The sequence below is a fragment of the Sinomonas albida genome (genome assembly GCF_004919045.1).
GTDB lineage: Bacteria > Actinomycetota > Actinomycetes > Actinomycetales > Micrococcaceae > Sinomonas > Sinomonas albida.
On sequence record NZ_SWDW01000005.1, the window covers coordinates 1 to 112988 of the forward strand.

A 112988-nucleotide genomic window follows, 5' to 3' on the forward strand; every position below is an offset into this window, starting at 1 on the left:
CAGGGCACGCTGGGCGATCAGGTGGAAGCCAGCCCTCAACGCGTTCGCGATCACCTTCGCGGACCGGTTCGAGAGAACCACTCACTGAAACCGCCAAGGCCCCGCACACCGTTTAACTGACAGTCCCACCCGAAATGGCTGTGGGCGGAGGTAGCTGTACCCGAGATGGCTGTGGGCGGAGGTAGCTGTACCCGAGATGGCTGTGGGCGGAGGTATCTGTACCCGAGATGGCTGTGGGCGAGGGTATCTGTACCCGAGATGGCTGTGGGCGAGGGTATCTGTACCCGAGACGAATGGGGTGGCGGGGAGAATGGGCGCATGTGGATCGCGTGGATCGAGTTCGACATCCTCCTCGGGGACGTGCACACGCTCAAGGAGAAGCGCGCGATCGTGCGTCCGCTCGTGGGCGAGCTGCGGCGGCGATTCGACGTCTCGGCCGCAGAGGTTGGCGCGCAGGAGCTCTATCGCCGGGCCGAACTCGGCGCGGTGCTCGTCACGGCGGACCGGACCCACGCGGTCGAGGTGCTCGACGCCGTCGAACGTTTTGTCGCCGGCCGCCCGGAGCTGGACCTTCTGAGCGCCCGCCGCCGGGAGCTCCGCAGCGACGACTGACCAGGCAGGTCTGGACCCTGGCGCGCCGGTCAGGGCGCGAGCGACGACTGACCAGGCAGGTCTGGACCCTGGCGCGCCGGTCAGGGCGCGAGCGACGACTGACTGAGCGGGTCTGGGCCCGCCCGCACGGGCCACGGCGCACGGATCCCAGCGCGCCGGGCGACCGCGCACGGATCCCAGCGCACGGGTCAGAACGGAAACGCCCCGCCCTTCGGACTTCGCTCCCCGCTGGCGCAGGGGGCAGGATCCGAAGGGCGGGGCGATCCCGCTACGCCGAGAGAGCTCAGCCGAAGTGCTTCGGCAGCGTCCCCTCGTGCGCCTCGCGCAGCTCGGCGATCGGCAGGTCGAAGAGGCCCTGGACCTCGAGCGCGGTGGCCAGGACATCGACGACGCCGAGGCGCACCACCGGGAACTGGCGGGCGGTGGCCATGTCGTTGAAGCGCACCTCCTCGGAGCGCGGGACGGCGACGACGGCGCGTGCCTGCGACTCCGAGAACAGCGCCGTGAACGCATCCACGCCGTCGCGCGCGCACAGGTCGTCGAGCGCAATGCGCGCCCCGACGCCGAAGCGGAGGACCATCTCGGACAGGGCCGCGGCGAGGCCGCCCTCGGAAAGGTCGTGGGCCGAGTCGATCATGCCGTCGCGCGAGGCGTTGATGAGGATCGCGCCGAGCGTCTTCTCCGCCTCGAGGTCGAGCTTCGGCGGCAGGCCCCCGAGGTGCCCGCGCAGGTTCGCGAACTCTGAGCCGTCCAGCTCGTCGCGCGTGGTGCCGAGGAGGTAGATCGCTTGGCCGTCCGCGTTCTGTTGCCAGCCCGAGGGCGTGCGGCGATCGACGTCGTCGAACTTGCCCAGGACGCCGACCACCGGGGTGGGGTGGATCGCCGTGGTGCCTGTCTGGTTGTAGAGCGAGACGTTGCCGCCCGTCACCGGGATGCCCAGCGTCTGGCACGCGTCGGCGAGGCCGCGCACGGCCTCCGCGAACTGCCACATGACCTCGGGGTCCTCGGGGGAGCCGAAGTTGAGGCAGTCGGTCACGGCCATCGGCACGGCGCCGGACGTCGCGACGTTCCGGTACGACTCCGCGAGCGCGAGCTGCGCGCCGGTGTAGGGGTCGAGGTACGCGTAGCGGCCGTTCGCGTCCGTCGAGATCGCGACGCCGAGCCCGGTCTCCTCGTCGACGCGAATCACGCCGGCGTCGTCGGGGGACGCGAGGGCCGTGTTGCCGCCCACGTAGTGGTCGTACTGCTTCGTGACCCACGACTTGTCGCACATGTTCGGCGACGCCATGAGCTCAAGCACGGCGGCCCTGAGCTGGTCGCCGGCCGCGGGCAGGTCCGCGCCGGCGTGCGACGCGCGGAAGCCGTCCGCCTGGACCTGATCGAGCCACTCGGGCCGGTTGAACGGGCGGTTGTAGACCGGGCCCTCGTGCGCGACGGTCCGGGGGTCGACGTCGACGATCGTCGCGCCTTCCCACGTGATGACGAGCCGGCCCGAATCCGTGACCTCGCCGAGCCACGAGAACTCGACGTTCCACTTCTCCATGACCTTCTCGAACTCGGCCACGTTCTCCGGCGTCACGACCGCCATCATGCGTTCCTGCGACTCGGACATGAGGATCTCGCCCGGCGTCAGGGTCGGGTCGCGGAGCAGGACGTTCGTGAGCTCGACGCGCATGCCGCCCTCGCCGTTCGAGGCGAGCTCCGACGTCGCGCACGAAATGCCGGCGGCGCCGAGGTCCTGGATGCCCTCGACGAGCGAGTGCTTGAAGAGCTCGAGGCAGCACTCGATGAGCACCTTCTCCGCGAACGGGTCGCCGACCTGGACGGCGGGGCGCTTCGAGGGCTTCGAGTCGTCGAAGGACTCGGAAGCCAGAACAGAGGCCCCGCCGATCCCGTCGCCGCCCGTGCGCGCGCCGAACAGCACCACGCGGTTCCCCACGCCGGACGCGTTCGCGAGGCGCAGGTCCTCGTGGCGGAGGACGCCGACGGCGAGTGCGTTCACGAGGGGGTTGGCCTGGTACACGGAGTCGAATACGACCTCGCCGCCGATGTTCGGCAGGCCGAGCGAGTTGCCGTAGCCGCCGATGCCCGAGACGATGCCGTGCACGAGGCGGGCCGTGTCCGGGTGGTCGATCGCGCCGAAGCGCAGCGGGTCCATGACGGCCACGGGGCGCGCACCCATCGAGATGATGTCGCGCACGATGCCACCGATGCCGGTCGCGGCGCCCTGGTACGGCTCGACGAACGAGGGGTGGTTGTGGGACTCGACCTTGAACGTGACGGCCCAGCCGTCGCCGAGGTCGGTCACACCGGCGTTCTCGCCGATGCCCACCATCATGTCCTTCTTCATCTCGTCCGTGAGCTTCTCGCCGAACTGGCGGAGGTGCACCTTCGAGGACTTGTAGGAGCAGTGCTCGCTCCACATGACCGAGTACATCGCGAGCTCGGCGGCGGTGGGCCGGCGGTCGAGGAGCTTGACGATCTCCTCGAACTCGTTCTGCTTGAGGCCCAGCTCGGCCCAGGGCAGTTCGACGTCCGGGGTCCCCGCGGCGTGCTCGACGGTGTCGATGTTGAACTTCTGCACAGTTGTCTCGCTCACTTTGCCTCTCCCACGAGCTGGCTGAGGACGGACGCGAAGAAGCCGAGGCCGTCGGTGCTGTAGTGTCCGTCGGCGCCGAGGGGGCCGAAACCAGGCTCGACGGCGTGCTCGGGGTGCGGCATGAGGCCCACGACGTTGCCCGCCGAGTTGGTGATGCCGGCGATCCCGCGGCGCGAGCCGTTCGGGTTCCAGCCGACATAGCGGAACGCGACGCGGCCCTCGGCCTCGAGCTCGTCGAGCGTCTTCTCGTCCGCGACGTACTGGCCGTCCTGGTTCTTGAGGACGATCGTGATCTCCTGGCCGTCCGCGTACTGGTTGGTCCACGCGGTGCGGTTGTTCTCGACCCGGAGCGTCTGGTCGCGGCAGATGAACTTGAGGTGGTCGTTCTTGACCATCGACCCCGGCAGGAGGTGAGCCTCGGTGAGGATCTGGAATCCATTGCAGATGCCGAGCACGGGCAGCTTGTCGATCGAGTTCGCGGCGTCGACGATCTTCGCCATGAGCGGCGCGAACCGCGCGATCGCGCCCGCGCGCAGGTAGTCGCCGTAGGAGAAGCCGCCGGGGATGACGACGGCGTCGACGCCACGGAGCGCAGCGGGATCCGTGTCCGCGTGCCACAGCGGGACGGGGGTCGCGCCCGCAAGCCGCACGGCCCGCGCGGCGTCGCGGTCGTCGAGCGTGCCGGGGAACGTGACGACGCCGATCTTGGCATCCGTCAGCGGCGCGGTCTCGGATCCGCCGAGGTCCGCAATGAGAGGGGTTTCGCTCATGCTCAGACCGCCTCGGGGGCGCCCGCGACGTCCTCCGACGCCGTCTCGTCGAGGACCTCGACGTTGACCACATCTTCGATCACGGGGTTGGAGAGCATCGTCGCGGCGGCGTTGCGGGCCTGCTCGAGGATCTCCTCGGTCACCTCGCCGTCCACGGTCAGCTCGAAGCGCTTGCCCTGGCGAACACCGCTGAAGGCCGTGAAGCCGAGCCGCGGAAGGGCACCCACGATCGCCTTCCCCTGGGGGTCGAGAATCTCGGGTTTCGGCATGACATCGACAACGATCCGGGGCATCGAGGAGGCTCCTGTGCTTGAGGGTGAGTGGGCAAGCCACTGGGAGTGCCCCGTCACGCCGAGCGCGGGACAGTGAACTCCGCGAGCTTGCAGCCCCGATTCTACCGGAGGGGCCCCAGACCGCCGGAATCCCGGAGCTAATCTTGGGTCCGTGACGTTCGATCCCGATTCCCGCTGCCCCTGCGGCACCGGCGAGACCTATGGTTCGTGCTGCGGCCGCTTCCATGCCGGCGGGGCCGCACCGACCGCGGAGGCCCTCATGCGCTCGCGGTTCAGCGCGTTCGCGCTCGCCCCCGAACCCGGCATGGCGGACTACCTTCTCGCCACGTGGCATCCGTCGACCCGGCCGGCCACGCTGGAACTCGACGACGGCACGCGGTGGCGACGCCTCGCCGTCGTCCGCGTCGAGGCGGGCGGTCCGTTCGACGGCGCAGGGATTGTCGAGTTCGCCGCCCATTACACGGACGACGGCGGGCGGGGAGTCATGCGGGAGACCTCGCGTTTTGTGCGCGAGGACGGGCGTTGGCTCTACGTCGAGGCCGTCTAGCCGGATAGCCGGGTCCAGCGACCCCGTCAGGGGAGGAGCGACGCCAAGGGGGCGATCGCCGTCGTCAGTCGTTCGCGCAGCACCGCAGCCTCGGACGCGAAGCCGCGCTGGAGCTCGACGTACTCTGCCTTCCCGGCGGGCGTCTCGATGCGGATGGGGGAGTAGCCCCAGTCGCTGAGGTCGTAGGGCGAGGCCTGCATGTCCATCTCGCGGATGCGCTGGGCGAGCTCGAAGCAGTCCATGAGCAGCTCGCCGGGCACCGCAGCCCCGAGCTTGTACGCCCACTTGTAGAGGTCCATGTTCGCGTGCAGGCAGCCGGGCTGTTCGAGGTGTCGCTGCGTCTCGCGCGTGGGCTGGAGCTCGTTGCGGGGCGCGGCGTCCGGCGTGTAGAAGCGGAACGCGTCGAAGTGCGTGCACCGGATCCGGCTCTCCTCGACCACGCGGTCGGTCCCCTCAGCGCCGAGCCGAAGCGGGAGGTACTCGTGCCGGATCCCGAACTTCTCCGAGTGGTACGCCATGGCCCATTCGTGCAGTCCGAAGCAGCCGAACTGCGCGGGCCGCTGAGCCGTTCCGCTCAGGATGACGCGGCTGAAGCGCACGGTCTCCTCGCGCTCGGCGACGTACCCCTCCGCATCGAGGACGACGGCGGGCGTCCTCTCCCGCACGCCCGCGGCCTCGCGCTCGGCGTCCGTGAGCGCGCGGTAGTGCTTCCAGCCGAGCCGCTCCGCAGCGCCGTCGCCCGCGAGCGCGACGCCCGCGCCTGGGTGCCAGCGCCCAAGCTGCCCCGGCTTGTGGGTGTAGTACGTGAACAGGAAGTCCTCGACCGGGTGCTTCTTCCGCGCGTTCCGCCGCGCGACGAACGGCTCGGCGAATCGCGCGGCCCGTTCGGCGTGGGCCTGGGCGCGCGGCAGCCACTCGTCCTCGTGGAGGACGACGGCGGGGGCGACCGGAGCGGGCAAAGGCACCACTCCATTATCCTCGCCCGCCGAGTTCCCCAACTTTTGCGCCTTGTTCACCAGCTTTAAGCTTCAATCCGCGGCGGGTTGCTGGAATTCACCGGCAGGTCGCGCCGTCGTCGTCTCTAAAGCTGGGGAAGTTGGGAACGTCGCTGGGGAAGTCGGCCGCGGGACCGTGCCGTCGAGGCCCCGGCTCGCCTGCGCCGCGCCGATGAGTTTCATCATGGACTGGTGCAGCTCCTCGGCGTCCTCGCGCGAGATGTTGAGCCGGGACATCATCGTCACGGGCACAGCGAGCGCCCGGTTGCGCAGCTCGCGCCCCGCCGGAGTGAGTGCGACGTCGAGGGCACGCTCGTCCCCGGCCTTCCGCGCGCGCGTCACGAGCCCGGACTCCTCGAGCCGCTTGAGGAGCGGCGTCACGGTCGCGGGCTCGAGCAGCAGCGCTTCGCTGATGTCGCGCACGGTGCGCGGGCTCCGCTCCCAGAGCGCGAGCATCACGAGGTACTGCGGATGCGTGAGTCCCATGGGCTCCAGCACGGGGCGGTAGGCCGCCACGACGCTCCGGCTCGCGACGCTCAGGGCGAAGCACAGCTGGCGTTCGAGGAGGAGATCGTCCGTGGGCGTATCGGTCTCGGGGGGCAGCATGCGTCTCCATTAATTAGTGCACTAACAATCAGGGTACTATGTGATGAGTACCCATTCCGAACGGACCCAAGCACCCGAAGGACAGGACATGGCTCAGGAGAACTTCGTCCAACGGTTCATGCGCGCCACCGGTCGCCTCCGCGCCGTCTTCGGCCCCGCCCATCGCGGCACCACCGTCGGCGAGATGACGGAGCAGAGCAAGGCCGTCCTCGCCCAGCGCGAAGCCGAGGCCCAGCAGTGGGAGACGATCACGCGCGCCGACGGCAGCACGTACGTGGTCCCGAAGGATCCCACGGACCGCTCCCTGCGCTGAGCGAGCCGAAAACGCCTCCGTCCGGCCTGAGCCCTGCGTCACACCGGGCGTAAAATGGCGCAAAGCGGGAGGGGGTGATGACATGCCCGATTCGCGGAAGCATCCCGAGGCTCCGGTGCAGAAGACCGGCGAGCACGAGCACAGTGTCCTGGGCAAGTTCATGGACGCGACGGAGCGCGCGGCGAAGATTCTCGTCTTCCCGCATCGCGGAGACATCAGCGCCCCCGTGGTCCACAAGCACGACGAATACGAAGAGGCATCCGAGGAAGAGCTGCGGACCTTCGAGGTCGAGACGGATTCCGAAGGCCACCACTATGCCGTCCGGAAGTCCGACGAGGAGCGCTGAGCAAGAGGCTCAGACGTGAACGGACGACGGCGGGTGCGCGCCCGCCGTCGTCCGTTCAGCGATTCAAGGGGAACCCGGGCACTCGCGGCGCCCGGGGTCGAGCCTCGGGGTCAGCGGCCGGTGCCGCCGTACACGGTGGCCTCGATCTCGGCGTCGAGGTTGAACGCCGTGTGGATCGCGCGGACCGCGGCGTCGAGCAGGTCGGCGCGGGTCACCACGGAGATGCGGATCTCCGAGGTCGAGATCATGTCGATGTTGATGCCCGCGTCGGAGAGCGCCTTGAAGAACGTGGCGGAGACGCCGGGGTGGGAGCGCATGCCCGCGCCGATGAGCGAGAGTTTGCCGATCTCGGCGTTGTACTCGATGTCCTCGAAGCCGATCTCCGGCTGGGCCGCCCGGAGGGCGTTCAGCGCGCTCGCGCCCTCGATGATCGGGAGCGTGAAGGAGATGTCCGTCTTGCCGCGCCCGAATGTCGAGACGTTCTGGACGATCATGTCGATGTTCGAGTTCGCCTTCGCGATGACCTGGAAGATCGCGGCCGCCTTGCCCGGGATGTCGGGGACGCCGACCACGGTGACCTTGGCCTCTGATCGGTCGTGCGCGACGCCGGAGATGATGGGCTGTTCCAAGGCGACTCCCTCGTTGATCGTGATCTTGTCTTCCGGGGCGGGCAGGACCCACGTCCCCTCGCGGTGGCTGAACGAGGACCGCACGTGGAGCGGAACCCCGAAGCGGCGCGCGTACTCGACGCAGCGCAGGTGGAGGATTTTCGCGCCGGACGCGGCGAGCTCGAGCATCTCCTCGCTCGAGATCGTCTCGATCTTGCGCGCGGACGGCACCACGCGCGGATCGGCGGTGTAGACGCCGTCCACGTCGGTGTAGATCTCGCAGACGTCGGCCTCGAGGGCCGCAGCGAGCGCGACCGCGGTCGTGTCCGAGCCACCGCGCCCCAGCGTCGTGATGTCGTGGCTCTCGTGGCTCACGCCCTGGAAGCCCGCGACGATCGCGATGTTGCCCTTGTCGAGCGAGGTCCTGATGCGGTGCGGGTCGACCTCGATGATGCGTGCCTTGCCGTGCGTGCCGTCCGTGATCATGCCGGCCTGCGAGCCCGTGAACGACTGCGCCCTGTGCCCCAGCTCGTCGATGGCCATCGCGAGGAGCGCCATGGACATGCGCTCGCCGGCCGAGAGGAGCATGTCCATCTCGCGGGCAGGGGCGCTGTCGGTGATCTGCGCGGCGAGGTCCAGGAGCTCGTCAGTGGTGTCACCCATCGCGGAGACCACGACGACGACCTCGTGGCCAGCCTCGTGGTAGTCCACGACGCGCTGCGCGACCCGCTTGACGCCCGCCGCGTCGGCGACCGAGGACCCGCCGAACTTCTGGACGACGAGTTGCTTGGCGGGCAGCACAGGAGGAAGCGACATACGGGCACACTCACTGGGACGTAGGGGAGCGGAGATTCGCTGCAATTCTATCGGCAGGCCTCTTCGAGCTTCACAGTGTGACGGTTAGGCTGGCGCGCGCCCTGCCGCTGCCGTCGGTCAGCGGGCGAGCTGCGGATAGTGCCGCCGAGCCGTCTCCGGGTGGGCGCGGAGCCAGCCCTTGAGGACGTTCGCGCCGTAGGAGGCGAGCATCGGGTTCGTGGGGTCGTCGGAGACGCCGCGGGCCTCCGCGGCAAGGTCCGCCGGGAGCTCGACCTTGTCGATCACCGCGTCGAGGCGCGGCGACCAGAAGAACGGCACCGAGTAGCGGTCCACGCCCGCGGGCGGCGCCGTGACTCGGTGGATGGTGGCCATGAGGTAACCGTCGGTCGCGACCTCGAGCATCTCGCCGAGGTTCACCACGAGCGCGCCGGGCGTCGGCGGGACGTCGATCCACTCGGACTGCCCGTACGGCTTGACCTCGAGGCCGCCCACGGAGTCCTGGAGGAGCAGTGTCACGAAGCCGTAGTCAGCGTGGGCGCCCACGCCCTGGTCGCCGGCCTCGGGCACCAAGCCGCCGCCCACATAGTGCACGAGCTTGCCCATCCACGCGGGCGTACCGGAGAACGCGCGGTCGAAGTGGTCCTCGGGGAGCCCGATCGCTACCGAGATGGCGGAGAGCAGCTCGGCCCCGACGGTGGACATGAGCTCTGCCCAGCCCATCGCGGCCTTTTCGAGCTCGGGGAAGCGCGCTGGCCACTGGTTGTGGCCTTGAAGCCCGAGGTAGGGCTGGTCTGCGGGAACGTCGTCGAGCGGTTCGCGGTCGGGCCCGTAGTCGATCTGCTCGCGCGAGTCCGCGCGCCCCTGCGTGACCTCCGTGCCGAGCCGGGTGTAGCCGCGGAACTGGGCTGAGGTCCGATTGTCGAGGGCCAGGCGGTCCTCGAGCGGGAGGCGGAAGAACTCGGCGACGGTGTCGAGGAGTTCTTGGTCCTGTCCGGGCCGGCCGCCGTAGCCGACCACCTGAAAGAAGCCGACGTTGTGCGCGGCATCGCGGAGGGCGTCGAGGAACTGGGGGGTGAACTTGCCGTCGCGGCCCCTCGCGGTGGCGAGGTCGAGAACGGGGACCGATGTGCGTGGTGTGCTCATAGGTCCAGCATGCTCCGGCCGCCGGTGGGAGCGTAATGTTTTGTCACAACGTCAGCCGATCGCGCTGCGCCGTCCCTCGAACGCGCGGCCCAACGTGATCTCGTCGGCATATTCGAGGTCGCCGCCCACGGGCAGCCCCGAGGCGAGCCGCGTGACCTTGATGCCGATGCTCTGCAGCATCCGCGCGAGATAGGTGGACGTGGCCTCGCCCTCGAGGTTCGGGTTGGTGGCGATGATGACCTCGGTCACGGCGTCGTCGTTGAGGCGGCCGAGGAGCTCGCGGATGCGCAGCTGGTCCGGCCCGATTCCCGCGATGGGGTTGATGGCACCGCCGAGCACGTGGTAGCGGCCGCGGTAGGCGCGCGTGCGCTCGACCGCGACCACGTCCTTGGATTCTTCGACAACGCAGATGACGCTCGGGTCGCGGCGCGAGTCCCGGCAGATCGAGCACGTCTCCTGCTCGGAGACGTTGCCGCAGATCTGGCAGAACTTCACGCGCTCCTTGACGACGGTGATTGCGGCCACGAGCCGCTTCATATCGTCGGCGTCCGCTTCGAGGATGTGGAAGGCGAGGCGCTGGGCCGACTTGGGCCCGATGCCGGGGAGTCTCCCGAGCTCGTCGATTAGGTCTTGGACTGCGCCTTCATACACCCCACTACGCTACCGCCTGCGCCGGCTTCAACTGCGTCAGCCAACGTCAGCGAGGCGGGATCACCGTGCCGTCGTGGGCGCGCTCCTCGACGAGCTTGCCGCCGAGGATCCGTTCGACGGCGGCGCGGCCGAAGAGCCCCGAATCCTCGACCGTCTCGTCGTCCGCGCTCGGGATGTCCTCCACCACGGGGCGCGCCTGGGCCGGGGCGGGTGCACTCACCGGTTGGCCTACGCCGCGTTCTTGGGCAGCGCGCTGCGAGAGCCGCTGGTACATGCTGAGCGGCTTCCCGCCGGTGGGGGCTGGGCCCGGCTCGCCGTGGGCCGATGCGGGTGGCTGGCTCGGCGCTGCCGTCTGCCGGTCTTGCGAAGCGGGACGCGCGGGCGGCTGGGCCGCGGCGGGCGCGTACGACGGCGACGACGGCTCGGGCGCGGACGTTGCCTCAGGGAGCGCAGCGTCTTGCGATTCGGTCGGCATGTTCGGCTCTGAGCCCACGGTCCAGACGCCGGGCGCGGACTCCCGGGCGTAGGCCCATGGATCGTTGGTCGTCTTGCCGGAACCGGACTCGCCGGCGTCCGGTCCGCCGGAATCCGGCCTGCGTGCCCCCGGACGGCCCGTCGGTTCGCTCGAGGTGCTGCCGGCTGCGTCCGGCGACGCCGGGCCTCGCGAAGGCGCGGGCGACGGGATGGACTGCGGCTGCCCGCCGCGGCTCGGCGACGGGCTCCGCCAGCCCTCGTCCTCGGGGAGCGGCTCGTCCCAGTCGGCGGGCGGCTCATCGTCGCCGTAGGGGATGTCGGCATACGGGTCCGACGGCCCAGTGCTCGCGGGGACCGCCGGCGTTCGTTCCGGGGCTGCCGCAGGCCGGGTCGCGGTGCGTCGTTCCGTCGCTGGCGGTGGCGCGGATGGTCCAGCCGCAGGGCCCTGGCCGGCGGTGCCGTCAGGGGAGGCAGGCCGTGCTCCGAGTCGATCCTGCTCGGGGCGAGGCTGTGCTGTGCCCGTCCGGTCGGCGTTCGCCTCGCCGGCGCTCGCCTCGTCTCCAGAGTTCAGCCCAGTGGTGCTCTGCCCTGTGTTGCCCTGCCCAGCGGACCGCTGCCCAGCGGTCCGCTGCTCAGTGGTGTTCTGGCCAGCGGTGTCCGGCCCAGGGGTGCCCTGTTCGGCCTTGCTCTGTCCGACCGATGCGGGCGGGGCGGAAGCCAGCCCCCAGGCGATGTCCGCTGCGGACGGCGCGGCGGGCTCGCGGGGAGCCGCCTGTGCGGGGTTGGCTGCCAGTGCGGGGCGGCCAGGGTCGGATGGAGCGCTGAACTCTGCGGGCTGCGGCGCCGCAGACTGTGGTGCGGCGGGCTGTCGTGCGGCGCTTTCGGGCGCGGCGGGCTGTCGTGCGGCGTTTTCGGGCGCGGCAGAGCGCGGGGTCGGTTCAGCCGGCGCTTTTGGGCCGGACTCAGCCCCTCTCGCGGCGGCGGGAGACGGGCCGTTGCCGCCGGTCGTCGCGTCGATCTGGACGTCGGCGCCCAGCACCTTCTGGACGGCGCGGCGGACGTTGTCCGAGTGGTCGCCCCGCGAGAACGAGCCGGCGGAGCCCGAATTCGCGAATGCCAGCGTGAGCGTCCGCCCGTCGAAGCCAGCGACGTTGGCGTTCTGGCTGACGAGAATCCACGTGAGGCGCTTGATGCTCGCGAGGGCCTCGAGAACCTCGGGCCACGCGCGGCGGAACATCTCGACGCTCCCCGACCCGCCTGAGTTCGCGCCACTCGGAGCGGACGGGGACCGAGTGGCGGGCCCGGTGGCAGTGGGCGCGGCGGCTGAAGGAGGAGCCGCGGCGGCAGACCGGGCGGCCGGGGCAGCCGGCTGGGGAGCCGAAGGCGAAGCCTCAGACGCCTCCGGGGCGGCGGCCGACACCGGCGGTGCGGACCTCACGTTCGCGCCGGCAGAAGCGCTTCCCGGACGGGTGTCCTCGGGGCCTGCCTCGCGAGGGGCGGGCTCAGGCCGTGCTGTCGCTTCTTGACGGGTCGTCTCGGCCTCACCCGACGGCGCGGAGGAGGCCACGGACGGCTCGATGGGCTTGGCCGACACCCCGGATTCAGTGCTCTGGGCAGCGCGCTCCGGTGCGGGCTCCGCCGCGGGCTTCTCTGACCCGGGGCTCGCCACGACGCCCGAAGGCGTGGCCCGAACCGTCCCCGCGGTTGCCTCGACAGGCTCGCCGAAGGCCATCCGCCGCTCGAGCCGGTCGAGGCGCGCGGCGAGGCCCTGGTCGCCGTCGGCCGCGGGGAGCATGAGACGCGCGCAGAGCAGTTCAAGGTGGAGCCGCGGTGACGTAGCGCCCGTCATCTCGTTGAAAGCCGCGTTAGTGACGTCCGCAGCGCGCGAGAGCTCGGACGCCCCGATCGCCTGGGCCTGGGTGCGCATCCGGCCAAGCTGGTCAGCCGGAACCCCGCGCAGGATCGACTCCGCCGCGTCCGGTAGGGCGCGCACGATGATGAGGTCGCGGAACCGTTCGAGCAGGTCCTCGACGAAGCGGCGCGGATCGTGGCCGGTCTGGATCACGCGGTCCACGGCGCGGAAGACGGTGGCGGAATCGCCTGCAGCCACGGCGTCCACCACGTCGTCGAGCAGCGCGGCGTGCGTGTAGCCCAGGAGGGCGACCGCGAGCTCGTAGTCGATCCCCTGAGTCCCTGCGCCCGCCATGAGCTGGTCCAGCACGGAGAGCGAGTCGCGTACCGAACCTCCGCCGGCGCGCACCACGAGGGAGAGCACGCCGGGCTCTACTGGCACCTGCTCGGCCGCGCACAGCTGTTCGAGGTACGCCATGAGCGGCTCGGGCGGCACGAGGCGGAACGGATAGTGATGGGTGCGCGAGCGGATGGTGCCGATGACCTTGTCCGGCTCCGTCGTCGCGAAGATGAACTTGATGTGCTCCGGGGGCTCCTCGACGATCTTGAGGAGCGCGTTGAACCCGGCCGACGTGACCATGTGGGCCTCGTCGATGATGAAGATCTTGTAGCGGTCGCGCACGGGGGCGAACGTCGCCCGCTCGCGGAGGTCCCGCGCGTCATCCACGCCGCCGTGGCTCGCCGCGTCGATCTCGATGACGTCGAGCGAGCCGACGCCGCCCCGCGCGAGCTCGACGCAACTTGGGCACACGCCGCAGGGTTCGGGCGTGGGGCCCTTCTCGCAGTTGAGGCAGCGCGCCAGGATGCGGGCCGACGTCGTCTTGCCGCAGCCCCGGGGCCCGGAGAAGAGGTAGGCATGGTTGACGCGATCCTTGCGGAGCGCGGTCATGAGTGGTTCGGTGACATGCTCCTGCCCGATCACGTCCTGGAACGTGTCCGGTCGATACCGGCGATAGAGGGCAGTCGGAGAACTCACAGAGGAAACCCTACCAATCTGGACCGACACCCTGAGCGGGTTATCCACAGGTATGAAAAGGCCCCTCATGCACCCGCCAGAGCCCACTTACCCTTGCTACCTTCCGGTCCTGGGGGAGTTCAGCAGGATGACGCCACATGAGGGGCTGGGTTCCATCTTAGCGGAGTTCAACCCATGGCTCGAACCGGCGCTGCGCCCGGGGGGGTCAGCTCCCCGATGTCGGGCTCGGGCTCGGTGTGGTGCTCGGGCTCGGCGCGGTGCTAGGAGCCGGGGTCGCGGACTTGGGCTTCGCAGGTGCCTTCTGGATGGCCTCGGCCAGCTTCTGGACGGCCGCACCATACGTGCCGTTGAGGGCGTTGTTCTTGATCGTCTGCGCGTCGGTCACCTCTTGGGAGCCGGACGCGCCGGCGAGCGTCCAGAGGTCCTGGCGCAGCTTCTCGGGGAGCCTGCGGAACGCGCCCGGGTAGCGGTTGACGAGCGCGCGGGCCGCGTTCTGCGCATGCTGGCCGTACGTGCTCTGCCCGTCCTGGCGAATGATGACGGCGAGGGCCCGCCGCAAGGCTGTCCGCGCCGGGTGCGCCTTGGCCGAAGACGCCGACGGCGCCGGCGACGCAGACGACGCCGCAGCGGGTGCCACGAGCGCTGCCGGCTGGGCGACGTCGGCCTGCGCCGGTCCGCTGTCTGCCGCGGTGACGTCCGAGCTGAGCTCGTCGAGGGAGGTCAGGCTCGCGAGAGACTCGTCGCTTCCAGCCGTGTCCGCGGCCGCGCTCGCAGGACCCTGCGCGTTCTGGGCCTGGAGGGCGACGGCGATGCCTCCGCCCGCGAGCAGCGCCGCGGCGAGTGCCGAGGCAGCCCCGGCAGCAACGCGGCGTCCCATGCGCTTCCGCCGGGGAGTGGCCCACGGAGTCTCGGTCGTGTTCTGGTCCATGGTCGGTCCTTTCACTCTGTTGCCAACGGGAACCTGTTCCACAAGGGGAACTTGTCCCAGTCGGAATGTGCCTTGTCGAGAATGTGCCCTGACGGGAATGTGCTCTGGTTCGGCCGGCCCGCCGCCGGCCCATGACTTGATGCTCCCAACGCACCGCAAGGACTGTGTTCGGCCCATGTTCGAGGAATGTAAAGTCCCTCGGCGGGGGGCCAGCACACGGGGTGAGGGCCGCCGTCGTGCGCTTGAATGGTGACGTGGAGAACTCGGGCGAGGGGCGCGGACTGGTGCTCGTGGTCGAGGACGAGCACGCCATCGCGGACCTCGAGCGGCTCTACCTCGCGCGGGCAGGCTTCGGCGTGCACGTGGAGCGCGACGGCACGATGGCCCTTGCTCGGATTCGGCAGCTCCGGCCGGTTGCGGTCGTTCTCGATGTGGGTCTCCCGGGCCTCGACGGGGTCGAGATCTGCCGCCGCCTCCGCGAGGAGGACGACTGGACGCCTGTCCTCTTCGTCACAGCCCGCGACGACGAGGTGGACCGCGTCCTGGGCCTCGAGCTCGGAGCCGACGACTACCTCACCAAGCCGTTCTCCCCGCGTGAGCTCGTGGCGCGAGTGCGCAGCGTGCTCCGCCGCGCCGCCGGGCCGCAGGCGCCGCGGGTCCTGAGCGTTGGGCGGGTGCGGCTGGACCTCGGCCGCCGCTCGGCAGAGGCAGACGGCGAGCCCGTGCAACTGACCGCGATGGAGTTCGACCTCCTTGCCCACCTCATGTCCCAGCCCGGTCGCGTGTTCAGCCGCGAGCAGCTCCTCTCCGCGGTGTGGGGGCAGGCCGACTACGCGGGCGGGCGCACGGTCGACGTCCACGTCGCGCAGCTCCGCGCCAAGCTGGGTGACGCGAGCCCCCTGCGCACCTCGCGCGGCGTCGGCTACAGTGCGACCGCAGACGGGCCGGCAAGCACATGATGCGCTGGATGCGTTCGCTCTATGCTCGGGTCACGCTCGTGACGGCAGCCGTCGCTGCCGTCGCGACACTCGTCGCGGGCCTCGTGGGGGCCCAGCTCATCCGGGCCGCCGCCGTCGACCAGGCGCGCGTGAGCCTCGCGCGGCAGGCCCAGGCGCTCAGTGCGTCCGGCTCTGTGACGGACCTCGCGTCGCTCCGGGAGCTCGCCGTGGGCGAATCGGGCCGAATCGCGCTCGTTCAGACGGACGGGAGCGTGACGGGCGCGGGCCGGCGCTTCGTGAGCCAGACAGCCGTCAACAAGGTCCTTGCGAAGCAGTCCTTCTCGCAGACCGAGACCGTGAGCGGGACGCTGGTCGTGGTCGAGGCGCGGCCGCTGGCCTCCGGAGGGGGGCTTGTGCTCGTCGAGCCCGTGTCCGCTGTCAATCAGGCCGCGGGACCGCTCGTCACGCGGCTTCTCTGGGCCCTCGCGCTCGGCTTCGCGTGTGCCGTGATCGGGGGCGCGCTCGTGGCGCGGTGGGTCGCGAAGCCGCTCGAGCGGGTCGCGGCGGCGGCGCGGCGGCTCGCGGGTGGCGAGCGCGGCGTGGCGGTCGACGGCGGTGGCCCTACCGAGGTCATGCAGGTCTCCGGTGCGCTTGAGGCGCTCGACGCCTCGCTCGCGGCGAGCGAGGGGCGGCAGCGCGAGTTCCTGCTTTCCGTCTCGCACGAGATGCGTACGCCGCTCACGGCGCTGCGCGGCTATGCGGAGGCGTTGGCCGACGGCGTGGTCCCCGCCGAGGAGGTGGCCCGTGTCGGTCGGACCTTGGGCGCCGAGACCGAGCGGCTCGACCACTTCGTGCGCGACTTGCTCGAGCTCGCGCGGCTCGAGGCGGACGATTTCCGCGTCGACTTCCAGAGCGTCGACGTCTCCGAGATCCTGCCAGCGGTCGTGGCGGCGTGGCGGGGTGTCTGGGAGCCCGCGGGCGTCGCCGCGAGGGCCGACGTCGGGGGGCCGCTTCTCGTGGTGACCGACGCACGGCGCCTGCGCCAGCTCCTCGACGGGCTCGTCGAGAACGCGCTCCGGGTCGCGCCCGCGGGGGCGCCCGTGGTGCTGTCCGGACGTCAGGACGGCCCCGCCGTCGTCCTCGAAGTTCGCGACGGCGGCCCCGGGCTCAGCGACGACGATCTGGCCCACGCGTTCGAACGTGGGGCGCTGCACGCCCGCTATGCGGGGGAGCGGCCTGTGGGGACTGGGCTCGGGCTCTCGATCGCGCACCGCCTCGCGGGCCGGCTCGGCGCCGTGCTGACCGCGGGGCGGGCGCCCGAGGGCGGCGCGTGCTTCTCGCTTCGGCTTCCCGCGCAGGCAGAGGTGGCTCCGGCTCCCGTCGGCCCGGGTCCGCAAGGAGCCCAGCCGGGGACCCGGTGAACGCGGACGGCTCCGGGCGCCGGCTTGCGCGCGGCCGCCCACGATTCGGAGCATGCGCGAACCTCGGGTATTCTAGAGTCTGCTCTGCACGAGCCCGGCCCTTCTGGGCCGGCGTGAAGCGGGCAATGGAGGATTCGCCTAGCGGCCTATGGCGCACGCCTGGAACGCGTGTTGGGTTCACGCCCTCGGGGGTTCAAATCCCCCATCCTCCGCGTTGCGAACGCCCCCGGTCTGAGGACCGGGGGCGTTCTGTTTATGCACTCTTCACGGCGAGGAAGCGACTCCGGTTGGCGGGAAGCGACTTCGGTCCCTCTTAAGCCCGTGTTCGCCCGAGGGTCACTTCCCGGTGGAAGCGTAGATCGGGTTGACGAGCACAGGCCCGGGAAGAGACTTCGGGCCCCCGGCTGCGGTGACCACCTGTGAGGTTCCTGCGAACCTGCGATACGCGGGACGTTCGGCCTAGCGGCGCGGATCCGTGGCGACGAACAATAGTAGCCTCCGGGCGAAAACCCGCACATGCAATTGATTGGGGGATCGGACGTGGAGCGTTCGACGAATTCCGAAGATTGGCTTGACCGGCGCCGGCTCATTGTGGGTCTGGCTGCGGGATTCGGCACGGCCGTGTTCGCCGTTGCCGCGGCCCCGGCCTACGCAGACCCCCTCGCGACCGACACGGTGCATGCGGACCCCAACGCGGTGCTCTCCTTCGAACGCTCCGACGTCAGCTCGATTCCCGCTGGCAATCATTCGGGACCTGTCGTTGTCGCGTCCGCGGACCTCCCCCGGCCCACCGAGGGCAAGCTGTACGCCCCGCTCGAGACGCTCGTCCCGACGTCGCCGTTCGGCTACAGGATCAACCCCATGACCGGCCTGCCGGGCGAGTTCCACTGGGGACAGGACTTCGCAGGCGCGGCCGGCACGCGGGTCTACTCGGCCGACGCCGGCGTGGTGCGGGCCGCGGGCTGGCATCCCTGGGGTGGCGGGAACCGGGTCGAGATCGACCATGGAAACGGCCTCGTGACGACGTACAACCACATGCAGGCCATCGCTGTGAAGGCGGGCGACTCCGTTTCGGTCAGCCAAGTGGTGGGCCTGATCGGCCAGACGGGCTCGGCGACCGGGCCGCACCTGCATTTCGAGACGCATCTGAACAAGGTCTACAAGGACCCCACGCTGTGGGAGTACATCCCGATCAAGCAGACGTCCCCGGTCGGGAAGCTCACGCTCACGGACTACTCGCCCGCGAACGGCCAGACCCCGGCCACCGAGAATTGGGACGTTCCCGGCCAGGCAGACGCTCCGGCTCCCGGCGAGACGGTCACGCCAGCCCCGGCTCCGGCACCGACGCCGGCCCCGCCGGGCCCGGCGGCACCCACCACGTCGAGCTCGAGCCCGAGCTCGACGGCGAGCAAACCGTCGAGCACACCGTCGCCGAGTTCGACGCCGTCGCCCTCGCCGACCCCGTCGAGCAAGCCGTCCCCGACGCCGACCCCGACCCCGACCCCGACGTCAACCCCGACCCCGTCTCCCGCTGCAACGGCATCGCCGTCGCCCACGCCGTCCTCCACGGCCACGGCGTCCCCCTCGGCATCGCCCACCGTGAAGCCCGCGTCCTCGCCGAGCGCGTCGCCTAGCCCCACCCCTAGCCCCACGAGCACGGCCGCTAACCACTAAGGCTGCCGGCGACGGCGGGGTGAGCCGCCGCTACGCCGCCCAGGCGCGGGCGACGGCGCCGATCGCCTCCGCGTAGACCTCGGCCCAGTCGGCGCCCGGGTCCAGACATGCGAGCTCGAGGCTCACGAGTCCGTGCACCTGGCCCCAGATGACGAACACGGCCGTGTTCAGCGATGCCTCGCGCAGTTCGCCCGAGTGCTGCCCGGCCGCGATGGCCTCGCGCAGCGGTGCCATCGACGCGTCCGCGATCTCGGGCGTCGGGGCGACCGCGCTCCGTTCTCCCGGCCGCCCCGCGGAACCGAACATCAAGCGGTACAGCGCCGGGTGGGCGAGCGCCCACTCACGATAGGCGAATCCGAGAGCCCGCAGGCCGCCGTCGGCCGCTGCCCGCTGGGACCGTGCGAATGACGTGAAGCCGCTGTCCACCACCGCAGTGAGGAGCTCGGCCTTGCCGCCGAAGAGCGAGTAGACGGCAGTCGTAGACGTGCCCGCCCCGGCGGCGACCTCGCGGAGCGTCACGCGGGCCGGACCCTCGCGGTCCACGAGCTCGGCGGCAACGTCGAGGAGGCGGATTCGGACAGCATCGTCGTGCACAACAGGTCTTGCCATGCCTGTCAGCTTATCGTAACGTCGTTACGTAACACCGTTTCAAAACTCGGAAAAGGACATGCCATGAACCAGGAAGTCTTCCCGGGACGGTTCACCGCCGGGCTCGATCGCGACGTGACGGTGTTTCTCATCGGCATGCGGGCCAACCGCTGGTGGAAGATTGGGACGGTCATGCGCGTGGCCGCCGCGATGCCGCGCATGCTCCGGTATCTCGCGACCACGCCAGACGCGGGGATGCTCGGCTACCACCAGTGGCTGGGACGGACCACGGTCCTCGTGAGCTACTGGCGCAGCCCCGAGCACCTCATGCGCTTCGCTGCGAACCGCGACGCGCCCCACCTCGGTCCGTGGCGCGACTTCATGAAGACGGTCGCGGGGACGGGCAGCGTCGGTGTGTGGCATGAGACCTACGTGATCCCAGCCTCGGGCGTGGAGGCCGTCTACAACGGCATGCCGGTCTTCGGCCTCGCGAAGGCGACGGCCCATGTGCCGGTCGAGCACGGACTCAACACCGCCCGCCAGCGCTGGGCCCACGCGGGAGGCGCCGCACGCGGCGCCCGGGCCGCGAACTAGCGCGCGCCGAGCAGCGCGTTCCGCCACTCGCGCAGGAAGGCCAGCCCGGCGTCGTCGTGAATCACCTCGGCGCCGAGCTCCAGATAGCCGGCCGTGAGGATCTCGTACGGCTTCTCCGGCACGCCGTCCTCGGGGCGCACGTCCACGTGCTTGACCGGGTGATCGTTGTGGTGGAGCCAATCGGCCATGGCGTAGTCGGTGCGGGAATCGCCCATCGTGAACCAGGCCTGCGGCACTATGCCATCCCGACGCAGGAGCTCGCAGGCCCGGCTCGCGCCGAGGTCCTTGCCCAGTCGGACCGACTCGATGTCGGTCGAAATGATCGTGGGGTCGATGCGGAAGTCGACCGAGTCGTCGTTCCCGGGCACATGGTGATCGAGGCGCACGGCACCGAGGCCCCGCCGCGACATCGCGGCCATCGCGTCCGCGTCGAAGTGCTCCTGGACCTCGCGGTACGCCACGTTGGCCACCTCGACGTGCTGTTCAACGGAGACCATGGCCCGTTTCGTCTCGTCGAAGAACATGTACTCGGAGTAGTCCGCGGCCACGAGCTCGCGGATGTCGTTCGCGAAGTCGCCCGGGACGGCGAGGTCGTGGTCCACGTGCACTGGCCCCGCCCCGGCGGCCGTGAACGAGAACCACGTGGCGCCCTTCTCACAGATCGCGTGGAGCTGGAGGCCGTCCGGCATGCCCGCGGCCATCATCGGGGCCATGACCTGCCGGGCGATGAATGTGTCGGACCGACCGGTATTGAACACGACCGGGATCCCGGCAGCGCCGAGCTCGAGCAGGAGGCTGATGATCTCCGGCTGAACCGTGCGGCTCACGGGGCTCGCGATCGGGCCGTCGACGTCGAGGAGCAGGGCGTACGGGGGTCGGGTCTCCATGCGGCCCATTCTGTCAGCCACGCAGGCTGGCGGTGCCTTGCATGACGCGCACGTGCCGGAAAAGCCGGCCACCACCCGGGCGTCGATGATGCCGCCCGCGTAACCGTTCGGCCACAATCCGCGCGCCGCCGCCAGTCGGCATGACGGCCGGCGCGCCCTTGTTTACGCTAGTCGCGTGATCTTCAAAGCAGTGGGGGACGGGCGCCCCTACCCGGACCATGGGTACACCACGCCCAAGGATTGGGCCGCGCTCCCGCCCCGCGCGGTTCGGCTCGACGAGCTCGTCACCACGAAGCGCACCCTCGATCTCGAGGCGCTCCTCGCGGAGGATTCGACGTTCTTCGGCGATCTGTTCCCCCACGTCGTGCAGTACAAGGGTGTGCTGTATCTCGAGGACGGCCTCCACAGGGCCCTCCGGACGGCGCTTCACCAGCGCACAGCCATCCACGCCCGCGTCCTGGACCTCGACGACTGACTCGAGGCCGCGGATGAGCCACAAGCCCCGGGACCCATTGGTCTATCACGGGCACCGAGTCGTCGACGGGGACCAGCTGCGCTCGCAGTTCGAGCCCGATCCCGACGAGTTCAGGACTCCCGGTCGCCTGCGGCGTCGGATCGTCCACGGCATCATGCTTGTGCTCCTTGTCGGCATCGTCGTGGCCGGTGCGGGCGGGGCATGGGCCGTCCTCACCGGGCGCCTAGTGATCCCCCAGCCCGGGGCCTCGTCCGTGCCGACGCTCGGCTGCCCGGCCGCCACCTTCGACTATTCGCCGCCCGACACCGTGCACGTGAACGTGTTCAATGCGACGGGCAAGGAGGGTCTGGCCAAGACGGTTGCCGACCAGCTCGCGCAGCGGAAGTTCGTGACGGGCACGGTCGACAACTCGCGGGCGAGCGGCTCGCCCACAGCGATCATCGTCGCGGGTCCCGCGGGGGAGAGCGCGGCCTTCACTGTCCAGCGCCAGCTCGCGGGGAGCATCTTCCGGCCCGACGCGCGGGGCGACGCAACTGTGGATCTGATCCTCCTGCCCTCGTTCAAGGAGCTGAAGGACCCCGGGATCGTGGACCAGACGCCCGGCACGCTCCTGTGCGAGGGCTCGACTCCCAGCCCGCTCGTGCCGGTGACGCCGGCGCAATAGGCCGGGGGCGCCGTCGTCCGTCAGCCGCGGACCGGGCGCCCGGACTCGTCGAAGCGGGCGCCGACGCCGCGCTGGATGAAGCGGACGGTCGCCTCGGTGTGTTCCTGCGACGCGGCCGGGTCGGGTTCCTTGCGCCCGCGGTCGGCGCTCGCGGCGAGGGAGCCGAGCACGAGTTGGGCGAGCTCCTCCAGATCGGCGCGCGGGATGTAGCCCTGGTCCATGCAGGCGCGGAGGATGCCGCGCAGCACGGCGTTGAGCTCGCCGACATGGTCGCCCAGCTTCGCGAACGACGACGGCGACAGCACCGCGCGCATCGCTGGTCCCGGCGGGAGGTGGCGGCGCGACAGGTCTTCGACCTGGGCTCGCACATACACCGCCAGGCGGTCGACGGGATTGTCGAGGGCGGCGAGACCATCCTTGAGTTCGGTCAGGAAGCGGCCCGTCTCGTCGAGGGCGTAGCCGATGAGGAGTTCCTCGAGGTCCGCGTAGTAGTTGTAGACCGCTGTCCGGCCGATCCCGGCCTGCCGTGCGACGTCGGTCATGGTGAGCCCGGGCAGGCCGCGGGTGAACAGGAGTTCGCCGAACGCGTCGAGGATGCGGCGCTGTGTGAGGGCACGCTGTGCGGCGTTCGACTCGGCCTGAATGCGGGGCATACCCACATTTTAGGTCAAAGTGTCACCAAAGGTCCTCCGGCCGCCACGCGTGTGCGCGAGACGGAGATGAGGGAGTCTGTGGCTAGGCCGTTCTGCGGGCCTTGAGCACGGCGTCCCTCAGGATGGCCTTCTGTCCGTCGGGGCCGGTGGCTTCACGGCCCTCCGACGTGCCGGCCTCGACCGCCCAGGCGTCGGACGTAAGGCCCAGCGCGAAGGCGAGCTCTTCGGCAGTGGGGAGCTCGGTGTGCTCGTGCCCGTGCCGGTGCTGCGCCCAGGGCGGGAACTCCGCGTGTCCCACCACGAGCAGCAGGCCACCGGGCGCCACGACGCGCGCGGCCGCCGCAAGGACCCGCTCGCGCGGCAATTCGAGGGGCGAGTGCAGGAACTGCGCGGACACGAGGTCGTACTCGCCGTCGGGCTCCCAATCCGCGAGGTCGCGGTGCAGCCAGATGATCCGCTCCGAGAGGCCCGCCTCACGTGCGTGCCGCGCGGCGCGGTCGAGGGCGACGGCGGATATGTCCACCCCGGTCACGGTCCAGCCCCGCTCGGCGAGCCAGAGGGCATCGGCGCCTTCGCCGCACCCGAGGTCGAGCGCGCGCCCCGGCGCGACCGTCTCGATCTCGCGCACGAGGACCGCGTTCGGCTTGCCGCTCCAGACCTGGTCGCGCTCGCTGTACAGCCCGTCCCAGAACTCCGAGGCCGGCCCCGTCTCATCGCTGTGCATGCTCCACACCTAGCGGCGCGGGCCAGCGCGCGCAAGCCCCGGAGTGCGCAAACCCTTGGGCGCGCAAGCCCCGGGGCGCGCGAACCTTCGCGGGCTCCGGCAACTTGCAAGCGCCGGTCTACCGCGGGATCTCGACGTACAGGGGGCGTCCGTGCAGGCGCCGCGCGAGCGGGCCGCGGCGCACCGTGTGCGGGCGGTACCGGTGTCCGAAGGGGTCGACGGCGACCGTCGGCCCGGTCGCGTCGGCGACCCTCCGGTCCACGGCGCCGAGACCGAACGCCCGCTGCGTCTGGTTCTCGGTGATGACGAGCCACGGCTGCTCATCGTCCGGCTCTTCGAGGACGAGCTCCTCGAACAGGGACTCGAGGAACGCCGCCATCGTGCTCGGGTAGACGCGCAGGAGGCGGTGCAGCTCGGGGTGATGGTGCTGGTCGCGGGTGAACTGCTGGCGCAGCGAATGGAACTCGACGGACCCGAGGGCGCGCCCCAGCGTGACCTTCCCGTCCCCGTCGGACTCGAGGTGGAAGTACTGCCCCTCGCGGTTCAGGACGCACCGCGTCGACTCGGGCTGCTGGCCGGACGCGATGAGCGACGCGAGGTCGCCGTAGCGGCGGAACACCCCCGCGTCGTCGAGGACGACCACAGGTGCCGTGCTCGCAATCGTGCTCATGTCTGTCCTCCTGAAACCGGGCTGCCTTGACGAGCCCCCCGCCAAGTGACGAGGGACCGCAGAACCATGACAGCACCGGCGCGGCGCCGCGGGCTGGCCCTTGACGGAAACCCAACGCCCCGCCGTCGTTCTTTGATGAGTCCTTTGCGCGGCACCCGCGCCGCCGCGGCATCGCTTCTCGGCCCCTTCCCCGCCGGGGCGCCGCTACGTACGCTCGGGGACACAAGGAGGTGATCCGCCATGAACGCAGTGCAGGGCGATCGGATCGTCATCCGAGGCCGCACCGTGGAGTCCCACGATCGGCACGGTGAGATCGTCGAGGTTCGCGGGGACAACGGCGAGCCGCCCTATCTGGTCCGGTTCGACGACGGCCACGAGTCCGTGGTGTTCCCGGGAGGCGATTTCGTCGTGGAGAAGGCGAGCACCTGACGGTGCGCGCGCTCGCCGACCTCATGGAGGTCCTCCGCCGGCCCGGCCCGTGGTGCACCGTCCACGCTGAGGTGAGCACAGGGTCCGTCACGACGCTCGGCCGGGCCGACAAGCTCGGCCAGGTGATAGCGCGCGCGCTCGCCCGCGCTGGGGCCTCCGAGCCGGACGCTCGGGCGGCGGAGTCCGTCGATTGGACAGCCGAAGGCGCGGCGAGCCCTGCGTCGCGCTTCGTGCTCATCCACGGCGGCGAGGTGGCCGTCAACGAGGTCCTTCCGGGGGCACCGACTCAGCCGTTCGTGGAGGTGGGTCCCATTCCCGATCTGCTGCCCTTGGCGGCGGTGCGCGGTTCGGATGTGGACTACCTCGTGGTCGAGGCGGAGCGCGCCGACGCGTCGATCAGCCGGCACCGCGCCTCCGCTGCGCGTTCGGCTGTGCGGCACGAAGTCCACGGGATCACGGAGAACATCACGAAGGTGCCGCTCGGCGGCTATTCACAGGGGAAGTACCAGCACCGCACCGAGGAGATCTGGCGCCGGAACGGTGCCGACGTCGCGGCTGAGGTCAATCGCCTCGTGGACGAGGGCGGCGTCCAGCTCGTGGTGCTCGCGGGCGACGAACGTGCCCGCTCCAAGGTGCGGGGAGCACTGAGCGAGCGCGCGCTGAGGCTCGCGCAGGTCATCGACATGAATTCGCTTGCGCCGGGCGGGGGGCGGGCGCGCTTCGAGGAAGAGGTGAGCGCCGTCGTCGCCGGTGTCGCGGCGCGCCGCCAGCGCGAGACCCTCGAGCGGCTTGTCGCGGGGCTCGGCAGCCAGGCGGCGCGCGACTGGGCTGAGACTTTGCGCGCGCTGCGAGAGGGGCGCGTCGACACGTTGCTCCTGTGCCCAGCCGCGGCGGAGGGGCGTCGGCTCGTGGCCCTCGGGAGCGAGCCATGGGCCGCCGAGACGGAGGACGGCGCTCTCGGCGCGCCCGTTCTCGGACTCGCGAGTAGCGCCGCGACCCTCCTGCGGGCCGCAGTGCTCACGCGGGCGGAGACCGTGCTGTACCCGGCGGGGATGCTCGACGGCGGCGACGTCGCCGCCGCTCTTCTGCGCTGGTAGTTCGCGGGCTCGCTGCTGCCGCGCGTGGCGGCGCATGGCCGCTCGCGCTTGGCGTGGCGCTCGTGCGGGTAGTTTGGCGGAAAGGGCAACGATCGAAGGGGAGAACTGTGCAGTACACACGCCTTGGAAACACCGGTCTCGAGGTCTCGCGCCTCGCCGTCGGCTGCATGAGCTTCGGCGACCCGCAGCGCGGCAACCACCCCTGGAGCCTCCCGGAGGAGGAGAGCCGCCCGCTCATCAAGCAGGCCGTCGAAGCCGGTATCAACTTCTTCGACACCGCGAATGTCTATTCGGACGGCAGCAGTGAGGAGATTGTGGGCCGAGCGCTCAAGGACTTCGCGGACCGCGACTGGACGGTGCTTGCGACGAAGGTCCACGGCCGCATGCACGAGGGGCCGAACGGCGGGGGCCTCTCGCGCAAGGCGATCATGAGCGAGATCGACGCGAGCCTCCGCCGCCTGGGAACGGACTACGTGGACCTCTACCAGATCCACCGCTGGGACCCGCACACGCCGATCGAGGAGACGCTCGAGGCGCTGCACGACGTCGTCAAGGCGGGCAAGGCGCGCTACCTCGGCGCCTCCTCGATGTGGGCGTGGCAGTTCTCGAAGGCGCAGCACCTCGCGCGCGCCAACGGCTGGACGCCGTTCGTGTCGATGCAGGACCACTACAACCTCTTGAATCGCGAAGAAGAGCGCGAGATGTATCCCCTCTGCGCGGATGAGGGCGTGGGCGTCATCCCGTGGAGCCCGCTTGCCCGCGGTCGCCTCACGCGGGAGTGGGGGACGACGACGGCGCGCACCGAGTCCGACGAGTTCGGCCGGCGGCTCTACCACGAGAGCGACGAGGCGATTGTGGACGCCGTGGGTCGGGTTGCCGAGCGCCGCGGGGTCCCGCGCGCCCAGGTCGCGCTCGCGTGGGTCCTGAGCAATCCCGTGGTGACGGCGCCGATCGTGGGGGCCACGAAGGCCGCTCACCTCGAGGACGCCGTGGCTGCTCTCGAGGTCACGCTCGACGACGCCGAGCTCGCCGAGCTTGCGGAGCCCTACACCCCGCGGGAGCCGGCCGGGTTCTGAGGTCCGCGGTGGCTCGCGAATGGTTTGAGATGACTAATTTGTAAACATCGTGACACATCTGAATTTTCCCCTTTCAAAGGCTGGTTAAGTCCGGATAGGTTGAGCCTGCCTCACCTGTCCGCCGCTGCTGTGCGGCGGACTTTAGCCATCGCTTGAAGAATGGGGACCAAGCTATGTTGAAGAAGGCATTCGCCATCCTGACCGTGGTCGTAGTGGGCCTATTGGCGGTCCAGCCCGCCTCCGCGAGCGCCGCGGGACCTCTGCCAGCTGCCGGATCCGCGCCAGCCGCGCGCCACGGGCAGGGCGACGACCACGGGCAGGGCGACGACCACGGGCAGGGCGACGACCAGGGCCAGAACGGGAACGATCAGGGCCAAGACGAGGGCAACGGGCACGGCTACGTGCCCAGCGGAAGCATCACGATCACGGGGCTGCCGATTCCCGGCGGCACCATCACCATCATTTTCGCGCCGGGTTCGTTCCGGCCGGGCGAGCACGTGACCGTCGTTGTCGGCGGTCGCGTCGTGGGGTTCAGCGGCCACCGGGTGACCCTCGGCGCCGTGAAGGCTGACGTGCCCGCCACCGCTGGCCTCGACAAGCCGGCGGCAGCGGACGGCTCCCTCAAGGTCACCATGACGCTTCCGGAAGGAGCCGCAGGCACCCAGACCGTCACCGCAACCGGGGCCGCGTCGGGCACTGTGGGCACGGCCGCGACCACCGTGGTGCCTCAGGATGCCGCCCAGAACCTCGCACCGCTGAGTCCCGCGTCCACGGTCACTACCGTGCCGTTGTACTTGCTCTGGGCAGGGGTTGGCGCACTCGTCCTCGGACTCGCCGCGGTGGCCGTTCTGGGCACGGCGCGGAGGCGGAAGCCGACGCTCTGAGGCGGCCGTCTAGCTGAACTGTTCTGACCCGCGGATTCCGACCGGGAATGACGGGCCTTAGGCCGTGTCGCGCCACGACGCGCCGAATCTTGGCGCGGCGCCGCGGCCGTTCCCGGTCGGAATCCTGAGCATCCGAGCCACTTCGGACACGAAGGCCTCGGGCCGGTGCACGACGTCGGCATAGCCGTAGCGAAAGACCGGATATCCGCGCAGCTGAGCTGCCCTGTCCCGGCGCCGGTCCTTGTCGCGCTGCACACGCTCCTCGTGGCTCTTCCCGTCGAGTTCGAGGATGAGCCATCCTTCGACCAGCTGATCGACCCACCCGACTCCCTCGATCTCCACCTGAGTCTCGACGTGAAAGCCAGCCCGCCGGAGGTGCGTCCTCGCGAGGGTCTCGACGGGAGAATCTGAACCGCTCTCCACGAGATCCAGGACGGCTCGAGCGGGCCCGTTGCGATTTCCGGGCAGGCGCTCGCGGATGAAGTCGGTGGAGAGGCCCCGCTGCAGGGCGGACTCGGCAATGAGGAGTGCCTCCAGCTCCGGGAGGCATCGGAGCGCGTGCAGCACGACGTCCGCCAGACCGACGACCGGCGCGTAGGGATCCGGCGGCACCCAGGTGTCGCGGTGGACGATCGCGTCCGGCGCTGTTGCTCCGGTTCGCCGCATGAGGTGGAATCGACCCGGGATTTCGCCCGGCTGCGCGAGCGTCCACAGTCCGTAGAAGCTTGCCGCGGATGCGCAAGTCAGGAGGGAGCGCGTGCGACGGGCCGCGACGAACACGGGGTCGGCCTCCGGGAGCGCGTAGAGCCCCTTGCGCACTCGGAGCAGCTCCCCGCGGACGACGGCGCCCAGCACCTCACGCTCGGAGACGCCCCTTTGGAGGAGGTCCCGCAGGCGGCAGACTCCGTGGAACAACTTCATGACGTGGCCAAGCCGGCTTGGATCCCCCATGGGGCCATCCTCCGGCCCAGCTCCTCGGCTGGGCAGCCAGCGGCACCCGTATGTGGACGAACGCGGTGCGGCGTTTCGTCTTGGGGCCTAGAGATTCCGACCGGGATTGGGGCCTGGCTCGGGCTGCTGTGGTCAGATTCCGACCGGGATTGGGGCCTGGCTCGGGCTGCCGTGGTCAGATTCCGACCGGGATTGTCGTGGCTCAAGCCGCGTCCAGCTGCGACACGCCGTGTTCTGGCGTCGGGTCTCGGGCAATCTCGGTCGGAATCTCGAGGGGCTTCGCGGGCACGGCTGGGTTGGCCGGGTGAAGCTGGTCGGAATCTCGGGCGTCACGACCACCTGCCGAGGGTTGGCCGGGTGAAGCTGGCCGGAATCTCGGGGTGGCCGGGTGAAGCTGGTCGGAATCTCGGGGTGGCCGGGCAATACTGGTCGGAATCTCGAGGGGGTTAGCAGCCCTCGGGGCCGCAGACCTCGCCGTTGAGCCCCTCGTCCGCCGCGAGCGCGCCGCCACTGCCTGCGCCGCCATTGGCCGCCGCGCCGCCGGTCACAACGCCATCGGCCGGGGCACCGACCATCACCAACGGGTTCGACTCCCGCCATGCCGTGTCGAGAGCCTCGGCGAACAGCTCCGAGGGCTGGGCGCCGGAGACGCCGTACTTGTTGTCGAACACGAAGAACGGCACGCCCTGGATGCCGAGCATCTGGGCGTGGCGGATGTCGGAGTGGACGGCGTCCCGGTAGGTCCCGGCGTCGAGCGCTTCGTTGATCCGCGCCTCGGGGAGCCCGGCCGCGACGCCCACCTCGACCAGCACGTCCCGGCTGCCGATGTCGAGCCCGCGCTCGAAGTGCGCCGAGAGCAGCGCCTCCTTGACGGCGTCGGCCGTGCTGGGGGTGACCGCGGTGGCCGCATCGGCGGCGTCCGGCATACTGCCCGCGACGCTGTCGTGGCCGGCGCCGGCGCCTGCGCCTGCGCGCTCCGCGTCCACGGCCTTCGCGAGGTGAAGCAGCTCGTGGCCGGCGAAGGAATTGGCGACGACGACCTTGGCGAAGTCGTAGTCGAGTCCTTCGGCGGCGGCCACCTGGGCGACGTGGCCGAACATCTGCTCGACGCGCTCGTGCAGCATGCCCTTGCGTTGGCTCAGATACTCGAGCTCGGTCCCGTCGTAGTGCTCGGGGAGGCTCGGATCGAGCTGGAAGCTGTGCCACGTGACCGTGATCTGGTCCTTGTGCGGGAACGCCGCGAGGGCTTTTTCGAAGCGGCGCTTTCCGATAAAGCACCAAGGGCAGGCGATGTCGGACCAGATGTCAACGTTCAAGGAATGAGGCACAGAACGTTCAAGGCCGCACCGCTGGGGGATATTCCCAGAGCATGAGTCTGTTGCTCCGGCCGTCTGGGGGACAGACTGACACCGTGACTTTCGAACTCACGGAGGACCAGCGGGCCCTCGTCGACACCGTCCACGATTTCGCCGTCGAGAAGCTCGCGCCGCACGCGCTCGAGTGGGACGCCCAGAAGCACTTCCCGGTCGATGTCCTGCGGGAGGCCGGCGAGTTGGGGCTCGGCGGCATCTACGTGGGGGAGGAGCATGGGGGCGCGGGGCTCCTGCGGGCGGATGCGGTCCTCATCTTCGAGGAGCTCGCGCGGGCCGATCCGACGATTGCCGCCTACATCTCGATCCACAACATGATCGTGTGGATGGTCGACCAGTTCGGCACCGACGCCCAGCGGGCCGAGTGGATCCCGCAGCTCGTGTCGATGGAGTCCTTGGGCAGCTACTGCCTCACGGAGCCGGGGGCGGGGTCAGACGCGGCTGCACTCACGTCGAAGGCCATCCGAGATGGCGACGAGTACGTGCTCAACGGCGTCAAGCAGTTCATCTCGGGGGCCGGGACGTCGGCCCTCTACATCGTCATGGCGCGCACGGGGGACACCGGCCACCGCGGCATCACGGCGTTCCTCGTGCCTGCGGGCACCCCCGGCCTCTCCTTCGGGCTCAACGAGAAGAAGATGGGCTGGAACGCACAGCCCACGAGCCAAGTCGTCTTCAAGAACGTCCGGGTCCCCGCGGCAAACCGCCTGGGCGACGAGGGGGCCGGGTTCGGCATCGCGATGAAGGGACTCAACGGCGGTCGCGTCAACATGGGCGCGTGCTCGCTCGGCGGCGGCCAGGCCGCGCTCGAGAAGACCGTCGAGTACCTCAAGTCGCGCACGGCGTTCGGCGGACGCCTCGCAGACAAGGAGGCGCTCATGTTCGAGCTCGCCGACATGGAGATGAAGCTCGAGGCCGCGCGGAGCCTCCTCATGCGCGCCGCCGACGCCCTGGACCGCAACGACCGCGACGCCGTCCGGCTCTGCGCGATGGCCAAGCGCGTGGCCACGGACGCGGGGTTCGAGGTGGCGAACCAGGCGATCCAGCTTCACGGCGGCTACGGCTATCTGCACGAGTATGGGGTCGAGAAGATCGCGCGCGATCTCCGCGTCCACCAGATCCTCGAGGGCACGAATGAGATCATGCGGCTCATCGTGGGACGCATGCTCGTCGATGGTTAGGACGGAGCAACGGGCGACGGCGGGGTGGCCCGCCGAGCGCGGCAGCCGCACCGGCCGCCGGAGGAGGCGCCCGTCCGGAGACGCACCCGTCCAGAGACGCCCCGTCCGGAGACGAACGCTGAGGGGCCGGACCGCGCAGCACCACTACGCGGTCCGACCCCTCAACTCTGTTCCCGATCGCCGGCCCCCGGATTTCGGGGTGCGTGTTGCGATTCCGCTGCCGGCGTCGGGAAGCCTTGTGGTTCCGCCGGTTCCGGCGGTTCCGCCGGTTGGGCGAGCGTGGCGGAGCCAGCGTTCAGGCCGCCGACATCGCCCGCTCGGCCTCGGGCAGCCCGGCCTCGTACTCGTCCTCCTTGCCGGCGGTCTCGCACAGGTAGCGTGCGTAGGCCGGGAGCGTCAGGAACGTCGGGAACTCGGGGGCGAGCGCGACCTCCTCGAAGATCTCGTGAGCGTCCCGGAAGCGGTCGCCGTCGAAGCGCTCGAGCTTGGCGAACTCCTCCTCGAACAGCTCCTTGACCCATTCGCGCGTGACGATCTCGCCCTCATCCGTGATCGCGTGCGAGTAGATCCACTGCCAGATCTGGGAGCGCGAGATCTCCGCGGTGGCGGCGTCCTCCATGAGGTTGTGGATCGCGACGGCGCCGGAGCCCCGGAGCCAGGCCTCGATGTACCGGACGCCCACCTCGATGTTGTTGCGGATGCCGGCCTCGGTGATCGTCCCAGAGCACGAGGCCACGTCGATGAGAGCGCGGTCGTCCGGGATCACGTCGTCGCGGAGGCGGTCGAGCTGGTTCGGCCGGTCCCCGAGGACCGAGTCGAACACCTCACGCGCCACCGGAACGAGGTCGGGGTGGGCCACCCATGAGCCGTCGAAGCCGTCGTTGGCCTCGCGCGCCTTGTCCGCCCTGACCTTCTCGAACGCGATCGCATTGGCCTCCGGGTCCTTCCGGTTCGGCACGAACGCGGCCATGCCGCCGATCGCCATGGCGCCGCGGCGATGGCACGCCCGCACGAGCTGCTCGGTGTAGGCACGCATGAACGGCTGCGTCATGGTGACCTGGGCGCGATCCGGGAGCACGAAGCGCGGACCGCGGGTCCGGAAGTTCTTGATCACCGAGAAGATGTAGTCCCACCGGCCCGCGTTGAGCCCGGCCGCATGCTCGCGGAGCTCGTACAGGATCTCCTCCATCTCGAACGCCGCCGTGATCGTCTCGATGAGCACGGTCGCCCGGATGGTGCCCTGCGGGATGCCCAACAGGTCCTGCGCGAGCACGAAGACGTCGTTCCACAGGCGCGCCTCGAGCCGGTTCTCGATCTTCGGCAGGTAGAAATACGGCCCCTTGCCCTGCGCGATGAGGCGCTGGGCGTTGTGGTAGAAGAACAGGCCGAAGTCCACGATCCCGCCCGCGACCGGCTTGCCGTCGACGAGCATGTTCTTCTCAGGCAGGTGCCACGCGCGCGGCCGCACCACGATCGTGGGCCGTTCCTCGGCCGGGCGGAGCCGGTACTCCTTTCCTTCGGGGGAGACGAAGTCGATGCGGTCTGTGAGCGCGTCGATGAGGTTGATCTGCCCCTGGACCACGTTGCGCCACGATGGCGTGAGCGAGTCCTCGAGGTCCGCGAGCCAGACCTTCGCGCCCGAGTTGAGCGCGTTGATGGTCATCTTGCGCTCCGCCGGGCCCGTGATCTCGACGCGACGATCCTCGAGCCCGGGGGCGGGAGGGGCGACGCGCCACGTCGGGTCGTCGCGGATCTCCGCCGTCTCGGGCAGGAAGTGCGGGTCCTGGCCCTTGCGGATCGCCGCGCGGCGCTCATGCCGTGCCTCGAGCAGTTCCTGACGCCGCTCGGCGGTGGCGCGGTGGAGCTTGGCCACGAACTCGAGCGCGCCCGAGGTCATGACCTCGTGCTGGCGGGCGAGCGGCTGCGCGGTCAGGGTGATGCCGTTGAGGGTGATGCTGTCGGTGAAGCTGTTCATCGCAGGTCTCCTGGAATGCGTGAAGTACGACGGCGGGTGCGCGCGTCGGCGTCAGCCGCGCCTCCCGCCGTGCTCGCCCGAGGCGAGCGCGGCGGTGGCGAGGCGGGCAGCGGACTGCGGGCCGCCGTCGTCCGTTCGATCAGTGCTGTCGAACTGCTAGTGGAATTGGCCCTCTTCGGTGGATCCCACCAGGGCAAGGGTGCTGGCGTTCGGGTTCAGCGCCGTGGAGACCAGGTCGAAGTAGCCGGTGCCCACTTCGCGCTGGTGCTTGGTCGCGGTGTAGCCGCGGTCCTCGGAGGCGAATTCGCGCTCCTGGAGTTCGACGTAGGCGCTCATGCCGTTGCGGGCGTAGCCGTGGGCGAGGTCGAACATCGAGTAGTTGAGGGCGTGGAAGCCCGCGAGGGTGATGAACTGGAACTTGAAGCCCATCGCGCCGAGTTCGCGCTGGAACTTGGCGATCGTGGCGTCGTCGAGGTGCTTCCTCCAGTTGAACGAGGGCGAGCAGTTGTAGGCCAGCATCTGGTCCGGGAAATCCGCCCGGACCGCCTCGGCGAACTTCCGCGCCAGCGCGAGGTCCGGGGTGCCGGTCTCCATCCAGATCAGGTCGGAGTACGGCGCGTAGGCCTTGGCGCGGGCGATGCACGGCTCGACACCGTTGCGCACCTTGTAGAAGCCCTCCGGCGTGCGCACGGGCTTGCCGTCCTCACGAAGGATGAATTCCTGGTCGCGCTCGTCCACGTCCGAGGTGATGAGCGTGGCCGCCTCGGCGTCCGTGCGGGCAATGATGACGCTCGGCACGCCGGCGACGTCGGCGGCGAGCCGGGCGGCGTTGAGCGTTCGGATGTGCTGCTGCGTCGGGATGAGCACCTTGCCGCCGAGGTGGCCGCACTTCTTCTCGCTCGCGAGCTGGTCCTCCCAGTGCACGCCCGCGGCGCCCGACTGGATCATGGACTTCATGAGCTCGTACGCGTTCAGCGGGCCGCCGAAGCCGGCCTCCGCGTCCGCGACGATCGGCACGAGCCAGTCCTCGACGGTCTGCTTGCCCTCGGAGAACTCGATCTGGTCCGCGCGGAGCAGCGCGTTGTTGATGCGGCGCACGACGGCGGGCACCGAGTTCGCGGGGTACAGGGACTGGTCGGGGTAGGTGTGGCCCGAGAGGTTCGCGTCCGCGGCGACCTGCCAGCCCGAGAGGTAGATCGCCTTGAGCCCGGCCTTGACCTGCTGCACGGCCTGGTTGCCAGTGAGGGCACCGAGGGCATTGATGTAGCCTGTGCCGTCGGCGCGGCCCTCGGTCACGGCCTTCCACAGCTTCTCCGCGCCGCGGCGGGCCAGCGTGTGCTCCTCGGAGACGCGGCCCCGGAGCCTGACGACGTCGCTCGCGGTGTAGTCGCGTGTGACGCCGTCCCATCGCGGGTTCGCGGCCCACTCAAGCGTGAGGGCCTCTGCCTGCTGCTGGGGGGTCTGGGGCTGCTCGGGCTGCGCGGTCATCGTTGTCTCCTTCGACGGTCCGCCGGCAGCTACGCCGGCTGGAATTCTTCGTGACAACAACTTTTCCGGGGTCTGCAACCGCTCGAATAGAGAAAAGTGCTGGAAAGAAATGCAGATCTTCACGTATTCTCAAGAAATGTCGCCCACGACCCCCGACTCAGCCGCTCAGGCCTCCTGGAGCCGCCCGACGCCGTCGTCCGCATCCCAGTCAGCCGCCACCCAGTGGAAGGATGTCGACGTCATCAGCCTCGGCCGCCGCGTGCGCCACCTGCGCAAGTCGGCGGGCCTCACGCTCGATGAGCTCGGAGCCGCCGTCGGCGCGGCGGCGAGCCAGTTGAGCCTCATCGAGAACGGGAAGCGTGAGCCCAAGCTCGGGCTCCTCCAACAGCTTGCGGGCGCTCTCGGCGTCGGCGTCGACGCGCTGCTCGGCGCGGAGCCGCCGAGCAGGCGCGCTGCCCTCGAGATCGAGCTCGAGCGGTATCAGCGCAGCCCGCTCTACGAATCCCTCAATCTGCCGAAGATCCGCATCAGCTCGAGGACCCCGCTCGACGTTCTGGAGGCGCAGCTCGGGCTGCTGCGCGAGCTCGAACGAAAGCTCAACGAGCAGGTCGCGACGCCGGAGGAGGCCCGCCGCGCGAACGGCGAGCTGCGACGCATGATGCGCGAGCGCGGCAACTACTTCCCGGAATACGAGGCCGAGGCGCAGAAGGTGCTCACGGCCGTCGGCTACGCGGGCGGACCGCTCAGCCAGCACCTCATCTCCGACATCGCCCGGCACCTCGGCTTCACCCTCCAGCACGTGGGCGACCTTCCGCACTCGACGCGCTCCGTGACCGATCTGAAGAACCGCCGGATTTATCTCACGCACAACCAGCGCTCCGACCACGACCCCCGCTCCGTTCTGCTCCAGGCGCTCGGCCACTACGTCCTCGGGCACGAGACGCCCAGCAGCTACGGCGACTTCCTCGCGCAGCGTGTCGCAACGAACTACTTCGCCGCCGCGCTGCTCCTTCCTGAGCACACGACCGTCGAGTTCCTGCAGCAGGCCAAGGCACGCAAGGAGATCTCCGTCGAGGATCTGCGTGATGCGTTTGCCGTGAGCTATGAGACCGCCGCGCACCGCTTCACGAACCTCGCGACGCGTCATCTCGGCATCACGACCCACTTCCAGAAGACCCACCAGAGCGGCATCATCTACAAGGCCTACGAGAACGACGGCGTCAACTTCCCCATGGACCACACCGGCGCCATCGAGGGACAGCCCGCGTGCAAGGCGTGGACGAGTCGCGCGGTCTTCGACGTCCCGGACAAGTTCAGCTCGTACAGCCAGTACACCGACACGGTCAACGGCACGTTCTGGTGCACAGCGCGGACCGAGCGCAGCTCGGGCGGCGAGTTCTCTCTGAGCGTGGGCGTTCCGTACCAGCACGTGAAATGGTTCCGCGGGCGGGAGACGACGGCGCGGGCGACCTCTCGCTGCCCTGACCCCGCGTGCTGCCGCCGCCCGCCGGCCGAGCTGAGCGACCACTGGGCAGGCAGCGCGTGGCCCTCCGCCCGCGCGCATTCCCACCTGCTCGCAGCCATGCCCCCGGGCGCCTTCCCCGGCGTCGACGAGACCGAGGTCTATGCCTTCCTCGAGGCCCACTCGGGCGCCTGATAGAAGCGTCGCCGCGCCCCGCGCCCCGCCCCCCCGCCCCCCGCCCTGCCCCGTCCTGTTTCCGTTGTGGGGTCTCTGGCGGCCGGTTGCGGGGTCTCTGGCGGCCGGTTGCGGGGTCTCTGGCAGCCGGTTGCGGGGTCTCTGGCGGGGCGTTGTGGGGTCTTCGTCCGAACATTGACCCCGCAACGCGAGGGACGGGACCCCGCAACGGTTGGGACGGGACCCCACAACTATTGGGACGGGACCCCGCAACGGGTGGGACGGGACCCCGCAACGGGTGGGACAGGACCCCGCAACGGTTGGGGCGTGACCAATATGACCGAAACCTCGCCTGAGGCTGTCGCACGAACTATCGTGGCCCGCGGCCGGGGCGCAGTGGGGCGCCCGGGCGGAAAGGTCTCGAACGCATCATGACCACTGCACTCAGCAGCACGCCGGCCTCGGCAACCCGGCGCGCCATCGCGAACACGCTCAAGGGCTCGGCCGGGAACCTTATCGAGTGGTACGACCTCTACGTCTACTCGGCGTTCTCCTCATACTTTGCGACGTACTTCTTCAATGGCAAGGACCCCGTTCAGGCGCAGATCGACGCCTACCTGACCTTCGCGCTCACGTTCCTTATGCGCCCCGTAGGCAGCTGGTACTTCGGCCGGTTCGCGGACCGGCGGGGTCGCCGGGCGGCGCTCACGGTGAGCGTGAGCCTCATGGGCGTGGGCTCGCTGCTCGTCGCGATCCTTCCGGGCATCGCACAGATCGGGGTCTGGTCGACCGTGCTCATGTACGCGTCGCGGCTCCTCCAGGGCTTTTCCGTGGGCGGCGAGTACGGCACGAGCGCCACCTACATGAGCGAGGTCGCCACGGCAAAGCGCCGGGGCTTCTTCTCGAGCTTCCAGTATGTGACGCTCGTGGGAGGCCAGGTGCTGGCGCTGCTCTCGCTCGTCATCCTGCAGTCGGTCCTCCCTGAGGGTGATCTCAAGGCGTGGGGCTGGCGCATCCCGTTCGCGCTGGGCGCCGTCGCCGCGCTCGTGGTGCTCTGGCTGCGCCGCACGATGGACGAGACGATTCCGAAAGAGCAGATCCGCGCCGCCGAGGCGCCCGACGCCGTCGTCCGGCCGGGCGCCGAGCCAGGCACGCTCAAGCTCCTGTTCACGGAGCATTGGCGACCGTTCGTCGTCGTCGTCCTTCTGACCATGGGCGGGACGTGCGCGTTCTACCTCTTCACGACGTACATCCTGAGCTTCATGAACAACGTCTCGCACCTCTCGAAGACGCAGACGTCGGTGATCAACTTCTGGGCACTGTTCGTCTTCATGCTCCTGCAGCCGGTCTTCGGCCTGCTCTCGGACAAGATCGGCCGGCGCCCGCAGCTCATCATCTTCGGCGTCCTCGGCACCCTGTTCACGTGGCCCATCATGGCCACGCTCGCGGGCGTCAAGGACCCGATGATCGCGTTCTGGCTCATGCTCGCCGGCCTCGTCATCGTGGTGAACTACACGTCCATCAGCGCACTCGTGAAGGCGGAGCTCTTCCCGTCCTCGATCCGTGCCCTCGGCGTGGGCCTCGGGTACGCCGTCGCGAACTCGCTCTTCGGCGGGACCGTGCCGTTCATCGGCGAGTGGCTCTCGAGCTCCGGCCACAAGGAATGGCTCTTTGCCTACGTGACGATCACGATCGCCATCTCCCTCGTCGTGTACATCTTCTTCCTCCCACGCGCGAAGAAGGCGACCCCGCTCGACGAGGAGTTCGGCCATGCGTTCGACTACACGCGCGCTCCGTAATACCGGCCGAGGGTGTGGGCCTTGAACTCCCAGAACGTGCCGTCCTCGATGGCCTTCCTCGCGTCGTCGACCATCCGCACCACGAAGCGCTCGTTGTGGATCGAGATGAGCGTGTGGGAGAGGAGCTCCTTCGCCTTGTAGAGGTGGCGGATGTACGCGCGCGAGTAGTTCTGGCACGTATAGCAGTCGCAGCCGTCCTGAAGGGGGCCCCAGTCGCGCCGATACTTGGCTCCGGAGAGATTGAGCCGCCCCTCGGCGGTGTAGAACGCCGAGTTGCGGGCGACGCGCGTGGGGGAGACGCAGTCGAACGTGTCGGCCCCGGCCTCGATCGAGACAAAGATGTCGTCCGGCTCGGAGATGCCGAGCAGATGCCTTGGCTTGTTCTCGGGTAGTTCCTCCGAGCACCAACCCACGATCGTGCCGAGGTTCTCCTTCTCGAGTGCACCGCCGATGCCGAAGCCGTCGAACGGCATGGCCCCGAGGTCCCGGCACGCCTTGCGTCGGAGGTCCTCGTACTGGGCGCCCTGGATCACACCGAAGAGGGCCTGGTACGGCTTGCCCTCGCGCGCGTCCGTGAGCCGGAAGTGCTCCGCGACGCAGCGCTCGGCCCAGCGCCGGGTCCGCTCGAGCGATTCCTCCTGGTAGCCGCGCGAGTTCTGCAGGGTGGTCAGCTCGTCGAACGCGAACATGATGTCCGCGCCGATCTGGTGCTGGACGTTCATCGAGATCTCGGGAGAGAAGCGGTGGCGGTCCCCGTTGAGGTGGCTCGTGAACCACACGCCGTCCTCGTCCACATGGGCGAGACGCTCCTTCCCGGGGGCCACGGCGTCGTCGGCCCCGGGGGGAGCGCTCGAGGCGACGCTCATCTCAATGACCTTCTTGAAGCCCGAGCCGAGGCTCATGACCTGGAACCCACCCGAATCGGTGAACGTCGGCCCGCTCCAGTTCATGAACCGGCCCAGCCCGCCGGCTTCGTCGAGAATCTCGGGTCCCGGCTGGAGGTAGAGGTGGTACGCGTTCGCCAGGACGGCCTGCGCCCCGAGATCGCGGACGGACTCGGGCAGCACCGCCTTGACCGTGGCCTTCGTGCCGACCGCGATGAACGCCGGCGTCTGGATCTCGCCGTGGGGGGTCGAGATGGTGCCTGTCCGGCCTAGGCCGACGTCCCCGCTGGAACCGTTTCCTGGGCTGCCCGTGAGGCGCGTGTTGACACGGAAGGAGAACTCGGACTGGCGAGGATGGTCGGAAGGCACCATCCAAGTCTGCCGCACCGAAAGAGCGTCCAGCGCGTCGCACAGTCCCGGCACAGAGTCGTCCCCTAACCTCATCCCAAAGCAACAGGAGGGTGCATGAAGCATGGGGGAGGCGCGGGGCGGCGTCGGCGGCTTCCGTTCGAGCGGCTTCTCGGCCGGTCCGTCCGAGTACGACGGCGCAGGCTCACCCTCCTTGCCTTCGGCGCTGTGCTCTTGATCTCCGCCGGGACGCTCGGTATGGCGGGCTTCAGTGCGGGGGCCGTCCGCGCCGCCGGGGCGGGTCGCCTTCCCACGCCGCCGCCCTCGGCCGTCACTCCGGTCCCCGCCCGGACCTCTTCGAAGGGCTCGTCCGGCTCGTCCCCGTCCGCTCAGGCGACGCCATCTGGGCATGCCAGCGCGGCGCCGTCGTCCGCTGGCACTCCGCCGGCGGGCCAAGCCGGGGCTGGCCAATGGCAGGCGATGCCCTCCACGGTGTCGGACCTCATTTCGCAGTTCGTCTCCGACGAGGGCGCCTCGGGGATCGCCGTCGCGGTGTCCTCGGGCCAGAACCGGTACCTCGCGACGGACGGCGACGCGTCGGAGGGCACCGCGTGGTCGGCGGACACCCGCTCGGCGTTCCGGAGCATCACGAAGAGCTTCGTGGGGACGGTCGTGCTGCAGCTCGTCGCGGAGGGCAGACTCAGCCTCGACGACCCGATCTCGCGCTACGACTCGGATGTCTCCGCGGTCCAGTACAACGGCGCGAACGCGGGGGGCCAGATCACGGTGCGAATGGCCCTCGAGATGCGCACGGGCCTCCCCGAGTTCTCCGGGACGCAGGGCTTCTCCGCCCAGCTCAACACGGACTACACCGGCTCGTTCACGGACGACCAGCTGCTCGGCTACGCGTTCTCGCAGCCGCTCGACTTCGCCCCCGGAAGGGCCTACGAGTACAGCAACACGAACTACGTGCTCCTCGGCAAGGTGATTCAGGCCATCACGGGCAACTCGTGGGACCAGGAGGTCCAGCGGCGCATCCTGACCCCGCTCGGACTCAGCTCGGTGGCGTACTCCGGGGCGGGCAGCCCCTCGACGAGCGACCCCGCGGAGCCCACTGCGACCCCGTACGAGATCGACCGCGACTCGAACCTCGAGAGCCTCGCCCAGGTGAGCCCGTCGCTCTACGGCGCGTCGGGTGGGCTGTTCGGCGACATCGGCGACCTACTTCGGTGGGGCCAGGCCCTCGGCTCGGGCTCGCTCCTGCCCGCATCGGTCCAGCGGCAGCGGTTCACCGCGGTCTCCGCGCCCAGTACGGATCCGGGCAGCCCCGACTACGACGCGTACGGCCTCGCGGCAGGTGAAATCGACGGCTGGTGGGGCCACACAGGCACAGGCCTGGGCTACGAGTCCCTCACGATGTATCAGCCGGACACTGGCATGACGATCGCGATCCTCATCAATACGCAGCTTCCGAACCCGAACGGTCCGGCCATCCTCTTCAAGCAGCTTGAGGGCGCCCTCGCGGGGATCGGCGGCTAGCGGCCCGCGTGTCGCGGTGTGGACCCTTCCGGGACGAGTCAAACTGCGGTACAAAGACGGCGGGGGAATACGCGCCCTCCGCCCTGCCGTCGCTCTCGCATCTGGGTTGGCGGCCGGACGGCCGACAAGGAGGTCCTGATGTCCGGTCACGACACCCCAGCGCCCGACCAGCGCCCAAACCCGGCAGCAGCAGAAGGGGGGCCCACGCGGGACACCCCGACGCGCGGCCCGGCTCGGCCCCTGCCGTATGTCATCGCGGGGATCCTGCTCGCCGCGGCCATCGTCCTGCCGCTCATGCCGTCGCTCTATTCGTTCGACCAGCCGCGATGGGGCGGCATGCCGTTCTTCTACTGGTACCAGCTGCTGTGGGTGCCGATCTCGGCCGTCCTGAGCAGCATCGCGTACTGGCTCACCGTGACCGAAGACCGACGACGGCGCGCGGCGGTTCGCGGGAACGGCGCCCACGCGGCGCGCAGGGGAGGTGACGCAGCATGACCCGCGAGATCAACTGGGTGGCCCTCAGCATCGTCGTCGTGCTGTTCATCGTCGTGGCCATCATGGGCTTCATGGCGTCGAGCTGGCGGCGATCGAAGGAGGCCGCAGGACTTCACAGCCTCGACGAATGGGGACTCGGCGGCCGCGGCTTCGGCACGTGGATCACGTGGTTCCTGCTCGGCGGCGACCTCTACACGGCGTACACCTTCGTCGCGGTTCCCGCGGCCATGTACGCCACCGGCGCCGTGAGCGGCTTCTTCGCCGTCCCCTACACGGTGGTGCTGTACCCGATCATCTTCATCATCATGAGCCGGCTCTGGTCGGTGTCACACCGCCACGGCTACGTCACCGCCGCGGACTTCGTCGGCGGCCGCTACGGGAGCCGATGGCTCTCGCTCGCCGTTGCGCTCACCGGCATCGTCGCCACCATGCCGTATATCGCGCTCCAACTCGTGGGCATCAAGGCCGTCCTGACCGTGCTCGGTCTCGGCAGCTCGCAGAACGCGCTCCTGACCGACCTCCCGCTCATCATCGCGTTCGTCGTGCTGGCCGCGTACACGTACACGTCCGGCCTTCGCGCGCCCGCGATGATCGCGTTCGTGAAGGACATCCTGATCTATCTCGCGATCATCGTCGCCGTGATCTACCTGCCCATCAAGCTCGGCGGATGGGACACGATCTTCGACGCCGCGCACGCCAAGCTCTCGGCGACGAGTCAAGTCACGGGCAAGCCGGTCGGCGCGTTCATCACGAGCCCAGCGAACTACGCGTCCTACTGGACCCTCGCCCTCGGCTCGGCGATGGCGCTCTTCATGTACCCGCATTCGATTACGGGCGTGCTCGCGTCGAAGGGCCGGAACACGATCCGCCGCAACGCCGCGATCCTGCCGCTGTACTCGCTCATGCTGGGCTTCCTCGCGCTGCTCGGCTTCGTGGCGATCAAGGCGGGGACCAAGCCGATCGACCTCGACGGCTCGACCAACCCGCAGCTCGTGATTCCGCAGCTGTTCCTGGACGCTTTCCCGTCCTGGTTCGCGGGGATCGCGCTCGCGGCGATTGCGATCGGCGCGCTCGTGCCGGCAGCGATCATGTCCATTGCGGCGGCCAACATGTTCACGCGCAACATCTATCGGGACTTCTTCAAGCCGGATGCGGACCCGAAGACCGAGGCGAACGTGTCGAAGATCGTGTCGCTCCTCGTGAAGGTCGGCGCGCTCGTGTTCGTCATCGCGATGGACCAGACCACGGCCATCAACCTGCAGCTCCTCGGCGGCATCTGGATCCTCCAGACGTTCCCGGCGGTCGTTGCGGGCCTGTACACCCGGTGGTTCGACCGCTGGGCGTTGCTCATCGGCTGGGCCGTGGGCATCATCTTCGGAACTGTCTCGGCGTACAACGTGGTCAACCCCACAACGAAGCAGCACTTCGGCGGATCGCTCGCGCCGATCCCGGGCACGGACGTCACGGTATACATCGCCGTGACCGCGTTCGTGCTCAACCTGCTCGTCGCGGTGGTGCTCACGCTCGTGTTCCGCGGGCTCAAGGTGCCGCAGGGTCGGGACCTGACCCGCGCGTCCGATTACGGTGCCGACGAGACCGACCCCAAGGTGGCCCAGCTCGAGAAGGCGGAGCGCTTCGTCGAGCCGGGCGGCCCGCCGCCGGTCGCCTAGCGCGCGAGCCCTCCCGCTCACCCGTCCTCTTCGTCTCGGGTACAGATAAGGCCCCCATTTCCCCCTTTCGGGTACAGATGGGGGCCCTATCTTTCGTCTCGGGTACAGATAAGGCCCCCATTTCTCCCTTTCGGGTACAGATGGAGGCCCTATCTTTCGTCTCGGGTACAGATCATCTGTACCCGAGACGTGGTTGGGCGGGAGTTGGTGTACCCGAGACGTGGTTGGGCGGGAGTTGGTGTACCCGAGACGTGGTTGGGCGGGAGTTGGTGTACCCGAGACGCTAGTGGGCGACGGCGTCCAGTTCGATCCGGATGCGGCGGTCGAGCTCGTCGTCGTCGTAGGCCTCCGAGCCGCCGTGCGCGCGCAGGTGCAGAAGCGTGTCGAGGCGCAGGATGCGCCAGCCGCGCTCCTCGGCCTCGTCTCCGGCGTTCGCCGCGCGCGTCACTTCCTTGTCGTAGAGGTTCGGCTCATTGAGGGTGCGCTGGCGGACTCGGGCCGCCATCTGCGCCCGGAACGGATCGGTCTCCGCCGTCTCCGGCGCTCGGAGGAGCTCGCAGTACACTTCGGCCCGGTTTTCCTCGTTGCGTTCGCGGGCGAGGTGCGCTGCGAGGGCGAGCGCGGACTCGACGGAAGACCAGCGCCCGGGGTTGCCGTCGAAAGGCACGACCGCGAGGATGTCGGCAACCTTGAGCGCATTGTCGGCGTCGCGCTGTCCGAGGTACAGCTCGAACGCGAGGTCGCGGAGGTCCTTGAGGCACGCGCCGGACTTGATGTTGACGCCCTTCGCGAGCCGCTCCGAGAGCTCGTGCACGGCGTGCCGCCCCGGGTGGATGGCATCGATGTGCTGGATGAGGTCCTCGGGGTTCCCCTCGAGCGGCGGGATGAGGCCCAGCTGGGCGGTCGTGGGGCCGGTCGCCTCGCTGCGGGCCTTCCCGGGGACGACGACGACGTCCCCCGTGTCGAGCGTGATCTTCGTCGGCGCGCGGTCCTCGCGGTGCGAGTCTGCGTCGAATGCCGCGTCGTCGAGGAAGGATGCGGCGCCGGAATCGTCGTGGCGGGGCATCTTGACGTCCGCATCCGGCCCGGAGGCACTGCCGACGCCGGCCACGTCCCCGCGCCAGTCCTGGCCCGCCCTGTCTTGGCCCGCCCCGTCCTGGCCCGTCTCGTCCTGGCCGGGTTCGCCGTGGCCGCGCTCAGCCGGAACCGCCTCGCCGTCGGGACCAGGGGCTGCGGACAGCTTCGGCGCCTCGGCGCCCCGCGTGGGCCGCGCGCCGTCGTCGTCCGTCGGTGCGTCCTGCTCCCGGGGACCCGCGAGTCCCAAGGCGCGCCGCAGCAGGTCGCCGCGGCCCTCCTTCTTGGGCGCGGTGGGCGAGGCGCTCTCAGGCTTCTCCTCGGCCTCGGCCTCGGCCTCAGCCTCTGCGCCGGCCCCAGGCGCGGGCGGCCCGGCGAAGAGGAGGTCCGCGGGCCGGCTCGGCTTCGGCACGACGATCCGGACGAGCGTGCCATGCGCTACGCGGAGGTTCACGTGGTTGTCGAGCGCCGCGAAATAGAGGGCAGGCTGCTCGTAGTCGTCCAGAACCGCGTCGACGTCGAGGACGTGGGCGGTCGTCTCTCCGTCTGGTAGGACGAGCCGCTGTCCCGGGCTCAGCTCCGAGGCTTCGATCTCCAGTAGCCTGTCGGCTCCAGGGGGCGTCGACCCGCTCGGCTCGGTGTCTGGGCTGTACTGCATGCGGAGTCCTTCATGTAGCTGTCGGTCCGCAGCCAGTCTATAAAGAAGCGGTAACGGCGGTGCCGGAGGCGCGCCAAGGCGCAGCCTCTGAACACGGCCTGTTCGCGGCGAGCGGACTCAGCCGGGGATGCCCGCGAACGCGAGAGCCTGCCGTACGAGCTCGCCGCGGCCCCCCATGAACTCCGCCTGGACGGGCCCGCTGAGCACGTCCGACGGCGACATCCACGTGAGCTCGAGCGCGTCCTGCCGCGGCTGGCACTCGCCCGCCACCGGGATGACATAGGCGAGGGCGACGGCGTGCTGTCGCTCGTCCGTGAAGCCCGTCTGGGAGGGCGAGGGGAAGTATTCGACCACAGTGAACGGCACCGGGCTCACGGGGAGCTGGGGAAGGGCGAGCGGCCCGAGGTCCTTCTCGATGTGCCGCAGCAGGGCGGCGCGGATCGTCTCCTTGTAGAGCACGCGGCCCGAGACGAGCGTGCGCATCATGCTGCCGTCCTCGTCCGCTTGGAGCAGCAGGCCGACCTCGTTGACGTACCCGAGGGGATCGAGGCGCACGGGAACTGCTTCCACGTACAGCATCGGCAGGCGGTTCCGGGCTTCGTAGAGGTCCTCGGGGGACAACCAGCCTGGATACGGGTCGGGGGTGCGCACTGCCATGCCTCTGTTCTACAACATGTGGCCACAGGGCGTCATGACCGCGGGTCGCATGCCCTTGGCCGTTTCGGGTACAGCCGGTCCGTCCCCGAGAGCCTGGCGGCGCCGGTTGGCTCCGCGCGAAACAGTCCGCGTTGACGCGTCAGGGCAGCGGTATTCTGCCGTCATGGCTGCCGAATTGCCCGAGCTGCTCGTGCCCGACGCCGAGGCCTGGCTTGCGTGGCTCGCCGAGAATCACGCGACGAGCCGGGGCGTATGGCTTGTGCTCCACAAGAAAGGCGGTTCGGTCACCGGCCTCGGCTATGACCAGGCGCTCGACGGCGCGCTGCGCTTCGGGTGGGTGGACGGCCAGATCGGCCGTCGCGACGAGGGCAGCTACGTCACGCGCTTCACGCCCCGCGGGCCCAAGAGCAAGTGGTCGCGGAACAACGTCGCCAACGTCGAGCGCCTCGAGGAGGCGGGCCTCATGACGGAGGCGGGCCGCGCCGTCGTCAATTCTGCCAAGGCGGACGGCCGCTGGGAGGCCGCGTACTCGGGGCAGGCGTCCGCTGAGGTTCCGCAAGATCTCGCCGACGCCATCGCCGCCAATCCCGACGCCCAGGCGATGTTCGACGTGCTCACGTCTGTGAACCGTTTCGCGCTCATCTACCGCACGGAATCCGTCAAGAAGCCCGAGACGCGGGCGCGGAAGATCGCCGACTTCGTGGCCATGCTGGCGCGCCACGAGACCATCTACCCGCAGAAGCGCCAGCCGTAGCAGACTGGACCCATGTCACAGGACGTACCCGAGGCACGGCTGCACGCGACGGTGAAGGGGATGGTCCAAGGCGTGGGCTTCCGGTACTGGACGCGGGGCGAGGCGCATCGCCTTGGCCTCGTGGGGAGCGCCGGAAACCGGATCGACGGCACGGTGGAGATCGTCGCGGAGGGGAACCTCGACGACGTCGAGCAGTTCCTCCGATGGCTGCAGTCCGGTGAAACGCCCGGGCGGGTCGAGGGCGTTGAGGCCTCTATTGGGCCCGCGACCGGTGAGTTCAGGCACTTCTCGGTCTGGTGAGCTCGCCTGATCGTTTCGGGTACAGATGATCTGTACCCGAGATGCTTCAGAGGGTGAGTATCTGTACCCGAGACGGCTGGTGGGGTGAGTATCTGTACCCGAGACGCTTCTGGGGGTGGGTATCTGTACCCGAGACGGTTAGGCCCAGCCGCGGAGGTAGTCGAGCTGGGCTGCCACCGAGTTCTCCGCGGCGAGGCGCACGGAGGGGTCGACGTCCCCGTACACGAGGTCGGCGACGGCGGCCACGGGCGCGTCCTCGCCGAGCCGGGCGAGCGCGGCACGGATTTGGTCGAGGCGCTCCTCGCGGTGCGCGAGGTACGCGCGGGCCACGGCGGCGAGGTCGGGCAGGACCGGCCCGTGCGCCGGGAGGACGGTAACCGGCCCCGCCGCGGCGAGCGCAAGGTCCTCGAGCCGCCGCATCGAGGCGAGATAGTCGCCGAGCCGCCCGTCGGGGTAGGAGATGACGGTCGTGCCGCGCCCCAGGATCGTGTCGCCGGTCAAGACCGAGCCGTGCTCGCCGTCGTCCGCGAGCCGCAGGCACAGCGAATCCGCCGTGTGGCCCGGCGTGGCGAGCACCTCGATCCGCACGCCCGCCGCCTCGATGACCTCGCCGTCCTCGAAGGCTGGGGCGCCGAAGCACAGCGCGGGGTCGAGTGCCCGCACGGGCGCGCCGGTGAGGGCGTGGAAGTCGGCCGCGCCCTCGGTGTGGTCGGGGTGGTGGTGGGTGATGAGGACGAGCTCGACCCGCCCCGCCGCCGCGAGCTCCGCGAGGTGGGTCGCGTCGCGCGGCCCGGGATCGACGACGACGGCGGGCTGGGTCCCGCCCCCGAGATCGCCGACGCGGGCGTCGCGGGAGATGACGTAGGAGTTCGTCCCGTCGAGGCTCATCGGCCCCGGGTTCGGGGCGAGGCGATAACGCGTCAGGGCGGAGCTGGTGACCCACATGGCCCCAGACTAGCCTTCTCGGTTCTGGGTGCCTCGGCCGGTGGTAGTCGGCGGGCGCTGCTGGGCGCTGGCTGCCTCAGCCGCTGCTATTCGGCGACCGGGAACGCGACGCCCTCGCCGATGACCTTGAGCGCGAGGTCCATGCCGCGGCGCGCCATGGCCGCGTTCCAGTGTCGGATCGTGATGACCTCGCCGCCGCCGCCGGGGATGTGCGGGTCGAGGGGCTGACCGTAGGGGCGCTCGGCGAGCTTGATGCGGACCGAGGACTCGGGGCCGAAGTAGTCCCAGTCGAGCACTGTCCCGTGGATGGTCCCTTCGCTCGCGATCCGTATCTGCTCGGGGCGGAGCATGATCTGGACGTGGCCCTGGGTGGTGGGGTGGCGCACGGGGATCGGGCCGAGCGAGCACATCGCGAGGCTGCCCTCAAGCCACGCGTCGAGGATGACCGCGTCGCCGAGGAACTCCGCCGTCGCGCGGTCCGCGGGGCGCGTGTACACGACGAACGGGTTGCCGATCTGCGCGAGCTTGCCGCCGCGCATGACCGCGACCTGATCGGCGAAGCTGAGCGCCTCGGCCTGGTCGTGGGTCACGAGGATCGTGGTCACCCCGGCCTTCGCGAGGACCTTCGCGACGGCGCGGCGGGTCGCGACGCGCAGGCCGGCGTCGAGGGCGGAGAACGGCTCGTCGAGGAGCATGACCTCGGGTTCGCGGGCCATGGCGCGGGCCAGCGCGATGCGCTGCTGCTGGCCGCCCGAGAGCTCGTGCGGGCGGCGCTTCGCGTAGGAGCCGTCGAGCGCGACCATCTCGAGGAGCTCCTCGACGCGCGTCGCGATCGCCTTCCGCCCGCGGTACTTCCCGCCGAGGCGCCCGCCGTCGAGCCCGAACGCGATGTTCTGGCCCACGGACAGGTGCGGGAAGAGCGCGCCGTCCTGCGCGACGTACCCGATGTTGCGCCGGTGCGCCGGCACCCACGCGTCGCCGGCCACGGTCTCGCCGTCGAGCTCGATGCGGCCGGAGTCGGGGGATTCGAAGCCCGCGATGAGGCGCAGGAGCGTCGTCTTGCCGGACCCCGACGGGCCGACGATCGCCGTCGTCCCGCCGCGTGCGACGTGCAGGTTGATGCCCTTGAGCACTTCGTTGACGCCGCCCCCTCCGGGGCCGCGGCGCCCGAAGGTCTTCGTGACCTCCTCGATCTCGAGGTGGTGGTCCGCGGTGTCCGCGATAGACCGGGCGACCCGCGGCTCGGGGAGGCGCGAGGCGTAGTTGGGGGTGGGGCTCTGTTCGGTCACTGGCCGGCTGCCTTCTTGGACTGCTGGAACAAAAGATAGGTCATGGGTGCGGAGAGCAGGATCATGAGGAGCGCGTACGGGGCAGCGCCCGCGTAGTCGATGCCGTTCGAGAGGTTCCAGAACTCGGTCGCGAGCGTCGAGGTCCCGGTCGGCGCGAGCAGGAGCGTCGCCGTGAGTTCATTGACGACGGCGAGGAACACGAGCGCTGCGCCTCCGGCTGCCGCGGGGGCCGCCAGACGCAGCGTCACGCGGACGAACGCCACGATGGGCCGCCGGCCGAGCGCTCGGGCCGCCTCCTCGAGCTCCTTCGGGGCCTGCGAGAGGCCGGCGCGGAGGCTCACGAGCGCCCGCGGCAGGAACAGCAGGACGTAGGCGGCGACCAGCAGCGGCGTGGTCTGGTAGAGGTCCGGGATGGCGTGCAGGGCCACGGTGACGAACGCGAGCGCGAGGACGATGCCGGGCATCGAGCTCGTGACGTAGTTCGCCAGTTCGAGCGTCTTGCTGAGCCAGCCTGGGAAGCGGACGGCGAGCCACGTGAGGGGGAAGGCCGCGACGATGGTGGCAAGCGCGCCGAGGAAGCCGAGCCACAGGCTCTGCCCGAGGGCCGCGGAGAGGGCGGTGAAGGCGTCGTTCGCCCAGATCTTGGCCCCTCCCGCAATGAGCCAGCGGCCGATGATCCACACGGGAACACCGAACGCGAGCACCGCGACGGCGGCGAGCGCGAGCTGCGAGGGCAGCTGCAATCCGCCGAGTCCGAGACGCGTGGGCGCGGCCTGGGCGCCCGAGCCGAGCTTCGCGTACCTCGCGTTGCCGCGGGCGCGGGACTCGACGGTGAGCATCACGAGACACAGGAGCACGAGCACGCTCGCGAGCATGTTGCCCGCGGCGCCGTTGAACGTGGAGCGGTACTGCTCCATGATCGCCGTGGTGAACGTGTCGAAGCGGATCATCGCGAACGCGCCGTACTCGGAGAGCAGGTGCAGCCCCACGAGCAGCGCGCCGCCAGCGACGGCGATGCGAAGCTGGGGGAGCACCACGCGGAAGAACACGCGCCAGGGGCCGAGCCCGAGCGACGCCGCCGACTGCTCGAGCGCGGGATCGAGCCGCGCGAGCGTCGCCGCGGCCGGGATGTAGACCAGCGGGTAGTAGGAGAGGGTCGCGAGGAACACGCCCGATCCGAGCCCGGACATCGACGGGACCACGGAGACCCACGCGTACGAGTTCACGAACGCGGGGATCGCGAGCGGGGCCGCTAGCAGCACGGCCCAGATCCGGTGCCCGAAGAGCGTGGTCCGCTCGACGAGCCACGCCCCGCCCACGCCGATCACGAGGCACAGCGGGACCGAGATGACCACGAGCCAGATCGTGTTCCCGAGCAGCTCGAGGACGCGGGGCCGGAAGATGAGCGCGATCGCGGTGTCCCACCCAGTCGCGATCGTCATGGCGACGACGAAGCCGAGCGGGACCAGGGAGATCGCCCCAACGGCGATGCTCAGGACGAGGACCGGCAGCGGGATGCGCGCCCGGCCGCGTGCAGGCCGGAGCCAGCGCGCGGCTCCGCCTGACTGGCCCGAGTCCGCGGCGCCGGAAGCCGAACGCGCCGGAACGCCGGCGGCCCCGGCAGGGGAATCCTGCCGGGGCGCCGTCACTCCGGTGCTGTCAGGGCGCCCAGCGGCTCTGCTGAGCCGGGACGCTGGGAGCCGCTGGGGTCTGGTCCTGAGTGCCAAAGGGTTAGAGCAGTCCTGCCTGTGTCATGAGATCCGTGACCTGCTTGGAGTTCAGCTTCGCCGCATCCACGGCCGGGGCCTGAAGGTCGCCGAGCGGGACGAGCTTGGGGTTTGCCGTGACGCCGGAGCCCACGGAGTACTCGAACGAGGAGCCCGTCTGGAGGATCTTCTGTCCGTCGGCGCCCGTGACGAAGGCGAGGAACTTCTGCGCCGCGGCCTGGTGCTTGCTCGAGGCCAGCACGCCGCCGCCCGAGACCGAGACGAACGCGCCCGGGTCCTGGTTCTTGAAGTAGTGGAGGGCCACATTCTTCGAGTTCTCGCCGGTCTTCGCCTGATCGCCGAAGTAGTAGTAGTGGTAGATGACGGCCATGTCGACCTCGCCGGCGTTGACGGCCTTCATCGCCGTGCTGTTGCCCTTGTAGGACTTCGAATTGTCCTTCATGGCCTTGAGCCAGTCGAGGGTCGCGCTCTCGCCCTTGAGCTGCAGCATCGCGGAGACGATCGCCTGGAAGTCAGCGCCTGACGGCGACGCCGCCCACCGCCCCTTCCACGCAGAGTTCGAGAGGTCCATGAGCGACTTGGGGAGGTCGCTCTCCTTGACCTTGTCCTTGTTGTAGGCGAGTACGGTCGATCGCGCCGCGATCCCGACCCACTTGCCGGTCGACGGGCGGTACGCCTCTGGCACGTTGTTCTTCGCGTCGGTCCCCGGGTCGGCGAAGAGGCCCGCGTTCTCGACCGCGCTCATGGCGGGAGAGTTCTCGGTCAGGAAGACGTCCGCGGGGGAGTTCTTGCCTTCCTGGATGAGCTGCTGAGCCATCTCGGAGTCGTCGCCGTTGCGGAGGTTGACCTTGATCCCGGTCGCCTTGGTGAACGCGTCGACCCACGCTTGGGTGAGTTCTTGGTGCTGGGCGTTGTAGACGGTGATGGTGTCTCCGGCGGCGGCCGTGCCGGCCGATCCTGCCGAGCCGGACGTCGACGAGCTTCCGGCACCGCCGCCGCACGCGGAGAGGCCGAGGGCCGCGACTGCGGCCACGGCGACGCCCGCGAGGGCCTTGGAACGGATCTTCACAGAAGGTCCTTTCGTAGCTTTTTGAGGCCGGCACAGGGGCCGGCCCGAGGGTGCGATGTGGCTTCGACGTCGAGGGGCAGCGCTCCGGCCTTGTGGGCCGGAACGGGAGCCTCCGTGAACGACTGTAGGTTAGCCACACCTAACCCCGGGGCGATTCTGGCCTAATTGTGACGCAAATCACTTCAATTACGCAATTTCGACGTTGCGTAATTGGTCAGGCGCCATGGGGCGGGCCTGTTGGTCAGGCGCCATGGGTCAGGCGCATCGGTCAGGCGCCGGGGCCGCCCGCTCCTGCGTCCGGTGCAGAGTCGATCCCGGCATCCGGTGCGGAGTCGATCCCTGCGTCTCGTGCCGGGTCCGGGGCGGCCGCGACCACCGCGGCGGCCTCGAGCACCATCCACGCCTGGAGTCGGCTCGAGAGCTGCGCCCCGGGCACCGACGTCTCGGGTCCAGCCGACGTCTCGGGTACAGATACTTCCGCCGCCCACACCTGCTCCGCCGTGGCGAGCACGAGGCCCTTCGCGGTTTCACGGGCCCCGGCCGGCAGTATGGGGTTGACCGCCGCCAGAGCGAGATATCGGGCCAGGATCCCCCGGAACAAGCCGTGGTCGCCGCCGTCGCCGTCGGATCGGAGCGCCCTGCCGCTTGAACCCCGGGCCGCGGCAGCCCCGCCGTCGGACGTCCGGGCCGCGGCAGCCCCGCCGTCGGACGCCCGGGACGCGGCAGCCCCGCCGTCGGACGCCTCGGCCGAAGTAAGCCCGGCTGCGATCGCGGCGATGAGCCGCTCAGCGCGGTCGATGTTGGACGCGTCCGGCTCCGTCCCGGGCCCCGCGCCGCCCAGTTCGAGCAGCGCGCCGAGCACGGGGCCTTGGTTGTAGGTCCAGATGTCGTGGTTGACGGTGGTCGTGAGGTAGCCGGACCCGTCGCGCCGGAGGTGGACGCCATCCACGAGCAGCCCACTCGCGGGGTCGACCAGGTTCTCGAACAGCCAGTCGACGAGCGCCTGGGCCCGGATCCGGTCCCGGGGAACGTCGGAGCGAGCGAAGAACAGGGCGGCCGGACCGGTCGCGGCCGTGTTCTTGTACTGGCGCTTCGTGTTCCAGAACATGCCGCCGCCGGCGTCGAGGGTGTCGCCCGAGACGAGCCTCCGGCCCAGCACCTCGGCCGCCCGCGCCGCGGGAGGAAGCCCGCCGAGGCCGATCTCGCGCGACAGCCTGTCGGCGCGGGAGGCTGCGAGCGCGAGCCACGCCATGTCGTCGAAGAACATGTTCTCGAAGCGCCCGAAGTTCCGCAGCCTGATCGTCCGGATCACGCGCTGCGCGAGCCTCAGCGATCGCGGCGGGGCGCTCGGGGGCTCGCTCGCGAGGTGCCACTCGCGGTGCGCCGCGTCGACGAGGCAGTCCACGAAGTGCGCCTGCCACCAGTAGTTCCAGTCGACCCACGCCGGACGCGGCCGGGTGCCAGGAAGCGCCACGCGGCCGATCCACGTGCCGGGCAGCCCCGCCAGCCGATGGCCGTAGGCGTCCATGACGTGCTCCGCAACAGTGGCCGCGCGTGCGGCCCAAGCGTCGCTGCTCACGAGATTTAAGGTAGCGGCCGGCGCGGGAAACTCACCAGCTTTCGGGACCGGCGGAGGGCGCCCGGCGGCGTGTCCCCCACGGCGCGCCGCGCGGCGCCGCCGAGACGTGGTGAACGTCCGACGGCGTGTCCCCCGGCACGCCGCGCCCCGCGCTGGCGGCGGCGGGGACGGGGTGAACGTCCGACGGCGGCGCCCCGCGCCCCGCGCTGCCAGCGGCCGGGGCGTGGTGGGCGCCCGGCCGTGACGCGCGCGGTCCGAGCCGCTAGGATGGCCCCAGTTAGTCGAGATTAACTGGAGGGGCAATGGAGCTCAGCGGCGCGACAGCATTGATCACCGGGGGCGCATCCGGTCTGGGGGCGGCCACGGCGCGCCGACTGCACGAGGGTGGGGCCGCCGTCGTCCTCGTGGACCTCCCAGGGGGCCGCGGCGAGGAGGCGGGGCGTCGCCTCGCTGAGGAACTCTCCGCGGCAGGCCCCGCGCCCGCCGTGTTCGCGCCCGCGGACGTCACCGACGAGGCCCAGGTGAGCGCCGCCGTCGACCGTGCGATCGAACTCGGCCCGCTCCGCATCGTGGTCAACTGCGCCGGGATCGCCACCCCGGGCAAGGTCCTGGGCCGCGAGGGCGTGCTGCCGCTCGAGCAGTTCGAGCGCGTGATCCGGGTGAACCTCCTCGGCACGTTCAACGTGCTGCGCCTTGCCGCGGCCGCGATGGTCGAGTCCGATCCGGTGAGCACCGAGCTCGGCGGACCCGAGCGCGGCGTGATCGTCAACACGGCCTCCGTGGCCGCCTTCGACGGGCAGATCGGCCAGCCCGCGTACTCCGCGTCGAAGGGCGCCGTTCACGCTATGACGCTGCCGATCGCGCGTGAACTCGCGCGCTCGCTGGTCCGCGTCGTGACGATCGCCCCGGGCATCTTCGAGACGCCGATGATGGCGGGCCTCTCGCAGGAGGCCCAGGAGTCGCTCGGCAAGCAGGTCCCGCACCCCTCGCGGCTCGGGCGCCCCGCGGAGTACGCGAACCTCGTGGCGCACATTGTCGACAACGCAATGCTCAACGGCGAGACCATCCGCCTCGACGGTGCCATCCGAATGGCACCCCGTTGAGCCACAGCGTGTCCACGGCGCTCCCGGCGGCCGACTACTACGACGTCGAAGCGCTCCTCTACCCGCGCGAGCGGGAGAAGCTCGCCGAGCTGCGGGAGTTCCTCGCGGCCGAAGTCGCGCCCTCCGCGCAGGGGTGGTGGGACCGCGAGGAGTTCCCGTTCGACCTCGTCCCGAAGCTCGGCGCGCTCGGGCTCTCGGCGCCGCATCGGCCGCTCCCAGACCGGCCGCCGTATTCGCGGCTCTTCCAGGGCCTCGTGATCGCGGAGCTCACGCGCGCGGACACCTCGATCGCCACGTTCTTCATGGTCCACCACGACCTCTTCGTCGAGGGCCTGTGCGAATTCGGCAGCCCCGAGCAGCGCGAGCGCTACCTCGCCGACGCCTCGGCCCTGCGCACCACGGGTGCCTTCGCGCTCACGGAGCCCGAGCACGGCTCCGATGTGGCGGGCGGCCTGTCGCTCACGGCGCGGAGAGAGGGCGACGGCGCCGACGCGACCTGGGTGCTCGACGGCGCCAAGCGCTGGATCGGCAACGGGACGTTCGCCGACCATCTGCTCGTCTGGGCACGCGACACCTCCGCCCCGGACCCGCGGAGCGCCGTGCGCGGCTTCATTGTCGCGGGGGACTCTCCGGGACTCACGCGGACTCGCATCGAGCACAAGATCGCGCTGCGGACGGTGCAGAACGCGGACTTGACGTTCGACGGCGTGCGGGTCGCCGAGTCGGACCGCTTCCCCGGGATATCCACGTTCGACGACACACGCACGATGCTGCTTGGCTCGCGCCTCCTCGTCGCGTGGCAGGCAGTGGGGCTGCAGCTGGCCGCGTTCGACGTCGCCCGGCAGTACGCGGTGGAGCGACTGCAGTTCGGGCGGCCCGTGGCGTCGTTCCAGCTCATCCAGGCGCAGCTCACGCAGATGCTCGGCAACGCGACCGCCTCGATGGCCATGCTTGCCCAGCTCGCGCGGCTTCACGACGCGGGGGAGGCGACGATGCCGCGCGTCGCCCTGGCCAAGGCCTGGGCGACGGCGCGCATGCGGGAGTCCGTCGCGCTGGGCCGCGGGATCCTCGGCGGCAACGGGATCGTGACGGACTACCGCATGGCAAAGATCTTCGCCGACGCCGAGGCCGTCTACACGTACGAGGGCACGTTCGAGGTGAACACGCTCATCGCGGGCCGCGACATCACCGGGGTCTCCGCGATCCGCTGAGGCTGGTGTTCCGGCGTGCCGTCATGACCTTGTTTCGCCGCGCGAACTCGGCGCGTTCCGCGCGACACGCCGCGCCAAGGCCAGGCTCTGCGGCTGAAGAAGGTCGGGATGGGACGTGCGGCGCTGGTGGGGGCTACGCTCCGGCGTCCGGCATCTTCTCGCCCGCCTCGACCGCGAGGTCCAGCGAATTGTCGCGCACCGGCATGGGGCACGTCCCGTAGGCCGTGAAGGCGCTCGGGTAGTTGATGGCGCGGTTGAAGTCGAGGATCACGGTGCCGTCGGGTCGGGGCTTGGCCGTGGTGACCTTGCGCCAATCGTCGGTCGTGGAGCCGTTCGTCTCGTCGTGGAATGTGATGGTCAGGTCGCCGAGCTTGCCCTGCTCGGCTTGGAGCCGGTACTCGTGGCCATGGCGGTGGAACACGACCTCGCCCGCCGAGCGGTGGATGCCCTCGACCAGCGGGTTCGCCGTCGAGATAGGCACCTCCCGGGGCACGGGGTACGGCTCCCAACGAGCCTCGATGACCCACTCCGGCGCGTAGTCGAATACGGGGACGCCGCGGAACTCGGTGAGCGTGGGCGACTGCGAGTCGCGCGTGCGGATCGCGTACCGGCCGCCCCGCATCGCGAGCTCGACGACGATGCTCCCGTAGCGGACCCAGTTGAGGGACTCGTCCTCGGTCAGGTGCGCGCTGAACGTCCCGTCGACCGGATCGCCCTCCTCGTCGAACACGAGGCCCTCGTCCGCGTGGGCGGTGAGCACCGCGGCCTCGAGGCCGACTGATTCGGACGTGGACCACAGGCCCGGCACGAGCTCGACCGGCGAGGGGGTCGGCTCGAGCCACTGGAAGGAGGTCAGGGTCAGCCAGCCATGCTCCTCGGCCAGCGCGGTGTTGCGGTTCTCACGGAAACGCTGCCAGCGGGCGAGCAGCTGAGCGTCCTTGTCGGCGCCTTGAGCGATCGTGTCAGTCATGGTCCCAAGCATGCCGCGACGGGCGGCGTATGCCCAGAGTGGGTAATAGGGTGACGCAGAGAGTCCACGCACCCTTCTCAAGGAGGAACAGTGAGCGCGTCCGCCCGTCCGCCCCAGGCCGCAGCCGTCCACTCGGCCCGGACGGTGAGGGGAGCGGTGCTCGAGAGTATCGGCGCCGCGAGGCCCTACGCGGACAGCCGTCCCATCGCGGTGCGCGAGCTCGACCTCGAGGGGCCCGGTCCCGGAGAGGTCCTGCTGAAGATCGAGGCCGCCGGCATCTGCCACTCCGACCTCTCGGTGGTGGACGGGAATCGCCCACGACCGGTGCCGATGCTGCTCGGCCACGAGGCAGCAGGCCTCGTCGTCGAGTGCGGGGACGGTGTGGACGACCTCGAGCCTGGCCAGCGGGTCGTGCTCACGTTCCTGCCCCGCTGCGGCGAATGCCGGGAATGCCGGACCGAAGGCAGGCTCCCCTGTTCTCGGGGATCCCAGAGCAATGCGGCGGGCACTCTCCTCAGCGGGGCCACACGCCTCTCATCCGAAGGCACGCCCGTGGCCCACCATCTTGGCGTCTCGGGGTTCGCGACCCACGCGGTCGTCGACCGCCGCTCGCTCGTCCCGTTGGGCAGCGACGTCCCGCCCGAGATTGCAGCCCTCCTCGGGTGCGCCGTGCTCACGGGCGGGGGCGCGCTCCTCAACGCAGGCCGAGCGACGGCGGAGACGTCGGTCGCGGTCGTTGGGCTCGGGGGAGTCGGCATGGCCGGGCTGCTCACCGCGCTCGCGATCGGCTGCCGCCAGGTCGTCGCGGTCGACGCGGCGCCCCGCAAGCTCGAACTCGCGGCAGCCTGGGGTGCCCACGAGTGCCTCGAGCCCGCCGAGGCCGAGGAACGGGGAGTCCAGGCCGACCTCGTCCTCGAGGCCGCGGGGCATCCGCGGGCCTTCGAGACGGCCTATCGGCTCGTCGCTGCCGGCGGCACCCTGGTCACGGTCGGACTGCCGGCGCCGGGTGCCCTGTCCGAGATCGAGCCGCTCGCTCTGACGGCTGGCGCCCGCAGCGTGGTGGGGAGCTATCTCGGCTCCGCCGTGCCCGATCGGGACATCCCCGTCTTCGAGCAGATGTGGCGGGACGGGCGCCTTCCCCTCGAGCGGCTTGTGAGCGGTCGGATCGGACTCGATCAGGTCAACGAGGGCATGGATGCGCTCGCCGACGGCACCGCGCTGCGCCAGGTGATCGTCTTCTGAGGGCGTCCGTCCAGCGATCCGTTACGCGTGCCGCGTCTCGAGGACGGCGGCCACGCCGAAGGCCCCGAGCACCGTCCCGGTCACCCGGTCGATCCACGTGCGGAACTTCGGCCCCTCGAGCCATTTCCGGAAGAAGTGCGCGGCCGCGACGATGGCGATGAACCACACCACGGCCTCGACGTTGCTCACCACGGTCAGGAGGAGCCCCATCCACACCGGCGGGACGCCCGGCACGAGGAACTGGGGGATCACGGCGATGCAGAACATGCCGTACTTCGGGTTGAGGAGGTTCGAGACGAGGCCCTTCGCCCACCTTCGGCCCAGGGGCTCGTAGCTCAGGCGGGGGAGTCCGCGGATCGGCGCGCCGCCGTCGTCCGCCGCATTGCCCTTCCGGAAGGACGCGCGCCACAGGCTCACGCCGAGCCACACCATGTAGGCGGCGCCCGCGAGGCGGACGACGTCGTACGCGACGGTCGAGACGGTCAGGAGCGCCGAGACACCCGTCGCCGCGGCGACGCCCCACACGAACGCGCCCGAGGTCATGCCGAGCGCCGCGGCATACGCATGGCGGCGCCCCTGGCTGAGGGCATAGCGGAGGACGAGGGCGGTGTCGGTGCCGGGGATGATCGTGATAAGCGCCGCGAGCGCGGCGAACCCCAGCAGGGAATCATGGAGCGTCACGCTTCAAAGGTAGCGTGGGCGCTATGCCGAGTTTCCGCGCCGTCCTGCAGATTACGGGGCTCCGCCCGGGCCAGCCGCCAGAGCGGGTGCTCCAAGCCGCCGAGGAGGCGCTTGCTTCGAGGCATCTGGTCGAGGCGACGCGGCTGGACGTGGTGCGCGGGGTGCCGGAAATCACCCTCCGCTTCCTTGTCGAGGCAGCGACCGACGACGACGAAGCCGCCGCCGCGCGCGAATCGGCGCTTGCGATGCACGACGCCGTCGAGGACGTTGCGACGACCGGAGTGCTACGTGTCCTGCGGCAGCGGCGGGGCCGCTGGGTGCCGATCGGGATCTAGCCCGCTACGCCGGGCCCGCTAGCTTCGAGCCGTTGAGCAAGGCGAGGAGGTCGCACTCCTCGGCGTCGGTGAGGCCGGCGCCGTCGTGACCGCGGCCCCGCCCCTCGAGCCAGCCCAGGCTGTCGCGGAGCGTCTCAACGAGCGGGCGGAACGAGAGGCCGGCGGCTCGGGCGCGTGCGGTCGACGGCGTGCGCGTCCCGTACATCGAGTGGTCCGCGAACCACAGAGGCATCGAGCGGGGGCCCGCCCATTGGCCGACGCCGTTGGCGAGGAGCCAGTCCTCGGGGGCCGTCGCGGCCGTCGCGTCGCTCGCCGCGGCCTCTCTGGCCGCCTCGAGGTGGTCGGGGAGCGGGACCGCCGGGCCCGCCGCGTTGAAGATGCCGCGCGTCCGCCGCTCGGCGCAGTCCACGATCCAGCTGGCCAGGTCACGGACGTCGATCACCGCGGTGGGAAGCTCCGGTGCGTCCGGGACCAAGACGATCCCTGGCTTCGCGGGGTGGGCGAAGCGCCAGGGCCAATAGTCGGTGCGCCCGGTCGGATCTCCTGGGCCGGCGATCAGGCCTGGCCGGATGATGCACGAGCGGTCGGGGCCGAAACCGGCCAAGACGGCGTCCTCGCAGGCTGCCTTGGCCGGGCCGTAGTCCTCGGGCCCGCTCATCGTGTCCGCCTCGAGTGGTTGCAGCCGCTCGGCGGACTCGTCCGCTCCGGGCGATTCGTGCTCCGAGTAGACGCTCACGCTCGAGACGAACAGGTAATGGCCGGCCACGGGCTCAAGATCGCGGACCGCGCGCCGCACGTGGCCCGGCTCGCGGGCGACGTCGATCACCGCGTCCCAGCGCTCTGTCGCCAAGGGGAGGAGTGCGCCGTCCTCGTCCCGATCCGCGGCAACGTTCGCTGCGCCGTCGGGCACTCTCGTCCCGCGGGCCACGCACGTCACGTCATGGCCGCCTGAGACGGCCGCCGCAGCGACCTCGCCGCCGAGCCACCCAGTTCCGCCCAACACCAGAAGCTTCACACGAGCAGGCTTCCATCCCCGGCGCGTCCCGTCTATCCCATTTCCCTGCCGCGAGATTCGATCACCTGCGACCTCCTGGGCGCGCCCGGAAAACTTCGACTACGCCGCGGCTGCGACGAACACGTCCTCCATGTCACGCGTGAACAGCACGAACTCGACGAGTTCCACGGCCTTGGTCTCCGCCGCGTGCATGGCGTCGATGGCCGTGCGGGCCACGACGCGCGGATCCCAGCCGTAGACCCCCGCGGAGATCGCCGGGAAGGCGACGGACTTCGCGCCGAGGCGGTCGGCGACCGCGAGGCTCTCCGCGAAGGCCGAATGCAGCAGATCCTGGCTGCGCTGCCCGGCGTGCCAGTTGGGGCCGACCGTGTGGATGACCCAGCGGGCCGGCAGCCGGAACCCGGGGGTGGCGACGGCCTGGCCCACGGCCAGTCCGTCTCGATAGTCCTTGCGCCGCAGTTCCTCGCACGCGGCCAGCAGTTCCGGGCCGGCGGCCCGGTGGATGGCGCCGTCCACGCCGCCGCCGCCCAGGAGCGAGCTGTTGGCGGCATTGACGATCGCGTCGACGTGGCGCGTGGTGATGTCACCCGTGACGATGTCGATCTTCATGGGACCAGTGTGGCCCACAAGCGGGAGCCAGCCAATGGCCTCCCCCACGGCTTCGCTGAGAGTCATGACTCGACGGTGAGGTGTTTTGACTGAATGTGTCAAGCGTTTGAGAGGTGCAGTTCAGACGAGCGAGCCGGCCCAAGGCTCAGGCCGGCGTCTCCTTGAGCTCGAGGCGGCTCCGGAACTCGGTCTCACGTCCGGTGAGCGGATCGCGGAAGCGGATCGCGCGAGCGAGGAGCTGGAGCGGCCGCGTGTAGTCGTCCGGCGCCTTGTCGAGGAGCACGGGATAGAACGGGTCGTTGAGGATTCCGGCCCCGAGCCCGGCCATGTGCACGCGCAGCTGGTGGGTCTTGCCCGTGTGCGGTTCGAGCCGGAACAGCGCCTTGAGTGCGGGGCGACCGTCCCCGCCGTCGTTCGTTGTTGCCGCCCGCACGAGCTCGACGCGCGTCTCCGCGTTCGGTTCGCCCTCGACGACCTCGGCGAGCAGGTAGTCGCGGGACTTGACCATACGGTTGCGCACGGTGACGGGCGCCTCGAACCGCTGGGCATCGCTCACGAGGGAGACGCACTCGTACTCCTTCTGCACCTTGCGCCGCTCGAAGAGCACCTGGTACTTCCCCCGGGTCTCGGGATTGACGGCGAAGAGGAGCACGCCGGCCGTCATGCGGTCGAGGCGGTGGATGGGCACGAGGTCGGGGAGGTCGAGCTCGTTCCGGAGCCGGACGAGCGCGGACTCCTGGATGTACGTGCCGCCGGGCGTCGTGGGGAGGAAATGCGGCTTGTCTACCACCACGATGTGCTCGTCGCGGTGCAGGACGCTCAGCTCGACGGGGAGCCGCTCCTCGGTCGGGAGGGTCCGGTAGTACCAGATGAACGTGTGCTCATCGAGAGCGGTGCGCCGATCCAGGGGCGAGCCGTCCGCCGCGACGATCTCGCCGTCGTCGAACCTCTGGTAGATCCCCTCCGGATCGATGTGCCCCCAGCGGTGCAGCATGTAGTCGAGCGCGGTCGCCCACGGACCCTCCTCGGGCAGGCGCAGGCGCGTCGCGTTGACACCGTCGCGCACGGGGAGAGGGGATTTCATCACCACTTAAGGGTAAGGGCGGGCGGCCAGAGGGGGTCGCCAGAGGAGCCGGCCAGAGGGGTCGGCCGGTGAGGGGCGCCGACTCGCCAGAATGCGGACGCCGACAGCATGCGCAGGTCTGGCTCGGGTATTGTCTGGCGCTGAGTAGTCCCCCAGGCTCACAGTATCCGGCGTCGCGTACGAGCCCCGATCCGTCTGGAGTGCCCGCATGCCCCCGTTCTCCACCGAACCCGGCGACCTCGGCTCGCCTCCCACAGGTCCGGCCGCCGAGCTCCGCGCCGACGTCCGCCGCGTCTCGACGCTCCTGGGCGAGTCGCTCGTCCGCCAGCACGGGCCCGAGCTCCTGCGCCTCGTCGAGGAGGTCCGGCTGCTCACGAAGGAGTCCAAGGAGGCGGCGCGCGGCGGCGCGGGCGCGCTCGGACCGTGGAACGCGGCCGACGTCGCCGCCCAGGTCCGCGAGCTGCTCGCCTCCCTGCCGCTCGACGAGGCGACAGAGCTGGTGCGCGCCTTCGCGTTCTACTTCCACCTCGCGAACGCCGCGGAGCAGCTGCACCGCGTCCGCGAGCTGGGATCGCGGCCCGAGGACGAAGGGTGGCTCGCCGCGGCGGTGCGCGACATCGCCGAGCAGGCTGGGCCGGGCGTGCTCCAGGACGTCGCGGAGGCGCTCGACGTGCGTCCCGTGTTCACGGCCCACCCGACCGAGGCCTCCCGGCGTTCCGTGCTCGACAAGCTGCACGCCGTCTCGAACATCCTCTCCGTCCCGTCCGCTGAGGGCACCACGCTGCGCCGGCGCCAGGATCGTCATCTCGCCGAGATCATCGACCAGATGTGGCAGACGGACGAGCTGCGCCAGGTGCGCCCGAGCCCCGTGGACGAGGCGCGGAACGCCGTCTACTACCTCGGGCAGATCCTCGCGGGGCCGCTCCCCGAGGTGCTCGACGACCTCGCGGGCCTCCTCGCGGAGCACGGCGTGAAGCTGCCCGCGAGCAAGTCGCCGCTGCGCTTCGGCTCGTGGATCGGCGGCGACCGGGACGGGAACCCCAACGTCACGCCCGAGGTCACGCGGGAGATCCTGGGCCTGCAGGGCCAGCAGGCCATCCGGATCGCGGTGCAGCTCGTCGACGAGCTCATCAGCATGCTCTCGAACTCGACCGCGCTCGCGGGCGTCGAACAGGAGCTCCTCGACTCCATCGAGGCGGATCTCGCGAAGCTGCCGGGCCTGGACCGCCGCGTCCTCGAGCTCAACGCCCAGGAGCCGTACCGGCTCAAGCTCACCTGCATCAAGGCGAAGCTGCTCAACACGGGCCGCCGCATCTCTGCGGGCACGCTGCACGAGCCCGGCCGCGACTACGCCGCGACCTCGCAGCTCGCCGAGGACCTTGCCATCCTCGAACGATCCTTGCGCGTGCACGCGGCCCAGCTGGCGGCCGACGGCGTCATGGCCACCGCGCGCCGCGTCGTCGCCTCGTTCGGGCTGCACCTCATGACGCTCGACATCCGCGAGCACGCCGATTACCACCACGAGGCCGTCGGGCTGCTGCTCGACCCGCTCGGCGAACTCTCGCGCCCCTACCTCGAGCTCCCGCGCGCCGAGCGGCGCCGCGTGCTCGCGCTCGAACTGGGGAGCCGCCGCCCGCTGTCCGGGCACCCCATCGAGCTGCCGGGCCACGCCGCGCGCGTGTACGAGACGATGCGCGTGATCCGCCAGGCCCGCCGCGTGTACGGGCCGGACGTCATCGAGACGTACATCGTGTCGATGACGCGCGGCGCCGACGACGTCCTCGCGCCTGCGCTGCTGGCCCGCGAGGCCGGCCTGGTGCGCCTCTTCGGCGACGCGACATACGCCCACATCGGCTTCGCCCCGCTGCTCGAGACCGTGGAGGAGCTGCGCTCCTCGGCCGAGATCATCGACCAGCTGCTCTCCGAGCCCGCGTACCGCGAGATCGTTCGGCTCCGCGGCGACGTCCAGGAGGTCATGCTCGGCTACTCGGACTCCAACAAGGAGTCCGGCGTGCTCACGAGCCAGTGGGAGATCCACAAGACGCAGCGCAAGCTGCGCGACGTGGCCGCGCGGCACGGCGTGCGTCTCCGCCTGTTCCACGGCCGCGGCGGCTCCGTGGGCCGCGGCGGCGGGCCCACGTACGAGGCGATCATGGCCCAGCCCAACGGCGTCCTCGAAGGCGAGATCAAGTTCACCGAGCAGGGCGAGGTGATCAGCGACAAGTACTCGCTTCCCGAGCTCGCGCGGGAGAACCTCGAACTCTCGCTCGCCGCCGTCATGCGCGGCACGGCGCTCCACCGCGCCCCGCGCACCACCGACGACGAGCGCGAGCGCTACGCCGAGCTCATGGACCTCATCTCCGATGCCGCGTTCGCGCGGTACCGGAAGCTCATCGACCATCCGGACCTGCCCGCGTACTTCGTCGCCTCGACGCCGGTCGAGCAGCTCGGCCAGCTCAACATCGGATCGCGTCCGTCGAAGCGGCCGGACTCCGGGGCAGGGCTCGAGGGCCTGCGCGCCATTCCGTGGGTGTTCGGCTGGACCCAGTCGCGGCAGATCATCCCGGGCTGGTTCGGCGTGGGCTCGGGCCTGCGGGCTGCGCGCGAGGCCGGGAAGGACGCCGAGCTGCGCGAGCTGCAGGAGCGCTGGCCGTTCTTCCGGTCCGTAATCTCCAACGTCGAGATGACCATCGCGAAGACGGACCTCGAGATCGCCTCGCACTACGTCTCGACCCTCGTGCCGCCGGAGCTGCACCACCTCTTCGAGACGATCCGCGCCGAGTACGAGCTCACGGTCACCGAGATCGAGCGGCTCACGGGGGAGGCCGAGCTTCTCGACGCCTCCCCGACGCTCAAGCGCACGCTCGAGATCCGGGACCAGTACCTCGACCCGATCAGCTACCTCCAGGTCGAGCTCCTGCGCCGCATCCGCGAGGCAGGCATCACGGGGGCCGAGGTCGACGAGCGGCTCCAGCGCGCGCTGCTCATCACGATCAACGGCGTCGCGGCCGGCCTCCGCAACACGGGCTGACCAAAGCCGTCTGGACTCTTGCTGTCGCTTCGGGCCGCGCTCAAGCTGGAAGTGGCGGACTGGTGCTTCGGACCGTAGCGGGCGGACCGGCTCATCAGCCCGCCCCCACTGTGGCACTGAGAGGAAGGACAACAGGAGAAATGTCTGACCTGACGAAGTGGTTCGACCAGCGGCGCAGTCCATTCGAGATCCTGGACCGGCTCTTCCAAGGCGAGGCCGCGGGCACCGAGATCAGGGTCGAGCAAGTGATCGACAGCGACGCACTCGTGGTCCGCGCGGAGCTGCCCGGCATCGACCCGGACCAAGACGTGGACGTGAGCATCTCCGAGGGCGCCCTGCACATCAAGGCCCGCCGCGAGGAGAAGATCGAGTACAAGGAGCGCGGCAGCTACCGCTCCGAGTTCCGGTACGGCTCGTTCTCGCGGACGCTCCCGCTTCCCGAGGGCACCACGCAGGACGACGTGACCGCAACCTACAAGGACGGCGTTCTCGAGGTGCGGGTTCCGATCCCGCCAGAGGCCGCGCCAGCGGCGCCGGCCACGAAAATCAACGTTACGCGCACCTGATTTATCTCCGCCGGTGCTGACAGCGTCTGGGGGCGTTGGCATACTGGGCACCGGGAGGAGATTTGGAAGCCCTCGGAGACGGAGACAAAGGATCGATCTTCCCCGATTCGGCCGCGAGCCGGATCGAGGACTTATTGCGGCAGTTCGTGGGTCGCGCCCATGAACTGCTCGAGACCCAGGAACGCATGCGTGGCCTGCTCTCCGCCGTCGTGTCCTTGGCGGAGGACCTCGACCTCGAGGCGGTTCTGGACCGCGTCGTGACTTCGGCGCGCGAGCTGGTGCGTGCCAAATACGCGGCGCTGGGCGTCCTCGCTCCCGAGGGCACGGCCCTGAGCCATTTCGTGACGGTCGGAATGTCCGAAGAGCTCACGCGGCTGATCGGCCCGCGACCCACCGGGCTCGGGATGCTCGGTCTGCTCATTCACGATCCCCACGCGATCCGGCTCCACGACCTCGGCACGCATCCCGATTCGGCCGGCTTCCCGGCCCACCACCCGCCCATGAAGACGTTCCTCGGCGTCCCGATCCGCGTGCGCGACGAGGTCTTCGGGAACCTCTATCTGACCGAGAAGGTCGACGGCGAGGACTTCAACGCCGAGGACGAGGACCTCGTGGTGGCGCTCGCCGCGGCGGCCGGCGTCGCGATCGAGAACGCGCGGCTCTTCGACGACACGGCCCGGCGGCAGCGCTGGCTCGAGTCGAGCATGGAGGTTGCCGGCGCTCTCCTCGACGTCGAGGACCTCGACCACGCGGTACAGGGCGTTTCGAGGCGCGCGCTCGAGCTCTCCAACGCCAACCTTGCCGCCGTCATCAAGCCGTGGGGAACCGATTCGGAGCTCGAATGGGGCGCCGTGGTGGGGGACGCGCGCGCCGCGATCGACGACGCCGGACTGGCCGCCGCCGTCGACCTCGCCGCCGGGGTGGCCGAATCGGGCAAGCCGCTCGTCGCGGAGGGCTCGGAGGTGTTCGCGCACGAGCTCATCCGGCAGATCCTGTTCGTGCCGTTCGGGCATGGCGGCCAGGACCGCGGCGCGCTGCTGCTCGCGCGGAGCGCCGGGACGGAGGGATTCCACGCGGTGGACCTGGAGATGGCGCCCGTCTACTGTTCGTACGCTTCGCTCGCGCTCCAGGTGGCGCGTTCGCACCGCCTCCGCGAGGAGCTGCTCGTCTTCACCGACCGGGACCGGATCGCCCGCGACCTCCACGATGTGGTGATCCAGCGCCTGTTCGCCGCGGGGCTCAGCCTCCAGGGCCTGAGGCGGTTCCTGCCGCTGGGTGGTGCGCAGGAGAAGGTCGGGCACATCACGTCCGAGCTCGATGACACGATCTCCGCCCTCCGGAGCACGATCTACTCGCTCAACGAGGCGCGGACGCAGGACAGCCTGAGCGTGCGGCTGGTGCGCGTAGTCCAGGAGGGCACGGGGTCGCTGCCCTCCGCGCCGCGCGTCGAGCTCATCGGGCCGATCGACACGGCCGTCCCGCCCGAGGTCGCCGACCAGGCGCTCGCCGTCCTCACCGAGGGCGTCTCCAATGCTGTCCGGCACGCTGACGCCGACTCCGTCTGGGTCACGGCGGGTGTCGCGAACGGCGAGTTCGAGCTCGTCGTCGAGGACGACGGCAAGGGCATCGGCCCCACAACCCGCCGCAGCGGGCTCAAGAACGTCCAGGAGCGCGCGGCCGCGCTCGGCGGCGCCTTCGAGGTGGGGCCAGGGGACGACGGCGGAACGCGGCTTCGCTGGTCCGTGCCGCTTCCGCGTTAGTGACCGGCTTGGTCAGCGCGCCGTTCGGGCCCTCGCGATGAACAGGGCGGCCTGCGTGCGCCGCTCGTAGCCGAGCTTGGCGAGCAGCGACGAGACGTAGTTCTTGACCGTCTTCTCGGCGAGGAACAGCTTCTCCGCGATCTCCCGGTTCGTGAGCCCCTGGCCGATGAACTCGAGGACGCGCCGCTCCTGCGGGCTCAGGAGCTGGAGCCGAGGGTCCGTCTCGAGCTTCGGCTCGCTCGGGGTCAGACCCTCGAGGATCTTGGCCTTGGCTACCGGGTCGAAGAGCGACTCCCCGGCCGCGGCCCGGCGCAGCGCCGTCACGAGCTCGGTTCCGCGGATCTCCTTGAGCACGTAGCCGCTCGCGCCCGCGAGGACCGCGCCGCGGAGGGATTGCTCGTCGTCGTAGCTCGTGAGCATGACGCAGTGCAGCGACGGATCCACGGCGTGGACGTCCCGGCAGACCTCGATTCCCGTGCCGTCCGGCAGCCGGACGTCGAGGACGGCGACGTCAGGGCGGAGGGCCGGGATGCGGCGCGCGGCTTCCGCGGCGCTCCCGGAGGTCCCCACGACCTCGAAGCCTTCGTCCTCGAGCAGCTCCTGGAGCCCTCGGCGCACTAGCTCGTGGTCGTCCAGAATGAACACACGCATCTGCACGGGGCTGGTGCCCTCGAGCTGCTCGTGCTCCTCGTCGTGTCGCGTGGCCTGGTACACGGCTTCCCCCTGCTCGGTCGATGCCTTTTTCACGCTTGGTTGGTACATTCTGGGCCCCCTCAGGGGCCGTGACTAGGGGCCTAAGGGCTCATCTCACTTTTTTCCATTCTGTGTCACAGGCTCTTCACTGCTGTGAGTCGTACGCTGGCGGTATCGCGGCAGAGGGGCTATGGCCGCGCCGGTTCGTAACTGGAGGTTGCGATGGTTCGCCTGGGTGGACCGGGAATGGGCCTGCTGTGGCTCGTTCCCCTGTTCGCGCTCATCATCATTGCCCTGCTCGTGGTGATTGCCGTCCGGGTCTTCACCTCGGCGCAGTGGCACTCCCGTCAGCACGGCAAGGTTCCGCCGGGCGTTCCGCCGGGGCCCTACGGGGCGTATGGACCGTACGCACCGTACGGCACGGTGCCGCCCGGTCAGCCGGTGCCTCCCGGCCAGCCGGTACCTCCTGGCCAGCCCGGGCAGGTCCCGCCGATGCCGGGCCACGCGCCCGGGCCGTTCCCGCCGGGACCGTTCCCGCCTGGCACCGTTCCGCCTCAGCCAGAGGCTGCGGGGCCGGGGTCACCCGGACCCGCGGCGCCGTCTGGCGTGGCCCCGTCTCGCGCGACGCCGGCCAGCACGACGCCGGCCAGCACGACGCCGGCCGGCGTGAGCCGCGCCCAGCAGATCCTCGACGAGCGCCTCGCGAGCGGCGAGATCTCGCCTGAGGTCTACCGGGAGCTCAAGCAGGCGCTCGGCGAGTAGGCGGCGGGCCGCAGCGGCCGCGCCATAGCAGCCGGGCCGGACGGGTTCCGGCCCGGCTGCTCTGCGCTGATCTCCAAGCGGGGTGCCGCCTTCGCCCTCCGGCCGCAAGGCATCGACGTACCGGAACCCCTCGCCGCCCCGCGCGGCAGCCGACAGACCGGAATCGCACCGACGCAAAAAACATCCTTGACAAATAAGTTTGTCGGTGGCCACACTTGAGGCATGCAAGACGTCGTCGTGATCGAGGATGCGGCCGCAGCCGCCACGAGTCTGGACCCGCTCAGGGCGAGTCTGCTGCGCGAGCTGGCAACGCCGTCGTCGGCCGCTGGGCTCGCCGCCAGGGTGGGCCTCCCGCGCCAGAAGATCAACTACCACCTGCGCTCGCTCGAGGACCACGGGCTCGTGGAACTCGTCGAGGAGCGGCGCAAGGGGAACGTCATGGAGCGGATCGTGCAGGCCACGGCCGCCGCGTACGTCATCTCGCCCGTGGCCCTCGCCGCGGTGGAGCCGGATCCCGCGCGCTTCCGCGACCGCTTCAGCGCGTACTGGCTCCTTGCGCTCGCCTCGCGCATGGTCCGCGAGGTCGGGCGGCTGCTCGTGGGGGCGAGCGCTGCGAAGCAGGAGCTCGCCACGTACGCGGTCGACGGCGAAATCACCTTCGCGTCCGCGGCCTCCCGGGCGGCGTTCGCCGAGGAGCTGGGCGCCGAGGTGACCAGGCTTGCCGCGAAGTACCACGATTCCCAGACGCCGGGCGGGCGGGAGCACCGCCTCGTCGTCGCCCTCCACCCCAGCTTGAAGGACCCCACCCCTCAAGGGGCCAACCTGCACGAGGCCGGCCCCACATCGACAACAGCAGCAACCGGCACACCGCACCAGGAGATCAAGCCATGAACCACGAATTCGAAATCGTCCAGGACGTCGTCATCAGGGCCACCCCGGAGCAGATCTGGAAGGCCGTCACCGAGGACACCCCGGCGTGGATGTTCCCCACGGCCCAGTGGCCGGCGGTGCGCACCGTCGACGAGTTCCCGACCCACCTCGTCTCGCGCATGGAGGGGCCGGACGGCTGGTACAACCAGCTCGAGCACGTGCTCACCCCGGGCCCGGACGGCACGCACCTCCATTACGTCCACTCCGGCGTCATGACCGACGATTGGGAGCAGCAGTACGACGGCGCCGCGAAGCACACCGTCTTCTACCTCCACACGCTCGGCGAGTACCTCACCCGCTTCGACGGCCGCGCGGTCGCGTTCAGCGACGTGCGCGGGCCGGACGCCTCCGAGGGCGCCGACGCGTTCGAGAAGCTGGTCGCCTACCTCGGGCTCTCCGACGCCATGATCGGCGAGGTCCGCGAGCTCGAGCTTCCCGTAGTCGGCCTGGTGCCCGTGACCATGGACTTCCGGAACGAGAACTTCCTGGGCCTCCGCGCACCCGACGCGCTCATCCGGGTGTTCGGCCGCAACGCGTTCGGCGACCGTGTGGGCCTCACGGTCCACGACTTCTCCCTCGATTCCGCGGGCGACGCCGAGCGGGAGGCCCGCGGCGAGCAGAACGCCGCGGCCTGGACCGAGTGGCTCGAGAGGGTCTACGCGGGCTGAGGGCCCGCGGCCGCTACCCGTGGCCGACCCATCCCCTCGCGGCAACGGAAGCCACTCTGAACTGCCCGGCGCGCTGGCCAGATCCGCGTGAGAGGATGTCGCGCGGCCGTAGGGATCGGGCCGTAGGGATCGACGAGGAACGGAGTGCGGATGCGCGCGATAGTCATGGGACAGCTTGCCGGGCCGCTCGAGGTCCGCGATGTCGACGAGCCTCAGGCACCGGCCGGCGGCGCGGTGATCACAGTCGTCGCCACCGGGCTGTGCCGCAGCGACTGGCATGCCTGGGCCGGCCACGACGACATCGCCTTGCCCCACGTTCCCGGCCACGAGTTCGCGGGCGTCATCTCCGAGGTCGGGGCCGGGGTGGCCAAGTGGTCGGTCGGCGACCGCGTGACGGCTCCTTTCGTCGAGGGCTGCGGGACGTGCGAATGGTGCCTCGCGGGCAACGCGCAGGTCTGTCCCGATCAGCAGCAGCCTGGGTTCACGCATTGGGGCTCGTTCGCCGAGCGCGTCGTGATCCACGCGGCGGACACGAACCTCGTGGCGATTCCCGAGGGCGTGAGCTTCGAGGCGGCCGCGAGCCTGGGCTGCCGCTTCGCGACCGCGTACCGCGCGCTCACGAGCCGGGCCCGTCTCGCAGCGGATGAATGGGTCACGGTGGTCGGGGCCGGTGGCGTGGGGCTCAGCGCGGTCATGATCGCCAAGGCACTCGGCGGGAGGGTCATCGCCGTCGACCGCAACGCCGCCGCCCTCGCGGCAGCCGCCTCGCTCGGCGCCGACCACGTGCTGGTGGCCGACGGATCCGACGTTCCGGCCCAGGTCCACGCGCTGACCGGCGGCGGCAGCCACATTGCCCTGGACGCGGTGGGAAGCGAGCAGACGAGCTCCGACGCGATCCTGAGCCTGCGCCGGCGCGGGCGGCACGTGCAGATCGGCCTCCTGCCGCCCGTCGAGGGCCACCCACGGGTGCCGATGTCGCGCGTCATCGCGTGGGAGCTCGACGTATTCGGCAGCCACGGCATGGCCGCCGCAGACTACCCGGGCATGCTCGCCCTGATCGACTCGGGCGTGCTTGAGCCGCAGAGCCTCGGCGAGCGGGTCATCGGGCTCGACGAGGCCGCTGCTCTCCTGCCGCGCTTCGACACGGCGACGGTCGCGGGCATGACGATGATCGACCCGACGCTCTAGGGCGCCGGCTGGCCGCTCTGGGCTCCGGCGGGAAACGTGCGCTATCGCGCCGAGAGCGGACACATGCTGCGAGAGCGCACGTTTTGGCGCGGGGAAGAGTGCGCCCTCGCAGGAAACGTGCGTTCTCGCGGGAACCGTGCGCTCTCGCGACGGAGGCGTCTACGGTGCCGGCTGGCAGCTTGGGCAGTAGTAGATGTCCCGTTCGCGCTGCTCCACCGGCCACGTTCCGGGCGCAGCTTCGGCCGGCTCGCCGAGCGTCGCGTGCACGATCCGCGTCCGGCAGCGCTTGCACGGCTGCCCCGCCCGGCCGTAGACCCAGGAGTCGTCGCGCGGGCCGAAGCCGCCGGTCGTGTTCCGCGACGGGCGGGCCCGGTTGACCTCGAGCAGTCGGCGCGCGGTCGCGACCATCTTGGGGAGGTCGGCGACCGCCGCGACGGGCGCTGCCGGATGCACCCGCGCGAGGAAGCACAGCTCGTTCCGATAGATGTTCCCGATGCCCGCAAGGTTGCGCTGGTCGAGGAGCGCGAGGCCGATCGCCCTGTCCGGTCGCGCGCGCAGGTTCGCCTCGGCCCGGTCCGCGTCCCAATCTTCACCGAGCAGGTCGGGTCCCAAATGGCCGACGACGCGGCCCTCCTCCGCGGTAGGCATCACCTCGAGCACCCCGAGGGAGAAGCCGACGGCGCTCGTGCCGTCCTCGGCCCGCAGCACCACGCGCGCGGTGTGCGCCGGTTTCCGCCAGCGCTCGCCAGGCGCGTAGACGTGCCAGCTCCCCTCCATCTTGAGATGCGAGTGGATGCTGAGCGGTTCGTCGGCCTGGTCAGGGGGAGGGGCCAGTCGGTGCAGGAGGTGCTTGCCGCGCGACGCGACCTCGAGCACGGTCCAGCCGGAGAGATCGAGGGTCGCGAGGGACGGCACGCGGAAGTCCGACGCGGCGAGGCGCTTCCCGGCGAGGCCCGCGTGCAGGCGCACGGCCGCCTGCCAGACGTTGTCGCCCTCAGGCATGGTGCGCCTCAGGCATACAGTTCCCCGGGCCGGCGGCCCTCGCCGCACTGCTCAGGCACGGATCCGCACCCCGCGCGGCGTCGAGTACGCTCCGGCGCTCTGGAGCGCACGCGCGAGCTCGGTGTCGAGGAGGTCCCGCCCGTTGACCTTCTCCATGACGAGCTTGTCCACGGCCCCCGAGCGGACGACGCCCACGAGGGCGGCCGCCGCGGGAGCGAGCACGCGCGGGTCGTCGGAGAAGGCGAGCAGCGTCTTGCCGCCGCGTTCGACGTAGAGGATCAGGGCGCCGTCGACCGTCACGACGAGCGCGCCCGCCTTCCTGCCCGGGCGGTGGCCCGTCGCGGCGTCGGGGACCTCGGGCCAGGCGAGGGCCGCGCCGTACGGGTTGGCGGGATCGGTCGCGGCGAGCGCGAGGGCCTCGCCCACGGCCTGGGGCTCGAATCCGTCGCCGGGGGCCGGGGGCGCCGCGGTCTCGTCCCGCGCGAAGGAACGCAGGCGATCCACGGTGGCCGGCACGGCGAACTGCGCGGCGCCGAGCCGGTCCACGAAGTACCCGCGCCGGCAATTCCCGGACTCCTCGAGGCGCGAGAGCACCTTGTACAGCAGCCCGAAGCCGCCGGGAACGTCCTCGGCCATGACCGATCCGCGGGTGAGCACGCCGTACCGGTCCATGAGCAGTTCGGCGAGCGCGTGGGCTTTGATCGTCGCGTCGACGTCGACGCGCGGAACCGCCGACCAGCGGCCGACGGCGAGTGGCGGCGCGGCGGACGACGGCGCGTCGAAGCCCCTGCCGACGGCACCGAGGCGCCCGAGACGAGGGGAGCGCCCGCCGCGGAGCGCCTGCGGGCTGTGATACGGACTGTACGAGCGGGTCCGCGGTGTGCGCGCCGGCTGGCGATGCGCAGTGTGCCCGGCGTCGAGCATCGCGCGGACGGGGGCGAACGTGTCGCCCGTGATGCGGCCGGCCCACGCGAGGCCCCAGAGGGCCTGGACTGCGGCCTCGTCCGGGAGCACGCTGTCCATGCCACCGGCCGCCTCCGCAAGCTGCCGGAAGAAGTACCCGCCGCCGCCCGACAGGAAGTCGAGGACCCGCTGCTGCGCCGCGTCCGGCTCGAACTCCGGGTCCGGCGCGAGCGTGAGCGCGGCCGATTCGCCCACGTGCAGGCTGATCCAGCCGTCGTTGCCGGGCAGCGCGCCCGCGCCCGTCCAGAGCACCTCGCCGCTCGCCATGAGCTCGTCGAGCACGGCGGGTGCGTAGTCGGACACGCGACTGCGCAGCACGAGCGGCTCCCACGCGCTCGCGGGGATCGGCACGCCGCTGAGCTGGTCGACGACCGTCAGGACGCCGTCGTGCCCGCGCAGCCCCGAGCCGCGCCCGCCCGCTGCACGCCGGCCAACCTCGCCCGCCCGGCCGGGGACCCCTGCGCTCGCGGGCGCATCGGCTGGGCCAACGTGCTGCCACGCCGCGAGGAACCGCGCGAAGGCGGGCTGGTCGACAGGCTCGACGTCGGCGCGCAGCGCCGCAAGGGAGCGCCGGCGGATCTTCCGCAGGACGCTCGCGTCGCACCACTCGCCCGGACTGCCGGGCCCGCCCGCAGCGGGCGTCTCGCCGCTCGTGGGGCGGAACGTCCCCTCGATGACGCGCCCGTCCGCCGCGAGCCGCTTGAGCGTCGAATGGACGACGGCGACTCCCAGTCCCAGCCGTGCCGCCGCCTCCCCGGCGGTGAACGGCCCATGCGTGCGCGCGTAGCGGCCCACGAGGTCGCCGAGCGGATCCGCGACGGGCTCGATGAATGCGAGCGGCACGCCGATGGGCAGGGGAACTCCGAGCGCGTCCCGCAATCGGGAGGCGTCCTCGATCGCGGCATAGCGCTCGGCCCCAGCGATCGAGACCACGAGGGCCCGCTTGCCAGCCACCAGCTCCTCGAGGTGCTGGGAGCTCTCAGCGAGATGCTGGGCTTCCTCGGCGAGGCGCCCGCTGGCATAGGCACCCTCGTGCCCGGAGACGCGGAGCCGCTCGGCCACCTCGGCCACCGAGAGCGGCCCCAAGAGCCGCAGCAGGTCCGCCGCGCCTTCGAGGCCGGACAGCTGACGGTCCTCGGCAAGCCGCTGCAGCTCGCGCTCGGTCTGCTCGATGATGCGCGCGTCGAGGAGTTCGCTCAGCTCGGCGCGGCCCAGAAGCTCGTTGAGGAGCGTCGAGTCGAGGGAGAGCGCGGCGGCGCGCCTCTCCGCGAGCGGGGAATCGCCCTCGTACAGGAACTGCGCGACGTAGCCGAAGAGGAGGGACCGCGCGAAGGGCGAGGGCTGCTGGGTGGTGGTCTCGACGAGCCGCAGCTCGCGGCGCTGCATCGACGCTGCCACGTCCTTGAGGGCTGGCAGGTCGTAGACGTCCTGGAGGCACTCGCGCACCGCCTCAAGGATGATCGGGAACTGCGGGAACTTCTTCGCGACGTCGAGCAGCTGCGACGCGCGCTGGCGCTGCTGCCACAGGGGCTGCCGCTTGGTGGGGTTCTGCCGCGGCAGGAGGAGCGCACGGGCGGCGCACTCGCGGAAGCGAGCCGCGAACAGGGCCGATCCGCCCACCTCGTCCGTCACGATGCTCTCGAGTTCGTCCGGCTCGAAGACGAACAGCTCGGCCCCCGGCGGCTCGTCCTCCATCATCGGCACGCGCAGCACGATCCCGTCGTCGGCGGCCATGGCGGAACCGTCGATCCCGTAGCGCTGGCTCAGCCGCTGCCCGACCGCGAGTGCCCACGGCGCGTGGACGGGCATGCCGAACGGCGAATGCAGCACCACGCGCCAGTCGCCGAGTTCGTCCTGGAAGCGCTCGACCACGAGCGTCCGGTCGCTCGGCACGAGCTCGGTGGCCTGCTTTTGCTCGTCGAGGTACTGGAGGAGGTTCCCGGCCGCGAACGGGTCGAGCCCTGCCGCTTCGATGCGCGAGAGAGCGCGCTCGCGGTCCGCGCCGGACACCTCGCGCTGGAACGCCCCGAGTGCGCGGCCGAGCTCGACGGGCCGCCCCACGCCGTCGCCCTTCCAGAACGGCAGCTTGCCGGGCTGGCCGAACGCGGGGGAGACGAGCACGCGGTCGTGCGTGATGTCCTCGATCTTCCAGCTCGTGGCGCCGAGCGCGAAGATATCGCCCACGCGGGATTCGTAGACCATCTCCTCGTCGAGCTCGCCGACCCGCCGCCCGCCGCGCGCGGCCTGGGCCGCGGTCGACCCTTCGGCCTCCGTGCCCACGATGTAGACCCCGAACAGCCCTCGGTCGGGGATCGTGCCGCCCGAGGTGACGGCGAGCCGCTGCGCGCCGGGGCGCCCTTCGATGGTGCCCTCGGTGCGGTCCCAGACGATGCGCGGCCGCAGCTCGGCGAACTCGTCGCTCGGGTACTTGCCGGAGAGCAGGTCGAGAGTCGCGTCGAAGGCCGAGCGCGGCAGGGTGGCGAAAGGCGCCGAGCGGCGCACGACGTCGAACCACTCCTCGACGTCGATCGGGCCGAGCGCCGTGGCCGCGACCGTCTGCTGCGCGAGGATGTCGAGCGGGTTGGTGGGCACGTGCAGCGCCTCGATCTGGCCCGCGAGCATGCGCTCCACCGTGATGGCTGTGTGGACGAGGTCCGCGCGGTGCTTCGGGAACAGGACGCCCTGGCTCACCTCGCCGACCTGGTGTCCCGCGCGTCCCACGCGCTGCAGGCCCGAAGCGACCGACGGCGGCGACTCGACTTGGATCACGAGGTCGACGAGGCCCATGTCGATACCCAGCTCGAGGCTGCTGGTCGCGACGACGCAGCGCAAGCGCCCGGACTTGAGGTCGTCCTCGATCTGGGCGCGCTGCTCCTTCGAGACCGAGCCGTGGTGGGCCCGCGCGAGCACGGGGTCCGCGCCCGAGGTCTGGCCCGCCTGGGCCATCATCTCGGCGGGCGTCCGCGTGGCCGTGGCGGTTCGGGCCCCCCGATCCGAGGAACCGCGATCCGCGGAACCCCGATCAGGGCTCGCGTCCCACGGGTCACCGCCCGGAGTCGACCCCTGAACCTCGGCAGTGGCCGGCTCGTCCCACACGCTCGGCTGGAGGCGCTCGGCATAGATCTCGTTGAGTCGGCCCGTCAGCCGCTCGGCGAGGCGGCGCGAGTTCGAGAACACGATCGTGGAGCGGTTCGCGAGCACGAGGTCCACGATCTTCTCTTCGACGTGCGGCCAGATCGAGGCCTGCGGCTGGAGGCCTGAGGCCGGGCCCATGTCGTGCGCGCCAGCTGCGCCCTGGAGATCGCTCATGTCCTCCACGGGCACCGTCACGGTGAGCTCCCACGTCTTGGAAGCGGGCGGCGCCACGATCTCGCACGGCGCCTGCCCCGCGAGGAACTGCGCCACGAGCTCGCGCGGCTCGACCGTGGCCGAGAGCCCGATCCGCTGCGCCGGCGTGGGCAAGAGCGCGTCGAGCCGTTCGAGCGAGACCGCGAGGTGCGCGCCGCGCTTGGTGCCCGCCACCGCGTGCACCTCGTCGACGATCACGGTCTCGACCTGCGAGAGCGTCTCGCGAGCCTGCGACGTGAGCATCAGATAGAGCGATTCGGGCGTGGTGATAAGGATGTCCGGCGGGTGGGCCAGGAGCGCGCGACGATCCGCCGCCGTCGTGTCCCCCGAGCGCACGCCAACGCTCACGTCCGGCGCGGCGAGCCCGAGCCGTCGCGCCGTCTGGGAGATGCCGATGAGCGGCGCGCGGAGGTTTCGTTCGACGTCCACGCCGAGCGCCTTGAGTGGCGAGATGTACAGCACCTTGGTGTGGTTCTTCGGCGCACGACGGCGCCGCCCGCCTCCCGCGGGCTCGTCCCCTGGGGCGTCGCTTGCCCGGGCCCCGACGTCGCCGCGGGACAGGCCGGGGAGGGTCCCGCCGTCGTCCGCTTCGGGCGAGGCGCCCGACCCGCCGTCGTGACGCATGAGCCGGTCGAGCGACCACAGGAACGCCGCGAGGGTCTTTCCGGAGCCTGTCGGGGCGACGACGAGCGCGTGCCGGCCCGAGGAGATTGCCTCCCAAGCACCGGCCTGAGCAGGGGTGGGCCCGCGGAAGGCACCCTGGAACCATTCGCGCGTGGCCGCGCCGAACCGCTCGAGGACCGCCGCGGACTGATCCGCGCCGCGGCCGTCCGAGTTCCGGTTCGGGTTCCGGGCCATCACCAGACCATCATCCCGCACCCCACCGACACTTCTGCAGGACGCCTCAGGACGGCCCCGAACGCGGAAGTCCCCTAAAGTCTCGACAAGTCCCCGTGAGGGTGACTTGTCGAGTCCCTAGGGGACTTCGATTCGGAGCCGAGGTGCCTACATCGGCTGGAAGGACCGGATCGTCAGGAGGTGGAGTCCGGCCTCGCTGCAGGCCGTCTGCTGGTTTGGGATGAAGAGCGAGCCGTAGTCCTCCGGCGGATAGATCCGGATGCCCGCGGCCTGGACCTCGGTGCAGCTTCCGGCGTAGAGGCCGGCCTGCGTGTAGCCGAAGTCGGCGGCGCCGGACTGGCCGGGGTTGAGCGTGATGTCGACCGGCGGGACGCTCTGGTCGCGATCGGCCGGGGCGCCGATCGGGCCGCCGTCCGGGCCGTTCGTGAGCGAGACGCCTGCGAAGCCGCTCAGCAGGCATGCGCTGCTGCCGGTGTTCTTGAGCACGATCTTCGTGTAGACGTGGCCGGCCGCCCCTCCTGCGCCCGGGGCGAGGGACGCGCTGAGCTGCGTCGAGACACACCGCGCGAGGCCGCCCGCGTTCGAGGCGGGAGCGGAGGCGGAGGCGGAGGCCGGGGATGAGCTGGAGGATGCCGAGGGCGTCGGGCTCGCCGAGGCGCTCATGGGCGTGGACGACGACGGCGCTGGGCTTGAGCTGGTCTGGCTCGCGGAGTTGTTGCCGCACGCGGAGAGGCCCAGCGCGACGATGAAGATCGCCGAGGCGAGGGCCGGAAGACGCAGGTGGCGGGTCATAGTCCCAGAATTCACTCCAGCCACACCAGCGTCAAGTATCGGCGCGGGTCGCCGCGCTAACCGTTAGATAACGGCCGTTGGCCCCTGGGCAGGGCCCTAGCGCACCTCAACGGTCAGGATCTGGACCCCGTTGTTCCCCATCCCGCCCAAGTTCCATTCGGCCTCGAGGGGCTGGATGTTGCCAGCGGAATCGGTGGCCCGGCATGCGAGCTCGTGCCGGCCGGGCGTCGCGACCCACGGGAACGTCCAGCCCTGCCACGCGTGCAGCCCGACCGGCGGATCCACGTGCGCGGCGAGCCACTCGCCGTCGATCCCCACCTCGACCCTGGAAATGACCCCATTCCCGGACCACGCCCGCCCGCGCAGCATCGTGGGCCCGGCCCCGAGCGTGCGCTGCCGCGTGAGGAAGTCGGGGATGCCTGGCGGGACCATGAGCGAACGGACCCTGATCCGCCGCACCGGTGTGCCGGCGTCGTCCGCGTCCTTCCGGAAGACGTAGGCGACCGCCTGCTGGTAGCCGGTGAAAGGCTCGGTGACGGCCTCGATCGAGCGGAGCCACTTGACGCTCGTCATGCCATACCAGCCCGGCACCAGAAGGCGCACGGGAAAGCCGTGCTGCGGCGGGAGCGGCCGGCCATTCATCTCGTAGGCGAGCAGCACGCCCTCCGCACTGGCCTCTTCGACCGTGAGGCTGCGCGCGTAGTCCTGTTCGACCGAGTCCTGGATACCTCGGTCGTGGCCCGTGAACACGAGCTCCACGGCCTCGGGTGCGAGGGCCGCCTCGACGAGGAGCGGCGCGAGCGGCGTGCCGGTCCATTCGGCCGTGCCGAAGCCGCCGAGGTCCCACGGTTGGCTGATGGGCCGAGGCTCGAAGCGCGTGCGGCCGTTGCCCGCGCACTCGAGGATCACCGTGACGGTCTCGCGCGGCAGGCGCGTGAGGTCACTCAGCGTGAGTTCGAGCGGGCGCCCGACCGCGCCGCCGATGGTGAGGCGCCACTCGACCGGGTCGACGTCCGGGACGTCGAAATGCGTCAGGACGTAGTGCAGCCCCGGGGGAGTGAGCGGCCAGCGGAGAGCCTCGAGAGGCGCCTCGTGGTTGCGGCCGGCGAGGTGGAGTTCCTCGAGCGTGATGGGACCAGTGGTCGGGCTCGTGGGGAGGGTCGGGGCTTGGGCCGTGGGCTCGGCAGTGGCCGCAGCGGGGGCGGCGACGTGGTGCTGCGGCCGGTGCTGGGCGGTGATTTTGGCTCGCATGGAGTCAGTGTGGGCGCGCCCGGGAGCGCGCACAATGGCCGGTCGCCCCGGGCGGTGGCCTTACTCCGGCTGCGGCCCGACCTAGGCGCCCGCGGCAGCGTCAGCTGCCCGCGGCGGGCTTGGGCTTGGGCTTCGGCTTGGGTTTCGGGGAGCCCGGCCCGGTGGCGGCCTCTCCGCCTGCCTCCGGCGGGGCGTCGCCCACCTGCGTGCCCTTGGGCGGACGACGCGCGGCAAGGCTCGCCGCCGCCGTCGTCCCTCCGATCGTGACGAGCGCCCCGAGGAGCATGGCCGCGTCCTCGCCGGGCGCGAGCACGCCGAGGCTCCGCCCGATCGTCGCGGCCGCGACGGGGACGCCGAGCTGGGCGGCCGAGGCTGCCGCGAACGGCAGGGGCATGCCGGTGAGCCGAGACGCGGCGTGGGCCACGACCGCGCCGAGTCCCAGGAGGACGCCGAGGAGGATCATCTGCGGGTGGCCGCCGAGCTGTCGCAAGTCGATCGACGCGCCGAGCCACACGAAGAACACGGGGCCGAGGAAGCCGTCGTTGAGCGCGAAAAGCTGCCGGGCCAGGCGCCGCGGCTCGCCCACCGCGGAGACGGCGAGGCCGAACGCGAAGCCCGCGAGCATGATCGAGACGTTGAAGAACAGCGCGAGCCCGGCGAGCGCAAACAGCACCGTGAGCTGGATCCTCAGCTCGAGCGCGAACTTGCGATTCTCCGAGAAGGTATGGAGCCGGTGCCGCGCCCCGCTCACCTCGACCATGCGCAGGAGCCACCAGACGACGACGGCGCACACCGCCACAGCGAGCGCGCCGATGGCCTTGGGGCCGGCGTGGGAGGGGTCGATCGCGAGCGGGAGGGCGACGATTGCCGCGACGTCCGCGAGCGCCACTTGGGCGGTGAGCTCGAGGACGGACGTGCCGGTGAACTTGAGCGATTCGATGATGGGCAGCACGAGCGCAGCGGACGACGACGCCATCAGCACCGCGTACAGCGGCGCGTTCGCGGGCCCGAACAGCAGGGCGACGGCCACGCCGAGGGCCACCGCGACCACCGCCGTGACGACCACCCGCAGAGCCCCCTTGCCGATGGCCTCGCGGATCGTCTTGTCGCGCACGGGCACGTGGGTGCCCGAGACGAACATCATGAGCGCGAAGCCCATGTCCGCGAGGAACTTGAGCGTCTCGTTGTTCGCGTCGACCCAGCCCAGGAGGGAGCGGCCCACGATGACGCCGGCGAGCAGCTCCCCGAGAACGAGCGGCAGGTGCCACGTCCGCCTCGCCGCGAGGAGCGGGCCCACGAGGGCGACGAGGCAGATGAGGGACAGCTCGACGAAGCTCACGCCCTAGCCCTCACTCGTCCTTCGCTGGGAAGTCCGCGAGCTTGACCGGGATGTCCGTGTTCTCGTCCGTGTAGTAGCTCGCACACACGCGGTGGTAGCCGTCGGCGATCTGGAGCGGGTCGCCGTTCGCGAGATTCCCGCGGACCAGGAGGATGGGGGAGAGCTTCTCGCCCTGGTGGACCTTGACGAGGTCGGAGCGCACGTGTGCGTTCGTCTCGTCGAGGAGGTCCAGGCGCGAGGCGCGGAGGATGTCCTTGGCCTTCTGCACGGTCACCGGCGCCTTCTTGAGCGCCTTGACGATGGCCTTGACCTCGTCCTCCGTGGCGAGGAGGGCCAGGTAGGAGGCGGCGGCCGGGTAGTCGTGCTCTTCTGGTTCGTCGAGCCATTTCACGGTCATGATGGGCCCCTTTCGTCACGAGGTTCGGCATTTCGTGGTGGGCATCATACGCCGGGGGCCACACCGAATTAACAAGGCGATACGTTGAGCACGTCGGCAACCCGAACGGCGGCTCGCTGAAGGGTTCTCTGGTCCTCTGAGGCTCAGTGCAGGCCGATGAGCAGCATCTGGTCCGTGCCGGGAATGCACGTCTGGAGGAAGATCGGCGGGTAGCCCCCGGCGAAATTGCCCACGACGTACTCCGAGGCGCCCTGCGAGACGACCATGCGCTGGAACGCCGTGAACGTCCCGTACCCCTGGACCGTCACCACCGTGCCGGGCTGAATCCAGCTCATCCTGCTCCAGCCGCCGCAGAAATCGTGCTCGACGATACTGACCGACACCGTGACGGGCGTGAAGCGGATGGGTCCTTGACACGCGTTGACGGCTGCCTGCCCGCCCGATCCGGCCACCGGGATGTACGCGGTGGGCGGTCCCGCCGGAGCGGCCGGCTGTGCGGGCGCGGCGTGGGACACCGGAGTGGCGGCGGGCGCCGCATCCGCGGCGGGCTGGGCCGGCGCCGCCTGAGCCGCGGCGGCAGCGGCAGCGGCAGCCTGAGCTGCGGCGGCAGCGGCCGCCTGAGCCGCAGCGGCCTGAGCAGCGGCAGCCTCCGCCGCCTGCCGGTCCGCCTCGGCCTTCCGTGCCGCGTCGGCGGCGGCCCGGGCGGCCTGGGCCTGCTGCTCGGCGATCACCGCCTGCGCCGTGGTGGCCTCCCGCGCCGCCTGGACGAGCACGGCGTGCTCTGCGAGCGGGTCAGGTACGACGGCGGCGCTCGCCTGGGCGGTCACCGCGTCTTCCACCGATGGCGCTTGGGGCACCGCCACCGAGGATCCCGCGAGGACGAGGAGGCCGCCGGCCACCGCCGCGGCAGACATGAGAGAAATGCGCTTGAAGGCTGAGACCGGTGCCATCGTTGAGACCTTGGATCGGTGCCGGCTGGATTTCGGCGTCTGATTTCAAGGTCTGAGGGCCCCAAAAGCCGGTAAAGGCAGTTCGGCCGAATAGGGTCTTCGGGGGCTGATATTCGAGTGTTTGGCTTACCGGCCTTTGGTCCCGATGCGCGTAGTCCGGCGGCCAGCGGGCCGAGTAGTGCTGTGAGGAATTGCGTACCTCCGAGGCTTCAGCCTTCGGATTTGGGACAGCGGTATCAATTCCCGAGCCGGTTAAAAAATTCCCGACTAACTGACCGGCCGGATGGACGTATTATTTCGTCGTTTTGACTAATTCTTTGACACTGATGCCTCAGTGGCCGCGCTGAAGATGCGGCCCCGGGCCAAACACAGGTTCGCCCCTGTATTCTCTGAGGGCGAGTGAAGGCCAGCTTTGGGGGACGGACGTGTCAAGTGGTGGTAAGGCCACGCGGCCTGGGTGGGTGAAGGCCCTCGGGATTCTCGGGGAACTCCTCATCACGGGCGCTGCCATCATCGGCCTGTTCGTGCTCTGGTATGCGTTCTTCAACCCGTGGGTCGTGGGGCTTCAGCAGGCGCAGGTCGCCGCCGAGCAGAGCCGGCAGCTCACCAAGGAGCTGCAGTCCCAGAAGCCGACGACGGCGCCGCTCACCCAGGCGCCCGCCTCGCCTTCGCAGCCCTCTGGTGCGGCCTCCGAGCCAGCGGCGTCCCAACCTGCAGCACCGGCTGCATCGAAGGCCCCGGCCAACGTGCCCGTCATGGCCGAGCCGGCGCACGTCGCGGACACGATCGGGGTCATCTACGTGCCTCGCCTGGGCTCCGATTGGCGCCGGATTCTCCGCGAATCCGTGGATACCGACCGCGTGCTGAACAGCGTGACCGCGGGCGTGGGCCACTACACCGGAACCGCCATGCCCGGCGGCCAAGGCAACTTCGCGATCGCCGCACACGATATCGGCTACGGCAACAGCTTCCTCAACCTCAGCAAGCTGCGGCTCGGGGACAGGATCTACGTCCAGACCTCGCTCGGCTGGTACACGTACGCGTTCCGGAATTTCCAGTTCGTTCAGCCGGACGCCGTCAACGTGCTCGACGCGGTGCCCACGGTCTCCCGCACGGCCGGCGCGGACCGCTTCATCACGCTCACCACGTGCTACCCGGCTGTTTTCCCGCCGCTCGAGCGCGTGGCCGCCTACGGGACGTTCGTGGGCTTCGACACCGCCCCGCCAGCCGAGCTGGCCCCCCTGCTCGCGAAGGACGGCTAACCGTGTACCGAGCCTTTTGGCGGATCCTGCCCGGCCCAGTCGCGGTGCGGGTCGCGATCCTTGCAGTTCTCCTGGCTGCGGTCCTCGTGGCCCTCGATCTGTGGGTCTTTCCTTGGATGGCCGCTACGTTCGTAAACGATCAGGCTACGGTCGGCGACGCCCCATGAGCGAGGTCAAGGAAGGCGAGGCGCGCGTGGAACCAGAGGGCCGCCGTCGTCCGTTGCGGAGGGGCGTCGCGCTCCTGGTGGTCGCGGTCATCGCGCTCGCCGTACTCGCCGCCATCGCAGTCGTGGTCGGGGGAACATCGGCGCCGAGGACCGCGTCCAGCGCGCCCGCCGCGACGTCCCAGGCCACGGTGTCCCGCACCGCCGCGCCCAGCGCTCCGGTTTCGACTAAGGCACCGCTCGCTCGCTTCGATCCGGCCGCACCAGACGGGGAGAACCTCACGCTCTTCGGCAGCGTGCTCACCAAGGCGGCGCAGTCCACGTCGTCGCAGTCGGTGACGGCGAAGACGCTCACGGACGCGCTTGTCGCCGCTGGCTTCAGCGGCGGGGCCATGCAGCGGACCGCGGATCAGACGAGCGCCAACCTCCAGGCACCCACGCTCACCGTCTCGGTGCGGCTCGGCGGCACGTGCCTCGTGGGGCAGTTCGTGCGGCAGGACGCGAGCGTTCAGACAGAGGTCGCCGCGCCGATCGGCACGGGCGCATGCCTCATCGGGCAGACCGCCCCCGTGGGGTAGGGCCGCTCAGACGGGCCAGGTGAGCAGCACGCCGAGCCCGTTGAACACTACGTGCCCCACGATCGCCCCACCCAGCCGCCCCGTGACCGCCGCTGTGGTCCCCGCGGCCAGCGCGAAGACGAACGTCGCGATGCCGGCCAGGAGCGCCTCGGCGGGCGTCGCGACCAGGAGAAGCGCGTGCACGGCGGCGAAGACCACCGAGGTAACGACGACGGCGGCCGCCCACCGCGCCACGCTGCCGAACCTTGCGAGGGCCTCGCCGAGCGTGCGCTGCATGAGGCCCCTGAAGTAGAGCTCCTCAAGGATCGGGGCGATGATCACGGGCGCGACGATGCCCCAGGCGATCGTCTCAGCGAGCGGGCTTCCAATCGCGCTGAGCGTGGGCTGCTGGACCAAGCCCGTCGAGCCGGTGGCGGTGAGCCGGACGGTGGCGTCGATGGCTCGAACGAGGCACCCGATGCCAATGCCCCACAGGACGTCGAGCGCACGGAAGCGGAGGCCGAGCCCGGCCATCGCACGGCTGAAGCTTTCGCCCCAGAAGCTCGCGGCGAGGGCCGCCAGAAAAGGAATCCACGCGGCCAGGTAGGCCGCCACGCCGAGGAATGGCCAGCCTGGCACCCGGGCAGAAAGGTCTTGCACGGCCCAGCCGCAGGTCAAGGCCGCAATGATACCTAGGACGGCCCACGCCAGCCGTATTTTCCAAACGTCTGTGATGGTTCTCATGGTTCTCGACTATGAACGTAAAGGATGTTGACCTGTGGCAACATATGTGGGGACATGGATAACCGCCGTGTGACTTGAGGGGGAGGGCCCTTTGGAGCTCAGAGAATACATTCGCATCCTACGCACGGGTTGGATCCTGATCGTGGTGATGGCCTTGCTGGGCGTGGCTGCTGCGGCGGCGTTCTCGATTCTGAGTAAGCCCCAGTTCAAGGCCTCGGCACAGGTGTTCGTCTCGACGCAGTCTGGAGGGACTGTCCAGGACCTCGTGCAAGGGAGCACCTTCACGCAGCAGCGAGTCAAGACCTACGCCGGGCTTGTGACGACCCCCATCGTTCTCCTGCCAGTCATTTCGAATTTGCATCTGTCGATGACTGCCGATGAACTGGCAAAAACCGCAATGGCGTCAGCTCCGCTCGACACGACGCTCATCGAGATCTCGGTGACCTCCCCCGACCCCGTCAAGGCCGCGGATATTGCGAACGGGATCTCGGAGAGCCTCACGAACGTGGTGCAGAACATCGAGTCGACGGGCTCGCAGAGTTCGCAGGTGAAGCTGACTCGGGTCAAGCAGGCGGACGTTCCCTCGACTCCGGTAACTCCAAATGTTCCGATCAACGTCGCCTTGGGCCTACTTGTCGGGCTCACGTTGGGCGTTGGCGCAGCTGTACTTAAGCACGCATTGGACAATCGAGTGCGCAGCGAGCGGGACGTCGAGGCAATCAGCACGGCGCCGATTCTCGGTGGCATCACTTTTGACGCGAAGGCACCCAAGCGACCCCTAATCGTCCAGGACGATCCTCGGAGCCCGCGGGCTGAGGCCTTCCGGACGCTGCGCACCAACCTGCAGTTCATCGACGCTGGGGGCGGAGCGCGCAGTTTTGTTATCACCTCTGCGGTTGAGAGCGAGGGCAAGAGCAGCACCGCCTCGAATCTCGCGATCGCGCTGGACAGCGCCGGCCACAAGGTGATCGTGGTCGATGCCGATCTCCGGCGTCCCAAGCTCGCGCAATACATGGGTCTCGAGGGGGCCGTTGGTCTCACGGATCTCCTCATCGGCCGCGCAGACATGGAAGATGCTGTTCAGCAATGGGGGCGCGGGGGCCTCCGCGTCCTTCCTGCTGGGAGCGTGCCACCGAACCCGAGCGAGCTGCTTGGATCCGCCGCTATGCACTCGCTCGTTCAGCGCCTCGAGAACGAGTTCGACTATGTTCTGTTCGACGCGCCCCCCGTGCTCCCGGTCACTGATGCTGCCGTCCTGAGCAAGTCGGCGGGGGGCGCAATCTTGGTTGTTGCCGCAGGACGGACTCATCGGAGCCAACTGAGCGCCGCCGTGACTGCTCTAGAGAACGTCGGTTCGCGGCTATATGGCTTTGTGCTCACAATGCTTCCCGTGCAGGGACCTCACTCCTACGGATACCAGACCTACGGTTACGGACCCGTCTATGCGCAGGATGAGGTCACAACGGGCAAGTCGGCGCGAATGCACCGCAGGCTTCGTGGACTCGCCGGATAAGCGATGTCTGGCTCGACCTTTAGCGTTCTTTTTGTCTGCTCGGGGAACATTTGCAGGTCTCCTTTGGCTGAGCAGCTGTTGCGTGCCAAGACCGTCGGACTCCCAGTAATTGTTTCGAGCGCCGGCATCATCGCCAGGGAGGGGGAAAAAATGACGAAGGAGGCAGCACTAGTGTCGCGCCAGCGCGGCGGCGATCCCAGTGCACACCGATCCAGACGGCTCACTGAAGTTCACCTCCAGCAGGCGGATCTAGTGCTTACGGCTACTCGAGACCACCGCGGTGCAGTAGTCAAGCTGCTCCCCAGGATGTCGCGGCGAACTTTCACGATTAGTGAGTTCATCCGACTCTCGACGACCCCGATCGACCGGGAGGCAAATTCCGTCAATGATCTTCAAGCGGTTGTTGAAGCGGCGCGCTCGCAACGGGGGATCGTTCCGCCCCCGGATAACCCCGAGGACGACGATATCGACGACCCCTACCGCCGAGCGATGGAAGTTTACGAAGCTGTCGGTCATCGAATTGATGTGGAAATTCGAATGATTTCCGACCTCTTTCGTGCGTGACAAGCGTCCTGTGAGGGCCGATGCAGGATAGCCCAGCGATTCTAACCCAATGACGGGCGTCGCGATCCTCGCGCCATTAGCTGGACGGCGGATCGTCCTGCTCACATGGATGTGAACTGTACCAGTAAGCGGTTACTGGGACGTTGGTTGACTCCGAGAATGGGCGGGGACGCGTGACCAGCTTCCACCCTGCTCACCCACTCTAGGCTCAAGCCCTAAACCAGGCTCCCGACACCGGGTCAACGCGTTCTGTGATAGTCGTGAGTGGGGGTGTCCTCGTGTCCGAGCTTGGATCTGAGAATACGACTAAAATAGATAATCTGGTAGGCGGCCACGAAGATCTCAGATGTGGCGGCCGCCCAAGCAGCACCAACTGCGCCACCGGCCAATGCTCCTACTATCACGAGTGGAACGCCGACGAGGGCCCCGAGAACAGTACTGGTCGCGACGCGACCAATTTGACCGAAAGACGTAAGACATGCGAGGCCAACTATCGCTGATGTCGCGATACCAAATAGCGCTAGGCTGAGCGGCAGGAGAAGCGTTAGATTCAGATTGATTTTATTGCCCGAGAGAAAATCACCGATCACGGACCCCACGGTGGCAAAAATCGCGGACGAAATTAGGCCCAACCCCAACGCGGCCCGGAAAGCACGGACAGCGCGGCGCCTGTGGTCGGCCGGGTCCTTTGATGGCACGTACCCTTGGGCGACCTGAATGGCCGGGGAAATCCCGGTCAAAAAAAATTTCATCAACTTGTCCGCCAAAGCGTACGAATCGACCGAACTTGGCGACAGCGAGGAAACGGCCACCAGAGGAATGTTTACATAGAGAGCCGCCGCTCCTGCAGCCACCATACCCTTGGCTTGAGACGTGAGGCGCCGAACGGAGGGGACAAGCCCGCCCGCTAAGGTGAAGCTAGGATGGCGCCGCAGAACGTTGCTGGATCCGTACGCGGCTGACAGCACCGCGCCCGCGGCCTGAGCGCCCGAAAAATATCGAATGTCGTGGGTCAGCATCAGGGCGAACATGCCGGTGGTAGAGCCGAGCGCCCTGGGCACGTTCTCGAGTAGAAGCAGGCGCCAAGGGCTACCTTCTCCGATGAAGAACCACGAAGCACCAAGCGACGGGACCAGGAGGGCAACAGCGCTGAGGGCGTTCGCTGCGTAGCCATTTGGAACCGCCCACCAAATAGCCAAAAGACAGAATGGACTGACGATCACAAGAAGCCACCACCGGCTGGCGAGAGAGTCGGCATAGAACTGACCTCGTGCCGACACATCCAGAGACGCTACTTGCGATGGACCAGTTGTACCCCAGCCAAAGAGAATGAGGATCGCACACACTGCTGCGATTGATTGTGCAACGGCGATGCCCGCCCAAGCTTGAGCACCCGCATGCGAAATCACGACGGGGATGACGGCAACGTTTACTACAACACCCAGCGCAATGGACAAGCTGAACCCGCCAAAACGTCGAATGTGACCGAAGAGTGAGAGATGGCGCTTTGTCGAGCCGTTATCCATAGCATGCTCCAAACTCTGCTCCACACGAGCTATCCGTCGACAACCGGTACCGACCTCTTGGCCGTGAGTGCCGAGACGTAAAGTGCGTTGAGTTCAGTCAGGTGCTCCTGAGGGCTTCGCAAGCTCTCAATTCCACTGCGCAAAAGATTGATCTTATCGGCATTCAGGTCGTTGATAAATTCGATCGCCTCGCTGACACCATCTACGTGTTCTGGGTCGAAAAGGAACCCGTTGCGTTCGTTGACAAAGTCCGGAATGCCGCCCATGCTCGTTGCAATGACAGGAACGCCAAAGTTGAGAAACTCCATCACGACTTGTGGGGCATTGTCCTCCCAGATTGGAAGAGCAAGTCCGATATCGGTACCTTCCATGATTGACGGAAGATCATCGGGTGTGTACGTCCCGCGAAGATGAACACCGGCCGCGGCCAAACGCTCGCCGAGCTCCGGTCTCTCTATTCGTCCGAAAAACTGAATCGAGACATCCTCGCGGTGGACACCTCGAGCGATAGATTCCAAGAGCTCTGCACCCTTGAGCTTGGATAATGTGCCGATGAATGTAAGGTTGAGCCGACCCTCACTGTAGTCCCTCGACGGACGGACGGATCGGGCGGAGGCGGTTCCGATATGATTTACAACATAATTTGCATCCGGATAAGCCCGCCGACAGATATCCCGAACTCTAGTTGACACGGCTAACACCATCGCCGCTTCTCGAAGGAAGACCTCAATGACCTCGTTGCGCTGGGTTACCCGGCTCGACGCGATTCGCGGTAGTTGCCAACCGGTCTTCCTGGAGGCCCTGTACAGGAGGTCGACTTCCTCCAACCGGCCAATGCAAAGTTCACACTTTCGACGCTCCGGACCGCCACAGTTTTTCCCCGCATAGTCGATAAGCGTGATCCGAGGACAAATCAGATGGTAGTCGTGCAGGCTGATAAAATAGGGAACCCCGACTCCAGGCACCTGATCATAGAAGTCGGTTCCAAAACCAAGGGTGAGGTGGAAATGTATTAGATCAAAGCCGCCTTCCAAGATCAATGAGATCAGAGCCTTGGATGCCCGGGGGCGCTTTCTTGTCGAAGCCACGTGGTGCTTGCCGTCGGAGTGTTTGCTCCCGCGAACCATGTAGCCCGAAGTGCTTAGCTCCCATTGCCGACGGGCACTCCCGTCCAGCACATACACCTGTTCGCCGGCCGAAGACTGCTCTGAGGCAAGGGTTCTGACGTAATTCGTAATTCCTCCGGGGAATTCGATATCAAAACCGGAAAGGACATGAAGGATTCGCACTTTAACTATCCTCTCCTTGTGCTGAAGGTTGGCGTTGACTGCCAGTGGTCGGTCGGCTATAGGCTGCGTCAACCGAATGAGCCATCCATGCACGAGTGCCCATCGAATATGTGCGAATTATGCGCGCGGGGGCTCCAGCTACTATCGATTCCGGTGGAACGTCCCTGGTAACGACAGAATTTGCGGCAAGTATGGATCCATCGCCGATCGCCAGACCTTGCGCAATCACAACATTATTGCCTACCCAGCAACGGTTACCAACCTTTACTCCACCATGACCCCTGAGTGGTCGGGATATCGGCGGGATATGAGGAGAGGATTGAATTCCGTCACCATTATATGAACCGTGACCGTGATCAGAAATGAACACATTTGTGCCAAAGAGGCAGTCGTCTCCGATCTCGATCGTATTAATGGCACTCAAATGGAGTTGGCCCGATCCACGAAAATTCTTGCCAATCCTGATGGAGGGATTATATAGATCGCCTTCATACTCAAAGATGGCTTCGATCCATACCGGCCCTGCGGAATGGAAGCCTGGGGATACATCTATATACTTAGATCCGATGACCCGACTGCCGAGTGGCAGGCGTGAATCTTTCCATCCGAGAAGGCGTGCGTTTACCGCGGCCGCCAAGCCGGACGTCCCCCTAGATACTAGAGCCCTGAATGCATGGATGTTTGTTTCATGCCTAAAGAGGCGTGACATCTTGTTCTTCATCTACGAATCTGTCCCTGTCGAAGGAGTTGCTCCCGCACTTGACCGTAGAGACTGGGTACCACACGTTTGAGAATGCCATAAGCGTCAGGGAATGCATACTTAAGTCCAATGGCGGCGTCGCCGGCCGCCCCGGTCATCTGCTGCATGAGCGACGTCAAACGCCATCGCGCAAATTTCGCACGATCGGATTCGATGAAGGGCGACGGCAGGTAGCTGAGCCCTCCCTTTAGGAGCTCTTGCCTATAGGTCCTGCGCAGCCGTTTAGTTAGTAGCCGACCGCTGAGATCGTGGCTGTAGGCATAAGAGGAGGTGGCGTTGATCTTCTGACGGATATCGAGAAGGAGCGCAGCGTATTCCCTGCTCAATGTGGAGTAGGCCGCCGAGTTCAAACCCTTTTCACGCAATGAAATATTCTGACGTACGCTAATTGCCTCGGGATCCTTGGGATCGAAACCGCTGAAGTGTAGAAGTCGAAGTGGCTCGTCAGTGCGTATCATATAGTAGTTCGAGCCGCGCCTCTCGAACTCTCGCTCATGCAGATTCCAATGGGCGATGTTGTATCCGTAGTGACGGAATGAATGCGCGTCGAACAGAACTGATCCAACGTCGACCCATTTCTGGTCAACAAAGAGTCCGAGTAGCGGATAGATGAGGCACTCGCGTTCCAGATGCGACCACCACCAATCAAGAAACTTGTCGCTACCGCGGCCCACCGCACAGAACCCGAGGTTATGCACACCTACTGTGAGACTGTTTACTTCTGAACGAAAGCTCTCGCCAGGAGTGATTGGTTCCAGCAGATGTGGAGTTAACACGACGCCGTGTTCTTCGACGAGTGACTCGATTTCAACCAGCGGAGAGATGAGGTAGGTGTCTGGATCCAGGTAGACCGCTTGATCGAATTCGTCGCGCAAGCGTTGCAGGAAAAGGGGCTTGACTGCTGTTGAAAGCTCGACGACGTCGTAGATTGTGGCGAGATCGAGCAGTTCTCTACTCGTTAGACCGAGGAAATTTAGCTCTGCGAACCTGACTCCGGGGTACATGTCTTCGAGCCCTGCCGGGACACCGTCAATAACCAAGATGACGAACGGCCGATGGGGCTCGTGCTTCTGGATACTAGTATAGAGTGAGAGAGCTTGTGGTAAATAGTTTCGGGCTACCACAGTGCAGTAGACCCCACTAATCGCTGCGGGGGGATCTTCGGTCATGGATTCTCTCCTTCTTCGGCGCTAGCGGAACCGACGGTTTTGGGCCTATGAATTCGCAACAGGTGCACCGACCGGAAATGCCTCGATCTGTCTATCGAGTGGCACCTCTGTCAGGACATCTTGGGCATCGGGCGGTTGAATAGCTCACTACACCCACATTCTAATTCGCATGGCCGAACGTTAAGATCTATCGAGTCTGGGAGGGCCAGAAGCCAGATCAACGATTGCGGTGTGAACGTTGCTGGCTACATTGTCCCATGAATATCTCTCTTTCCACTCAGCCGACACGGTTACCGGCGCGCCTTCGCCGTGCGACAATGCGGTGAGCGCCGATGAAAGCTCTTCAGTCGAAAGACGGTCTATGGCGATCCCGCGTTCCCCCACAATTTCTCTGACCGACTCGCAACCGTGCCAATATACAACTGGTGCGCCTACCGCCAGCGACTCAACGGCAGGAAGGCCGAAACCTTCAACCGAGGACGGGATAACTGTGGCCACCGCATTGGCATAGAGGACGGCCAGATCGTCGTCCGTGATATCAGATTTGATCTCGACCTGATTTTCGGTTGCTGTTTCCCTGCACATACTTTGAATTTGACTTACGTCATTCGATACAATTTTCAAATTTAGCGATCGATTCATTGCGATGGAAGATAGGAGAAGTTTGAGATTCTTGTGCGGCTTCGAATTTCCTACGTAGAGGAAGTATTTCGTCCTGTCAGGTTTTGATAGGTGAATTCGGTCAGCTGAAAGAAAGGCCGACGAACATCCGTTACCAGCATTTATGACCGTGACGGTTGGGTCATCCAGCCAGTTTTCGATTGCGGATTTCGACGTTTCAGATACGGTTAGGACTAAGCCTGACCGCTGAACCGTGGGCCGTACGATCTTGGCATAGTAGGCACGCTTAGCCGTATAATGCTCTGTCTGGGATAGATGGATCAAGTCGTGCAATGTGATGATTTGACTAGCGCGCGTCATGCCACAGTTATAACCGGAAGAGTAAACGAGGTCTGTCGGCCCGAGAAGAAGTCGTCGCAGTAACAGTGCATCGAGTGGCGAGGAGGGACGTAAATTTGAGGTTAGACGTTTGTGCGGAAGATTTAAGCGTGGCAGAACTTCGGCGGAATATCTGCCTATTCCGCCACCCCACCGTCTGGTGTCTATGTATATCATGGCCGGCTCCCCTGGTACGGCGACGAGCTAGGGCTTTCAGACCGTCCGGCACCGTCAGCGTTATGAATCTTTTCTTGTTGGGCCTGTCTTGCTGCTGCTAAAGCCATTGCCAGAATAACCCACAGCTTCGTATCGAAGTAATATGAGGTGATCAGGGAGGACACTGTGAACACGGATAACCACCCAGCCATCAACGCTCTCGCTGTTGGCAAAGATTTTCGGTAAAGTTGGTGAACTGCACTCACGACTAGGGCCGACTCGAGCGCAAGGAGGAATGCGCCACCATCGAGCATTGCCTGATACCAAATGTTATTTGCAATGTATTTGTTATCTGCGAATTCGCCTGAAGACTGAATGCCGATTGCGCCTGCGGCTTCAGCGAAGTTTCCAGGCCCGACTCCAACCCAAGGGGATCCCTGAATGACGCGCGCGGCCTCGGCTAATCTAGCTAACCTTGGCGCGTTTGAAGTAGGTTCAGTGGGATCAAAGACAGTGGACATCCTCAAGAACATCTGATCATACAAGCCAGGGATCATGGCGCTTATGAGCAATCCAAGGACCGATAGCGCCAGTAATGCTGGGAGCCAACGTACGACACGTGCCGATACGCGCCCGCCTGCGAACATAAATACGACCAGGAGGGGTATCGTGAAGATCGATGCCCTCGTATTAGCCAGAACAAGGGCTCCAGCCAGAAAGAGGAGCAGTAGTTTCGACGGCTCCCGTGCGGTTAGGCGCGCTCGGGCGTACACAGCAGCAATTGCGAGTATGATGAAATAGCCGAAGTAGCCGGATTCGTAGTTGAACGCGGAAATTCTTCCCAGTCCTCCGCCCACCGACTCATAAGGGATGCCTTGAGGAAGGCCTGTGTAGAACGCAACCAGCTGGTAAACGCCATAAAGTGCGGCAACCACTGCTCCGATGATAAAGGCTGTGAGGCACTCCTCTAGTCGTCCACTTACGCGCACGAACAGGTACACCGCCAGGAATGGAATGAAGCTGCTCAGGACGTAGGCGGCGGTGTTTTGAAACGATGCGATCCAATTGATGCCAGTTAGAGCCACAATCGCCATTGTCAGCGCGACGAAGGTCATCAGCAGCGGCATAGCGGGCTTAGTTTTTGGTGCCGTGCGGTTTAGGATGTAGTAATCACATACAGACAGGATGAATCCGATGGCGAACGTGACGAGCGGAAGCCTCAGGTTGTATGTGCCGACCGTCAGGTTTCCCAAGCGGTCCCAGGAGACAGTCGCCAGACCGATCCATATGAATACTGCGGAGAGCGGTATCGCCGAGGGTTTAGTGGCGCGTGAAGATGTTGTTGATCCATTCACCGCCATATGTTCCATCCTTATTTCACCCAAACGAGTAGGCTTTCTGCTCAGGGCGGCAAATACTCGTAGCCGAAGCTTGCCGCTGTGGTGACGTCCGGGCTTCGGACGTATACTTTAGTGTTGCGCTATTCCGTGTCATCGATGACGTCGACCATCCAAGAACGAACGCGCCGCTCGAAAGCTTTTCTTCCAAAGTGCTGTGAAGCCTTCTCTGGAACCGATGACATGTCTAGGCCCAGACATTTGTCAATCGCCGTTGCTAATTCTTGATCGGAGAATTCTTCGATTACTGTGCCGCCGCAGAGTAATTCAACGCTTTCACGTGCGCCACCTTCGGCGTAGGCCACAACCGGCGTACCCAACGCCATCGCCTCCACTGGCATGATGCCGAAGTCCTCGGTTGAGGGAAATATATAAACAGCAGCGCGTTGGTAGAGTGAATATAGCAGAGCATCGGATGGTCTATCCACAAAGTGGACCGGTACGTGTACTCTTTTGGCTAAGTCTTCGAGGGTGGATCGTTCCGGTCCGGCGCCAGCTAGCACAACCGGTAGTCCTGTGGCCTCTCCGGCCTGGATTGCTATTTCTAGTCGCTTGTAGGCGACGAATCGCGATGCACCGAGGATGAAGTCTTCAGGTAGCCCGTCGAGCAGCAACTCTTCATTGAGTCCTAGTCGGTTGCTCCACTCAATTGAGCTTCTGAGATGGTCGACGTCGACGGGAGGATATATGACGGTCGCGTCTTGATCCCAGCAGCGCTGGATGCGAGCCCTCACATAATCGCTGTTCGCTGCAAATGATGCGCCCGATGCCGCTCGTCTTGAATCGAGTTTTCGTAGCAGGGGCGTGACTGCCTTTACCAGGGGATTGCGGCCTCTTGCGTCAAGTTCTGGCGCCCATATGTAGCGCGCAGGCGTGTGCACGTACACGTAGCGAGGAGTCAGTTCTGATCGCTGCGCCGCACCTGCGTGATGGGCGAAAAGATGAGAGCTTATGAGGAGAAAGTCTCGCTCCGAGACGTCCAATGACGACCATGTGGGAGGCATGAGAGGTAAGGATGCCACCTTGCTGCGCCTCAGTGGAGTTCGGCTTAGCCAGGACTCGTGCACAGTTCGTTCTGGAAAGCGGTCCGGGGCATCGTTCCATAAACAGTAGATATCAGCGTTGGGGAAGACGTCTGCCATTGCTTCTACTACATTTTCGGAGCCACCGATGCTGGAGATCCATTCGTGGACAATCAGGCCGGCCATTAGTGAGCCTGATTTCCTGGGGCAAGGACTGCTCTAAGCGTGCGCCAAAGGATGATCAGGTCACCAGTGAGTGACCAGTTCTCCACGTAATACAGATCGAGCCTGATCGCATCCTCCCATGAAAGTGACGAGCGTCCGCCAACTTGCCAGAGCCCACTCATTCCGGGCTTGAGGAGTAGGCGCCGCTTCGCGGCGTCGTCGTACAATGCTACCTCCCCGATGCGCTGTGGACGCGGTCCTATGAGGCTCATGCTTCCGAAGAGCACGTTGAAAAGTTGCGGGAACTCGTCAAGAGAGTGTTTTCTAAGGAATTTGCCGAGCGGGGTGATTCGTGGATCGTTTTCCACCTTGAAGAGCGGCTGGTCGCCCCTACCTTGCTCAGCCAGGAGCGTCGCTAGTTCGGAGTCGGCGTTCACCTTCATGGATCGGAACTTGTACATCATAAATGAACTACCGTTGAGTCCTATTCGTTCTTGCCGAAATATGACCGGACCTCGGCTCGTGGCCTTAATGGCGACCGAGAGGCAAACAAGTAGCGGGGAAAGAAGCGCTATAAGGATGAGGGCTCCCAGAAAATCGAAGATGCGTTTGCCGGCATGTTTCGGCCCTTCATAGCGCGGTACTTCTACGTGGATCAGCGGGAGTCCCGCCACAGGCCTGGTGTGGATGCGGGGGCCGGCGACGTCGGTGAGACTAGCGCCCACGATGAGCTGATGCCGTTCGCCGTCGAGCATCCAGCTGAGCTGCCGAATGCTTTCAGGGGTGAGTTCGTTACCGCTTGTAACTATTAATGTGTCCGCACCGGTCTCAGCCATGGCGCGTTCAACCGAGTGGAGGTGCGAATAGACGGGCACTCCAGAACCAGCCGAATGGGGCGAGTCCACATCGAGAGGCTCCGCCCAGCATTCGCCTACGACGTGGTATCCCTCTTCGGGATGGCGTGCGAGCTCTGTCCGGAGATGGCCGACCGACCGCTTTGAGCCGACGAGTAGAACGCGTGCTGAAAAATCGCCAGTCTGCCGCTTGACCCCCAGCCACTGACGCCAGAGCCAACGGGATAGCGCGAGCACCGCCACCCCCAGAGGCAGCGCAATGAGGATGTAGCCACGCGCCAGGTTGATCTGGAACAGGAACGAGACGATGGCCACTAAACCGAACATGCGCAGCGACCCGTCCGCAATCCGCCGGTACTCAGTGGGACCCGAGCCGATGATTCGGGCGTCCCGGGTGTCATAGATCTTGAGGACCAGCATCCACGCAACGATGAGAACCACCGAGACGGTCGAGTAGTTTACAGCAAGGTCGTCGAGGGCACCCTGGAAGTTGACGTTGGCGCTGTCGAAGCCGAACCATGCGATCTGGACGCCAAAGACGACCCATACGAGGACGAGAAGATCCGTGAAGATCAGGCCTCGGCTGAGCCATTGACGCCAATTTCTCCTTGTCTGAACGAGCTCCGGGTGTGTGCCCAACCCGATCATGCTCATGCAGCAACCCTCCACCCGATGAGGTGGGTATCGGATTGGCGGTAATCCCAGCTGCATCCGTCGACGGTAGCCCGCATCAGGTTAGTTACACCGCCGTGATTCTTGTCAGCAGAGTCGCCGCGCACAAGTGTCCCCCTCTGTACTGTCGGATTCAGACTGAACGTTATCACCCTGGCGGCAAGCGGCATATCTTAAGCGGTCAACGTCAAAGCCGTGGGTGTGGAACAAAGGTAAGTGGTCTCTGGGCCACTATTCAGTGGCCGTCGTGCGGTACTGAGGTCTCGTATGATGAGACCGCTCAGTGGTCATCGGCGCGTGACAGCCAGTTGAGGCGGCGTGGAGCCCGGACGCAAGAATGTGGGGCCGGAGGGGAAGGGAAAGTGTTAATGACGTTAATGAGGCGTGAAGTCTTCATTGCGGGCGCAGGCGAGGTTGGGGCCGCGGGCACTGATTCCGTGAGTGGCGCGCATAGATGAGTCAGCGTTTGAAGTCGGGGTTTCGGTTTCGCAGTGGTCTTTCTCCGCTGCTCGGCCGCAGGCGACGCTGGGCGATCGGCGGAATCGTCTTGCTTCTGCTCGTCGTAGCGTGCGCGGCATGGTTGGGCATCCGAGGCTACCTTGCGCAGAAGGAGTTGGCCGCGTCTGAAAGCTTGGCCAAGAGCGTTCAGAGCGACATCGCGCAAGGACACGCGGATGAGGCCCGCGCAGGTGCGCAGCGGCTGGCCACACGGGTCGACGCGGCGCACGGTTACGTGAGCGATCCGGTATGGCTCGCGGCGGGCCTTGTTCCAGTCGTCGGTACTAATTTCTCGACGACAACGCAGCTAACCCAGATTCTCTCCGATGTTACCCACGGCGCCGTCATACCGCTCTCGGAGGTTTCTGCGAGCATCAATCCTACTGCTGTGAAACCTGAGCATGGCGTCTTGGATCTGCACCTCATCACGTCTGCCCGGCCTGCTGTGGCGCACGCCACGGATGTCTTGCAGGGCGCATACAAGCGAGTGGCCATGGTTCGCCCCGGGTATGGCAGCGTTCCGCAGCTCCAGGACGCCGTTGAGCGGATCAAGGGGCTATTGGGCCAGGCGGTCCAGCAGGCGTCGGCGGCTGACACTGCGACGTCGGTTCTCCCCTCGATGCTGGGAGACGCAGGTCCCCGGACCTATCTGGTGCTTTTCCAGAACAACGCCGAGCTGCGTTCCACGGGCGGCATCCCGGGAGCTGTGGCTGAAATTCGCGTGGATCATGGACGCATCACGCTGAGCCGCCAGGCCTCAGATAAGGACTTCCCGATGTTCCCCAGCCCTGTCCTTCCCCTCGCTGATCAGACGAAGGGTCTCTACGGGCCAATCGCTGGCCAGTACTTTCAAGATGTCAATCTCGTTCCCCAGTTCCCGCTGACCGCACGTCTGGCGGCTGAGATATGGAAGAGGCAGTACGGCATCCAGGTGGACGGAGTTGTTTCCCTTGATCCTGTGGCGCTCGGCTACATCCTGAGCGCCACAGGACCCGTTGCGCTCCCCAGCGGTGAGACCCTCGACAGCTCCAACGCCGTGCGGGTGCTTCTCAGCGACACCTACGTCAAGTATCAGGGCGCGGGGAAGGATGACTTCTTCGCTACCGCGGCCTCATCGATCTTCGCGAAAGTAGCGAGTGGCAGCTTCCAGCCGAAGCCGATGTTCGATGCTCTGGCACGAAGCGTAAAGGAACGCCGACTGCTGGGGTGGAGTTCCCAGCAGGTGGAGCAAGAAGCGCTCGAATCAGCTGGGATGGCTGGCGAACTTCCAGCCCAGACTCCCGTGCATGGGCTTTTTGGCGTTTATCTGAACGATGCCACGGGCGCGAAGATGGACTACTACCTCCGCGAGGCCTATCGAGTTGGGGGAGCTATGTGCAGGGCCGACGGCAGCCCTACCTGGGTCGTCGAGGTTACCCTCACGAATGCCGCGCCTGCGGATGCAGCAACATCGCTTCCCTCTTATGTGACCGGTGGTGGCCAGTACGGTGTCAAGCCGGGCGATGTGAAGACCCAAGTGAACGTCTATGCCCCGCCTTCGGCGATCTTCATGGCCTCCTGGAAGAACGCGACGCCCCTCGACGTCCATAGGGACATGGATTCTGGATACCCAGTTGCCCAGACATACCTCGAGTTAGCCCCCGGCCAGTCAGCCACTCTGCGATTTCAGTTCCTAGGCGCCTCCCAAGCCGGTCAGCAGCCCGACGTGATCTCGACACCAACTGTTAACAATCCGAAGCCTTCTGAATTGTCTCTTTCGTGTGAAGATGTTGTACGCTAACGTTTCCGTATAGTGCTGGTTCGGGGGCTGTTGTAGACCCGACATTTTGCTCTCACTCTAAGACTGGGGATCTTCAATGCTTAAAAAAGCCCTCGCAGTGCTGTCCATCGCCGTCATGGCCCTTGTCGCCGCGCCCGCGGCTGCCAATGCCGCTGGCTACGTGCCGAGCGGCAACGTGACCGTTTCGGGAAGTGCCACGCCTGGTGGCACCGTAACCGTCAGCTTCGCCGCTGGTTCGTTTGCGCCGAATGAGCAGGTCTCGGTGTCAGTCAGTGGTGACACGACCGTCACGCTCTCCGCGGTTAAGGCGGCCGTGCTGACTACGTTCACGAAGGCGGCGTCCGCTTCGGGCTCCTTCTCCGTCAATGTCACGCTTCCAACCAATGCAACTGGTACCTACACCCTGACCGCAACCGGTCTCACGTCAGGCAACGTGGGTACGGCTTCGATCACGACCGTGCCTGCTAGCGGGAGCAACGCCACCCTCGCCAACACCGGCGGTGGGGCTGCCCTCGCGAACACCGGTGCCACCCTTCCGATGCTTATGATCTGGATCGGCGCTGGCGCGCTTGTTCTCGGTGTCGCAATTGTTAGCACGCTGGCGTTCGTGCGCCGCCAGCGCCGCAACGCCTGACGATAGCAATCTCAACAACCGCAAACGCGTCGACCCGGTGGCCCTGTCAGGGAAACCGGGTCGACGCTTGTTTAGGCACCTTAATACAACAGTCGATAATACAACAGTCGATATAATAAAAGACGTGTGTTTTTTAAATCTCGGAGCTGGGCTGCATTCGTGCACCTCTGGCTGTTCGAGTCTTGAGTTCCGATAAGGCCATGACAAGTGTGTTGCTAATCCTCGGTCGGTCTTCGTCGCTGCGGCAATGAACCCTCGGTTTACGTGTCAAACTAATAGGGGCCGCCGCAGCGTGCTCGATCCATCCAGGGGACAGGAGGGGGTCCGGTGCGCACGCGCATCAAACTGATAGGTGTTGCCTTGTTGGCGGCGGGGACGGCTTTGCTTGTGGTGGCGGCAGTGATGAAGCCAGCCATGGAGCGGGCCACCACCCAGGGGCCTCAGACGAGTTTCTCTTTTGCGCTGCCGACAGCGAGCGGGGCGCCCTCGCCCTCGCCGTCGTCCGTTCAGGCGCGGTCGAGCGCGAGCCCGACGCCCACACCGACGGCGACGGCGGCCACCCTGCGCTTCGCGGCGGTGGGGGATGCGATCACCGAGGCTGACAGCTCCGACTTCGCCGGTGGGCAGACCGGCTCGCAGTCCTGGGTGACGTATGCGACGAGCCCGAATCTGGTGTTCTCCGGAGGCTGGGCCGCGGCAGGCGCGACGACGGGGAAGATCGCCGCGAACGTCAAGCCCCTCGACGTCGATGCGCTCGTGATCGTTGCGGGGACCAACGATCTCACGCAGGGTGTCTCCTTCGCGCAGACTACGGCGAATCTCGACCAGATCGTGGCCGCGGTCGGGGCGAAGCGCGTGGTTGTTTCGTCGATCCCGCCCCGTGATGCCACTCCACGCACGACGTCCGCCTTCAATGCGTCCCTCCGGCAGCTAGCGATCCAGCGCCACTGGGGGTTTGTCGATGCGGCGGCGGGTGTGCGGAACGGCGACGTGTACGCACCAGGGATGACATTCGATGGCGTCCGGCCCACCAAGGAGGCGGCCCAGATCATCGGCAAGGCGATCGCGGGCGCGATGCCGGGGTGAACGCCAGCAGATTGGGCGCTAAGGAGTCATAAAGACCGCCACTTCCAGCCCGGACCATCGAGTACTTTTTGAGGGTAGCCGCGGATTTCCCCCGATTCCCGCGGTGGGTGCGAGTAAGGCCCGGTTGCGTCCATCCCCCTTGACGCAGCCGGGCCGCCGCATTTAACGGCCACGCGGCTAACGGCCACGCGGCCGGATCAGAAGCCGAGCAGCTCAGCCTCCGAGAGTCCAACAGTGATCTGGGATCTCTCGACTTCGCTGTATCGCTCGAAGGTGCCAGGCGGGAGCACGCGGACCGCCTCCTCGAGCAACTGCGCTTTCTCCTCGGGCGGTTCGTCCTCGGAGTGCACGAGGAACGAGCGAACCCTGCTGGGCGTGATCGGGCTGGCGGCCATGATGAAGATGGCCTTGGTCAGCTCATTTCCGTCGGCCATTGCGGATCCTGAGTGACGTGCGAGCGGATGGGGATGAGAATGTTCTACGCCCGGCAGCGACGGTTGGGAAGCCGCTGGTGCTGCCGACTTTGAGACGGGGTGGAAGGGCGGTCCAGTGAGCGCTGAACAGGACGAGGTAGCCGTGCGGACGGCCTACGACACCGTCGCAGACACCTACGCGGACCACTTCCGCTCCACAGAACCCGAGCTGCCGTTGGAGCTCGCCATGGTCGAGCATTTCGCCTCCGTCCTTCAAGCACCGCGAAGGGTCCTCGACGCTGGCTGCGGGGCCGGTCGCATGATGCCCATCCTCGCGGGCTTGGGCTGCCAGGTTGAGGGGGTGGACCTCTCGCCGGAAATGGTCCGCCGGGCCAAGATGGACCACAGCGAATTCCGCTCCAGCGTCGGCTCCTTGACCGATCTGCCGTTTCCCGCGGCATCCTTCGACGGCGTCTTCTCGTGGTATTCGACGATTCACAGCCCGGACAACGACCTCCCGCGGATATTCGCGGAAGCGCGCCGGGTCCTGCGCGCCGGCGGGCTCCTCTTGGTCGCATTCCAGGCCGGACGCGGCACCGTCGACGTGTCTGAGAGCTATCGACGCCGCGGCCACGCCGTCACGCTCCGGCGCTATAACCGCACTCCGGACCAACTGAGTGAGCAGCTTATGGCGGCGGGCTTTTGCGAGGTGGTGCGGCTTTCACGAGGGCCGGCCAAACACGAGAAAGACGATCAGGCCGTGCTTATCGCGACCCCTGCGGGTCGGTGCTAAATTGGCCCGCATGGGGGGAGCGCGGGAGGTGCTCCTGTGCACAAAAAAGGGGCACCAAGTTGAGCAATTCGCAGTATCAGTCTGACCAAAATCCCTGGCCGCCAGCCCAGGCTCAGTGGCCTTCGTCCGTGCCGTGGGCGGCAGCGCCGCCGTCGCCCTTTCATCAGGGGGCCGCGCCGCTGGGACTGAGCCCTCAGAATGCGGTGCGCTCGCGGAAGTGGCGTATGCAGGTGGGTTGGATTTCCATCGTGCTGGCGATCTTCAATTTTGCGGCCGCGATGCTCTTCAGCCTTGCGCTCGCCTCGAATTACGCCGGCCGGTACGCCGACATGATCGGCGGCAGTTCCGTTGTGGTGTCCGTGATCGCCGGAGCGGTTTACCTTGGCCTCGCGATCTGGTGCCTCGCCACAACGCGGACGACGGCGGTACTACCCTTGGTCTTCAGCCTCGCCTTCAACGGCCTGGTCTTTCTGATCAGCATTGCGGGACTCGTCGGTGCGATCTCAAGGGGTGGGTCGCCGCAGGTCATTGGGCTCATCCTCGAGCTCTGGGTGATCCAGCGGTCGATTCTGGTGCTCCGCATGAAGCCGATTCAGGCGGCTTACGGTGCCGTCATCCGTTAGCCGGTCCAGCTTCGCCGAGTCCTCCGACCGGTTATTCGAGAGCCCAGTCCGACCTAGGCCTTAGGGCCATAGCCAATCGGCCTCCGGTCGCGTAGCGTCCGCTCTTACGGGCGATACGGCTGAGAGACCATGGGGGCGTGGGATGGCTATGGATTTTGCGGAACGGAACGGGCTCAGCGTGCTGGCGCTTCAGGGACGGTTGAACGTGAACACCGTGGATGAATTCCGTGGTGCTGTCACAGACGCCCTCCGAGCTGGGAGCACCAGGCTGCTGATCGACCTCCGTGGAACGGATTGGGTGGATTCGACGGGACTGGGCGCGCTCGTGTGGGCCGCGACCTCGGCCCGCCGGGAAGGCGGGGACCTGCGGCTCGTCAACGTGGGCGAGAACGTCAGGACCGTCCTCAAGCTGACGAGCGTGGGGAAGGTGCTCCCAGTCGTCGATGGCGAGGGACACGAGTCCGGGGACTAGCTTCCTCCCGGCGCCCGACTCGAGGCTCTGCTAGCCGCCCTGCCTGTGGTCAGTGAGGATCTCGGAGAGCGCAGCAAGATTGGCGCGCATCTGCCGGGAGCCGACATCGGCCAGGTCGGCCTCCGGAGTGTCGCCGAAGACATCGCCGAGGCCGGGACGGGGACCAGGATGGATTCGTCGGTGACGGTCATTTTCGCTTCCTTGGCGTGACTCGATGAGGGCGCTGCGCGACGTCGACGGTGGGCATGTCCCTTCCTCCCTGCGGAAGGCGCGTTCAAGGGCATCGCGGAGTGCCCCCGGCTGGTTCCCGCGCTGGATTCAAGATGTGCTGGGCCCCGACTCGTTGTCCACGATAAGGCCGTAGGTCCTGTGCCGGAACGCTTCGATGCTTCCTGCTGGGTGGGCTGGGCGCCGGCGGTCGCGCGCTCGCCGAGCGCCGCCGTCGTCCGTTTCCTCGGTGGCTCAGGCGCGGAAGGTTTCCCACGCTTCGCGGGCTGCGTAGGCGACGACGACGACCCCGGCGAGCGGATCGGCCCACCACCAGCCGAAGAGCCCGTTCAGGATGAGACCAACCATGACCGCGGCGGCGAGGTACCCGTCGATGAGCGTGACCTTGCCTTCGCTCGTGAGGACGGGGTTGCCCATGAGGCGCCCGGTGCGCAGCTTGCCGCCCGCGAGGGCGAGCATGACGACGACGGTGAGCGCCGTCCAGACAATGCCGAGCGGCGAGGCCTCCGGGCGGGCTCCGGAGGCGAGGACGACGACGATCTGCGCAGCGAGGTAGACGCCGAGGAAGATGAAGGCGATGCCGATCAGGCGTTGGGCGCGTGCCTCGCGCTCGCGGTGGATCCCCTTGAGCTCCCAGACGACGACAAGCGAGGCAAAGATCTCGATCAAGGTGTCGAGCCCGAAACCCGCCAGAGCCGGGGAGCCAGCCTGAATCGCCGCGTAGGCGATGAATCCGACCTCGGCGACGTTCCAGCCCAAGGTGGCGTATTCGAGGCGCAGGCCGGTCCGCAGCAGACCCGCGTCTCGGGTTCCAGGCGGAGGCGTGGCAGCGGTCATGGCAGGCGTACTGCTTTCGTCGAGGGAGCTCCGTTGACGGTATTCAATCATTCGGCGACCTCGGCGTTCACAAGTGATATCGCTCACGGCGAGTGCATCTTTGGGCCGGTATCGTTGCCCCACATGCCCTATCTTGAACAGACCGCTGACCCTGTCATCATGCCGGACTGCTACCCCGATCCAGATTGGGACGGCATTGGGACGGTGGCGAGGGTCAGCATCCCGGGCGGCGGAGACGACGCCGTCGGATGGATTGTTCGGCAGGGCGATGCGCGCATCGCGTGGATGTCGTTGGTGCCGCCGGTAGTGCTTACAGGCTCGGATTCCGAGCCCACCGTCAACCCGCTGCAGAAGCTCTATGCGGACGGCCGTACCGTCGCCGAGGCCTGGGACGCCGTGCTCGAAGTCAGCGAGCACGAGGTCCCCGAGGATGTCGAGCTCCTCACGTTCATCGAAGACGTGCGGAAGGCGTGGGGTCTGGCCTAGCGCTTCTCACTTCTGGGTGCGAAACCGCCCGGGGTTGGGGCGCCGCGGCGGCGTTGGCTCGGACGGCCACCGTCGGGGGCCCGTCCACATCGAGGGTGGAGCATCGAGCTCACGGCACAGCGCCAGCGCGGCGCGATCGTAATTTACCCGCCAGCCCCTGAAATGGGGCCAGGCATCCTCGTCGGATTCGGTGACCGGATAGCCGACCGAGCGGAGAGACTCCGCGGCTTCGGCGAATTCCTCGAAGCTGATCGAGATCGGGGTCGTGTCGGCGGACGCCAGGGCTAGTTCGGGCACCGGGAGCTTCGCCGCTCTCGCCATGTCGTTGAGGGTCTCAAAGCCAATGCGCAGCATGAGGCGTGCGGTGATCTTGGGGTCCGAATTCGGCGCGAGGGCGAGGTGCAGGGCAGCCGCGTCCATGATGGCGATGAGGGAGGTCAGCCAGTGCGAGTTGGTCCTCGGCGAGCGCAGGCGAAGCAGCGTGGTGTAGGTGGCGTGGGATTCGGCGACCTCGGCGGTCCACCGCTCCCAGCGGACGAAGAGTTCGCTGAGGACCGGCCCCGAGTCGCTAGTGCCCGTGCCCCAGTGGGTCCGGAGCAGGATTTCGGGTCCCCAAGCAGGAGTTCCCGCACGCGCGACGAGGAGGCTGACCTCGGTTTCGCGGCGGTTGAATGAGGCGTACACGGTGGGCAGGTAGCCGATTTGGAGGCCGATCACGGCCATGCCCGCGAACCCGGCAAGGTAGGCGACCACTTGTCCGCCGCCTCCGTGCGGGACCGCGAACCCGAGGGTGAAGACGGACGAACCCGCGTCCTCGAGGGCCGCGCCCAGGTCGCCGCCGGTCTCCGGAAGCATCAGCAGCGCGAACCCGAGGACGAGCATCCCCATCCAGGTCGTCAAGCCGACCACGAGAGTGAGCGGGGCCTGCCAGCCGAGCACCCTGTCGCGCCGTTCGAACGATTCCACTCCCCGGAGCGCGACGAAGAAGGCGCGGTCCAACAGGGCATCGAGAACTGCGGTCACCCACGACTTCACGCGCCTCGGGACAACGAGCGCGCCGAGGATGCTCATCGCGGTTCCGATGACGAGGCAGGCGCCCGCGGCGAACCCGACCCAGATCATCACGTCAGACATGGAATGCCGCGCTGGGCATCGATTGCCGGCCCGGGCGCACGAAGCTCCGAACACCACTTCCCAAGGGGCTCACCTGCTCCCTTCGAACACCCTGAACGCCCGTATGCTACCGCGCCGACGGCGGCGCTGCAGCGGCCCTGCGGGCGTCACGCGGAGTATCGTCAGGCACGGCAGGACCGCGGCCCCGATGGAAGCCCGGTGAAAGCGACCAGATGCGGGCGGTGAGGCGTGGGGTTCGAAGCCACGGCAGTGTTCGACACCGTGGACCTCGTCGGTGTGCTGGCGAACGGTCTCCTCGGGGGCGCAGTCGCGCGGCAGCTTCGCTTCGACCCGATCGGATTCCTCGTGCTCGCGGTGCTCTCCGCGCTCGGCGGCGGGATGATGCGCGACACCCTGCTCCAGCACGGCTTCCCCGTGGCACTGACCAACCCCGCCTACCTTCTCATCGCGATGGTGGGGGCAGCCGTGGCCTTCGTGGTGCGCCTCGACGGGGTGTGGGCCACCCGCGTCCTGCTCGTCGCCGACTCGCTCTCGCTGGGTTGCTGGTCCGCGACCGGGACGGCGAAGGCCCTCGGAGTGGGTCTGGGGTGGCTCCCGGCGATACTGCTCGGACTCCTGACCGCCGTGGGCGGAGGAATGGTGAGAGACATCGCCGTGGGCCGCTTGCCCGCGATCTTCGGCGGCAACACCCTGTACGCGACCGGCGCCCTGATCGGCAGCGCCGAGATGGCGCTGCTGTATCCGCTGGGCCTGGGAACCTTGGGTTTTGCGTTGGCGATCGTCACGGGCTCGGCCGTGAGCCTCATCGCGCGGCGTCGCGGGTGGAGGCTGCCGGAGCCGGTCGAGCTTCGCCTGGGTGCGCTTCCGGGGTGGCGGTGGCCCCGCCGTCGTCCGGGCGCGGCCGGATCCCGAGGCGGTAAGCGGCATGGGTGACCCGTTCGAGCGGGCCGCGCCACCCCTTGAGCCGGAACACCAGGCCCGCGGCAAGCGCGACGAGGACGTGAACCGCTAGGAGCCAACCGCCGTCGAGACTGCGGTCCGCGCCGTTCTGCGACCACGCCACCGCGGCCACGTGCCCGGTGTAGAGGGTGAGGGTCATGGCGCCGGCTCCGGCGAGGGGGATGAGGACGCCGCTTCGCTCGACCATGCGAATCCGCGACACGAGAAGGAACCCAGCGAGAACTGCTGCCGCGGTCCCGATCGTGTGGACGAGGTCTAGCGTCGTGCCCGAATGGGGCGCGGCCGTCGCCAGCCACCACGCGCTGCCCGTCTGGTCGACGTCGGAGAAGTCGGTGCGGAGCAGCGCATCGAGCGTGCCGTCGCTCGCCTGCGGGGTGGCGAGCAGGGCCGCGCGCCCGCCGAGCGGGCCCAGCAGCACCCACTCCGCGACCTTCGCGAGCACCGCCGCGGCCGCGCCGCCGGCGAGCAGGCCGATCTGGGTCCTCCGTTGACGCAGCGGGAGCCTACCGATCCACAGCCCCGCGAGGATGTACCCGAACCAGACGATCACGGGGTAGTTCCCGGTGACGCCGACATCGGCCAGGAACGTTACGGGATCCTTCAAATCGAGCCACGCCGGGTTGTGCCCGAGCCGCAGCGGGCTCGAGCCATCTCGAAGCACGGTGCGCAGCGCGTAGGCGGCGATCGGCGCGAGGAGGATCCACGAGATCGCCAGCGCGCCGAGGGCGCGCTGGCCGAGCCTCAGAACGGGGATGGCGCACAGGAACAGTGCCCCATAGTCCACGAGGATGATCGAAACATCACCGCTGAGCGTCCCCAGGGAAAGGCCGACGGCGAAGATCACCGCGGCCCGGAGCGCGAGCCCCAGCCGGTTCCTGGCCGCGGGGACCCTGCCGAGCGAGAGCGAGACCCCTGCCAGGACGGCGAAGAGCGCAGCGGCTCGGCCCGAGACCAGGAGTCCGGCCCACGTTGGCACTGGATGGCCGGCGGCATCCGGAGAGATGACCGGCAGAATATGGGTCGCCATCATCGCGAGGAGGGCGGCTCCGCGGGCCATGTCGATGCCGTTGAGGCGTGTGCCGGCGGATGGGCTTTGCATGGTGGCGGGGGAGTCCGGTCTCGTGTACTGCGAGGCCATGGATCGGTCCTTTCATCTGCGTGCGCACACGTAGTGAACAGTCGGGGGCGCCGGGTCTCGGCGGTCGTGCGATCCTGCGGTTCAACTCTAATTACGCAAGACTTTGTTTGCCCAATCCGCGCCCTCATGGTTAGGCTCACCTAAGCAAGGCTCTTCCCCCGCACCGTTCACGCCTTCTTGGAGCACCCCCATGCGCCCCGAAAGTCCTCCCATCGACCTTCAGCGACGCGTCCGCATCACCCTGGCGGCCGTCGTCGCGGCCGCCCTGGTCGCCGTGGGAACCATCTCCGCCGTCGCCACGGCCCAAACGGTTCCCACTACGGCCCAGCAGGAGCAAGGGATGACTCCCGGAGCTCCGCTGGCCGAGCCCGCGGTCGCAGACACCGACCAGGCGGAAGTCACGCTTGATGCGACCAAGGCGCGGGTCTCGGTCTCCGGGAGGGAGGTCTGGGGCCAGGCGTACAACGGCGCGCTCGTCGGCCCGACCCTGCATCTCGAGCCGGGGAGGACCGCCACCATCACCCTCCACAACCGGCTCCCCGTGGCGACCAACCTGCATTTCCACGGGCTCCACACCTCGCCGGAGGGGAACTCGGACAACCCGTTCGTCTGCGTCCCGCCGGGTGCTTCCTACACGTATCGGCTCGCGATCCCCGCGGAGCACCAGCAGGGGACCTTCTGGTACCACAGCCACGCCATGGGCACGTCATGCCCGCCTCCCGGAACCAGCAGTGACGGCCATGCACATGCGATGTCCCCGGCGCCCTTCACCCCCGGTGACGTCGAGAACCAGATCTTCGCGGGCCTCTCGGGCGCGATGGTGGTCGGCGACAGCCGAAGCTCCCTCCCCGATTCGGTCCGCGACGTGTCCACGCGCACCATCGCGCTCAAGGACGCGCAGATCGATACCTCGGGGAAGATCGTGCAGAGTACCGCCGGCGCCTCGATCGACTCCAACGCCCCCACCGTGAGGCTCGTCGACGGTCAACTCCGCCCCACCCTGTCCATGCGCCCGGGGGAGACCCAGCTGTGGCGGCTCGCCAACATCGGCGCCGACATCTTCTACCGGCTCCAGCTCGACGGCTACGCGTTCAGCGTGCTCGCCGAGGACGGCAATGAATATTCTCAGAGCGTCAGCGCCGCGGAGCTGCTCCTTCCGCCGGGGAAGCGCTTCGATGTGTTGGTCACCGCTCCCGCTGCTCCGGCCTCGACGTGGCTGCGAACGCTCAACTACAGCAATGGGCCCCAGGGCGACACGTACCCCGACACCCCGCTCATGAAGGTGGACGCCTCAGGCCCGAGGGTCGCGCCGAGCGCCCCGCAGAGCGCCCTCTCCGCTGGCACCCCGCTTCGGGGAGCCCCGGCCGATCTGACCGCGGCGCCCATCGCACAACGGCGCACGCTCGCGCTCTCCGAAGACTCCTCAGGCACCGCTTTCTTCATCAACGGCCGGCGGTTCTCGATGGACCAGCCCACCTTCGATATCGCCGCGAAGCTCGGCACGGTCGAGGAATGGACGATCCTGAACACTTCGGGAGAGGACCACCCCTTCCACGTGCACACGAATGCCTTCCAAGTCCTCAGCAGCAACGGAGCCCCGGTCGCGTCCCCGCACCGTCAGGACACCGTGGTCGTCCCCCACGCGGTCAACGGCACGCCCGGGAAGGTTGTCATTCGCCAGGCCTTCAGCGACTACGCGGGCAACTGGATGTTCCATTGCCACATCGCCGCCCACGAGGACAACGGCATGATGGGCTACATCAGGGTGGTCGGGGCTTAGCGCCCAGCGCCTACCCTGCCCTGCCCGCAGTACGACGAAGGCCCCGAGATCCGCGGATCTCGGGGCCTTCGTGCTGGGCGGTGGTGGAGGGATTTGAACCCCCGTTGGCTTTTACACCAAACATCATTTCGAGTGATGCACCTTCGGCCGCTCGGACACACCACCAGCAGGCATTTACTTTACCGGGCCGACGCCGGGTGTCCAAACCGGCGCCTTCGGGAGCCTCAGATCGCGGGCCTTGCGCCCTTCGTGTACGCCGTGTGCGTCCAGAGGTGCATGAGGGCGTAGGCACGGTACGGGCGCCAGGGTTCTGAGCGTGCCTCGGCCTCGCGGGTGGTGATGCCTCCGAGAGCCTTGCGAAGCACGAGGTCTCCGGGAGTGAAGCCGTCGCGGTCGCCGTAGCGGACGGCAAGGTAATCGACGGTCCAGGGTCCGATGCCGGGCACGGCGAGGAGCTCGGTTCGGTTGGGTGCGCCGTCGGCCTCGAGCCAGGCGCTGGCGAGGGCCTGGACGGTCCGGGCCCGAGACGCCGTCAGCCCCACGGCGCTCCTGAGCTCCTCGGCGTCAGCCTCCACGAGCGCCGCAGGCTCCGGGAAGCTCCGCAGGCCCTCGGGCCCGTCCGAGCCGAAGGCCGCGATGAGCCGGCCCGCGAACGTCCGGCCGGCCGCGAGGGACACCTGCTGGCCGAGGACTGTGGTGACCGCGGTCTGGAACCGGTCCGTTGTCCCGATCACCCGGAGGCCGGGGCGGATCGAGAGCAGGGGGTTCAGTAAATCGTCTCGGCGCAGCCACTCGCGCACGGGTCCGAGATCGGCGCCGAGGTCGAACCAAGTTCGCACGAGCTCAGCGAGAGCGGGGAGCTCCGCCGCATCGGCGGCATGGGCCGTGAATTCGAGGCCGGCCTCGTCGAAGCGCACGGTGATGGCCCGCCGCCCGCGCGGTCCGTGAACCAGCCTCGTGTGGGTGCGTTCCTCGGAGTCTGTCAGTTCGGCGCCGGGCAGCGTGTGTGCGGCGAGGCTCCCGAGGATGGCCTCCGGCTCGAGGCCGTCTGGCGCGTCGATGCGCACCGCGGCCGAGCGGGTTTCGGTCACGCCCACACGCCCGATGTCCCGCGCCGGTGGCTGTCCACGAGATGGGTGTCGATGATCCCGATGGCCTCCATGAGCGCGAACATCGTGGTGGGCCCCACGAAGGAGAACCCCTTCTTCCGCAGCGCCTTCGACAGCGCGACGGATTCCGGCGAAGACGTCGGGATCTCCGAGAGCGTCCTCGGCGTGGGGGTGGATTCCGGCTGGAACGACCACACGAAGTCGACGAGCCCGCCCTCGTCGCGCAGCGCGATCGTGGCTTGGGCGTTCTTGATCGTCGCGTTGATCTTGGCCCGGTTCCGGATGATGCCCTCGTTGAGCATGAGCCGCTCGACATCCTCCTCGGTGAAGGTGGCCACCTTGTCCGGATCGAAGACCGCGAAGGCTTCGCGGAAGGCCGGGCGCTTGCGAAGGATCGTGGACCACGAGAGGCCGGCCTGGAAGCCCTCGAGGCAGATCCTTTCGAAGAGCCCCTGCTCGTCGCGGACTGGCATGCCCCATTCCTTGTCGTAGTACTCGCGCAGCAGGACGTCGGTGCTTGCCCACGTGGGCCGCGCGAGTCCGTCCTCCCCGATGATGGTTCCGCCCGCCAGCGGCGCTTCGGTCATGCCCCCGTGTCCTCTCCCGTGGATAGCTGCCTTGCGGCATCGTTCAAACCTGTAACGCGCAGCGTGATGTTGATCCTCCCGTCCTCGACCCCGCATCCTTCGGGCGCCGTTCCCGGGAGGATCTTGGTGACGCCGTGGAAGGCTAGCCTCGACGGACCGCCGAACACGAAAAGATCGCCGGATTCCAGCACGACATCCTGGTACGGGCGTCCGCGCCCCTCCGAGTTGCCGAAGCGAAACACGCAGCTTTCGCCGATGGAGAGGGAGACGACGGGCTCCAGCGAGACCTCATCCTTGTCCTGATGCATCCCCATGCGGGCGGCATCGTCGTAGTAGTTCACGAGCGCTGTGTCCGGCGTGTACTCGGTCGCGTCACCGCCGTAGGCCTCCGCCACGGCGAGCCGGCCGACCCGGACCATCCAGTCGGGGAAGGGCAGCACCCGCCGGCCGTTCACGTCCGTGGCCTCCCGCGAGTACTTGTACGGCTGCCAGTGCCAGCCGAGGCAGACCGTCTTGACCGACATCTCGTGCCCGCGGACGCTCGCGGCTCGCGGCGGGACGGGCCCCGCGGCCCATTCGCGGAACCGTGCGGAGATCCAGGCCTGCTGTTCGATGGTGAGCCATCCCGGGACGTGCACGGCCCCCGGCGCGAGCTCGCGTCGGGGCCGTGACATGAGGTCATCGCCGAACAGCGCCGTCACGCCGCGACCGCCTCGAGGCGCAGGAGCGAGGTCTTGGCCTCGAGCCCGCCGATGTAGCCGCCCAAGCTCCCGTCCGAGCGCAGCACGCGGTGGCACGGCACGACGACCGGGAGGGGATTCGTGGCGCACGCCGTCCCGACCGCACGGACGGCACGGGGATTGCCCACGGCCCGCGCGACCTCCGCATAGCTTTCAGTGCGGCCGAACCCGATGTCCTTGAGGTGCTGGATCACGGTCCGGCGGAAGCCGTTCGAGAGGCTCAGATCGAGGGGGAGATCGAACGCCGTGCGCCGGCCGGAGAAGTACTCCTCAACCTGACGCGCAGCCTCGCCGAGGCGCTCCGGCGATTCGAGGATGCGCGGACTGAGCCGCTCGGCGAGGGTCGCGAGCACGGCCTCGTGGCCTTCGCGCTCGTAAGCGACCCGGACCAGCCCGCGCTCCGTAGCCGCGAGCAGGAGCCGCCCGACGGGCGTCTCGACGATGCGGTACGCGACGTCGAGCAGCCCCTCGCGGGATGCGCGTTCGGCCAGAGCTGCGTGGAGGCGGGTGAGGGCGCCGGGTTCGATCGTGATGAGCTCGGGAGCCAGGGCGAGATCGACAGCGCCGATGTCGGAGGGGGTGGAAGTCATGCGCTTTCTCCTTCGGATGCTGCGGCGGAGAGGGCCGCTCGGAGGGACTTGAGGCCATCGGCTGCCGCGCGTCGTGCGGCCGCGGGTGAGCCGCCGAGGATGGCGGCGATCTCGTTGTAGGGCAGATCGGCGAGGTACCGGTACGCGATCACGCGTCTCTGCTTGTCGGGGAGTCTGGCGACGCGTTCCCAGATACCGTCCCCTGAAGCGTCTGCGGCAGGATCGCCCAGACCCGCGGGCGGCGCGTGCGCTGTTCCGTGGGCCGGGTGCGCGTCGGGAAACTCGGCCACGGGAACGGGCCGACGGCTACCCGACCGCACCGAGTCGATGCTCTTGCGGTGGGCGATGGTCACGAGCCAGGCCTCGGTATTCGCGTCCGGCGGCAGCTCGGGATACGCCCGCAGCGCGGCGAGGAAGGTCTCCTGCCACACGTCGTCGGCGTCCGCAGGCCCCACGACAGCGCGGCACACGCGCAGCACAGTAGCGCCGTGAAGGTCCACGAGTCTTTCGAAGGGCTGTTTCATGTCCATCACTGTGTAGACGCCGCGGGGACCGGAAATGTGAGGTCGGGGATCAGAACAATCGGGCGGACTTCGTCTCCGGTGGTTCCTCGAGTTCCAGCAGGAACCGCTTCCGGTCGAGGCCGCCCGCGTATCCGGTCAGGCTCCCATCGCTCCCGATCACCCGATGGCACGGGACCACGATGCTCAGCGGATTGTGGCCCACGGCTTGGCCGACGAGCTGGGCCAGGCCTCGCCCGCCCATCCGGTGCGCAAGCGCGCCATACGT

104 protein-coding genes, 2 tRNA genes, 1 other RNA gene and 1 pseudogene (1 of these 108 running past the window's edge) are annotated in these 112988 nt (G+C 68.3%); 47 read left to right on the forward strand and 61 right to left on the reverse strand.

Annotated elements, in window-relative coordinates:
- The first annotated feature begins 318 nt into the window (after window positions 1-318).
- Window positions 319-612 carry a DUF503 domain-containing protein gene (locus tag E6A26_RS05935; protein ID WP_136610286.1) on the forward strand — a complete coding sequence of 98 codons (294 nt, stop codon included), beginning with the start codon at window positions 319-321 and terminating at the stop codon, window positions 610-612.
- 283 nt (window positions 613-895) lie between these two features.
- Here the strand turns inward: E6A26_RS05935 and purL are convergent, their stop codons facing one another.
- The 3 genes from purL to purS are packed head-to-tail and all read right to left on the reverse strand — an operon-like array spanning window position 896 to window position 4274.
- Window positions 896-3211, reverse strand: coding sequence for a phosphoribosylformylglycinamidine synthase subunit PurL (purL, locus tag E6A26_RS05940; RefSeq protein WP_136610287.1), 2316 nt, complete (start codon window positions 3209-3211; stop codon window positions 896-898).
- On the reverse strand, window positions 3208-3981 hold the full coding sequence (gene purQ, locus E6A26_RS05945; RefSeq protein WP_136610288.1) for a phosphoribosylformylglycinamidine synthase subunit PurQ: 774 nt from the start codon (window positions 3979-3981) through the stop codon (window positions 3208-3210). Before purQ ends, purL begins: the two co-directional genes overlap by 4 nt.
- A 2-nt stretch (window positions 3982-3983) precedes the next feature.
- Window positions 3984-4274, reverse strand: coding sequence for a phosphoribosylformylglycinamidine synthase subunit PurS (purS, locus tag E6A26_RS05950; RefSeq protein WP_136610289.1), 291 nt, complete (start codon window positions 4272-4274; stop codon window positions 3984-3986).
- Window positions 4275-4425: 151 nt separating this feature from the next.
- Here purS and E6A26_RS05955 point away from each other — a divergent pair, with 151 nt between their 5' ends.
- The gene (locus tag E6A26_RS05955; RefSeq protein WP_136610290.1) at window positions 4426-4821 is read left to right on the forward strand and encodes a YchJ family protein; all 396 of its coding nucleotides are present in this window, start codon (window positions 4426-4428) and stop codon (window positions 4819-4821) included.
- Window positions 4822-4847: 26 nt separating this feature from the next.
- On the opposite strand, the gene E6A26_RS05960 is transcribed toward E6A26_RS05955, so the two are convergent.
- Window positions 4848-5786 carry a 3-methyladenine DNA glycosylase gene (locus E6A26_RS05960; RefSeq protein ID WP_407695369.1) on the reverse strand — a complete coding sequence of 313 codons (939 nt, stop codon included), beginning with the start codon at window positions 5784-5786 and terminating at the stop codon, window positions 4848-4850.
- A 63-nt stretch (window positions 5787-5849) separates the two neighbouring features.
- Entirely contained in the window at window positions 5850-6422 is a 573-nt protein-coding gene (locus tag E6A26_RS05965; protein ID WP_136610291.1) for a MarR family winged helix-turn-helix transcriptional regulator, read from the reverse strand.
- An 88-nt stretch (window positions 6423-6510) separates the two neighbouring features.
- Here E6A26_RS05965 and E6A26_RS05970 point away from each other — a divergent pair, with 88 nt between their 5' ends.
- Together E6A26_RS05970 and E6A26_RS05975 are read left to right on the forward strand one after the other, a co-directional pair.
- Window positions 6511-6735 (forward strand): hypothetical protein, encoded by a 225-nt coding sequence (locus E6A26_RS05970; RefSeq protein WP_136610292.1) that lies wholly within the window; start codon window positions 6511-6513, stop codon window positions 6733-6735.
- Window positions 6736-6895: 160 nt separating this feature from the next.
- On the forward strand, window positions 6896-7081 hold the full coding sequence (locus E6A26_RS05975; protein ID WP_136610494.1) for a hypothetical protein: 186 nt from the start codon (window positions 6896-6898) through the stop codon (window positions 7079-7081).
- A gap of 110 nt (window positions 7082-7191) precedes the next feature.
- Here E6A26_RS05975 and E6A26_RS05980 read toward each other — a convergent pair whose 3' ends face one another.
- The 6 genes from E6A26_RS05980 to E6A26_RS06005 all read right to left on the reverse strand — a co-directional run bounded on the left by E6A26_RS05980 (window position 7192) and on the right by E6A26_RS06005 (window position 14588).
- Window positions 7192-8505, reverse strand: a complete 1314-nt coding sequence (locus E6A26_RS05980) for an aspartate kinase (RefSeq protein ID WP_136610293.1) — start codon at window positions 8503-8505, stop codon at window positions 7192-7194.
- A 117-nt stretch (window positions 8506-8622) separates the two neighbouring features.
- Window positions 8623-9648, reverse strand: coding sequence for an isopenicillin N synthase family dioxygenase (locus tag E6A26_RS05985; RefSeq protein WP_136610294.1), 1026 nt, complete (start codon window positions 9646-9648; stop codon window positions 8623-8625).
- Window positions 9649-9699: 51 nt separating this feature from the next.
- On the reverse strand, window positions 9700-10299 hold the full coding sequence (recR, locus tag E6A26_RS05990) for a recombination mediator RecR (protein ID WP_136610295.1): 600 nt from the start codon (window positions 10297-10299) through the stop codon (window positions 9700-9702).
- 46 nt (window positions 10300-10345) lie between these two features.
- A complete protein-coding gene (locus E6A26_RS05995) occupies window positions 10346-13660 on the reverse strand; it encodes a DNA polymerase III subunit gamma and tau (RefSeq protein ID WP_136610296.1) in 3315 nt (1104 codons plus the stop codon).
- A gap of 53 nt (window positions 13661-13713) precedes the next feature.
- An RNA gene (ffs, locus tag E6A26_RS06000) (signal recognition particle sRNA small type) lies at window positions 13714-13810 on the reverse strand.
- Between the two features lie 55 nt (window positions 13811-13865).
- Window positions 13866-14588: a hypothetical protein gene (locus E6A26_RS06005; protein WP_136610297.1), complete on the reverse strand. Its 723-nt coding sequence runs from the start codon at window positions 14586-14588 to the stop codon at window positions 13866-13868.
- Between the two features lie 254 nt (window positions 14589-14842).
- Here E6A26_RS06005 and E6A26_RS06010 point away from each other — a divergent pair, with 254 nt between their 5' ends.
- The 4 genes from E6A26_RS06010 (at window position 14843) to E6A26_RS06025 (ending at window position 18621) form a co-directional block, all read left to right on the forward strand.
- A complete protein-coding gene (locus E6A26_RS06010; protein ID WP_136610298.1) occupies window positions 14843-15547 on the forward strand; it encodes a response regulator transcription factor in 705 nt (234 codons plus the stop codon).
- 8 nt (window positions 15548-15555) lie between these two features.
- A complete protein-coding gene (locus E6A26_RS06015) occupies window positions 15556-16947 on the forward strand; it encodes a sensor histidine kinase (RefSeq protein WP_211128976.1) in 1392 nt (463 codons plus the stop codon).
- Between the two features lie 127 nt (window positions 16948-17074).
- Window positions 17075-17159, forward strand: a tRNA-Ser gene (locus tag E6A26_RS06020).
- 328 nt (window positions 17160-17487) lie between these two features.
- Complete coding sequence (locus E6A26_RS06025) at window positions 17488-18621, forward strand: M23 family metallopeptidase (protein WP_168928680.1); 1134 nt, start codon at window positions 17488-17490, stop codon at window positions 18619-18621.
- 30 nt (window positions 18622-18651) lie between these two features.
- On the opposite strand, the gene E6A26_RS06030 is transcribed toward E6A26_RS06025, so the two are convergent.
- Entirely contained in the window at window positions 18652-19230 is a 579-nt protein-coding gene (locus tag E6A26_RS06030) for a TetR/AcrR family transcriptional regulator (protein ID WP_136610301.1), read from the reverse strand.
- A gap of 63 nt (window positions 19231-19293) precedes the next feature.
- Here E6A26_RS06030 and E6A26_RS06035 point away from each other — a divergent pair, with 63 nt between their 5' ends.
- Window positions 19294-19803, forward strand: a complete 510-nt coding sequence (locus tag E6A26_RS06035) for a DUF4188 domain-containing protein (RefSeq protein ID WP_136610302.1) — start codon at window positions 19294-19296, stop codon at window positions 19801-19803.
- Here the strand turns inward: E6A26_RS06035 and E6A26_RS06040 are convergent.
- Window positions 19800-20699, reverse strand: a complete 900-nt coding sequence (locus E6A26_RS06040) for a Cof-type HAD-IIB family hydrolase (RefSeq protein WP_136610495.1) — start codon at window positions 20697-20699, stop codon at window positions 19800-19802. The genes E6A26_RS06035 and E6A26_RS06040 overlap by 4 nt on opposite strands.
- Window positions 20700-20865: 166 nt before the next feature.
- Between E6A26_RS06040 and E6A26_RS06045 the strand changes: the two genes are divergently transcribed.
- A complete protein-coding gene (locus tag E6A26_RS06045) occupies window positions 20866-21165 on the forward strand; it encodes a type II toxin-antitoxin system VapB family antitoxin (RefSeq protein ID WP_136610303.1) in 300 nt (99 codons plus the stop codon).
- A gap of 13 nt (window positions 21166-21178) precedes the next feature.
- Window positions 21179-21829, forward strand: a complete 651-nt coding sequence (locus E6A26_RS06050; protein ID WP_136610304.1) for a LytR C-terminal domain-containing protein — start codon at window positions 21179-21181, stop codon at window positions 21827-21829.
- 20 nt (window positions 21830-21849) lie between these two features.
- Here the strand turns inward: E6A26_RS06050 and E6A26_RS06055 are convergent, their stop codons facing one another.
- From E6A26_RS06055 to E6A26_RS06065, 3 genes are all read right to left on the reverse strand, one after another.
- Window positions 21850-22482, reverse strand: coding sequence for a TetR/AcrR family transcriptional regulator (locus tag E6A26_RS06055; RefSeq protein ID WP_136610305.1), 633 nt, complete (start codon window positions 22480-22482; stop codon window positions 21850-21852).
- Window positions 22483-22564: 82 nt separating this feature from the next.
- Window positions 22565-23206 (reverse strand): SAM-dependent methyltransferase, encoded by a 642-nt coding sequence (locus E6A26_RS06060; protein WP_136610306.1) that lies wholly within the window; start codon window positions 23204-23206, stop codon window positions 22565-22567.
- A gap of 118 nt (window positions 23207-23324) precedes the next feature.
- Window positions 23325-23876, reverse strand: a complete 552-nt coding sequence (locus tag E6A26_RS06065) for a hypothetical protein (protein ID WP_136610307.1) — start codon at window positions 23874-23876, stop codon at window positions 23325-23327.
- 240 nt (window positions 23877-24116) lie between these two features.
- Here E6A26_RS06065 and E6A26_RS06070 point away from each other — a divergent pair, with 240 nt between their 5' ends.
- The 4 genes from E6A26_RS06070 (at window position 24117) to E6A26_RS06085 (ending at window position 27362) form a co-directional block, all read left to right on the forward strand.
- Window positions 24117-24305 (forward strand): DUF1918 domain-containing protein, encoded by a 189-nt coding sequence (locus tag E6A26_RS06070; protein WP_136610308.1) that lies wholly within the window; start codon window positions 24117-24119, stop codon window positions 24303-24305.
- Window positions 24306-24307: 2 nt separating this feature from the next.
- Window positions 24308-25402, forward strand: coding sequence for a baeRF2 domain-containing protein (locus E6A26_RS06075; protein WP_136610309.1), 1095 nt, complete (start codon window positions 24308-24310; stop codon window positions 25400-25402).
- A 107-nt stretch (window positions 25403-25509) separates the two neighbouring features.
- Window positions 25510-26478 carry an aldo/keto reductase gene (locus tag E6A26_RS06080; RefSeq protein WP_136610310.1) on the forward strand — a complete coding sequence of 323 codons (969 nt, stop codon included), beginning with the start codon at window positions 25510-25512 and terminating at the stop codon, window positions 26476-26478.
- Window positions 26479-26651: 173 nt separating this feature from the next.
- Window positions 26652-27362, forward strand: coding sequence for a hypothetical protein (locus E6A26_RS06085; RefSeq protein WP_136610311.1), 711 nt, complete (start codon window positions 26652-26654; stop codon window positions 27360-27362).
- 57 nt (window positions 27363-27419) lie between these two features.
- Here the strand turns inward: E6A26_RS06085 and E6A26_RS06090 are convergent, their stop codons facing one another.
- Together E6A26_RS06090 and E6A26_RS06095 are read right to left on the reverse strand one after the other, a co-directional pair.
- Entirely contained in the window at window positions 27420-28313 is an 894-nt protein-coding gene (locus E6A26_RS06090) for a type IV toxin-antitoxin system AbiEi family antitoxin domain-containing protein (protein ID WP_136610312.1), read from the reverse strand.
- A 446-nt stretch (window positions 28314-28759) separates the two neighbouring features.
- Complete coding sequence (locus E6A26_RS06095) at window positions 28760-29629, reverse strand: DsbA family oxidoreductase (protein ID WP_136610313.1); 870 nt, start codon at window positions 29627-29629, stop codon at window positions 28760-28762.
- Between the two features lie 53 nt (window positions 29630-29682).
- Here E6A26_RS06095 and E6A26_RS06100 point away from each other — a divergent pair, with 53 nt between their 5' ends.
- A complete protein-coding gene (locus E6A26_RS06100; RefSeq protein ID WP_136610314.1) occupies window positions 29683-30864 on the forward strand; it encodes an acyl-CoA dehydrogenase family protein in 1182 nt (393 codons plus the stop codon).
- Between the two features lie 295 nt (window positions 30865-31159).
- Here the strand turns inward: E6A26_RS06100 and aceB are convergent, their stop codons facing one another.
- Window positions 31160-32839, reverse strand: a complete 1680-nt coding sequence (aceB, locus tag E6A26_RS06105; RefSeq protein WP_136610315.1) for a malate synthase A — start codon at window positions 32837-32839, stop codon at window positions 31160-31162.
- 156 nt (window positions 32840-32995) lie between these two features.
- Entirely contained in the window at window positions 32996-34327 is a 1332-nt protein-coding gene (aceA, locus tag E6A26_RS06110) for an isocitrate lyase (RefSeq protein ID WP_136610316.1), read from the reverse strand.
- Window positions 34328-34436: 109 nt separating this feature from the next.
- On the opposite strand from aceA, the gene E6A26_RS06115 reads away from it, so the two are divergent.
- Together E6A26_RS06115 and E6A26_RS06120 are read left to right on the forward strand one after the other, a co-directional pair.
- Window positions 34437-35984 (forward strand): helix-turn-helix transcriptional regulator, encoded by a 1548-nt coding sequence (locus tag E6A26_RS06115; protein WP_136610317.1) that lies wholly within the window; start codon window positions 34437-34439, stop codon window positions 35982-35984.
- 410 nt (window positions 35985-36394) lie between these two features.
- Window positions 36395-37762: an MFS transporter gene (locus E6A26_RS06120; RefSeq protein ID WP_136610318.1), complete on the forward strand. Its 1368-nt coding sequence runs from the start codon at window positions 36395-36397 to the stop codon at window positions 37760-37762.
- Here E6A26_RS06120 and tgt read toward each other — a convergent pair.
- Complete coding sequence (tgt, locus tag E6A26_RS06125) at window positions 37744-39015, reverse strand: tRNA guanosine(34) transglycosylase Tgt (protein WP_234865121.1); 1272 nt, start codon at window positions 39013-39015, stop codon at window positions 37744-37746. The two genes, E6A26_RS06120 and tgt, sit on opposite strands and share 19 nt — an antisense overlap.
- 96 nt (window positions 39016-39111) lie before the next feature.
- Here tgt and E6A26_RS06130 point away from each other — a divergent pair, with 96 nt between their 5' ends.
- From E6A26_RS06130 to mctP, 3 genes are all read left to right on the forward strand, one after another.
- The gene (locus E6A26_RS06130) at window positions 39112-40533 is read left to right on the forward strand and encodes a serine hydrolase domain-containing protein (RefSeq protein ID WP_136610320.1); all 1422 of its coding nucleotides are present in this window, start codon (window positions 39112-39114) and stop codon (window positions 40531-40533) included.
- Between the two features lie 138 nt (window positions 40534-40671).
- Window positions 40672-41028, forward strand: coding sequence for a DUF3311 domain-containing protein (locus E6A26_RS06135; RefSeq protein WP_136610321.1), 357 nt, complete (start codon window positions 40672-40674; stop codon window positions 41026-41028).
- Window positions 41025-42698 carry a monocarboxylate uptake permease MctP gene (mctP, locus tag E6A26_RS06140; RefSeq protein ID WP_136610322.1) on the forward strand — a complete coding sequence of 558 codons (1674 nt, stop codon included), beginning with the start codon at window positions 41025-41027 and terminating at the stop codon, window positions 42696-42698. Before E6A26_RS06135 ends, mctP begins: the two co-directional genes overlap by 4 nt.
- Window positions 42699-42981: 283 nt before the next feature.
- On the opposite strand, the gene E6A26_RS06145 is transcribed toward mctP, so the two are convergent.
- Together E6A26_RS06145 and E6A26_RS06150 are read right to left on the reverse strand one after the other, a co-directional pair.
- The gene (locus tag E6A26_RS06145; RefSeq protein ID WP_136610323.1) at window positions 42982-44430 is read right to left on the reverse strand and encodes a DUF6707 family protein; all 1449 of its coding nucleotides are present in this window, start codon (window positions 44428-44430) and stop codon (window positions 42982-42984) included.
- Between the two features lie 117 nt (window positions 44431-44547).
- Window positions 44548-45087: an NUDIX hydrolase family protein gene (locus tag E6A26_RS06150; RefSeq protein WP_136610324.1), complete on the reverse strand. Its 540-nt coding sequence runs from the start codon at window positions 45085-45087 to the stop codon at window positions 44548-44550.
- 163 nt (window positions 45088-45250) lie between these two features.
- Between E6A26_RS06150 and E6A26_RS06155 the strand changes: the two genes are divergently transcribed.
- On the forward strand, window positions 45251-45841 hold the full coding sequence (locus E6A26_RS06155; RefSeq protein WP_136610325.1) for a YdeI/OmpD-associated family protein: 591 nt from the start codon (window positions 45251-45253) through the stop codon (window positions 45839-45841).
- A 12-nt stretch (window positions 45842-45853) separates the two neighbouring features.
- Window positions 45854-46141 (forward strand): acylphosphatase, encoded by a 288-nt coding sequence (locus E6A26_RS06160; RefSeq protein ID WP_136610326.1) that lies wholly within the window; start codon window positions 45854-45856, stop codon window positions 46139-46141.
- A 138-nt stretch (window positions 46142-46279) separates the two neighbouring features.
- Here the strand turns inward: E6A26_RS06160 and E6A26_RS06165 are convergent, their stop codons facing one another.
- The 5 genes from E6A26_RS06165 to E6A26_RS06185 all read right to left on the reverse strand — a co-directional run bounded on the left by E6A26_RS06165 (window position 46280) and on the right by E6A26_RS06185 (window position 52750).
- Complete coding sequence (locus tag E6A26_RS06165) at window positions 46280-47086, reverse strand: MBL fold metallo-hydrolase (protein WP_136610327.1); 807 nt, start codon at window positions 47084-47086, stop codon at window positions 46280-46282.
- Window positions 47087-47172: 86 nt separating this feature from the next.
- Complete coding sequence (locus tag E6A26_RS06170; RefSeq protein ID WP_211128978.1) at window positions 47173-48375, reverse strand: ABC transporter ATP-binding protein; 1203 nt, start codon at window positions 48373-48375, stop codon at window positions 47173-47175.
- Complete coding sequence (locus E6A26_RS06175; protein WP_407695372.1) at window positions 48372-49871, reverse strand: ABC transporter permease; 1500 nt, start codon at window positions 49869-49871, stop codon at window positions 48372-48374. Before E6A26_RS06175 ends, E6A26_RS06170 begins: the two co-directional genes overlap by 4 nt.
- 235 nt (window positions 49872-50106) lie before the next feature.
- Window positions 50107-51171 (reverse strand): iron ABC transporter substrate-binding protein, encoded by a 1065-nt coding sequence (locus tag E6A26_RS06180; RefSeq protein ID WP_136610328.1) that lies wholly within the window; start codon window positions 51169-51171, stop codon window positions 50107-50109.
- A 268-nt stretch (window positions 51172-51439) separates the two neighbouring features.
- Window positions 51440-52750, reverse strand: coding sequence for a glycoside hydrolase family 76 protein (locus E6A26_RS06185; RefSeq protein ID WP_234865123.1), 1311 nt, complete (start codon window positions 52748-52750; stop codon window positions 51440-51442).
- Between the two features lie 302 nt (window positions 52751-53052).
- Here E6A26_RS06185 and E6A26_RS06190 point away from each other — a divergent pair, with 302 nt between their 5' ends.
- Together E6A26_RS06190 and E6A26_RS06195 are read left to right on the forward strand one after the other, a co-directional pair.
- Window positions 53053-53853 carry an SDR family NAD(P)-dependent oxidoreductase gene (locus E6A26_RS06190; RefSeq protein WP_136610329.1) on the forward strand — a complete coding sequence of 267 codons (801 nt, stop codon included), beginning with the start codon at window positions 53053-53055 and terminating at the stop codon, window positions 53851-53853.
- An 8-nt stretch (window positions 53854-53861) separates the two neighbouring features.
- Window positions 53862-55064, forward strand: coding sequence for an acyl-CoA dehydrogenase family protein (locus E6A26_RS06195; protein ID WP_234865125.1), 1203 nt, complete (start codon window positions 53862-53864; stop codon window positions 55062-55064).
- A 133-nt stretch (window positions 55065-55197) separates the two neighbouring features.
- Here the strand turns inward: E6A26_RS06195 and E6A26_RS06200 are convergent, their stop codons facing one another.
- Window positions 55198-56034 (reverse strand): DUF1684 domain-containing protein, encoded by an 837-nt coding sequence (locus E6A26_RS06200; RefSeq protein ID WP_136610331.1) that lies wholly within the window; start codon window positions 56032-56034, stop codon window positions 55198-55200.
- 90 nt (window positions 56035-56124) lie between these two features.
- On the opposite strand from E6A26_RS06200, the gene E6A26_RS06205 reads away from it, so the two are divergent.
- Window positions 56125-57276, forward strand: a complete 1152-nt coding sequence (locus tag E6A26_RS06205; protein WP_234865127.1) for an alcohol dehydrogenase catalytic domain-containing protein — start codon at window positions 56125-56127, stop codon at window positions 57274-57276.
- Window positions 57277-57297: 21 nt separating this feature from the next.
- Here the strand turns inward: E6A26_RS06205 and E6A26_RS06210 are convergent, their stop codons facing one another.
- Window positions 57298-57957 (reverse strand): LysE family translocator, encoded by a 660-nt coding sequence (locus E6A26_RS06210; RefSeq protein ID WP_136610332.1) that lies wholly within the window; start codon window positions 57955-57957, stop codon window positions 57298-57300.
- Between the two features lie 23 nt (window positions 57958-57980).
- Here E6A26_RS06210 and E6A26_RS06215 point away from each other — a divergent pair, with 23 nt between their 5' ends.
- A complete protein-coding gene (locus tag E6A26_RS06215) occupies window positions 57981-58292 on the forward strand; it encodes a hypothetical protein (RefSeq protein WP_136610333.1) in 312 nt (103 codons plus the stop codon).
- Window positions 58293-58296: 4 nt separating this feature from the next.
- On the opposite strand, the gene E6A26_RS06220 is transcribed toward E6A26_RS06215, so the two are convergent.
- From E6A26_RS06220 to E6A26_RS06230, 3 genes are all read right to left on the reverse strand, one after another.
- Window positions 58297-59307: an NAD-dependent epimerase/dehydratase family protein gene (locus E6A26_RS06220; RefSeq protein ID WP_136610334.1), complete on the reverse strand. Its 1011-nt coding sequence runs from the start codon at window positions 59305-59307 to the stop codon at window positions 58297-58299.
- Between the two features lie 99 nt (window positions 59308-59406).
- On the reverse strand, window positions 59407-59916 hold the full coding sequence (locus tag E6A26_RS06225) for an O-acetyl-ADP-ribose deacetylase (protein WP_136610500.1): 510 nt from the start codon (window positions 59914-59916) through the stop codon (window positions 59407-59409).
- Between the two features lie 145 nt (window positions 59917-60061).
- Entirely contained in the window at window positions 60062-61000 is a 939-nt protein-coding gene (locus tag E6A26_RS06230) for a pseudouridine synthase (protein ID WP_136610501.1), read from the reverse strand.
- A 208-nt stretch (window positions 61001-61208) separates the two neighbouring features.
- Here E6A26_RS06230 and ppc point away from each other — a divergent pair, with 208 nt between their 5' ends.
- The 3 genes from ppc (at window position 61209) to E6A26_RS06245 (ending at window position 66357) form a co-directional block, all read left to right on the forward strand.
- Window positions 61209-64031, forward strand: a complete 2823-nt coding sequence (ppc, locus tag E6A26_RS06235) for a phosphoenolpyruvate carboxylase (protein ID WP_136610335.1) — start codon at window positions 61209-61211, stop codon at window positions 64029-64031.
- 140 nt (window positions 64032-64171) lie between these two features.
- The gene (locus E6A26_RS06240) at window positions 64172-64597 is read left to right on the forward strand and encodes an Hsp20/alpha crystallin family protein (RefSeq protein ID WP_136610336.1); all 426 of its coding nucleotides are present in this window, start codon (window positions 64172-64174) and stop codon (window positions 64595-64597) included.
- Window positions 64598-64659: 62 nt separating this feature from the next.
- Window positions 64660-66357 carry a GAF domain-containing sensor histidine kinase gene (locus E6A26_RS06245; protein ID WP_234865128.1) on the forward strand — a complete coding sequence of 566 codons (1698 nt, stop codon included), beginning with the start codon at window positions 64660-64662 and terminating at the stop codon, window positions 66355-66357.
- Between the two features lie 12 nt (window positions 66358-66369).
- Here E6A26_RS06245 and E6A26_RS06250 read toward each other — a convergent pair whose 3' ends face one another.
- Window positions 66370-67008 (reverse strand): response regulator, encoded by a 639-nt coding sequence (locus E6A26_RS06250; protein WP_136610503.1) that lies wholly within the window; start codon window positions 67006-67008, stop codon window positions 66370-66372.
- Between the two features lie 288 nt (window positions 67009-67296).
- Here E6A26_RS06250 and E6A26_RS17725 point away from each other — a divergent pair, with 288 nt between their 5' ends.
- From E6A26_RS17725 to E6A26_RS06270, 4 genes are all read left to right on the forward strand, one after another.
- On the forward strand, window positions 67297-67812 hold the full coding sequence (locus E6A26_RS17725) for an SHOCT domain-containing protein (RefSeq protein WP_211128981.1): 516 nt from the start codon (window positions 67297-67299) through the stop codon (window positions 67810-67812).
- A gap of 222 nt (window positions 67813-68034) precedes the next feature.
- The gene (locus tag E6A26_RS06260) at window positions 68035-68703 is read left to right on the forward strand and encodes a winged helix-turn-helix domain-containing protein (RefSeq protein WP_136610337.1); all 669 of its coding nucleotides are present in this window, start codon (window positions 68035-68037) and stop codon (window positions 68701-68703) included.
- Window positions 68700-69410, forward strand: a complete 711-nt coding sequence (locus E6A26_RS06265; protein ID WP_136610338.1) for an SRPBCC family protein — start codon at window positions 68700-68702, stop codon at window positions 69408-69410. The genes E6A26_RS06260 and E6A26_RS06265 overlap by 4 nt, the downstream gene beginning before the upstream one ends.
- Before the next feature lie 150 nt (window positions 69411-69560).
- Complete coding sequence (locus tag E6A26_RS06270) at window positions 69561-70598, forward strand: zinc-binding dehydrogenase (RefSeq protein ID WP_136610339.1); 1038 nt, start codon at window positions 69561-69563, stop codon at window positions 70596-70598.
- Window positions 70599-70757: 159 nt separating this feature from the next.
- Here the strand turns inward: E6A26_RS06270 and E6A26_RS06275 are convergent, their stop codons facing one another.
- The 7 genes from E6A26_RS06275 to E6A26_RS17560 form a co-directional block, all read right to left on the reverse strand.
- Complete coding sequence (locus E6A26_RS06275) at window positions 70758-71600, reverse strand: DNA-formamidopyrimidine glycosylase family protein (RefSeq protein ID WP_136610340.1); 843 nt, start codon at window positions 71598-71600, stop codon at window positions 70758-70760.
- A gap of 51 nt (window positions 71601-71651) precedes the next feature.
- A complete protein-coding gene (locus E6A26_RS06280) occupies window positions 71652-76769 on the reverse strand; it encodes an Lhr family helicase (protein WP_136610341.1) in 5118 nt (1705 codons plus the stop codon).
- A 147-nt stretch (window positions 76770-76916) separates the two neighbouring features.
- Window positions 76917-77561: a DUF4232 domain-containing protein gene (locus E6A26_RS06285; RefSeq protein ID WP_136610342.1), complete on the reverse strand. Its 645-nt coding sequence runs from the start codon at window positions 77559-77561 to the stop codon at window positions 76917-76919.
- Between the two features lie 96 nt (window positions 77562-77657).
- Entirely contained in the window at window positions 77658-78812 is a 1155-nt protein-coding gene (locus E6A26_RS06290; protein ID WP_136610343.1) for a sulfite oxidase, read from the reverse strand.
- Between the two features lie 100 nt (window positions 78813-78912).
- Complete coding sequence (locus E6A26_RS06295; RefSeq protein ID WP_136610344.1) at window positions 78913-80151, reverse strand: cation:proton antiporter; 1239 nt, start codon at window positions 80149-80151, stop codon at window positions 78913-78915.
- 10 nt (window positions 80152-80161) lie between these two features.
- Complete coding sequence (locus tag E6A26_RS06300; protein ID WP_211128983.1) at window positions 80162-80548, reverse strand: hypothetical protein; 387 nt, start codon at window positions 80546-80548, stop codon at window positions 80162-80164.
- A gap of 143 nt (window positions 80549-80691) precedes the next feature.
- Window positions 80692-81498, reverse strand: coding sequence for a LysM domain-containing protein (locus E6A26_RS17560; protein ID WP_168928681.1), 807 nt, complete (start codon window positions 81496-81498; stop codon window positions 80692-80694).
- A gap of 425 nt (window positions 81499-81923) precedes the next feature.
- Here E6A26_RS17560 and E6A26_RS06315 point away from each other — a divergent pair, with 425 nt between their 5' ends.
- A complete protein-coding gene (locus tag E6A26_RS06315; RefSeq protein ID WP_168928682.1) occupies window positions 81924-82760 on the forward strand; it encodes a class E sortase in 837 nt (278 codons plus the stop codon).
- Between the two features lie 163 nt (window positions 82761-82923).
- Complete coding sequence (locus E6A26_RS06320; RefSeq protein ID WP_136610348.1) at window positions 82924-83502, forward strand: DUF6993 domain-containing protein; 579 nt, start codon at window positions 82924-82926, stop codon at window positions 83500-83502.
- Window positions 83503-83508: 6 nt separating this feature from the next.
- Here E6A26_RS06320 and E6A26_RS06325 read toward each other — a convergent pair whose 3' ends face one another.
- The gene (locus E6A26_RS06325; protein WP_168928683.1) at window positions 83509-84120 is read right to left on the reverse strand and encodes a CPBP family glutamic-type intramembrane protease; all 612 of its coding nucleotides are present in this window, start codon (window positions 84118-84120) and stop codon (window positions 83509-83511) included.
- A 196-nt stretch (window positions 84121-84316) separates the two neighbouring features.
- Here E6A26_RS06325 and E6A26_RS06330 point away from each other — a divergent pair, with 196 nt between their 5' ends.
- Window positions 84317-85738, forward strand: coding sequence for a polysaccharide biosynthesis tyrosine autokinase (locus E6A26_RS06330; RefSeq protein ID WP_136610350.1), 1422 nt, complete (start codon window positions 84317-84319; stop codon window positions 85736-85738).
- A 3-nt stretch (window positions 85739-85741) separates the two neighbouring features.
- Complete coding sequence (locus tag E6A26_RS06335) at window positions 85742-86302, forward strand: arsenate reductase/protein-tyrosine-phosphatase family protein (RefSeq protein WP_136610351.1); 561 nt, start codon at window positions 85742-85744, stop codon at window positions 86300-86302.
- A gap of 239 nt (window positions 86303-86541) precedes the next feature.
- Here E6A26_RS06335 and E6A26_RS06340 read toward each other — a convergent pair whose 3' ends face one another.
- The 8 genes from E6A26_RS06340 to E6A26_RS06375 all read right to left on the reverse strand — a co-directional run bounded on the left by E6A26_RS06340 (window position 86542) and on the right by E6A26_RS06375 (window position 96293).
- Entirely contained in the window at window positions 86542-87828 is a 1287-nt protein-coding gene (locus E6A26_RS06340; protein WP_136610352.1) for a hypothetical protein, read from the reverse strand.
- A gap of 29 nt (window positions 87829-87857) precedes the next feature.
- Window positions 87858-89189 carry a glycosyltransferase gene (locus tag E6A26_RS06345; RefSeq protein WP_234865130.1) on the reverse strand — a complete coding sequence of 444 codons (1332 nt, stop codon included), beginning with the start codon at window positions 89187-89189 and terminating at the stop codon, window positions 87858-87860.
- The gene (locus tag E6A26_RS18130; RefSeq protein ID WP_136610354.1) at window positions 89119-89838 is read right to left on the reverse strand and encodes a DapH/DapD/GlmU-related protein; all 720 of its coding nucleotides are present in this window, start codon (window positions 89836-89838) and stop codon (window positions 89119-89121) included. The genes E6A26_RS06345 and E6A26_RS18130 overlap by 71 nt, the downstream gene beginning before the upstream one ends.
- Window positions 89835-91046, reverse strand: coding sequence for a hypothetical protein (locus E6A26_RS06355; protein WP_136610355.1), 1212 nt, complete (start codon window positions 91044-91046; stop codon window positions 89835-89837). Before E6A26_RS06355 ends, E6A26_RS18130 begins: the two co-directional genes overlap by 4 nt.
- 180 nt (window positions 91047-91226) lie before the next feature.
- Window positions 91227-92027 carry a glycosyltransferase gene (locus E6A26_RS06360; protein ID WP_168928685.1) on the reverse strand — a complete coding sequence of 267 codons (801 nt, stop codon included), beginning with the start codon at window positions 92025-92027 and terminating at the stop codon, window positions 91227-91229.
- 191 nt (window positions 92028-92218) lie between these two features.
- Window positions 92219-93562, reverse strand: a complete 1344-nt coding sequence (locus E6A26_RS06365; protein ID WP_168928686.1) for an O-antigen ligase family protein — start codon at window positions 93560-93562, stop codon at window positions 92219-92221.
- A gap of 119 nt (window positions 93563-93681) precedes the next feature.
- Window positions 93682-94806 (reverse strand): glycosyltransferase, encoded by a 1125-nt coding sequence (locus tag E6A26_RS06370; protein ID WP_136610358.1) that lies wholly within the window; start codon window positions 94804-94806, stop codon window positions 93682-93684.
- On the reverse strand, window positions 94806-96293 hold the full coding sequence (locus E6A26_RS06375; RefSeq protein WP_234865134.1) for a sugar transferase: 1488 nt from the start codon (window positions 96291-96293) through the stop codon (window positions 94806-94808). The genes E6A26_RS06370 and E6A26_RS06375 overlap by 1 nt, the downstream gene beginning before the upstream one ends.
- Window positions 96294-96765: 472 nt before the next feature.
- On the opposite strand from E6A26_RS06375, the gene E6A26_RS06380 reads away from it, so the two are divergent.
- The 3 genes from E6A26_RS06380 to E6A26_RS06390 all read left to right on the forward strand — a co-directional run bounded on the left by E6A26_RS06380 (window position 96766) and on the right by E6A26_RS06390 (window position 100309).
- Window positions 96766-98589: a DUF4012 domain-containing protein gene (locus E6A26_RS06380; protein WP_136610359.1), complete on the forward strand. Its 1824-nt coding sequence runs from the start codon at window positions 96766-96768 to the stop codon at window positions 98587-98589.
- Between the two features lie 76 nt (window positions 98590-98665).
- Window positions 98666-99223 (forward strand): sortase, encoded by a 558-nt coding sequence (locus E6A26_RS06385; RefSeq protein ID WP_136610360.1) that lies wholly within the window; start codon window positions 98666-98668, stop codon window positions 99221-99223.
- 414 nt (window positions 99224-99637) lie between these two features.
- Window positions 99638-100309 (forward strand): SGNH/GDSL hydrolase family protein, encoded by a 672-nt coding sequence (locus E6A26_RS06390; protein ID WP_168928687.1) that lies wholly within the window; start codon window positions 99638-99640, stop codon window positions 100307-100309.
- 197 nt (window positions 100310-100506) lie between these two features.
- On the opposite strand, the gene E6A26_RS06395 is transcribed toward E6A26_RS06390, so the two are convergent.
- Window positions 100507-100743 carry a hypothetical protein gene (locus E6A26_RS06395; RefSeq protein WP_136610362.1) on the reverse strand — a complete coding sequence of 79 codons (237 nt, stop codon included), beginning with the start codon at window positions 100741-100743 and terminating at the stop codon, window positions 100507-100509.
- 115 nt (window positions 100744-100858) lie between these two features.
- Between E6A26_RS06395 and E6A26_RS06400 the strand changes: the two genes are divergently transcribed.
- The 3 genes from E6A26_RS06400 to E6A26_RS06410 all read left to right on the forward strand — a co-directional run bounded on the left by E6A26_RS06400 (window position 100859) and on the right by E6A26_RS06410 (window position 102610).
- Complete coding sequence (locus tag E6A26_RS06400; protein ID WP_234865136.1) at window positions 100859-101515, forward strand: class I SAM-dependent methyltransferase; 657 nt, start codon at window positions 100859-100861, stop codon at window positions 101513-101515.
- 59 nt (window positions 101516-101574) lie between these two features.
- On the forward strand, window positions 101575-102138 hold the full coding sequence (locus E6A26_RS06405) for a hypothetical protein (RefSeq protein WP_136610363.1): 564 nt from the start codon (window positions 101575-101577) through the stop codon (window positions 102136-102138).
- A gap of 148 nt (window positions 102139-102286) precedes the next feature.
- Complete coding sequence (locus E6A26_RS06410; RefSeq protein WP_168928688.1) at window positions 102287-102610, forward strand: STAS domain-containing protein; 324 nt, start codon at window positions 102287-102289, stop codon at window positions 102608-102610.
- Between the two features lie 462 nt (window positions 102611-103072).
- On the opposite strand, the gene E6A26_RS06415 is transcribed toward E6A26_RS06410, so the two are convergent.
- Window positions 103073-103675: a cation transporter gene (locus tag E6A26_RS06415; RefSeq protein WP_136610365.1), complete on the reverse strand. Its 603-nt coding sequence runs from the start codon at window positions 103673-103675 to the stop codon at window positions 103073-103075.
- A 123-nt stretch (window positions 103676-103798) separates the two neighbouring features.
- Here E6A26_RS06415 and E6A26_RS06420 point away from each other — a divergent pair, with 123 nt between their 5' ends.
- Entirely contained in the window at window positions 103799-104161 is a 363-nt protein-coding gene (locus E6A26_RS06420; protein ID WP_136610366.1) for a hypothetical protein, read from the forward strand.
- A gap of 6 nt (window positions 104162-104167) precedes the next feature.
- Here E6A26_RS06420 and E6A26_RS06425 read toward each other — a convergent pair whose 3' ends face one another.
- On the reverse strand, window positions 104168-105295 hold the full coding sequence (locus E6A26_RS06425; protein WP_211128985.1) for a hypothetical protein: 1128 nt from the start codon (window positions 105293-105295) through the stop codon (window positions 104168-104170).
- A gap of 228 nt (window positions 105296-105523) precedes the next feature.
- On the opposite strand from E6A26_RS06425, the gene E6A26_RS17860 reads away from it, so the two are divergent.
- A complete protein-coding gene (locus E6A26_RS17860) occupies window positions 105524-106228 on the forward strand; it encodes a trimeric intracellular cation channel family protein (protein WP_136610367.1) in 705 nt (234 codons plus the stop codon).
- Window positions 106229-106691: 463 nt separating this feature from the next.
- Here E6A26_RS17860 and E6A26_RS18165 read toward each other — a convergent pair.
- Window positions 106692-107393 (reverse strand): annotated as a pseudogene (locus tag E6A26_RS18165) (heparan-alpha-glucosaminide N-acetyltransferase domain-containing protein); the annotation flags it as partial.
- Window positions 107394-107583: 190 nt separating this feature from the next.
- Between E6A26_RS18165 and E6A26_RS06440 the strand changes: the two are divergent.
- Window positions 107584-109173 (forward strand): multicopper oxidase family protein, encoded by a 1590-nt coding sequence (locus E6A26_RS06440; protein WP_136610369.1) that lies wholly within the window; start codon window positions 107584-107586, stop codon window positions 109171-109173.
- Window positions 109174-109251: 78 nt separating this feature from the next.
- On the opposite strand, the gene E6A26_RS06445 is transcribed toward E6A26_RS06440, so the two are convergent.
- The 7 genes from E6A26_RS06445 to E6A26_RS06475 all read right to left on the reverse strand — a co-directional run.
- Window positions 109252-109338 (reverse strand) — tRNA-Ser (locus tag E6A26_RS06445).
- A gap of 59 nt (window positions 109339-109397) precedes the next feature.
- Window positions 109398-110264: a DNA-3-methyladenine glycosylase family protein gene (locus tag E6A26_RS06450; protein ID WP_234865138.1), complete on the reverse strand. Its 867-nt coding sequence runs from the start codon at window positions 110262-110264 to the stop codon at window positions 109398-109400.
- Window positions 110261-110869 (reverse strand): DNA-3-methyladenine glycosylase I, encoded by a 609-nt coding sequence (locus E6A26_RS06455; protein ID WP_136610370.1) that lies wholly within the window; start codon window positions 110867-110869, stop codon window positions 110261-110263. Before E6A26_RS06455 ends, E6A26_RS06450 begins: the two co-directional genes overlap by 4 nt.
- The gene (locus E6A26_RS06460) at window positions 110866-111570 is read right to left on the reverse strand and encodes an alpha-ketoglutarate-dependent dioxygenase AlkB family protein (protein ID WP_234865140.1); all 705 of its coding nucleotides are present in this window, start codon (window positions 111568-111570) and stop codon (window positions 110866-110868) included. The genes E6A26_RS06455 and E6A26_RS06460 overlap by 4 nt, the downstream gene beginning before the upstream one ends.
- Window positions 111567-112199, reverse strand: a complete 633-nt coding sequence (locus tag E6A26_RS06465; RefSeq protein ID WP_136610371.1) for a methylated-DNA--[protein]-cysteine S-methyltransferase — start codon at window positions 112197-112199, stop codon at window positions 111567-111569. The genes E6A26_RS06460 and E6A26_RS06465 overlap by 4 nt, the downstream gene beginning before the upstream one ends.
- Window positions 112196-112723, reverse strand: coding sequence for an RNA polymerase sigma factor (locus E6A26_RS06470; protein ID WP_234865142.1), 528 nt, complete (start codon window positions 112721-112723; stop codon window positions 112196-112198). The genes E6A26_RS06465 and E6A26_RS06470 overlap by 4 nt, the downstream gene beginning before the upstream one ends.
- Window positions 112724-112772: 49 nt before the next feature.
- Window positions 112773-112988 carry the 3' end of a methylated-DNA--[protein]-cysteine S-methyltransferase gene (locus E6A26_RS06475; RefSeq protein ID WP_234865144.1) on the reverse strand. 285 nt of this gene lie beyond the right edge of the window, so only the last 216 of its 501 coding nucleotides appear in the window; the start codon falls outside the window, past its right edge — the gene reads right to left on this strand; the stop codon is at window positions 112773-112775.

Bases quoted from the DNA above. Each gene is read 5' to 3' on its own strand.
- E6A26_RS06065 (WP_136610307.1), bottom strand. From the start codon at position 23,876: ATGAGCACGATTGCGAGCACGGCACCTGTGGTCGTCCTCGACGACGCG.
- E6A26_RS06120 (WP_136610318.1), top strand. From the start codon at position 36,395: ATGACCACTGCACTCAGCAGCACGCCGGCCTCGGCAACCCGGCGCGCC.
- E6A26_RS06015 (WP_211128976.1), top strand. From the start codon at position 15,556: ATGCGTTCGCTCTATGCTCGGGTCACGCTCGTGACGGCAGCCGTCGCT.
- E6A26_RS06455 (WP_136610370.1), bottom strand. From the start codon at position 110,869: ATGACCGAAGCGCCGCTGGCGGGCGGAACCATCATCGGGGAGGACGGA.
- E6A26_RS06290 (WP_136610343.1), bottom strand. From the start codon at position 78,812: ATGCGAGCCAAAATCACCGCCCAGCACCGGCCGCAGCACCACGTCGCC.
- ppc (WP_136610335.1), top strand. From the start codon at position 61,209: ATGCCCCCGTTCTCCACCGAACCCGGCGACCTCGGCTCGCCTCCCACA.
- E6A26_RS06040 (WP_136610495.1), bottom strand. From the start codon at position 20,699: ATGGGCCGCATGGAGACCCGACCCCCGTACGCCCTGCTCCTCGACGTC.
- E6A26_RS06385 (WP_136610360.1), top strand. From the start codon at position 98,666: ATGCTTAAAAAAGCCCTCGCAGTGCTGTCCATCGCCGTCATGGCCCTT.
- purQ (WP_136610288.1), bottom strand. From the start codon at position 3,981: ATGAGCGAAACCCCTCTCATTGCGGACCTCGGCGGATCCGAGACCGCG.
- E6A26_RS06380 (WP_136610359.1), top strand. From the start codon at position 96,766: ATGAGTCAGCGTTTGAAGTCGGGGTTTCGGTTTCGCAGTGGTCTTTCT.
- E6A26_RS06085 (WP_136610311.1), top strand. From the start codon at position 26,652: ATGTTGAAGAAGGCATTCGCCATCCTGACCGTGGTCGTAGTGGGCCTA.
- E6A26_RS06155 (WP_136610325.1), top strand. From the start codon at position 45,251: ATGGCTGCCGAATTGCCCGAGCTGCTCGTGCCCGACGCCGAGGCCTGG.
- E6A26_RS06360 (WP_168928685.1), bottom strand. From the start codon at position 92,027: ATGACGCGCGCTAGTCAAATCATCACATTGCACGACTTGATCCATCTA.
- E6A26_RS06230 (WP_136610501.1), bottom strand. From the start codon at position 61,000: ATGAAATCCCCTCTCCCCGTGCGCGACGGTGTCAACGCGACGCGCCTG.
- E6A26_RS06130 (WP_136610320.1), top strand. From the start codon at position 39,112: ATGAAGCATGGGGGAGGCGCGGGGCGGCGTCGGCGGCTTCCGTTCGAG.
- E6A26_RS06035 (WP_136610302.1), top strand. From the start codon at position 19,294: ATGAACCAGGAAGTCTTCCCGGGACGGTTCACCGCCGGGCTCGATCGC.
- E6A26_RS06260 (WP_136610337.1), top strand. From the start codon at position 68,035: ATGCAAGACGTCGTCGTGATCGAGGATGCGGCCGCAGCCGCCACGAGT.
- E6A26_RS06395 (WP_136610362.1), bottom strand. From the start codon at position 100,743: ATGGCCGACGGAAATGAGCTGACCAAGGCCATCTTCATCATGGCCGCC.
- E6A26_RS17560 (WP_168928681.1), bottom strand. From the start codon at position 81,498: ATGGCACCGGTCTCAGCCTTCAAGCGCATTTCTCTCATGTCTGCCGCG.
- E6A26_RS06275 (WP_136610340.1), bottom strand. From the start codon at position 71,600: ATGCCTGAGGGCGACAACGTCTGGCAGGCGGCCGTGCGCCTGCACGCG.
- E6A26_RS05975 (WP_136610494.1), top strand. From the start codon at position 6,896: ATGGACGCGACGGAGCGCGCGGCGAAGATTCTCGTCTTCCCGCATCGC.
- E6A26_RS06135 (WP_136610321.1), top strand. From the start codon at position 40,672: ATGTCCGGTCACGACACCCCAGCGCCCGACCAGCGCCCAAACCCGGCA.
- E6A26_RS06270 (WP_136610339.1), top strand. From the start codon at position 69,561: ATGCGCGCGATAGTCATGGGACAGCTTGCCGGGCCGCTCGAGGTCCGC.
- E6A26_RS06225 (WP_136610500.1), bottom strand. From the start codon at position 59,916: ATGAAGATCGACATCGTCACGGGTGACATCACCACGCGCCACGTCGAC.
- E6A26_RS06340 (WP_136610352.1), bottom strand. From the start codon at position 87,828: ATGGATAACGGCTCGACAAAGCGCCATCTCTCACTCTTCGGTCACATT.
- E6A26_RS06365 (WP_168928686.1), bottom strand. From the start codon at position 93,562: ATGGCGGTGAATGGATCAACAACATCTTCACGCGCCACTAAACCCTCG.
- E6A26_RS06115 (WP_136610317.1), top strand. From the start codon at position 34,437: ATGCAGATCTTCACGTATTCTCAAGAAATGTCGCCCACGACCCCCGAC.
- E6A26_RS06090 (WP_136610312.1), bottom strand. From the start codon at position 28,313: ATGGGGGATCCAAGCCGGCTTGGCCACGTCATGAAGTTGTTCCACGGA.
- E6A26_RS06415 (WP_136610365.1), bottom strand. From the start codon at position 103,675: ATGACCGCTGCCACGCCTCCGCCTGGAACCCGAGACGCGGGTCTGCTG.
- E6A26_RS06300 (WP_211128983.1), bottom strand. From the start codon at position 80,548: ATGACCGTGAAATGGCTCGACGAACCAGAAGAGCACGACTACCCGGCC.
- E6A26_RS06200 (WP_136610331.1), bottom strand. From the start codon at position 56,034: ATGACTGACACGATCGCTCAAGGCGCCGACAAGGACGCTCAGCTGCTC.
- E6A26_RS06240 (WP_136610336.1), top strand. From the start codon at position 64,172: ATGTCTGACCTGACGAAGTGGTTCGACCAGCGGCGCAGTCCATTCGAG.
- E6A26_RS06390 (WP_168928687.1), top strand. From the start codon at position 99,638: ATGGAGCGGGCCACCACCCAGGGGCCTCAGACGAGTTTCTCTTTTGCG.
- mctP (WP_136610322.1), top strand. From the start codon at position 41,025: ATGACCCGCGAGATCAACTGGGTGGCCCTCAGCATCGTCGTCGTGCTG.
- E6A26_RS06030 (WP_136610301.1), bottom strand. From the start codon at position 19,230: ATGGCAAGACCTGTTGTGCACGACGATGCTGTCCGAATCCGCCTCCTC.
- E6A26_RS06370 (WP_136610358.1), bottom strand. From the start codon at position 94,806: ATGGCCGGCCTGATTGTCCACGAATGGATCTCCAGCATCGGTGGCTCC.
- E6A26_RS05935 (WP_136610286.1), top strand. From the start codon at position 319: ATGTGGATCGCGTGGATCGAGTTCGACATCCTCCTCGGGGACGTGCAC.
- E6A26_RS06410 (WP_168928688.1), top strand. From the start codon at position 102,287: ATGGATTTTGCGGAACGGAACGGGCTCAGCGTGCTGGCGCTTCAGGGA.
- E6A26_RS06250 (WP_136610503.1), bottom strand. From the start codon at position 67,008: ATGCGTGTGTTCATTCTGGACGACCACGAGCTAGTGCGCCGAGGGCTC.
- E6A26_RS06050 (WP_136610304.1), top strand. From the start codon at position 21,179: ATGAGCCACAAGCCCCGGGACCCATTGGTCTATCACGGGCACCGAGTC.
- E6A26_RS05970 (WP_136610292.1), top strand. From the start codon at position 6,511: ATGGCTCAGGAGAACTTCGTCCAACGGTTCATGCGCGCCACCGGTCGC.
- E6A26_RS06280 (WP_136610341.1), bottom strand. From the start codon at position 76,769: ATGGCCCGGAACCCGAACCGGAACTCGGACGGCCGCGGCGCGGATCAG.
- E6A26_RS06425 (WP_211128985.1), bottom strand. From the start codon at position 105,295: ATGTCTGACGTGATGATCTGGGTCGGGTTCGCCGCGGGCGCCTGCCTC.
- E6A26_RS06145 (WP_136610323.1), bottom strand. From the start codon at position 44,430: ATGCAGTACAGCCCAGACACCGAGCCGAGCGGGTCGACGCCCCCTGGA.
- E6A26_RS06470 (WP_234865142.1), bottom strand. From the start codon at position 112,723: ATGAAACAGCCCTTCGAAAGACTCGTGGACCTTCACGGCGCTACTGTG.
- purS (WP_136610289.1), bottom strand. From the start codon at position 4,274: ATGCCCCGGATCGTTGTCGATGTCATGCCGAAACCCGAGATTCTCGAC.
- E6A26_RS06465 (WP_136610371.1), bottom strand. From the start codon at position 112,199: ATGACTTCCACCCCCTCCGACATCGGCGCTGTCGATCTCGCCCTGGCT.
- E6A26_RS06355 (WP_136610355.1), bottom strand. From the start codon at position 91,046: ATGACCGAAGATCCCCCCGCAGCGATTAGTGGGGTCTACTGCACTGTG.
- E6A26_RS17725 (WP_211128981.1), top strand. From the start codon at position 67,297: ATGGGCCTGCTGTGGCTCGTTCCCCTGTTCGCGCTCATCATCATTGCC.
- E6A26_RS06100 (WP_136610314.1), top strand. From the start codon at position 29,683: ATGAGTCTGTTGCTCCGGCCGTCTGGGGGACAGACTGACACCGTGACT.
- E6A26_RS06320 (WP_136610348.1), top strand. From the start codon at position 82,924: ATGAGCGAGGTCAAGGAAGGCGAGGCGCGCGTGGAACCAGAGGGCCGC.
- E6A26_RS06285 (WP_136610342.1), bottom strand. From the start codon at position 77,561: ATGACCCGCCACCTGCGTCTTCCGGCCCTCGCCTCGGCGATCTTCATC.
- E6A26_RS06375 (WP_234865134.1), bottom strand. From the start codon at position 96,293: ATGAGCATGATCGGGTTGGGCACACACCCGGAGCTCGTTCAGACAAGG.
- E6A26_RS05985 (WP_136610294.1), bottom strand. From the start codon at position 9,648: ATGAGCACACCACGCACATCGGTCCCCGTTCTCGACCTCGCCACCGCG.
- E6A26_RS05965 (WP_136610291.1), bottom strand. From the start codon at position 6,422: ATGCTGCCCCCCGAGACCGATACGCCCACGGACGATCTCCTCCTCGAA.
- E6A26_RS06165 (WP_136610327.1), bottom strand. From the start codon at position 47,086: ATGTGGGTCACCAGCTCCGCCCTGACGCGTTATCGCCTCGCCCCGAAC.
- aceB (WP_136610315.1), bottom strand. From the start codon at position 32,839: ATGAACAGCTTCACCGACAGCATCACCCTCAACGGCATCACCCTGACC.
- E6A26_RS06215 (WP_136610333.1), top strand. From the start codon at position 57,981: ATGCCGAGTTTCCGCGCCGTCCTGCAGATTACGGGGCTCCGCCCGGGC.
- E6A26_RS06055 (WP_136610305.1), bottom strand. From the start codon at position 22,482: ATGCCCCGCATTCAGGCCGAGTCGAACGCCGCACAGCGTGCCCTCACA.
- E6A26_RS06420 (WP_136610366.1), top strand. From the start codon at position 103,799: ATGCCCTATCTTGAACAGACCGCTGACCCTGTCATCATGCCGGACTGC.
- E6A26_RS06160 (WP_136610326.1), top strand. From the start codon at position 45,854: ATGTCACAGGACGTACCCGAGGCACGGCTGCACGCGACGGTGAAGGGG.
- aceA (WP_136610316.1), bottom strand. From the start codon at position 34,327: ATGACCGCGCAGCCCGAGCAGCCCCAGACCCCCCAGCAGCAGGCAGAG.
- E6A26_RS06440 (WP_136610369.1), top strand. From the start codon at position 107,584: ATGCGCCCCGAAAGTCCTCCCATCGACCTTCAGCGACGCGTCCGCATC.
- E6A26_RS06070 (WP_136610308.1), top strand. From the start codon at position 24,117: ATGAACGCAGTGCAGGGCGATCGGATCGTCATCCGAGGCCGCACCGTG.
- E6A26_RS06005 (WP_136610297.1), bottom strand. From the start codon at position 14,588: ATGGACCAGAACACGACCGAGACTCCGTGGGCCACTCCCCGGCGGAAG.
- E6A26_RS06335 (WP_136610351.1), top strand. From the start codon at position 85,742: ATGTCTGGCTCGACCTTTAGCGTTCTTTTTGTCTGCTCGGGGAACATT.
- E6A26_RS06060 (WP_136610306.1), bottom strand. From the start codon at position 23,206: ATGCACAGCGATGAGACGGGGCCGGCCTCGGAGTTCTGGGACGGGCTG.
- E6A26_RS18130 (WP_136610354.1), bottom strand. From the start codon at position 89,838: ATGAAGAACAAGATGTCACGCCTCTTTAGGCATGAAACAAACATCCAT.
- E6A26_RS06150 (WP_136610324.1), bottom strand. From the start codon at position 45,087: ATGGCAGTGCGCACCCCCGACCCGTATCCAGGCTGGTTGTCCCCCGAG.
- E6A26_RS06190 (WP_136610329.1), top strand. From the start codon at position 53,053: ATGGAGCTCAGCGGCGCGACAGCATTGATCACCGGGGGCGCATCCGGT.
- E6A26_RS06265 (WP_136610338.1), top strand. From the start codon at position 68,700: ATGAACCACGAATTCGAAATCGTCCAGGACGTCGTCATCAGGGCCACC.
- E6A26_RS05980 (WP_136610293.1), bottom strand. From the start codon at position 8,505: ATGTCGCTTCCTCCTGTGCTGCCCGCCAAGCAACTCGTCGTCCAGAAG.